The organism is Leptolyngbya sp. KIOST-1 (assembly GCF_000763385.1).
Classification (GTDB): domain Bacteria; phylum Cyanobacteriota; class Cyanobacteriia; order Phormidesmidales; family Phormidesmidaceae; genus Nodosilinea.
On sequence record NZ_JQFA01000004.1, the window covers coordinates 1,307,663 to 1,423,005 of the forward strand.

Sequence of the window (115,343 nt, forward strand, 5' to 3'; positions counted from 1 at the left end):
AGCTGCTGGAGCCCAACGAGGGCGGCGAGGTGGAGAATCGTCTCCTGCCCTGGAATGATGCCACCCGCGCCGGAGGCTACATCGATTTACCCTGCGGCGTGCGAGTGGTGGGCTCTAGCTGGTACGGTGCTACGGCTCCCCGGGCGATTGAACTGCTGGCCAACGCGATCGAAGCTCTCCCCCCTGGCCCCGATTACACCGTGCTGCTGTTTCACCACGGCCTGGAAGGACAAATTGCCCGCTATGCCGGGGCTCTGCGCTACTCAGAGCTGCTGCCGCTGCAGGCCGCAGGGGTAGACTATCTGGCTCTGGGCCACATTCACAAAAACTATACTGCCGAAGGCTGGGTGTTTAACCCCGGTTCGCTGGAGGCGAACAATGTAGAAGAAAGTCGTTTTAAGCGCGGTGCTTACCTGGTAGATCTGTCGCCCCAGGGGATTGATGCCCAGCTCAAAACCGACTATTTTCAGCGGCCCGTTGTTCGGGTAGAGCTAGTGGCCAAGGGGCAGGAGAGCCTGGACGAGCTGACCCAGCTGGCCATAGACCGAGCGATCGCCGCTGCGGCGCAGTATGAAGACGACCCAGCCCCGATTCTGGAGCTAAAAATCACCGGCCAGGTGGGCTTCGATCGCCTGGACCTGGATACGCGCCGTCTGCAGGAGTCGATTCAATCGGCCAGTCAGGCGCTGGTGGTGCTGATCAAATACGAGGTGGAGGACGTCGCCTACCAGACGCCTCTCAATGAGGGTCAAAACCGGGTTGAAATTGAACAGACCATTTTTGAGGATATGCTGGCGGCGCACCGGGACTACAAGCGCCGCGCCCCAGAACTGGCCAGAGGGCTGAGCGATCTCAAGGATCGTCAGCTAGCTGGCGTCGATGAGACCGAACTCTACAGCCTTGTTGAGACCCTGCTGGACCTGCCATCGGCGGTAACGGCTCCACCGACTCAGGCGGCTGCGGACGGGTAGGGGGCTGCTGCAATTGACCGCCAATTGACCTATGGTGGCCCCAGAACCAACCCCCCAGGGGAAAAAGAAGGCCAGGCCCCGTCGCTACATCCACCAAACCGTCAAGACATGCCGCTGTTGCCAGATCATGGTGATGCCGCTGACTGCTACAAACGCAAACACTAGCTGCCTAAACTGCTGCGCCGACATTTTCTCTAAAACCTGCTTTCCCAGCCAGTTGGCCGGGATGGCCCCGAGGCCAATCACCAGGCCATAGAGCAAATACTCCCGGCTCAGGCTGCCGAAGGTGGCGTAGGCCACCAGCTTAACCAGATGGAGAACAGCTTTGTTGAAGGCTTTGGTGGCTACCATGGCCTCTTTCTCCAGCCCGTAGCCGAGGTAGAAGGGGTTCATGGCCGGACCCGTGCTGCCAATCAGGCCAGACCCAATGGCATTGACCAGGGACAGGGGCAAAAAATGGGCGGCCTTGAGCGTCCATTGCCTTTCTCTGGTTGGCAGGCAATAGTTGACCACCATCGCCAGCAGGCCCACCCCCAACAGCAGCTGTAGCCCCTCTGCGTGCAGTTGCGTCAGGCCATAGCCGCCGATCAGGGCACCGACAACGGCCCCTGGCACATACCAGGCGGTGACCCGCCAATCGATCTGCTGCCAGAAAACCAACCCCCGCTGGGCGTTGCCAATTAACAGCCCGGTGGTAATGACCGGTGCCACGGCCTGAGTTCCCAGCAGCAGCGAAATTAGTGGAATCAGGATAAAGGGGCTGCCTCCTCCGGCTAACATGCTCAGAAACCAGGCCACAAAACTGGCGACAAACAGGCTTGCGGCAATCATAGGCAGGGGCGACAGGGTGATCTAGATTTTAGTCTAGGGGGCAGCGCTGCTTTTCGGTGAGCGTGGTTCTCCCCAAATGTTTCAGGGCCTTGACGAGCGCGAGACGGAGCAGACGGGGAATAGTTAGTTATGCTTGAACTTTTCTGATCTTGCTTGTCCAGGTTGCTGTTTAGGTTAGTAGCGGCGTATGGCCCAGCCCATAGACCCCCATTCTTTAGCCTCAGGCCCTGGCCGTGCCCCCAGGTCGTCGGTAGACGCCTTTTATCAGCAGGCGATCGCGGCCTTTAAGGCCCAGGACTATGGTCAGGCGCTGGCCCGGTTTCAACGACTGGAGCGGCTCCCACCCACCTCGCCCTACCACCTCAAGGCGCTGATTGGCCAGGTGCGCGTTCACCAGCACTTGGGCCACAGTGAACAGGTTACAGTGCTGTGTCAGCGTCTACTCGACAGTCCTTCTCCCGCAGCCCAGCAGTGGGCCAGGCAGGCGCTAGGGCAACGGACGAAACAGGAGGCCGCTCAGGCCAACCACTCCCAGCCACAGCCCCTGTCCTCCCCGCCCGCCGCCATCGGGCAGGACTTGAGTGGCTTTGTGCCGTTGCCCAGTTCTTCCCAGGGTCTGCCCTACACCCCGCCGCCAACCGTCGCGACCCCGACCCGGCCCCCCTCGGCCCCCTCGGCTCCCTCGGTCGAGCCCGCGATCGCGCCGCCCGTAGCTCCCCCTTCGCCGGATGCGGAGCCGGACGAGCGATCGCCTGAAGTGGGATCGCTATTTCATTACGAACAGCTCAACCGGCAACCGGAGTCCCACGGCGATGGGGCAGGGGATGAGGCCTCTGAAGCCCTGCGAGGGGACTCCACCCACCCAGGCTCGGCCGCAAACCCCGCCGAAAATTTCTCTGGAGCTCAGGCGACGGCAGTCCAGCCTAGGCCCCTGCCGACCAGCACCCAGCGTCAAGATCCTCTGCCGCAGCGCCCCCTGGCTCTCTGGCTGGGCCAGGGGCTGACGGCGATCGCGCTGCTGTGGGGAATCAACTGGGTCTTTCACGCCAGCTTCCGAGCCCTGGATAACCTGGTGCGCTGGGTGCGCTGGCCGGTGCAGCTAAGCTTGCCCGGAGCCTACCAGACTTATACAGGCTGGATCGTGGGGCTGCTGCTGCTGCTGGGGCTGGCGAGTCCCTGGTTGATGGACCGCGCCCTGGGGCTCTGGTATCGCCAGCGCCCCTTCTCCCTGCGGCGGCTGCAAACCCAGAGTCCCAGTTCGTTGCGGCTGCTGCGCCAGGTGTGCCGTCAGCAGGGCTGGCCCATACCCGAGCTGCGCCTGATTGCCGACCCTGCGCCGCTGTGCTTTAGCTACGGCTGGCTCCCCCGCCACACGCGAATTGTGGTTAGCCAGGGGTTGCTGGATCAGAGCTCGGATGAGGAGCTGACCGCCTTCTACGGTTACGAACTGGCCCGCATGGTCAACGGCAGCCTGCCGGTCCTGTCAGCGATTGGGCTGCTGCTGCTGCTGCTCCACACCGGCTACCGCTGGCTGGCGCAGACGGCCGATCGCCGCCAGCCCTGGCTCAGGGGCTTGTTGAGCGGTCTGGCCACGGTGCTCTATGGCTTGTTTTGGCTGCTGCGGCAGACGGTGCTGTGGCTGTCCCGGCTGTGCTGCCGCTGGGGTGATCGCCGGGCCGTGGCCCTGACCCAGCGCCCCGATCTGATGATTGACGGACTGCTCGGGGGGACCGCCGCGATCGCCGCCTATCTAAACCAGCACGACACCCTCCATCCCCTCCACACCAGCCTGGAGGTCCTGATGCCCCTCAGCAGTCGCCAGGCGATCGCACCAGGCTCTCTCCTGGGCCGTCCGGGGTGCGATCGCACCCCGGTTCTCAGGACCCTACTCACCGTAGATGGGCTCAATCCCTACCGCCAGTGGCTGCGCGTCAATGCGCCCCACACACCCCTGGGGGAGCGCTTGCTGTGGCTGCACCAGCAGGCGCTGCGCCGAGGCCAGCCAGGCCTGCCGCTCGCCCCAGGGACAGCGATGCCGGCTCCACCCGCCGCGGGTTCGGTCTCCCTCCCCCTGCTGCTCTTGCAAAAAGGACCGCTGGCGGGGCTGCTGGCGGGGGGAGGGCTCGCTATGGTCCTCTGGTTTGTCGGAGGAGTCGTCAACCGCACTGGCTTGCAGCGCCTGAACTGGCTCTATCAAGATCCCAGTATTCTGCTGGGGGGGCTGTGGCTAGGGCTGGGCCTGGGCCTGCTGCTGCGGATCAATGTCCTGTTCCCTGATACCGACCCTCGGTCCGGCAGCCAAGCCTCGGCAGCGCCGATCGCCGACCTGCTGAATCACTCCCCCCTGTTGCCGGTGCAGGGCCGTCCAGTGCGGCTCCAGGGCAAGCTGCGGGGCCTGACCGGCAGCGGCAATTTGAGCCTGCAGGAACTCTACCTGGACGACGCTTCAGGCCTGGTAAAACTGGTCAATCCCGTACCGTTGGCCAGCCTCCAGAACCTGCTTCAGCCCTCCAATCAGCCCTTTCAGTGGGTCGGGCGCAGGGTAACCGTCACCGGCTGGAGCCGCTACGGCAGCGGCATGCTCTGGATAGACCTCAACCAAATAATACTGGACCAGCGCCACAGCTTTTCAACCTATGGCCCCATCTGGGCCACCCTGGCCAGCCTGGTCAGCAGCCTGATTGGCATTGCCATTATTTTTAGCGGCGGCTAAACTTCAGTGGCGTACTGCAAGCCTAAGTAACGTTATGTTGCGGAATCGCCACTTGAATGTTACATTAATTTACAGAAACACATGCCTAGATTCCCTGGCTACTCCAATGAGTTTGCGTCAGAGGTCATCAGGTACTGGGTTCTCCTACTCTCAACACAGCAACCAACCAGCCTCAGCGGGCTGGTTTTTACTTATCGGGTGACTTTTAGCCGCGACCGAGTCACTATTCCTGCTTGATCCGGGGAACCGGCGCGACAATGCTGGTGTCAGAAGGTTTTGGGCCAGAATTGTGCGGAGGCCCTAGGCTATCCAAAGGCTTATATTTGGCATTTTGATGAGCTTTAGTTGGCAACTTTAGGTCAGAATCTGCAATCCTGGTAGTAGTTGGTTAGGTTGGCAGCATTGGATGCAGGGGGCGGTTGACCTAACGCTCAAACTTTATTTGGCAAGGTTATCGATTTCGATTCATCTGCCTTTAGTTTTAGAACACCAGAGGTATCTCAAATGTCAATTCGCCTTTACGTCGGCAATCTCTCCAAGGACTTGGAGCGGCAGGAGTTTGAAAGCGTCTTTGCTGACTTTAATGCCGATCTAGTCTCTGTAAAGCTCATTGCCGACAAAAAAACTGGGAAATGCCGTGGTTTTGGCTTTGTCACGGTCAAAACCGATGAAAAGGCGGATGAGATCGTTGAGCAACTGAACGGCCAGGTCTTGGCCGATATGCCGCTCAAGATTGAGAAAGCCCTACCCCGCACAAAACCTGAGGGTGAGTCAGAGGCGCGTTCCAGCGGCGAAGCAAACGGCAAGCGATCCAGTAAGCCTGGCGCTCGAAAGACAACCGCAGCCGCGGCTAGCGGTGGTGGCAGTGTCCAACCCGATCCCCGCTGGGCTGGAGAACTGGAAAAACTCAAGCAGATGCTGTCTGCTCAAACCACTTCTAGCTAGGCGAACTTAGCACATAACTGATTTGGGCCGCAGGGATGACTAGCTCTGCGGCTTTTTTAGTCATCGCCAGAACTGTTAGAACCCGACCCATGCCCCTGAAGCGATGGCTATACGCCATTGCGCCGCCCCAGTTTTTGCCTCTGGAAGAGGCCAATGGCCTAAGCGCAATGGCCAGCGCTACAACTTGTGTATCTCGCGAAGGTTATGGCCCAAGCCCCGTCTAGAAGGCGATCGCGCAGGAGCGCTGTTCGGTCTCCAGCATCAACCCGTACTCCAGCCCTTCGGTGACGGCCTGATAGGAGGCTTCAATGATGTTGGTCGAAACCCCCAGGGTGGTCCAGCGCTGGGTGCCGTTGCTCGACTCCACCAGCACCCGGGTTTTGGCCGCCGTGCCCGCGCCGCTGTCAATAATTCGCACCTTGTAGTCGGAGAGGTGGAAGTGGGCGATCGCCGGGTAAAACGTCAGCAGCGCCTTCCGCAGGGCCGTATCCAGCGCCGCCACCGGACCGTTGCCCTCCGCTGCCGCCAGGATCTCTTCTTCGCCCACCATGACTTTGATCGTGGCCAGCGATTGGCTGCTGTGCTCCGCGCCATTGCCCTGGTGCTGGCAGTTAATGTAGAACCCCGTGAGGTCGAAAAAGCGGGGGCGATCGCCCAGGGCCTCGCGCATCAGCAGCTCAAAGCTGGCCTCGGCGGCCTCAAACTGGTAGCCCTCGTGCTCCAGGGCTTTGAGCCGGGTGAGCAGCTGCCGCGAGGCCGGGTCGTGGCGCTCTAGCACCAGGCCAAAGCTGCGGGCCAGCGCCAGCACATTGCTCAGCCCCGCCTGGTCCGACACCACAATGCGGCGGCTGTTGCCCACGCTGGCCGGGTCGATGTGCTCGTAGGTTTTGGGTTCGCGCTCCACGGCACTGACGTGGATGCCCCCCTTGTGGGCAAAGGCCGAGCGGCCCACGTAGGGGGCGTGGTCATCGGGGGCCAGGTTCACCACCTCGCTGATAAAGCGGCTGGTTTCGGCCAGGGTTTCGAGCCGGGCAGGGGCAATGCAGGGGTAGCCCAGCTTGAGCTGGAGATTGGGAATCAGGGTGCAGAGGTTGGCGTTGCCGCAGCGCTCACCGTAGCCGTTGATGGTGCCCTGCACCATGGTGGCCCCCGCGACCACTGCCACCATAGCGTTGGCTACCGCCGTGCCGCTGTCGTTGTGGGTGTGAATGCCCAGCTGGGGCCGGGGTTCTGGAAAATCTTGAAGCCAGGCATTAACAGCGGCGACTACCTCACCCACCTGCTGGGGCAGGGTGCCGCCGTTGGTGTCGCACAGCACCAGCCACTCGGCCCCGGCCTTCACCGCCGCCCCCAGGGTTTCCAGCGCGTAGTCTGGGTTCGCCAAGTAGCCGTCAAACCAGTGCTCGGCGTCGTAGATCACCCGGCGGCCCTGGCTGCGAAAGTAGCCAGTGGTGTCGTCGATCATGGCCAGGTTTTCGGCCAGGGTGGTCTGCAGGCCGGTGGTGACGTGCAAATCCCAGGATTTGCCAAACAGCGTGATCCACTCGGTGCCTGCGGCCAGCACCGGCTGCAGCATGGGTTCGTCGGCAGCCACCTGACCAGGACGGCGGGTGGAGCAAAAGGCGGTGACGCTGGCCTGGGTGAGGGGGTTTTCTTTCAGCTGCCAGAAGAACTGCACATCCTTGGGGTTGGCCCCCGGCCAGCCGCCTTCGATGAAGGGTATCCCCAGGGCGTCAAGCCTGCGCGCAATCCGAATTTTGTCCTCAATGGAGAGGGCCAGCCCCTCCCGCTGGGCCCCATCGCGCAGGGTGGTGTCGTAGATGTGAAGGGGGGGGCGCTGCTCAGCCATAGCCGGTGACCTAAACGATTCAGTTATCTAGCGTAAGTATTTAGCGTAAGGCCTGGCCTGGGGCTGCTTGAGGGGAGGGGGGCGATCGCGTTATAAAACGTAGATATTCTTCGTCTGCCAGGAAATGCCATGCCCACCGTCACCGCCCAGGGAAAGACCATGCCGTGCGAGGTCGGGGCCAACCTGCGCCAGGTACTGCTGGCCCACGGTGTGGATCTCTACAACGGTCGGGCGAAGCTGATTAACTGCCGCAGCCTCGGCACCTGCGGCACCTGCGCCGTAGAGATTCAGGGTGAAGTTTCAGCGGTGAATTGGAAAGACAAGGGGCGGCGATCGTTACCGCCCCACGACCCCGCCCGCAACCTGCGACTCGCCTGCCAGACCCAGGTGCTGGGCGACATCACCGTCACCAAATACGACGGCTTCTGGGGCCAGGGGGAAGCGGTGGTCTGGGCCGCAGACTGATCCTAAATCCTGCTGGGTTGCCCCCAACTCAAAATTGGGATCGGTAGGGACTGCCCAATGGCCCAGGCTCTCAGGCTTTCGCTCAATCCTCACCAAAGTCGATCGCCTCCAGCAGATCGGCCTTGGTTCCCTCCAGGCTGCCCCCCTGAATACTGGCCCGGTAACAGATGGGGGACAAATAGCCCTGAATCTGTTTTGCCTGGCAGGCCAGGTGCAGCTGGCTGAGACCCACCTGAGGATCGCTATCGTAGGTTTTCAAATAGTCGTCAAAGCCCAAAAAGGCCAGTCGGTACAGCAGTTCCTGGCTAAACTTGCCTTCAAAGTAGCCGCCGTGCACGTTGCGCTTGCCCAGCGCGTAGTCGAGGATGAGCAAGCAGTAGTCCCAGGGGGTGAGTACGGCCCGGCCCAGGGCGCGGGTCAACAGACCGGTTGGCTGAGCCGAGCAGGTATTGGTGCTGGGGTCGTAGCGAAAGTCCAGGTAGTTGGTGCAGTCAAAGTAGGTGAAAAAGTCGGCTACGGTGGCGCGATTGCTGCTGCGGGCGGTCTGCACCGTAAACAGCTCGGCCAGGGTGACCACCCCCTGCCCTTTAAACCGCTGGTAGGTCAAAAACAGGTGATCCATGACGTTGCTTTTGGCCTGGGCGATCGCCTCACCGATGGGCAGGGAGGGCGAAAAGTCGTTGTCCAGCGTGCTCAGGTTGAGCAGTCCGTAGTCGTTCTCGTCCCCAAACCTGTCTTTTAGCGCCACGGTGCCAAGGCGGGCGCCCCGCGCCTGGGTGCGGCTGGGGAAGGCGATATAGTTGGCGGCGGTGGAGGCGGTGCGCAGGGCCACATCCCCCTCGTTACTAAACAGGTACGATTCCGAAAAGCGCCGGAGGGACGAGGCCAAAAAGTTGGCCCGACTCGACACAATGGTGAGCACGGGAATGTCGGGGGAGGCCAGAATCAGCCGACCCAGGCTAAACACGTCGCCAATGTAGGAATCAGGCCGCTTCTCCACCGAGGCCGTGTCAAACACGTCGGAGAGAATTCGCACCACATTGGTGACCACAAACCCGCCCATGCTGTGGCCAATAAAGCTGAGTTTGACTTTATTCTGCGATCGCCGCTGCCAGTAGCCCCTGGCCTGGGCCATGGCCTGCCGCCGCGGCATCTGCCCATCGGTGGCTGGAAACATGTCCGCCGCCGTCCGTTCCAGCATCGCCATATCAATCTGGCGCAGCAGTTCAACCAGGTCTAGCACCCCAAAGTTGTCGGCCCGGTAGCTGTCGCGGAAGTACACCACCAGCCGCAGCACCACCAGCGCCAGTATCAAGATGCCCAGCACAAACAGCAGCACCAGCCCCAGGCTGAGTAGAAAACTCCACACCGACGGGCTGAAGGTAATCAGTTCTAAGAGCAGCAGCGCCAGGGCGGCCAGACCCCCCGTGACCAGCAAATCGCGGGGCAAAGGCGGCAGGGCGCTCAGCGCTTCGCCAATTTTTTGGGGTCTGCCGAGGGCGACATTTTCCGAAGGCCAGCGGTAGCCAACGAACACCTGGTTAGCCTGGGCGGCAATGGCGGGATCGTGGCGGTTGATGTACTTAAAAATGTTTTTGTACCAGGCTTCGACCCCGTCGAGACTGGTGTTGTAGCCGTGGACCGTAATCACCAACTCGGCGGTGCTCCCGGCAGTTGCCATTCGGCGGCAGAGATGGTCGGCAATCTCTTGGATGCCCTGCTCGGCCTGCTGCTGCAGCCGTTCGCTGCCTTCCTGGGCCTCTTCGATGCTGGGCGGGGCGCTACTCATGACAAAGTAGCCCGGAATTTTGCCCTCAACGCCGCTGCCATCGTCCATGTCGACAATGCGAGCCAGGCTCTCGTCGGCAAAGACAAACTTTCGAATAATAAACGGAAGCTGTTTCATAGATGCCCTGGAATCGAACGGGGATAGATGAGCGAGACTCGCCCCGGCCAGCTCGAGCGAGTAGCCGGGCTCGCACAGTAGCCTACAGCCCAGCTCCGCCAGTTTCCAAAATTGTTTCCAAAATTGTTTACAAAATAGTGGGCAAATATTGGTTTAGGCGTTCTGGGCCAGGCTGGGTACCGCCCCCAGCAGGGTCTGGCTGTAGGGGTGCTGGGGCGACTCAAACAGGGTTTGGGTGGGGGCCAACTCCACAATTCTGCCCTGCTGCATGACGGCAATGCGATCGCACATAAACCGGGCCACCCACAGGTCGTGGGTAATGAACAAGTAGGTGAGGTCAAACTCCCGCTTGAGGGCCAGCATCAGCTCCAGCACCTGGGTTTGCACCGTGGCGTCGAGCATGCTGACGGGTTCATCGCAGATCACGAGCTTGGGTTTGGTGATCAGGGCGCGGGCGATCGCCACCCGCTGCTGCTGCCCGCCCGAGAGGTCGCCCGGAAAGCGGTGGAAGTAGTCGCTGGTGGGGTAGAGGCTGACGCGGGCCAGCATCTCGTGGGCCTGTTTTTCGGCTTCGGCCACGGTGGACAGCCCGTGGATCAGCAGCGGGTCGACAATGCTTTTGCCCACGGTCATCATCGGGTTGAGGCAGGCGTGGGGGTCCTGAAACACCATTTGCAGGTGTCGCCGCTGCTGGCGCATGGCCCGGCGCGACAGGGTGGTGAGGTCGGTGCCGCCAAACTCCACATGCCCAGAGGTGGGCTTAACCAGCTGCAAAATCGTGCGCGACAGGGTGCTCTTGCCGCAGCCCGACTCGCCTACCAGCCCCAGTGCCTCGCCGGGGTAAATGTCCAGCGAAACGCCGTCCACGGCCCTGATCACCTTCGAGGCCGGGTTGCCCAACAGGCGCGCAAAGGGGTTGGACTCCAGCGCGTAGTGCTGGGTCACATCGGTCAGGCGCAGCAGCGGCACGGCGGCGGTGGCGGTGAAGGCTATGCCCTCCGCCTGCTGCAGCTGCAGGGCCGATTCAACCAGCGATCGCGTGTAGGCATCCTGTGGGTCTTGAAACACTGTGGCGGCGGTGCCCTCCTCCACTACCCGGCCCTGGTACATGACGGCGACGCGATCGCAGTACTCCGACACCAGGGACAGGTCGTGGGAGATCAGCACCAGGGCCGTACCCAACTCATCGCACAGCCGCGTCAGCTCGTTTAGAATCTGGGCCGATACCGTCACATCCAGGCTGGTGGTGGGCTCATCGGCCACAATTAGCCTGGGCTCCAGGAGCATCGCCAGGGCGATCGCCACCCGCTGGCGCATGCCGCCGCTAAACTCGTGGGGGTACTGGCCAAACCGGCTGGCGGGAATGTTGACCTTCTCCAGCACCGCGATCGCCCGCGCCTTCGCCTCCGCCTGCGAAACCCCAGGACGATGGGCGCGCAGCGTCTCTATGCAGTGGTCACCAATGGTCATCAGCGGGTTGAGCCGCGTCATCGGATCTTGAAACACCAGGGCGATCGCCTCCCCCCGGAACCGGCGCAGCCGCTGGGGAGTAAAGTCGAGCACCGACTCGCTGTTGAACCACACCCGCCCCTGGACCTCGCTCCCGGGGGGCAACAGCCGCAGCGCCGCCCGGCCCAGGGTGCTCTTGCCACAGCCCGACTCCCCCACCAGGCCAAGCTTTTCCCCCGCCGCCAGGGTCAGCGAAACCCGATCCACCGCCCGCTCGGCCTGGCCGGGGTAGGCGACCGAAAAGTTTTCGAGGGTGAGAAGCGAGTCTGGCATAGGGGTAGGGGGTGGATGGGTAGGAGGGTGGATGGGTGGAGAGTAAATAGTGGATCAGCGAGAGAAATGCAGGCCCGTAGAGACCAGATAAGAGGTCAAAAGCTTAAGTCAATGCGAACGACCCCATCCACCCATCCACTCGCTCACCCGCCTACCCACCCACTCACTGATCGACTCGTCGCATCAAATACGCCACGCCAAAATCCCCATTCGGGTGCTGCTCCAGCAGCTCAGCCAGCTCAAAGACGCGCTGGGCAATGTCCTCCCCCAGCTTGTCGATGGTGGCCAGCCGCTCCCGTTCGCCGTGCTCTAGCTCGCGCACCTGTCCCTGCCAGTCGGCGGAAAAAATGTAGTCGAGGTGGGCCTGCAAATCGAGCTGGCCCAGCACCTCCCATTCCCCCGCATCGCACCAGATGCCGTTGCAGTTGGGGCAGCGCTCCACATAAAAAGCCCCCTGCTTGAGGGTAATGCGGCCCCGCACCAGGTAGCTGCGGCAGTCGGGGCAGAGGGCCGCCCGGTTGTCCAGGGCGGCGGGGCGAAAAGAGGTGCTCAGCGACAGGGGCAGCACCGCTACGGTGACGGGGGCATCGGGGTCGACCTGCGATCGCTGCCAGGTGATGTAGTTTTCGGGCGGAATCCACGCGCCGCCACAGCTGGGACAGGCGTGAGCCGGTAGCCCCGGTGCCAGCTGACTGTCCTGAAGGTCAATATTGCCGTCCTTAGGGCACTGATACAACGTAGCTACTCTCCACCGCGATCGTCTGAGGGTCCATGAACCCTACTATTAAACCACCTGGGCCAGGGGATTAGGGCGTGTCATCAATACTGGCTGAAGCCCCTATGGCCGGAGCTTTGCCACGCCCGACCCCCAAAAGCGTCTAGGGTGTGTCATCGATCGCCTGATCCAGCGCCTCGCAAAAGCCCAGCAGCTGCTCCAGCTTTTCAATTAGCTGCCGCTGGCGCCGCTGCGTCGTGGCAGACTGGCGGGCCGCCCCCAAAAAGGCCACATCCATCGCCAGCAGCCTAAAAGTGCGATTCATTTCGGTAATCACCGGCTGGGCGATCGCTACCTCGTTGCCCAGGGGTAAAATCTGGTGCTGGAAATGCTGCTGAGCCAGCAAAAACTGCTCCTGCAATCGGTCACCGCTGGGGTTGGCGGTGCGGGCCAGATCGGCGAGGGCTTGCAGCTGCGATCGCAGATTTGACAGGGCAATTATCATATAGATATCCCTTCAAGGCATTGGCGAATGCCTTTGATAGCGATTTACCGCTGTCAAAGACAACTTGCTGATTCCCCCCTGGGGGGACAAATGTTAAGGTTAATACATAACACTCCATCTACTCGAAACTGGCCATAAGCATTTATTGCGCCCCGGTCAGAATAAGGGTTTTCCCCAGAGTTATGGTGTAGGTTATCTCTATCTAAACGTCCTGCTCTAGGGCAGGGGTGCCGCATTCTTTGGCAGAACACCTGTACGAGTTTTGCCAGGGGTTTAAGTTTAAATCTATCCACCTAACCTCAAGAACTTTTCGGTTCAGGTGGCAAATCGCCAAATCGAACGATTTCGTTCTTCGATTCCTGCTCAACCCTGAAATACAGAGGTCAACTGTTTGCCATCCAAGTTGGCCAATTTTGAGCTTATCCCTTTCCCTGAGAGGTCACTGGCATCCTTATGACTGCAACGGTTCATCCCCCCCTACCCGACGATTGTACCCTGCCCGGTTGGCTCGAAACCTGTGTGCTAACCCACCACGACGACCGCCAGGATGACCTTGCCCAGGACCCCAAAGACAAATCCAATAGCGTGCTGGTTTGCCAGGCGTTTGAGTTTGCCTACACCCTGCACAAGGGCCAGTACCGCGCCTCGGGCGAACCCTACATCTGCCACCCCATCGCGGTGGCCGGGCTGCTGCGCGACCTGGGCGGCGACAGCGCCATGATCGCCTCCGGCTTTCTCCACGACATCGTCGAAGACACCGAGATCACCCCCGAAGAACTGGAAGCCCATTTTGGCAACGAAGTGCGCCAGCTGGTGGAAGGGGTGACCAAGCTGTCCAAGTTCAACTTCGAGAGCAAAACCGAGCGTCAGGCCGAAAACTTTCGCCGCATGTTCCTGGCTATGGCCCAGGACATTCGGGTGATTGTGGTGAAGCTGGCCGATCGCCTCCACAACATGCGTACCCTGGAGCACCTCAGCGGCGAAAAACGCCGTCGCATTGCCCGCGAGACCATGGAGATCTTTGCACCCCTGGCCAACCGTCTGGGGATTGGGCGCTTCAAGTGGGAACTGGAGGATCTCTCCTTTAAGTATTTGGAGCCCGACGCCTACCGGCAAATGCAGCGCCACATCACCGAAAAGCGGGTCGACCGCGAGGCGCGGCTGGTGCAGGTGGCCGAAACCCTGCGCCAGCGCATGCACCAGTCCGAGATCCAGGTAGTGGATGTTAGCAGCCGTCCCAAGCACCTGTACGGCATCTACCGCAAAATGGAGCGGCAGCAGAAGGACTTCAGCGAAATCTACGACATCGCCGCCATTCGCCTGATCGTGGGCACCAACGAAGAGTGCTACCGCGCCCTGGCCATCGTCCACGATGCCTTTCGCCCGGTGCCGGGTCGCTTCAAAGACTACATCGGTCTGCCCAAGCCCAACCGCTATCAGTCGCTGCATACGGTAGTGATTGGTCCCAAGGGCAAGCCCATCGAGGTGCAGATTCGCACCCTGGAAATGCACCATGTGGCCGAGTACGGTATCGCCGCCCACTGGAAGTACAAGGAAACCGGTGCCTCCACCAACACCCGCATTAACGCTGACGACGAGAAGTTCACCTGGCTCAGGCAGCTGCTGGAGTGGCAAAACGACCTCAAGGACGCTCAGGAATTCCTCGAAAACGTCAAGGGCAATCTGTTTGATGAAGATGTCTACGTGTTTACCCCCGACGGGGACGTGGTGCCGCTCAGCCGGGGGGCCACGCCGGTTGACTTTGCCTACCGTATCCACACCGAGGTGGGCAACCACTGCGCCGGGGCCAGGGTGAATGGCCGCATCGTCACCCTCGATACGCCCCTGGTCAACGGCGACATTGTCGAAATCATCACCCAGAAGAACAGCCACCCCAGCCTTGACTGGCTCAACTTTGTCGTCACCCCCAGCGCCCGCAACCGGATTCGGCAGTGGTACAAGCGATCGCACCGCGACGAAAACATTGCCCGGGGTCGTGACCTGCTGGAAAAAGAGCTGGGCCGCAGTGGCTTCGATGCCCTGCTGAAGTCAGAGCCAGCCCAGATGGCGGCCGAGCGCTGCAATTACCCCAGTGTGGACGACCTGCTGGCCGGGCTGGGCTACGGCGAGGTCACCCTCAACCTGTTCGTCAACCGCCTGCGGGAGGCGATCAAGACCAAACAGCCCCTGGAGGTGCTGTCACCGGAGGCCTCGCTACAGGACTCTGATCAGTTTCTGGCTGGGGCCGTCACCAGTCCCCACCGCCACCGCCCCACCCCCTCCAAGGACCCGATTCTCGGCATTGAGGGGCTGATGCACCACATTGCCGGCTGCTGTAACCCCCTGCCCGGAGAGCCGATCATGGGCAGTGTGTCCCTGGGCAGCCGGGGCATCGCCATTCACCGCCAGGGCTGTCCCAACCTGGCCGATATTCCGGGCGATCGCATCATCCCGGTCAGCTGGAACCCCGGCGAGCTGAACGGGTCTCGCCAGACCTACCCCGTAGAGGTGCGGATTGAGGTGATCGATCGCGTCGGCGTGCTGAAGGACATTCTGTCCCACCTGTCGGACTTGCAAATCAACGTCCACAAGGCCCAGGTCAAAACCTTCCCCGGCCAGACCGCCGAAATTGACCTGGGACTGGATGTCAAAGACCACGCCCACCTCGATCAAACCTTTGTGCAGATCCGCAAGATGACCGACGTGCTCAAAATTCGCCGCATGAGCCACAGCGGCTGAGGCAAAGGGGGATACCCTGGCTAGTCAGTTGGCATCCTAAACCAGGAGGGATGTCCCCAAAGCCGTGGAATAATGGGAGTCTGCCTCGACGACAACAGCACAGTGGCCCAGGACTATGGCGCAGAGAACGGCTCATCCCGCTAAACGAGTGGGCGTAATTGGCGGAGGTCAGCTGGCCTGGATGATGGGTCCAGCGGCGCAGAAGCTGGGTCTGGAGCTGGTGGTGCAGACCCCCAGAGATACCGATCCGGCCGTGGCGATCGCCCAGGCCACCGTTTTTGCCTCCGTCGCCGATGCCGCCGCCACGGCTACTCTGGCCGCCCAGTGCGATGTGATCACCTTTGAAAACGAGTTTATCGATCGCCAGGGGCTACAGTCTCTGGCCGACGGCGGCACGGTCTTTTGCCCCGGCCTGGATCTGCTCAGCCTGGTGCTGGACAAGCGCCACCAGCGGGAGTTCTTTGCCCAAATTGGCCTGCCCAACCCCCGCTTTGCCTGCTTAGACGCCGACGCCAGCGACGCCGACCTCCTGGCCAAGGCCGAAGCTATCGGCTTTCCGCTGGTGATGAAAACCCGACGCCTCGGCTACGACGGCCAGGGCACCACCGTTGTGCAAACCCCCTCTGACCTCAGCGCCACCTGGGCCAGGTTTAACCACGCCCCCGTGCTGCTGGAGGAGTTTGTGCCCTTCAAGCAGGAGCTGGCCATTATGGTTGCCCGATCGGCCCAGGGCAACGTCGCCGTCTACCCCACCGTCGAGACCCAGCAGGTGAACCAGATCTGCCGTCGGGTCTTTGCCCCGGCCAGGGTGAGAGCCGGGGTCAGTAGCCGCATGGAGGGCATCGCCCGCACCCTGGCCGAGGAGCTGGATCTGGTGGGCATCCTCGGCATTGAGTGTTTCTTGACCGAGAGCGATCGCATCTTGATCAACGAAATTGCCCCCCGCACCCACAACTCCGGCCACTACACCCTCGATGCCTGCGAAACCTCGCAGTTTGAGCAGCAGCTGCGGGCGGTCAGCGATCGCCCCCTCGGCCCCACCGCCCTCACCTGCCCCCAGGCGGTGATGGTCAACCTGCTGGGCCTGGAGGAAGACGAAGCCACCCACCACCAACGCCTTGAGGCTCTCAAACAGCTACCCAACGCTACCCTCTACTGGTACACCAAAGGGTTGCGTCCCGGTCGCAAGCTGGGCCACATCACCCAACGGCTTGGTCCTAGGGATGACCCCGCCGCCGCCGCCGCCGCGATCGAAACCCTCTGGTACGGGACATAACGCACCCCCTCACTCCTTCACCCCCCCACCCCTTCACCCTCTCCATGCCCTACACCCTGGACCAGCTCAACGCCATGACCGAGGCAGACTTCGTCGTCGCGCTCGGCCCCGCCTTTGAAGACACCCCAGCGATCGCCGCCCAGGTTTGGCCCCAGCGCCCCTTTTCCTCGGTGGCCGACCTGCACCAGCGCATGGTTCATATTGTGCAGGCCATGGCACCAGCAGATCAGCTGGCGCTGATCCGAGCGCACCCCGACCTCGGCACTCGGGTGGCCATGGCCGAAGCCTCCGTGGCCGAACAAACCAAAGCCGGTCTCAGCAACCTGAGCCCAGAGGAATACCACCAATTCCAAACCCTCAACCAGCAGTACAAAGGTCAGTTTGGCTTTCCCTTCATCCTGGCCGTAGCAGGGCATACTAAGACAACGGTCTTAGAAAACTTCATCAAAAGATTACGCAATTCTTCGGATGTGGAAGTAACCACTGCGCTACGTGAAATTGAGAAGATTGCCCTTTTTCGGCTTGAGGCCTGGATTCTCTCCAAGTAGCGGCTCAATTGCCCAAGCTGTCAATACAACAACTTTATAAAGCGGTTAGGCCAGAGGCTATTTATTAAAATTTTGTTTCCTACGTACGTATAGGTGTTGGTTTTTAAAGTTGGCCATGATACGTTAGGCACAAAATTAATTAATTTGAAGAAGGAGCAACTTAAGATTCACCGTTTATCCAAACCCAGGCCTGGGTTTGCGCCCATGCCTAGGGGTGGTTTGACGGCCTATTTGGCCAAACTGCCTATCGATTCTGCCAGGATCCACCAGTTTGGAAACGTTCGAGGCTTAACGACTTGAAGTTCTTTCCGGCTCATTCGATCGGTATGACGTGAAGAACGACTGTCTAGCTCATTGAATAGTATCCAAACCCAGTTTAAAAAATGGTTTTGTGAACAGCATTTAACATCCATATTGGCCATGGCTATTGAGTGCCGCTGCTGAGCCATTGTGTTTACTTTATCCACCTCATCCAGGGTAAAACCTCAAAAATTTAATCCGTGAGTTTTAAATATCACCATTTACAGGGTTGCATCATGATGCGATTGGGTGGGGGTTTAGCCAGTGCTACTACAACTACCGATTGTTGGAGTTGATATGACATTTATAACCAACCAAAGCATTTCTCCCAGTTTTCATGTTTTAACTAGCACAAAGTTTGATTTCAAGCACTTTGTTGAGCGGGCCGCACTAGGGCAGGGACCCCGTCATGTCGTTTGGCAACTCAAAGAGAGACTTAATGCTCAAATTCATCAACCCGATTTTGAGGATGATAGTTCAGTTACCATCATAGATAAATGGCTGGCTAAGATCATCGGCAGACCTCAGCAGTGGACTTTGGCAAGGCAAATTTTAGCCCAGTCTGGACCGGGTGATATTATCTACTGCTGTGGTGAGGACGCGGGACTACCACTGGTTATCCAGGCTGTGCTTAAAAGAAAACGTCCATATTTAGTTATGAATGTGATGTGTCCTGAACGCTGGCGGCCTCGGTTGCTGCTCAAGGGGTTACAACTCCATCGTCTCGTTCATACCTTTACGGTTAATACGACCCTTAAGGCTAAAACGATGGAAAGTATGCTCAAGCTGCCTGAGGATAGGGTGGTGTGCTTGGCTGAGCAAACCGATCGACAGTTCTTCTACCCTGAATCCGGCACCATTCAAAAGCGTCGCCCTCTGATCGCGAGTGCTGGTCTGGAACAGCGGGACTATGTGACGTTGGCCAATGCCTTGCAGGACTTAGATCTCGATATTAAGGTCTGCGCCGTTTCGCCCAATGCCACCTCCAAAACTCGGTGCCGAATTCCAGAGCAACTGCCTCAAAATATGGAAATGCGGTACTTCGATTGGGTCGAGTTGCGCGATCTGTATCGCAGCGCAGACATAACGGTCATTAGCTTAATCGACAACACCTATTCTGCTGGGTTGACGGTTTTGATGGAAGCTATGGCCTGCTGTAGACCGATTGTGATTACCAAAACAACAGGCTTGGCCACCGAGATGGCAGATAAAGGCCTGGTTTGGGGAGTACAGCCTGATTCTCCTGATCAGATGAGAGCAACCGTGGAATACATCCTGACTCACCCCGAGGAGGCTAGCGCCAGAGCAGAGGCCGCCTACCGATACTTCCTGGAAAACCATACCAGCGAGTACCACATTGAGCAGATCGTTCAGCTCCTACAGCGAGTAGCGAGTAGCGTGACGGCAGATGCGCCTGTGAAGGTAGGGATGAAGCCGGTTTAATCGTTGTTTAAGATTCAACGACTTATAATTCAACGACATATCGCCCCTGGAAATTGATCAGGCGGTACGGAGGGTACGCAACCGGTTGATGGCGGCGGCTAGCTCTAAGCCGCGAAAATTAACCAGGTCGCCCATAGGCCATTCGGTCAAACAGTCAAGACCATGCTGCGCAATATCAACCATAACGGCTTCGATCGCCTCGCTTAGAGGGGTCGTTGCTGTGAGGTAGTATCGCTGGGCATAGACGATCGCCGCCGCGATCGCCCGCACCTGTCCAGTTTCCACCAGTTGTTCCACCGCCGACAGATCAATGGCCTCGGTGCCAATCTGGAGTTGCTCCACGTCGCGCGCCTGCAGCTTGACGCTGTGGCGGCCCTGGCTGGGGTCAATGCTGTCGGGTTGTACGGTGCGTGGGGAAATGGCCCCAAAGGACTGACCCCCCTCGCGATCGCGCTCTGTTTTAAGTTCAGCCGCAATGGTTTTGGCCCGCTCGGTGACATCCTGGGGCACAAACTCGTCGAGGGCAATCACCGTATCGGCCACGTCAAAGTAGTCACCGCTGCCGCCCATCACCAGCACCGTGGAGATGTTGTAGTCGCTGTAGAGCTGCTGCACCTTGTCTACAAAGGGGGTGATCGGCTCGCGATCTTTGGCGATTAGCGCCTGCATGCGGCGATCGCGAATCATGAAGTTGGTCGCCGAGGTGTCCTCATCCACTAGCAGCGCTGTCGCCCCGGCCTCAATCGCCTCGATAATGTTGGCGGCCTGGGAGGTGCTGCCGCTGGCGTTCGGGGTGGAAAAGGTCTGGGTCGATTTGCCCTGGGGCAGGCTGCCAATAAAGGGCGCAATATTGACGCCGGCAATGCTGCGGCCATCCTCGGCCCGCACCTTCACCGCCGCCGGGTCCGTCACCACCTGGTGCCGTCCGTCACCGGGCACGTGGTTGTATACCCCCGCCTCGATCGCTCGCAGCAGGGTCGATTTGCCGTGGTAGCCGCCCCCCACAATCAGCGTGATCCCACAGGGCACCCCCATGCCGGTGATGGCTCCGGCGTGGGGACAGGTGAGCGTCACCCGCAGCGAGTCCGGGGACTTGAAGGGGACCGCCTGATCCGCCAGGGGGCACTCATCCACACCACTGCGCCGGGGCAAAATCGCGCCGTCGGCGACGAAGGCGACCAGGTGGTGGTGGGAGAGCTGCGATCGCAGCGCTTCGGCGTCCTCGGCGGTATTGACATGGTGCTCCAGCTGGGCGGCGTCCAGCGCCCCGTAGACCAGCGTCTGCCGCACCAGGGCCGGCACCGTACCGCACAACAGGTCCGCTGCCTGCCGTCCCGCAATCCGCCGTCCAAAGGCGGGCAGGCCCACGGTAAAGCGCAGCTCTACAGCCCCTGCCGTTACCCTGGCGGCGCTGCGGTTGAGGATCGCCTGACTGGGCCGCACAATGCCCACCAACCCGCTTTTGCCCGAGCCCGAAGTCCGCTGGCTGCCCTGGGCGGCCCGATGAAACTCGCGGGTCAGATAGTCCGACAGGGCGATCGCCCGGCAGGGCAGCTCCCAAAGCCGGTTGGGAAACCCCGCTACCGCCTGGGGCACCACCACCCGCACCCGACTGGGGGCCGCAAAGGGGTCGCCCTGCACATGGTCGATGTGCAGGGTAAAGTCCTCAAAGGTGTACTTTCCCTTCAGCGACTTGTAGGCTCCATAGCCCTGGCCATCCAGGCGGTGGAGCTGATCGTAAAGAATCTCTTGGGTGGCCATAGCGCAGCGTAATTTACCCCTCAGCTACTCTACACCCACGCAGCCTCTCACCTTCACCACCGCCACTGCCAGGTCCATCGCCGCCACCATACTGCTGGGGTCGGCAATTCCCTGTCCGGCAATGTCAAAAGCAGTGCCGTGGTCGGGTGAGGTGCGCACAAAGGGCAACCCCACAGTGGTGTTCACGGCTCGGTCAAAGGCCATCAGCTTCACCGGAATCAGGCCCTGGTCGTGGTAAAGGGCCAGGTAGGCATCGTAGGCTGTCTCGGTGGCGCGCTCCTCGGTGCCAAACCAGGCCTGCCCTGGGCGCACCCACAGGGTATCGGGGGGAATGGGGCCAGCAATTTCCACCTGGGGGTAGCGCTGGCGCTGGCGCTCCAGCCAGGGGATCAGCCAGTCTACTTCTTCGCGGCCCAGCTGGCCGCCCTCGCCGCTGTGGGGGTTGAGTCCGGCCACGGCAATGCGAGGCTGACTCAAGCCAAAGTCCTGCTTCAGGCTGTGAATCAGCAGATCGAGCTTTTGGGTGAGTAACTCTGGCGACAGGGCGGCGGGTACCTGGCGCAGGGGAATATGGGTGGTGGCCAGCAGGGCGCGCAGCCACCAGCCGGTGTGGGGCGACCGGGCCACAAAGGCCATCCCAAAGCGATCGCACCCGGCCCCCTCCGCCAGCAGCTCGGTCTGTCCAGGGTAGTGGTGCCCAGCGGCCTTCCAGGCCGACTTGGCAATTGGTCCGGTGACGATCGCATCGTACTGGCCCGCAACGGCTCCCGCGATCGCCATCTTGAGATAGGCAAAGCTGGCGGCCCCGGTGGCGGCGGCGGCCTGGCCAAAGGTCACTCGCTCCAGGGGCAGGGGCGGCGGCATGTCAACCAGGGGCAGGGCGTCCAGGTCGGGGATGGGGCCACCGTAGGTGGATTGCTGGAGGGCCTGGTGGGTCTGTTCGAGCAGCGATCGCGTGCCCAGTAGGGCAATGTCTGCGATCGCGGCCCAATCCTTTGCCCCCAGCGCCTTTAGCACCACCTCTGGCCCAATCCCCGCCGGGTCGCCCAGGGTGATTGCCAGCCGGGGGCGCAGCGGCAGCTGGTTCAACATCGAAGTCGCAGGGGTGGTCATAGGCGCAGGGGGTGGTCCCAAACTGGTCTAAAATAAGGGCGGCCAGGGGTTACGTCAACCGCTGGTGGGCCGGGCAACTGGCCCTGTTACTGCCTGATTACTATAGTGCTGTGGAAGGAGAGCGTATGGGCGGCGAAATTTTTAGTACGGCGATCACAATTTTTACCCTCACCCTGGTGGGCCTGGGCATTGGCTTTCTAATGCTGCGGGTACAGGGCGGCGAGGAGTAGATTTTGTCGCCGGGGGTGTATCCGGGGGAGCCATCTGATATTCTGAAAGGAAGTTAACTTTTGTATCATTTCCCTCATGAAAGTATTGGTCGTTGGCGCTACCGGCACCCTTGGCAGGCAAATTGCCCGCCGTGCCCTGGACGAAGGGCATGAGGTTCGTTGCCTAGTCAGAAGCGCTCAACGAGCGGCTTTTCTGCGGGAGTGGGGGGTAGAACTGGTGCGGGGTAACCTCTCCAGGCCAGAAACCCTGCCCCCCGCCCTTGAGGGCATTGAGGCCGTTATCGATGCCGCCACCGCCCGCCCGTCGGAGTCGGTGATGGATGTGGACTGGCACGGCAAAGTCAATTTAATCAAGGCCTGCCGCGACGCTGGCATTCAGCGATTCATCTTTTTCTCAATTCTTAACTCCGAAAAGTTTCCCCATGTGCCGCTGATGAACGTCAAGCGCTGCACCGAGAAATTTCTGGCCGAGTCGGGGCTCAACTACACCATTCTTCAGCCCTGTGGCTTTCTGCAGGGCCTGATTGGCCAGTACGCCATTCCCATTCTCGAAAAACAGCCGATCTGGGTGATGGGAGAAGCGGCCCCGATCGCCTACATGGATACCCAGGACATTGCCCGGTTCGCCGTCAAGGCGCTGTCTATCCCTGCGACAGAGAACCGCAGCTTTCCGCTGGCGGGCACCCGTGCCTGGGGTGCCTACGAAATCATGCGCCTGTGCGAGCGCAAGTGCGGTCAGGAGGCCAGGGTTTCGCGCATTTCCCTGGATCTGTTGCGGGCGATTCGCAAGGTGGCGCAGTTCTTTCAGTGGGGCTGGAATTTTGCCGACCGTCTCGCCTTTGTGGAGGTGGTCGCCGGCAGCCAGCCCCTCGATGCTCCCATGGACGAGGTTTACCAGGTGTTTGATATTCCCAAAGAGGAGATCACCACCCTGGAAGACTACATGCAGGAGTACTTCAGCCGGATAATGAAAAAGCTGAAGGAACTGGACTACGACAGCGACAAGGCCAACAAGAAGAAGCTGCCGTTCTAGGGGCTGTCTCATCCAGAAGATGTTGGGGGTGCACGGTGCAAGGTATACGGTGCAAGGCAGAACTGCAAACCGTATACCGTAAACCCTCTTCTTACAATTAATTGGACTCGGTTACTTAAACGCTCGCAAGCGCAAAAGTGGGCCAGAGGCTCTGCCCCTGACCCTGCCTTAGCCGGTGGCCTGGCCCAACCTAACCAGCCAGATAGGCCTTCAGGTCGTGGCGGGCGTAGCGCAGCTTTTTAATCGCGTCGCGCTCGATCTGGCGCACTCGCTCGCGGCTGACGTTGAGCTGCTGGCCCACTTTGGAGAGCGACAGCCCCTCCCCGGTGCCGAGGCCAAACCGCAGCACCAGCACCTCTCGCTGCTGCGGGGTGAGGCGATCGAGAATGCGGAAGATATCTTGTTGGAGGCTGTTTTGGGCGGCGTAGTCCTCAGGCGATCGCCCCTGGTCGTCTTCCAGCATGTCGGCCAGTTCGGTGTCGCCCTTGTCGCCTACCATGGCGTTGAGCGACATCGGCTGCTGCGACTGGGACAGAAACTGGCGCACCTGGGTAATGGGCATCTCCAGATGGTTGGCCACCTCTTCCAGGGTGGCGGTGCGGCCCAGTTCCTGGGCCAGGTGGCGCTGGGCCCGCTTGATTTTGGTCAGCTTTTCAAAAATGTGGATGGGCAGGCGAATGGCGCGGCTTTTCTCGGCGATCGCCCGGGTGACCGCCTGCCGAATCCACCAGTAGGCGTAGGTCGAAAAACGAAAACCCTTGGTGGGGTCAAACTTCTCTACGCCTCGCTGCAGCCCCAGGGTGCCTTCCTGAACCAGATCCATCAGGTCCAGGTTGCGCTTAGTGTACTTTTTCGCGATCGAAACCACCAGTCGCAGGTTGGCCTCCACCATGCGGCGGCGGGCGGCCTCACCCAGCTCCAGCTGCTCCTGCAGGTCGTTCACAGACAGGTCAGCGGCATCGGCCCAGTCTTCGGCTGAGGGGTCGTGACCGAGGGTTTTGGCGAGTTTGGCTGCGATCGCGTTGAGCTGGTTCAGCCGCTGCACCCGTTTGCCCAGCGAAATTTCTTCGTCACGGGTGAGTCGGGGAATGCGGCCAATTTCCTTCAGGTATGCCTGAACGGAGTTACTGGAGGTAGAAAGAGCTTGAGCCATGGGAACATCACTAGCGGCAGTCGACTTAGATGCCACTATGACAAGGTCCGGCCTCCCATGCCTCTACCCTGAGGGGGGGCTAAAGATTTCCTTAAGGGGTGCAGTTGGTGCCATCGTACTGGACTTGCACCGGCAGCCAGTGGGCCTGGGGGTTTGGCATTGGTCCAGTTTGGGGTGCGAAGGTGCGCTGTAGCACCAGCTCCAGGGCCTTTTCATCCAGCACGGTGTAGCCCGTACTGTCGAGCAGCACGGGGGCTTTTACCAGGGCTCCGGAGGCCGACACAATCACCCCCACCAGGCCCTCGGCGGGGGGCGGCACCAGGCAGGTATTGATCGGGTAGGGAACCTGAAGGGGAGCCAGTTTTTGACCCAGGACGGGGATGTCGCGATCGCTGAGCCCCTGGCTTTCGGTTTCTAACCACTGGGGCACAACGGCCACATGGAAATTGATGTCGTCACTGCTGAGCGATTTGGCCTGCTGGTTGAACTGGTACTGGGCCGGGTCGCGCAGGCGATCGTCGAGGGTGGCTGGCAGGGGCTCGGAGGGGACCGGCTCCAGGGCGACTGGCTCCGGGGTGGCAGGGGGCGTTGGCTGGGGCTGGGGCACGGCTGGAGCCGGCTGAACAGTGCGTGCCGCTGCCTGGGGGGAAGCGGGAGCGGGTGCCGCTGGGGCAGCTGCCGCAGAAGCAGGTGCCGCAGGAGTAGTCACCTCCTCGGCTTCAGGGGCAGACGGGGCGGGCAGCCGCACGACATCAATCACTGCCGCAGGATCGATTGCCGCCAACTCGTCCTGGGGCTCTGGCGAAGACGCAGGCATGGGCATACCCAGCAGCAGGCCGTGCATCCCAATCGAAACCAGCGCCAGCAGGCCCCCCCCGGACCACCGGAGCGCGCGCTTACCCGCCCTGAGTTTGAGAGGAAATGCCATGGTCATACCCGTTGCTCCGCAATCGTGATGTCAGCGTTCCAGTTTTTGCTGTTCCAGTTCTTGCCGTTCTAAAGGTGGCACATCTTGCAAACCGCGTTACTGATGAACAGACAGTTTTTATACTGTCGTTATTTGCCGTTACCCTAGGGGCTGTCATCAATTAGCTGCTAAGCGCTAAAAATTAAGGGTTACAGCCCCTAGCCTGGCGTTTGGGTCGGGCGTGGCAAAGTTTGATATACCGAACTTTTAGCCACAATTGATGACACGCCCTAGGGCTGTCGAGGCTTGTCACAAAAAGGCTTAAATCAATGCGGCGAGAAGACTTGACCCTATTGTCGGCAGGCCTGTTGCTGGTGCTCACTACCCTGCTCTTGATTATTTTGGAGCCCCGTCTGTCCCCCCCTGATCCCACCTCTAACCTGACTACCGTGTCCACCCAGCTCTTGACCGATCCGTTTTTGCAGTACCCCACCCCTGGCGCAGTGCGAGTGGTGTGGTTTACCGAGTTTGAAGGCCAAAACCACCAGGTCCGGTGGGGGTCGCCCGACCAATCCCCCGACGCTAACTTACCCAACCAGGCCCCGGCACTCACCACCCAGCTGACCCGCACCCGCGAGGACGCCCAGTCCCGGATCGACCATCCCAACTTTGCTGATCTCCAGCAGACGGTGCCACGGCCCATCTGGCGGCACGAAGCCACCGTGACGGGGCTGCCGCCGGGGCAACGGGTGCCCTACCGGGTCGCCAGCACCGGCCCGGACGGTACAGTGGCGGAAAGCCGGGTGTTTACGTTAGCTGGAGCCCCCATCCCTGGCCAGCCACTCCAGATCCTACTCACCTCCGACCACCAAAACATGCCCATGACCGCCGCCAATCTGCAAAAGGTGGCCGAAACCCTGGGCCGGGTAGATGCAGTGTTTTTTGCGGGCGATCTGGTCAACATTCCCGATCGCGCCTCCGAATGGTTTGACGACAGCCGGGGCTGCGGGTTTTTCCCCTGTTTGCAGGGCAATACCAGCTACGCCCTGGAGCGCAACGGTCGCACGGTGAGCTATCGGGGGGGCGAAATTATCCAGCACGCGCCGCTGTTTCCCGCCCTGGGCAACCACGAGGTGATGGGGCGCTTTGCCGCCACTGCGCCCCTGGGGGAGCAGTTCAACCAGCCCATTCCCCGGTCGGCGGCAGTCGGCCTGTACGAGGCCAATGCCGACCTGTTTAACCCCAGCGGCGACCCTGAACTGCGCCGCCAGTGGATCATCGACAATTCCTTCAACAGCGAGACCTACGAGGCCCTGTTTAGCCTGCCAAAAACCCAGGTGCCGAACCCCGATCGCCCTGAGACCACCAGCCGTTACTACGCCATTACCCTGGGCGATGTGCGACTGGTGTCGCTCTACGTCACCCAGATCTGGCGACCCTTCAATGTGAGCGCCACGGTGCGGGGGCGCTACCAGGAGCGCGAAGCCGACCTGAACACCCCGCAAAACTGGGGCTACGGTCAGCACATCTTTGAGCCCATCGAGCGGGGCAGTTTGCAGTACCAGTGGCTGGAGCGGGAACTGGCCAGCGACGCCTTTCGCCAGGCCAGATACAAAGTGGTGATGCTGCACCACCCGCCCCACACCCTGGGCGACAACATTGTGCCCCCGTTTACTACCCCGATGCCCCGCTACGATCGCGATGGGGCGGGCCGCCTTACCGCCGTACGCTACGAGTATCCCCGCGCCGACGACCACATTGCCCGCGACCTGGTGCCGCTGCTGGAGCAGGCTGGGGTAGACCTGGTTTTCTACGGCCACTCGCACCTGTGGAATCGGTTTGTGTCGCCCCAGGGCACCCACTACCTGGAAACCTCAAACGTCGGCAACTCCTACGGAGCCTTCTGGAAAGATGCGGCCCGTCCGGTACCGCCTCAGACCCTGGAGGGTTCGGCGGTGACCTACCCCCCCACCGACTACATCGCCCAGGGCGACCCCAACGGCCTGGAACCCGTGGTGCCCACCCTGGTCCCCCTGCGCGACGACAGCGGCAACCCGCAGCCCTACATCGCCAGCAATGACATCACCGTCTTTAGCGTGTTTGATACCGGGGCAGGTACCGTCAGCAGCTATTACTTCGACACGCGATCGCCCGGCTCTGCGGTGGTGAAGTTCGACGAGTTCGCCGTGGGCCGATGAGGCTCAGGACCGCTCCCGATAGGGTTCGGTGGCCAAAAAATGGCCAATCAGATACAGCGATCCGCACAGCACCCTGAGCGGGCTGGGGCTTTGGCCCAGGGCCAGCAGTCCGTCGCGGAGGGAAGGGTGGATCTGACAGTGGGCTAGTTCTGGACAGAGCGATCGCGCGATCGCCCCTAGCTCCTCAGGCGCTGCCGTTTCGTGGCCCGGCACGGGCACCAGGTGCAGGGTGTCGTCCGGGCGCAGCAGAGCGGCAAAAATATCGCCGTGGTCCTTGGTAGCCAGCATGCCCATCAGCCACGCCGTCGGCTGCGGGTTGAGCTGGCTGGCCCACCAGCTATCTACGTACTGGCGCAGCACTCCGGCGGCGGCGGGGTTGTGGGCTCCGTCGATCAGCAGTGGGTAGGCTGGCTGGCCCCACTGCACCCACTGCAGGCGGCCGGGCCAGCGGGCCTGGCCCATGCCCGTGGCGATCGCCTCGTCAGAGATATCCCAGCCCTGGTGGCGCAGGCTCTGGAGGGCCGCGATCGCCAGGGCCGAATTCACCCGCTGATGCTCCCCCAGCAGCACCAGCGGATAGGTAATCCCATCTTCAGCGGAGCCGTAGCGGACCAGGCCGGGGCCTGCGGATACCGCCGGGGCAGGCCACACCGCCGGGCAGCCCAGATCGGCCAGGCGCGCCTTCACCACCGCCTCTGCCGCCGGGGGCAGAGGGCCAATAATTGCGGGTCGGCCTGGCTTGAGCACCCCCGCCTTTTCAAAGGCGATATCGGCCAGGGTAGGGCCCAGCCGCTGCCAGTGCTCCCGACTCAGGGAGGTAATCACGCTGACCAGGGGCGCATTCACTACGTTAGTGGCATCGAGCCGTCCCCCCAGCCCTACCTCCATTACCACTACATCGACGCCAGTCTCGGCAAAGTGCAGCCAGGCGGCGGCGGTCAACACCTCAAACTGGGTTGGCGAGGGCAACGCCGGGTCGATGGCGGCCACCACCTGGTGCAGCCGCTGAATTAGCGCTTCGGAGCGAATTGGCAGGTCGTTCACCGCAATTCGCTCTCGCCAGCTCACCAGGTGGGGCGAGGTGTAGCGCCCCACCCGGTAGCCCGCCGCCTTCAGCACCGCCGACAGGTAGGCGCACACCGACCCCTTGCCGTTGGTCCCCGCCACGTGCACCAGCGGCACCTGGTCCTGGGGGTTGTCCAGGGCCGCCAGCAACCGCTGAATGCGCTCCAGGCCCAGCTCTACCCCAAAGCGTCCGAAGGGGTCGAGCAACGCCTGAATCTGCCGATCTGGCCCTGCTTCGGGGGGCTGATCCTGGGGAGGCTCATAATCTGGAGGTTGCGTCACGGCCATCGATTATCTTCCTGGGGAAAGCGTTTACCAAAAGGGGATCAGATCTGCGATCGCCTCCAGAGTTGTCTGGCAGCAGCAAACCACATCGCCGTCGCCAGAGAGGCCAGCACCTAACCCACCTCCACAAAGCATTAGCTATACCCGATACCCGACACCTAACGCCTGACATCTGACACCCTAGCCAAAGTGGTTACACCTCCGCCAACCGATACTAGCAGCAACAAAACTCCCCACAAAAAAGGCGCAGCATTCGGCTGCGCCTGAGCTTGAGTTGTCACCTATCGGTACAGCCAGGCAAGCTACACGGCCTCGGTGTTTTTCTCCCCGGTTCGGATACGCACAATCTCATCGACGGGGCTGACAAAGATTTTGCCATCGCCAATTTCACCCGTGCGGGCGGCGGAAATAATCTTGTCGACCACAATGTCCACCTGGGCCTCTTCAACCACAATCTCAATCTTGAGCTTTTGCAAAAACTCTACGGTGTACTCAGAGCCGCGGTAGCGCTCGGTTTGCCCTTTCTGGCGACCAAAGCCGCGCACCTCTGAAACGGTCATGCCGACGATACCCGCATTGACCAGGGCAATTTTGACCTCATCGAGCTTAAAGGGGCGAATGATGGCTTCTATTTTTTTCATAGATCAAACAAGGTGCTTCAGCGATTTTTGTTTAGCTTCGGTCTATGTTTATCGGGCTTGCCCCCTAGAATACTGCATCACTCGCTACAAAAGTGGAGGAGAGCAGGCGGCAGCCAGGGTGACAGCAGCCCTAGAGCGCATTTCAAGCCCTAGCGAGCGTTGTTCAGCAGCGGCTTCATGATCAAAAAGCCGGCCCCAAAGGCGCTGACCACAATGAGCAAAATGGTGGCCGCCAACCACAGTCCACTCAGATCTTTGGGGCGCTGGCTCAGCTGCCCGGGGCGGTTGGGGTCGATGCGCTCTTCGGTGTAGTAGCGCTGGGGCATCGGGGCAGGAGGGCGTTGGGGGGGCTTCTTCGCGGCTTTTTTAGCCTTGGGCTTCTTCACCATCTGGGTCAACTGGGTGGCCAGGGTGGAGACCCCCTCGCCCACCGACTCAGACAGCCGCTCGGGCAAAGACACCGACGGTTCCTCATCCATCGGCGCGGGGGCCATGGGCATGGGGTAGGTGGGGGCGATCGCCTGGGCTTCCAGGTTGACAGGCCCGCTGGCAGCCACCTCCAGGGGCTGGGGCTGGCTCACCTCGATCGCTTGCTTGAGGCGGGCCGCCGAGTCGGCAAAGCGAATCATCTCCTGGCGCAGCACCTGATTTTGCTGATTCAGCTGCTGATTTTGGTGGGTGAGCGAATCGACCATAGCCTGGGTCGCCCGCAGCTCTGTGGCCAGCTCACGGTACACCGAAATGGGCACCGAAGGAGCCTGCCGACCGCCCTGGGGGGCCTCCGGGGCAACGGTCCCTGGATACGTAGATTCGGAAGAAAAAGGTACGTTCATGATGACGGTAGAAGGGGCGTTGGAGAGTAAAAACAAGGCTGAAATTTGGTCTGCCCAAGGGTAGTTCAAATTTCAGCGCGTGCACCAGCTTTGGTCAAAAAAGTTTTGTCGCCAGGTCAGTGGGGCTGGTTACGACCGACGCAGGGCGATGGGAGGCTGACAAAACCTACCACAGACCGCACCAAGACCAAAGCTGGCCTATAGTTTACGTGTATTATCGAAGATCCGCTACTGTCTCACCCGCAGACGCTAGGTCCAGACTCGATCCAGCAACAGGTGGACGAGTACTCGGTTGAAGAGAGCGCAAATGAAGAGAGCGCAAATGAAGAGAGCGCAAATGAAGAGAGCGCAAATGAAGAGAGCGCAAATGAAGAGAGCGCAAAAGAGGTTATCTTTTTTTGAAAATCCTGGTTAGCAATCCTGGATCTGGCGTTGACCGCGGCTACCCCGTAGCCAGGGCGGCGGCGATCGCCCCACTGTCTGCCACAAACCCAAAGCACTGGTTGACGTTGTATACCGTGGCCTGGGCGCAGTAGTCGGGGGACGTGGTGGCGCTGCAGTCCCGCAGCAAAATACAGTCGTAGCCAAGGAAATTGGCGTCCTGCAGGGTGGCCATGACACACTGGTCCACATTCACCCCGGCAAACAGCAGGGTGGTTTTACCGAGATTGCGCAGAATGCTATCCAGGGGCGTGTCCCAAAAGCCGCTCATGCGGTACTTATCGACCCAAATGTCCTGGGGCTGAGCCTCTAGTTCATCCACCACCGCCGCGGCCCAACTGCCCTTAGTCAGCACCGGGGCACCGTTGGCCGGCAGGGGGTCACCCAGGCCAACCCCGGTCCCGCTGGGGTTGTAGACGTGCCGCAGCCCGGCGCTGATGTTGAGCAGATCAGGCCGATTGCCCCAGTTCACCCACACCACCGGCACCTGGGCCGATCGCAGCTGGGGCAGCAGGGTTTGCAGCGGCGGAATCGCCCGCCGAGCCGGGGCGACATCGACCCCAATGCTGGCCAGCCAGCCGTCGGGGTGGCAAAAGTCGTTCTGCATGTCAATTACCAGACAGGCGGTTTTGCTGAGGTCAAACCGGACCTGCTTGGTATCGGTGGTGAGGTTGGCCAACCGGGGCTGGAGTTCCTGGCGACTGATGTCGGCGGCTTGTTCGTTGACCCACCAGGCGTTGGGGGGAGTACCGAGGGGCCGCAGGTTGGAGCTATCCATGGCGAGATATCTAAGGCTGACCTGACTGGCTACCGCAGCTGGAGGGCAATCAGCGCCAGCCCAGTGGTCACGGCATAGGCCACCGCTACCACCTGAGTCTCTGACCAACCCGACAGCTCAAAGTGGTGGTGCAGGGGGGCCATTTTGAAGAAGCGCTTGCCCACGCCATCGGGGCCTTTGGTGGCCTTAAAGTAGGCGACCTGAATAATTACCGACAGGGTTTCGGCAAAGAACAGCAGGGTGAGCACCAGCAGGGCAAACAGATTGCCGCTGAGAATGCCGACAGCCCCGAGAGCCGCGCCGAGGGCCAGGGACCCCGTATCGCCCATAAAGACCCGGGCAGGATTGTGGTTGTGCAGCAAAAAGCCTAGACAGGCCCCGGCCATGGCGGCACAGAAGACCATCAGGTCGGGATGGGTGGGGGCCACAATGGCGGCCAGGCCCATAAATGCGATCGCGCCCGTGCCGCCCATCAGGCCGTCTAGACCGTCGGTGAGGTTGGTGGCATTGCTCTCGGCCACCAGCACAAACCCAGCCAGGGGCCAGAACAGGAAGCCCAGGGGCAGGCCCAAACCCAGCGGCAGGGCAACGGTGGTGAGCCCGACGGGCTGACTGCTGAGCACCCACAGGCAGAAGATCACCGCCAGGGCAATTTGCAGCACCAGCTTGGTGCGGGGGGAAATACCTTTATTAGAGCGACGCTGAATCACCTGCCAGTCGTCGACCCAGCCGATGGCCCCGTAGGCCAGGGTGAGCAACGAGACCGCCACCGCGTCCGGGGCAAAACCAGTTCCCAACAGGGCTACCAGCACTGCAACCGGCACAAAGAAGGCACCACCCATGGTGGGTGTACCCGCTTTCTTCAGGTGGCCCTGGGGGCCTTCCTGGCGAATAAACTGGCCGGTTTTGAGTGCCCGCAGCAGGGGCACCGCCGAAAACCCGACCAGACTGCTGATCAGGGCCGCGATTAGAAACGGCACTGCGATCGATGCCCCCAGACTCACCGGATTGCCCAAAAAGCCATCGACGGTGACGGCGGCGGCACTCAGCCCCAAACCCAGCAGCCAAAATAATGTCTGGCCGTTTAGCGACAGCCGCTTCGATGCTAAAAACTTCGCATCCACGAACGATTCCTCAATTGCGTCACGCCTCACACCACAGGAAGTCTACTGGATGATCTTCCAATTGACTACGCCCGGCGGCAGGAAATAGTCAAGAAGTCTAAATGAATGGTCTCATTTAGCGGCGAAGTTTAACAACACTTAATGGCGAAAATGGCTAAAAGTGGGGCGAACCCCCCTGATCGCTCAAGGTGGAGCGGATCAAAGACCAGCACGGAGCCCCATTTTTAGCCAGTACTCCAGGCCTACCGCTAATCACAGTTTTGTAGAACAGCGGCGCTGAACAACCGCGCACCAAGGCTTTAGCCCAAACCATGGCCATCGCTTGAACGATTAGAGCCTGGTCGATGCGCTTGAGGCGATGGCTGTACGCTACTGTGCTGCCCCAGTTTTTAACTGTCCCAGGGACCAATGCCCTCAGCGCAATGGCCATCGCTAAATTTGCGAAACGGCCCGTCAGCGGCTGTCAATCCCATCAATACGAGAACTAACCTGAGATCACTTTCACCAGAGTAAATCCCCATCAACGAGGGAATGACAAGCCGTTCGGTTATCTCAGGAAAAATGCAGGCTAAACGCCCACGGCTTAGCCACAACCTATCGAGGATCTAGTCCTCGTCATCGTCGAGGGCGAGATCGGTATCCTCGTCGTCGTCGAAGCTGTCGTCGTTGCCCATCAGGTCTGAAATTTCCTCGTTCTCGGCTTCGTCGGGAATATTCTCAACCACGTCGCGGCTGCGCAGACGACCAATGCTCTCCAGCCAGTGCAGAATAGAGGAGTCGCCGGAGGAGGGTAAAATGGGTGCCTTGGCGCTGCGGGGCACCTGGCGCAGAGACGGGTTGTAGTACTTTTCAGACATAGCGAGGCCTATAGCAAGACACAGAGATAAGACGCAGACATTCCATCGTAGCAGAGACCTAAGGCTGCGGCCCGCTGAAGTTTTGCCTTATCATGCCTCTGGGTTTGTGCCTTTGGGCCTGCCGTCGCACTGCTGTAGGAACTGGGGCTATGCTGGGCAAAACGGAGCTACTCGATGCCGTCGCTGGAGTGAATCGGGGGATTAACTGCAGCCCCAGCGATCGCGCCGCGATTCAGGCGGCCGCTGTTACCCTGGAGGGCCGTAACCCCACCCCCGACCCGCTCCAGGCCAGCGATCGCCTCAACGGTGACTGGCGCTTGCTCTACACCACCAGCCGCGAGCTGTTGAACATCGATCGTGTGCCCCTGGCCTCCCTCGGCCCGATCTACCAGTGCATTCGCCTGGCTGAAAACCGCATTTACAATATTGCCGAGGTGAACGGGCCGCCCCTGCTCTCGGGGCTAGTCGCGGTGGCGGCGTCCCTGGAGCCGGTCTCGACTAGCCGGGTGAATGTGCGCTTTGAGCGCGGCGTTGTCGGCCTCAGGCAGCCCCTGGGCTACCAATCCCCAGCCCAATTCATCCAAGCATTGCAGACGACCCCAAAGTTTTCCTGGCTCCAGGGTATCGACTTTGCCATTAACCCCGATCGCTCGTCGGGCTGGCTGGAGGTCACCTACCTGGACGATGACCTGCGCATCGGGCGCGGCAACCAGGGCAGCCTGTTTGTGCTGCAAAAAGTTTAGCCACAATTGATGACACGTCCTAAGCCGTCTCCAGGGGCGTGCGGTGCGCCTCGATCAGGGCGCAGCAGTCGGCCACCGACGCGCGATCGCCCATGGCGATCACCAGCGCGTCGTAGGCGGCGCGGTGCCTGTCCAGCAGGGTTTTGGCCTGGAGCGCAGCCCAGCGCTGCTTGAGGGGAGCTTCGGCGGGCGATCGCCCCAGGGTCTGCCAGAACAGAGTCAGGGCGGCGGTGTCGTTGCTCCCCCCCTGGGCGTCGCCGTAGATCATCTGCTCGGCGGCAATCCCCGCCATCCACACCTGGCAGTAGCGATCGATGCTCTGGGGGGTCAGCCCGGCCAGGGCCGCCAAGTCGGTGGGGCCAAACACCACGCCTCCCTGGCCGGGAATGCCCTGCTTCCAGGCCTCCCAGGTGTTGAGGGTGTAGGCCTCGATGGGAATATCCAGCAACACCGCTGCCAAAAAGTGCCCCGCCTCGTGGTGCAGCACCCGCTGGCGGTGTTCAGGGGCCGCCCAGGCCACCGCGTCCATCAAAATATCGCCAATTCGCCCCCCCAGACCCAGCTGATCGAGGCTGAACACCCCCAGCCCCACGGCGGCAAATACCGCCACCACCGCTGGCGACAGATGGACGATGGGCCCCAGCAGGCTAGCCATGGTCACCCCAAAGATGACCACGGCAATGGTGTTGAGGGTGGTGTCACGCATTTAGGTTTCTCGAAATGGACAGGGCTGACTCGCCAGGCCGCCCGGGCTGCCCCAGGCCAGCCAGCGACCCGCGTTTCTCTATGGTAGCGGGGATGGGAGGCGGGGGCCAGGGCGTCAAAAGATTCCGGCCTCCAGCCGTTTGGCGGTTTGTAGGCTGTCCTGGAGGCGATCGCGGCCCGCCTCGGAGTGCTCGATGGGCACAGTGTCCAGCAGTGCCGGAAAGACCAGGGCCGTCCAGCCTTCGGCCAGGGGGCAGCGGGTGCTGCCCCGCCGCAGCATCACCCGCTGGGTGTCGGCATCCCACACAAAGGCGGTGGCGGCTCCCAGGGCGATCGCGGCGATGTAGGGTTCGGTGGGGCAACTGGCCGGGTCGGCCCCGTTCAGCGGGGGGGTGCGAAAGCCGGGGCGAGGAGCGGGCTGAAAGGCCACCCGATGGTCGTGGGCCTGCACCCCCAGCCGGGTGGCCTCCACCTGAATTCCCTCTACCCCCACCACAAACAGCAGGTCGCGGCGAAACTCAGGGTCGGGAAACCCGACGCCCTGGAGCTCGGCAGGCAGGGCGGCACGTTCCACCCCGGCCGCCAGCAGCGCCCCGGTCAGCAAAATGCGCTGGAAGCCAACGACATCCCACTCGCCGATCAGGCCGTGGACCAGAGCCGCCTGGTACAGCCGGGCCAGGGCCCGAATCCGGGGGGCATCGGCGACATCGACGGCGATCAGCTCCTGCACGTTGAGGGTTTCCTGGGCATAGGCGCGCAGGGCCGCCTCGCTGCCGCCGTAGACCGAGATGTCGGGGGCCTCCCGCAGGTACATGGCCAGGCTGCGGCGAAAGGCGCGGTAGCGTGGGTCAGCGGGGTTGGCGGGGGCAAAAGCCTGGTCCAGCAGCCGGGCCAGGTGGGCCTGAAACCCCACCGCCTGCTTCAGGGTGGCGCTGACGCCGATGTCTTGATCGGCGGTGACCAGGGCGGCGTAGAACGCCTCGTGCAGGCTGGCCCCCTGCTGGGCCAGCTGTTCGTAGGCGCGAATATCGGCGGCGATCGCGCCCAGGCGAGCGGCTAGCAGCGGTTCTTTGTCGGCCAGGCGTTGCCAGAACTGGCGGCTAAAGGCGTGGTCTTTGAGCACGGCGTACCGAATGCGATCGCCCTCTGGCCCTGGGGGAGCGCCGTAGAGCAGCTCCAGCAGCAGCAGGCGACTGGTCTGATAGGCCACCCCCAGAGGGTAGCCCGCTTTCTCCTGCCGGGAGACCATCACCGACAGCGTGTTGCCGCCGTTGAGCTGACTCGCGCCGCCGGGAAACAGGCGCTGCCCCATACCCACGCTGGCCCAGTCGCGATCGCCGAACTGCAGCAGGGCAAAGTCCAGCCGGGAGCGCTCCTCGGCGATCAACCGCTCCAGCCTGCCCGTGACAGTCGTTCTGAGGGCGTGCTTATCCCGCTCGTTTTGCTCGATCGCGGCCGCCAGCGATCGCAGCGGGGCCGGGTAGATGCCGTCGCCCTCAAACCGCATCATGCCCAGGGCCAGGGCGATCGCCCCCTCCTCGGCCCCAAAGGTGACATTGGGAATTTTTGACATCAGCTCGGGGGTGCTCGACAGCTGCCGACTCTCCAGGGAGGTGGAGGACTCCAGCTGTCTCAGCACCGCCAAACGCGCCAGCTGCCCGGTTGGCCCCGACCGGGCCAGCAGCGGACGGGTGAGCAACTGCTGCATGGACAGCAGCTGCTCGCCCGCCCAAAACGAGCCCACGGTGCCCGCCCCAGCCGTGATGGGGCGGGCATCGGGGTGGCGCAGCAGGGGGTCGTGCAGGGTGCGCAGGGAGTGGTCAAGCATCCACAGGGCCTCGCCGGGGTCGAGCCCCGCCGCCCGGCTCGACTCGGCGTAGACCGGCACAAAATAGTTTAGAAAGAAGCGATTGGTGTCGAAGCGGCCGCCCTGACGGTAGGCCAGCAGCTTGTCCTGGGCCAGGTCGGCGGCGATCGCGGTGACGTAGGGGCTGGTCTGCAAAAACCAGAAAAACTTGCGATCGAGGGCCGGACGCAGGGCGCTGCCCAGCACCCCGCTGGCCCGCTGGTAGGCGGCCTCCGAAAGGGGGGGAACTACAGTGCCATCGCTGAGGGTAAACCAGGCCCCATCGGCCTCAAAGCGGTAGGTAGCTCCCTCAATCGGCGCGATCCAGTCGCGGGTGGGCAGCCCCTGGGCCTGCATCCCCAGGGTCACCGCCACCAGACCGGGGTCGATCGGCAACTGCCCCGGGGGCAACAGGGCTGGGTCGGGCTGAATCTCGAGGCTGGGCTCTCGCAGCGTGCCCGTCAGCCGGGCCTGCCACTGCCAGGGCTGGCCGGGGTCGACGGGCAGGCGATCGCCCAGCAGCGGCTGCAGATCGGCGGCGGCGATCGGCGGCACCTGGGCCGTCAGGTCGTAGCCGGTTTCAGGGTCTACGTGGCCTGCCGCCTGTAGGGTCAGCGGCCCGACCTGCAGCTCGGTGTCGGCCAGGGCCACCCGCTGGCCCTGAAATGCCACGGTGCTCTGGATTCGCTCCACGGGCGTGATCAGCTGCCCCAGCTGAGTCGGGCCGACCTGCAGCGTCACCTGCCCCTGGAGATCGAGGCCGGGTTCGGCAACCGTGCTGGCGAGGGGAGCCGTCAGCCGCAGGTCGCTGTCGAGGGTGCCAGCCTGGAGGGCGATCGCCGTCGGCAGCAGGGCATTGAGGCTGGTCAGGGGCAGGTTCTGGGTGTGCAGATCCGCCTGGAGCGATCGCCGGGCCAGATCGACGGTGCCGCTGGTGTGCAGGTGCCCCTGCTCAATCTGGCCGGTCAGGGCAAACGTCACCGGCGGCGGCTGGGGAACCCCAGGCTCCCCTCCCCGGCGAACGGTGGCCTGCACTGCCTGGAGGGCGATCGCCACCTCCCGAGCCGAGCCACTCCCGGCGGTCAGGGTGAACCGACCGTCTTCAATTTGAAAGGCCTCTACCGTTACCCGCCGTCGGGCTGTAGCCTCTTCCTGCGGTTCCCAGGGCCAGCTCAGCCAGCTGCCCTCCTCCGGCAGCGCGATCGCCAGGTCGGGCCGCACCAGGGTGACAGCCCCCCGCACCTCGCCCCGGTGCAGCAGGGCTGGCCAGTCCAGCGAAATGGCCATGGCCTCGATCTGCCCGGTCAGCCCCCCGGTGTCTCCCCCCGGCAGCACCGTTTTGCCCAACACCACGCCCCCCGCCGCCAACCCGGTGACGCCCCCCAGCTGAACAGGCTGCTGAAGACGGTTGGCGATCGCCGTCTCCAGCCCAGCGTGCAGGGACTTCAGGCCCAGGCCTGCCGCTACCACCAGGCCCACCAGCGTCCAGGGCATGGCTTCCTTGGCCACCCGCCTGACCCCCGCCGTTGACCTGGTCCTGTGCCTGGACAGGTACTGTGAAACTTTTTGCCGCACAAGAGCCATGGACGTAATACCAAGTCAGCGGTTGCTGGGGGCTGTCAGCAGTTAGTGGCCAGACGTAGCGGCTAAACGTTCACAAATCATGGGTTGTAGCCCCTAGCCGGTTTTTTGGGGCCGGGTGTGGTCGGCTCTGACCATCCTAGGCTGGTTCAGATCAATTGCTGTAAAAGATTTCCAAACTGGTGCGATCGCCCACAAAGCGCCAGTGCCAGGGTTCAAAGGCCACCCCCTGAAAATTGTCCGGCGGGAAGGAAATTTCGTAGCCGTAGCGCACGGCATTGGTTTCGAGCCACTGGTAGGCTCGGGTATCGACAAAGGTGGTGTCGAGGTGGGTGCCCAACTGGTTGCCATCGCCAATGTCGATGGCGTAGCCGGTGTGGTGCTCGCTGTAGCCCGGTGGGGCACTGACCTCGGCCCGGGTTTGGGCATCCTGGCCCCGCTGGGCCTTGAGGTTAAAGAAAATTTGCTCCTGCTCCGCCTGGGAGCGAAACCCCGACAGCGGCACCAGCCGTATCCCCTGGCGGGCGGCGGCCTGGGTCATGGCTTCGTACTGGGCGGCGGCGGCGGTGCGCAGGCGAATGCTGACGTTGTTCGACAGGGGCACCAGATCGTCGACCGGGGCTTCGCTAAAGGCCCGGTGGTTGAGCAGGGTGCGGCTGGAGGGGGCCAGCCGGGTAGCCACGTCGCGACTGGGGTTGAGCGGAGCTTCCCCACCGCTGGCGGCTACGCCTGGGCTCACCTCCGTTCCGGAAATCATGCCCTCAAAGGGCCGGGCAAACTCGGCGGCAGAAAACCCGCCGGTCTGATACCAGGCCACCAGCCCCCCCGCCGCCAGCGCCAGCAGCGCCAGCCCCACAAACCGACGCAGCATCCGGGTGCGTCGCAGCCAGGAGGGCTCGGCCTCAGCCGAGTAAAGGGGCACATCGCGGGCCGCCTGGGGAATATCGTCGAAGGGAGACATAGCAATTTCGCGTCCGGAAAAGCTCTACCCATTATGGCGCTTGACGCCGCGATCGCAACCTCTGGCCCCTGACTGAGGCCAACCTCCGCTCCGGCCTGCCACAATCCCAGGGCAGCGTTCCGGTAGAACCTTCCTGTACAACGTTTGTAGGTAAGGTTTTTGTGCCGTCATTGAGGTCGCTATTTTGCCACCGTTTGAGGTTTTAATGCGCCTGTATGGGCCAATTGGGGCGGGTATCTGCGCCGGGATTGGTCTGGGGGTGCTGCTCCAGCGCTTTGCTCCCGATCGAGACAATCCCCAGGGGTTGCACCAGCAGGTGCCCCTGCGGCTGGGGCGTTTTTTGTTCTGGCTGGGCATTCCCCTCAGCATCATTGGGTTTATGCGCCGGGCGGACCTGTCGGGCAACCTCTATCTGGCCCCGGTTGTGGCCTGGGCCGCGATTCTGCTGGGGCTGTTGTGCAGCCGCCTGTGGATTCGCCGCACGTCCCAGACCCAGTGGCCCCGTCCCACCCAGGGCAGCTTTTCCCTGGCGGCCATGCTGGGCAATACGGGCTACATCGGCTACCCGGTGGTGCTGCTGCTGCCCCAGCTGGGGGTGGGGGTGTTTGGCTGGGCGCTGTTCTACGATGCCCTGGGCACGCTGCTGGGCTCCTACGGGCTGGGGGCCATTTTGGCCACCGAAATGAGCGATCAAAACGGCCCCCGCAGTCGGCCCTCCTGGCGACAATGGTTAACCAGGCTACGGGCAGTGGGCCAAAATCCCATTATTCTGGCCTTTGGTCTGGGGTTAGGACTGAAGGCGATCGCGCTTCCCCCCTGGCTCGACCAGGGTCTATACCAGGTGGCTTGGGCTATTGTGATGTTGTCGCTGGTGCTGATGGGACTCAGAATTCAGCAGCTCCGGTCGTGGCATCACCTGCACCGGGCCACCGTGGCCGTGGCGATCAAAATGCTGGTCCTGCCTTTGGCGGTGGGGATTGGGTTAACTCTGCTGGGGGTTGATGGACCACCGCGGCTGGTGATGATCTTGCAGGCGGGGATGCCCTGCGCGTTTTCAAATCTGGTGCTGGCCGAGGCCTACGACCTGGACCGCGATCTCTCGGTAACCTGCGTGGGGCTGAGCTCCGCCAGTCTGCTGCTAACGTTGCCCCTCTGGCTATGGGCGTTTTCTGGGGAGTAATACCATGACCAGCCGATGGACAACGCCGATCGCTCGCTGCGCCCTCTCAGTTCTGGTGGGGCTACTCACCCTGGGCGTACCGCTGGTTGAGGCTGCCCCCGACCTGGCCCAGGAGCCCACAACCGCCGCAATCGCCCTGCTGCGGTCCGGCGATCGGGGGGATCGGGTCCACCAGCTACAGCGGAGCCTGGCCGAGCTGGGCGTTTACCTGGGAGATATCGACGGGATCTTTGGCGCCGATACGGCGGCGGCGGTGCGATCGCTACAGCAGCAGCAGGGCCTTTTAGCCGACGGCATTGTGGGGGAGCAAACCTGGCAGATCCTGGAAGATGCCCGCCGTCCAACCCCTCTGGCCCTGCCTACGCCGCTCCTCCAGGCCGAGACCATGGGTTTCACCCCCCTGCTGGTGGCGCAGCCGCCCCCCCCGCCTTCGGCCCTATGGCTGGCGCTCATGCCCCTGGTGCCGATCGCAGGCGGTGCTCTCACCTACCTCCATCGCCGGTTGCGGCATCGGCAGGTGTTTCGGCGTCGCTCCCGCCGCCTGCCGCTCAAGCCGCCCTACTCTGGCAAGGGGCCTCAGTAGAAGTCATCAACCTCCCCCCAGGGGATTCCGCGCAGAAGGCAGGGGCCGTCCGCGACTTCTGGCGGCCTGGGGATCAAATCTAAAGAAAAGGTACAGAAATAAGGGGAACTCCCCACCCCCAAGGTGACCATGAACTAGATTGAGGCAGGCTTAGCACCGTTGTCCATCTTCTGTGCATCCGCTGCCCATCCCCACCGTTTCCTGGAGAGCCCTATGCTGACTGTTGCCGATATCATGACTCCCCGCGTCACCACCATCGCCAGCGGTGCCACGGTGGCTGAGGCAATCGATCTGATGCAGCAGCGGCAAATTCGGGCCCTACTGGTGGAGCACCGCTCCCAGGACATGCCCTTTGGCATGGTGACCGAGCGCGACATTGTCTACACCGTCGTTGCCCGCGGCCACGATCCCGAGAAGGTGCTGGTGCAGGACATTATGCGGCAGCCCTGTATTTCCCTGGACCCCAACCTCACGATTCAAGAGGCGTCCCAGGTGCTGTCTGACACTGGGGTACAGCGAGCCCCCGTGGTGCAAGACGGTGAGCTGCTGGGAGTGATCTCGGTTACCGATATTTTGATGCGCGGCCTCCCGGTGCTGTCGCTGAGCCACTAGGGAGAGGGGATGGGGAAGATGAGGGAGATGAGGAGATGGGGAAGACGAGGGGATGGTGAAATAACGGGAGGAGGTTTCAAGCTCTAGCGATCTTCCTCACCGTCCTCATCTCCTCACCGCTTCACCGTCCTCATCCCTCTATTGGAATTCGATTGGACAGCTCGGTCAGCCACCGCAGGCGATCGCGGATCTCATCGGTCAGCGCGTCGGCCCGGTAGCGCCAGCCCCAGTTGCCGTCTGATTTGCCGGGGGTGTTCATGCGGCAGTCGCTGCCGTAGCCCAGCACGTCTTGCAGGGGCACGATTGCCTGGTTGCCCACCGACATCAGCGCCAGACGAATCAGGCTCCAGTGAATGCCTTCGGGGCTGACGCAGCCCAGGTACTCCACCAGCCGATGGCGCTCGTAGTCGGGCATTTTTTCAAACCAGCCGACGGTGGTGTCGTTGTCGTGGGTGCCGGTGTAGACCACGCTGTTGCGGTCATGGTTGAAGGGCAGGTAGGGGTTGTCGCTGCTGCCGCCAAAGGCAAAGTGCAGAATTTTCATGCCCGGAAACTCGAACTCGTCGCGCAGTGCCTCCACCTCGGGGGTAATCATGCCCAAGTCTTCGGCCATGATTGGCAGGGTGCCGAGCTTTTCGCGCACGGTTTTGAACAGTTCGGTGCCGGGGGCCTCAATCCACTGGCCGTTCATGGCGGTGTCTTCGCCAGCGGGCACACCCCAGTAGGCCTGCAAGCCCCGAAAGTGATCGACACGGATAATGTCAACGTAGCCCAGCAGCGCACTGATGCGCTGAATCCACCAGTTAAACTCTCGTTCTTTTAGGACGTCCCAGTTGTAGGTAGGATTGCCCCAGAGCTGGCCGGTCTCGCTGAAGTAGTCGGGGGGCACCCCAGCCATCAGCGACGGAGCCAGCGTTTCCTGGTCGAGCATAAAGTTGTCGGGATAGGCCCACACGTCGACGCTGTCGTGGGCAACGTAAATGGGAATGTCGCCAATGATCTGAATCTGGCGATCGCGGGCATACTGGCGCAGGGCCTGCCACTGGCGGTAAAACTCAAACTGCAAAAATTTCTGGCAAAAAATATCGCTGGAGAGTTTGCCGCGCCATTCGGCCATCGCGTCGGGTTCGCGCCGTGCGATAGCGCTGGGCCACTCCATCCAGCCCGCCCCACCGTGGGCATTTTTCAGCGCCATGAAGAAGGCAAACTCATCCACCCAGAAGTGGCACTCTTCGCTGAACTGGGCTAGAGCCGCCTTGTCGTCCTCGGAGGCAAGCTCGTGGAACCGACCGGCGGCTCGCTCCAGCAGCCGCATTTTGAGCGGGATCACGTCGTCAAACTGCACCCAATCGGCGGAGAGATGCTCCAGGTCGTGGAGTTCGTCGGGGTAGAGCAGGCCGCGATCGCACAGCACCTCTGGGCTGATCAACAGCGGGTTGCCCGCCATTGACGAGTAGCACAGGTAGGGCGAATTGCCGTGGCCCGTCGGCCCCAGGGGCAGCACCTGCCAGAGCTGTTGGCGAGTGTGCGCCAAAAAATCTATAAATTGGTAGGCTTCTGGGCCTAGGTCGCCAATGCCAAACCGACTGGGCAGCGACGTGGGATGCAGCAAAATACCGCTGGCACGGGGAAAGGGCATAGTTAGCTCGGTTTAATTCCAGTAGACTCTAGCACGGCCTACCGGGGGCAGTCGGCTGCCCAGAGAGTTATTTTAGGTTGAACGAAATTTCCATAAAGGATCTCCATGACCGTCTACCGCAACCCGGCCCCCACCGTCGATATTGTCATCGAGCTGCTGCACCACCCCCACCGCCCCATCGTGCTGATCGAGCGCCACCACGAGCCCCTGGGCTGGGCCCTGCCCGGCGGGTTTGTCGACTACGGCGAAAGCGTTGAAACCGCTGCACGCCGCGAAGCTGCCGAAGAAACCGGCCTCACCGTTGAGCTGGTGGAGCAGTTCGCCGTCTACTCCGACCCCGGCCGCGACCCCCGCAAGCACACCCTGAGCGTGGTGTTTCTGGCCACCGCCACCGCCGACCCCGTCGCTGGGGACGACGCCAAAACCGCCGCCGTTGTCAATCCCTGGGAAACCCCCGCCAACCTCTGCTTTGATCACGATCGCATTTTGCGCGATTATTGGCAGTACCGCTTTTACGGGCGCAGACCCCGGTTTGGCAGCGGGTGAGGGGTGGGTGAGTGGGTGAGTGAATGGGTGGATGGTTGGGTCTATGACTCAGGCAAAGTCCATTCATCCCATCACCTCGTCATCCCCCACCTTCCCTACTCCGTCACCCTGGTACCCATCCACCCTGGTACCCATCCACCCTATTACCCATCCACCCATCCACCCTCCCACCCCGTCACCCATCCACCCTCTTACCCATCCACCAAAATGCAGCGCACCATCATCAACACCCCCACCGCCCCCGCTCCCGTTGGCCCCTACAACCAGGCGGTGGCGGTCAGCGGGCAGATGCTCTTTGTCTCAGGCCAGGTGGCCCTCGACCCGGCCACGGGGGCGCTGGTGGGCGAAGGCGATGTGGTGACCCAAACCGAGCAGGTGATTGCTAACCTGAAGGCAATTCTGACCGCCGCCGGGGCCAGCTTCGACAACGTGGTCAAAACCTCGGTATTTCTCAAAGACATGAACGACTTTGCCACGGTCAACGAGGTCTATGCCAAGTACTTCGGCGGCGACAATGCCCCCGCTCGCGCCTGTGTCGAGGTATCGCGCCTGCCCAAGGATGTGGCGGTCGAAATTGAATGCATTGCGGTGCTGTAGATGGGGTGATCGGGGAGTTGGAGAGGGGCGATCGCCTCTGCTTGGGAAAACCAGGCCCGGCTTGAAGCATCGCTAAATTTCCGTCGATGTATTGCCTAGATCTACCCTGAATGGCGGAACAGACAAGCTTTTTTGGGACCTACGCTGAGGGTAGAACCAAGAGACCTTTGCCATGCCTTCCGGCCAGTCCAGATCCTTTACCTTCAGTGAGTATCTTGCTCACGGCGCTTCTGCCCAGCAGCGGCAGGAGCTGACCAGGAATGCGACGGCTGACCTGCCGTCCGAGAACAGTGACAACATCGCGCTGACCCTGGGGCTGGCGAAAAGGCTGAAGCAGGTAGTTGATGGCAGGCTCATCTGCACCCGCAGGGTTCCCCTCCAGGTGCCGGTTCTGCCTGATGTTTCCCAGACCAATCGCTGCCCAGACCTGATGGTGTTCACGCCGAAGCTGGCCGCTCAGCTGAGCGGGAAACAGGATGCGATCGCGCTTGAAATGCCAAATCCAGCCCTGGTGGTCGAAGTCGTTGACCCCTACAGCACTCCCGTTGAAGACAACTACCGCTGCGACTACATTGAAAAGCGCCAGCAGTACGAGCAGCGACGCATTCCCGAATACTGGGTGGTTGACCCCACCGCGGGCGAAGTCACAGTGCTAGCCTTGCACATGCAGGATAGCTATCAGGGACGGGCGTTTCGGGGACAGCAGCGAATTTGCTCAGCCGGGTTCCCTACCCTGAAGCTAACAGTCGCTGAACTGCTTGGGTTGAGCGATCAATAGTCGTCTTAACCCCGCTCAGTCTTAACCCGAACGTGGGATGCTAAAACTCTAGTTGGAGCAATGGGCATTCCCTGTGAAATTTCTATTTATCATCGACCCGATCCACCGCCTCGACCCCGGCCACGACACCAGCGTGGCGATTATGGAAGCGGCCCAGACCCGGGGCCATGAGGTCTGGATTGCGGCGGCCAGCGCCCTGAGCGTGGTGGATGGCAAAGCCCTGGCGCTGATGCACCCGGTCCAGCTGACCCCGGTCCAGCTGGTCGATGGCCTATGGGCCGCGGCTAATCCCTGGTTTGAACTGGGCGAGGCGGTGCAGCGCCCGCTGGAGGACATGGATGCGGTGTTTATGCGCACCGATCCGCCCGTGACGGTGCCCTACCTCTACGCCACCTACATCCTTGACTACGTAAACCCGGCCACCACCCGGGTGATCAACTCGCCCGCTGGGCTACGGGCGGCCAACGAAAAAATGTACGCCCTGCAATTCAGCGAAGCGATTCCCGAAACCATTGTGACGCAGAGCAAGGTCGTGATTCGCGAGACCGTGGAGCGCTGGGGCTTGGCGGTACTCAAGCCCCTGGGCGGCAAGGCTGGCGAGGGCATCTTGTTTTTGCAGGCGGGCGATCGCAACCTCAATTCCATGGTTGAAATCAGCACCCGCCAGGGCGTCGAGCCGGTGATGGTGCAGACCTACCTGCCCGCCGCCAAGGACGGCGACAAGCGAATCATTCTGCTCAACGGTGAGCCGATTGGCGCGGTCAACCGTATTCCCACCGGCAGCGAGTTTCGCGGCAATATGGCGGTGGGGGGCCGGGTGGCTAAGGCTGAGATCACCGATCGCGAACTGGATATCTGTCGCCAGCTCGCCCCCACCCTAATTCGCGATGGCCTCTACTTCGTCGGCATCGACATCATTGGTGGCTACCTGACCGAGGTCAATGTCACCAGCCCCACCGGCATTCGCGAAGTCGATCGCCTCAACGGGGTGCGCCTGGGTGAACAGGTGATCGCCTGGGCCGAGCAGGGCTAGGGCCGCCAACCCAGCCCCAGCTGGTGGCCCCAGCATCAACGGTCCATCGCTGCCAGTTCTCAGCATTTGGCCGCAGGGCTGGTTAGCTGCATCAGCACCTCAAACTTAAATTCTTGCGTCAGCTGGGTGAGGCTGTCGAGCAAGCTCTGATGCTCCGGGGGAATTTGATCGAGCAATTGGGCAACGGCGGTGCTGTCGCACAGCACGGAGGCTTGATGGAGGGCGCTGACCCAGTCGGGGGGCATGACCCGGAGGGCACCGGGCTCGAGGCGAGGGGGGTGGGGCGGGGCGGGCAACCCCTTGGCCCCCTGGTCGGAGTAGCAGTAGCGCAGACTCAGGTGTTCAGCCATTTTGGTCAGCAGTACCCTGAGCTGAACGGGCTTGCTGACAAAGTCGTCGCAGCCAGCCGCCAGGGCCTGGTTGTACTGATCGTAGGAGGCCTGGGCGGTCAGGGCGATGATCACGGGCTCCGGGGTTTCGCCCAGCGCCTGAAATTCGGCGCGAATACGGCGGGTGGCCTCGCAGCCGTCAATTTCGGGCATCCGCAGATCCATCCAGATCAGGTGGGGGTGCCACTGTCGCCAACGGGCGATCGCCTCGGTGCCATTGGTCGCTTCCTGCACCACCAGCCCCAGTCGGGAGAGGGCGGCCACCAGAAAATAGCGGTTTTCGGGCTGGTCATCGACCACCAACACGCGGTAAGTAGGCTGCCCTGGCGCCAGGCCAGTCACGGCGTTTAAGTGGTCAACCGTGGTTACCTCTGCCGCCTGGGCCAACCGCAGGGGCAGGGTAAATTGGAAGGTGCTGCCCTCGCCCAGGGTACTGTCGACGCTGAGCTCTCCCCCCATCAGGTGGACCAGACTGCGGCTGATAGCCAGGCCCAGCCCCGTACCCTCGAGGGAAACTTTGCCAGCCTTCGCCTGGGTAAAGGCGTCAAAGATGGCGGTGAGTTCCTCGGGCGCAATGCCGCTACCGGTGTCTTCGACCGCAAAGCTGAGGTGGGCCAGGGGTGAATTTGGGCCTGCCCCCAAGGCTGAAGCCCCCTGCCCTGGCCCGGCGTTCCCTACGCAGTCTTCCAGGTTGAGCAGGCTGACCCGCAGGGCGATCCGCCCGGCCTGGGTAAACTTGACGGCGTTGCCCAGCAGGTTGATCAGCACCTGGCGCAGTTTGTTGGGGTCAACCACGACGTACTGGGGCAGGTTGGGGGCCAGGGTCAGACTAAAGCCCAGCTCTTTGTCCTCTGCCCGCTCCTGGAACATGGCCTGGAGATCGTGGAGGAGGCTGAACAGATTGATGCTTTCGGGTTCGAGGGTGATCCGATTGGCGGCAATTTTGGACAGGTCGAGAATGTCGTTGATCAGGTGCAGCAGGTGGTCGCCGCTGCGCTGCATGATGCGAATATATTCCTGCTGCTGGGCCTGGAGGGAGGGATCACCGCTGAGGATTTGGCCAAAGCCAAGAATGACGTTGAGTGGGGTGCGCAGTTCGTGGCTCATGTTGGCCAAAAACTCGTCTTTGAGGCGGGTGGCGCGGCTGAGGTCCTGGTTGGCGATCGCCAGTTCCCGGTTGCGATCGCTGAGCTGCTGCTGGGCCCGCTGGCGCTCGCCTAGCTCCTGCTGCAGCTGCTCAAACGTCGTGACCTGCTGGAGGGCGATCGCCAGCTGGTTGGCCAGCTGATGGCCCAGTTCAATCTCCGACTGGAGCCACTGGCGTGGCCCACGGCACTGATGAATGCACAGCAGCCCCCAGAGGGTGTCGCCGCAGAGCAGGGGCAGGACCAGGCTGGCTTGCACCTGAAACTGAGCCAAAACGTCGGTATAGCCGCTGGCCATATTGGCGTTGTGGACATCGTGGATAACGACGTAGTCCCCCTGGGCACAGAGGGCGGTGTAGTGGGCCCCAAAGCCGTGGGCAAAGCGAGAGGTGCCGAGCACCGAAGGCACCCCCCCGAGGCAGGCCTCGGCAACAAACTCACCCTCGCCGGCGGCGGCGTTAGGCGAAAACTTAAAAATACCCACCCGGTCGGCGTGGAGCGTAGTCCGAATCTCCTGGCAGGCGGTGTTAAAAATGGTGGGCAGATCGAGGGACTGACGAATGCGCTGGGTAATTTCTCGCAGCAGGGTTTCCCGCGCGGCCTGCTGGCGAATGGTTTGCTCCGCCTGCTTGCGGTCAGTGATGTCCTGAAACGTGCCCACTACGCCAATGATCTGGCCTGCCCAGTCCCGCAGGGGCAGCTTGTTGGTTTCCACCCAGCGCTGCTCTCCCGACGCCGAGGTGATGGTTTCTTGAATGCCAATTTTGGGGATGCCCGATGCCATTACCTGGCGATCGTCATGGGTATAGGTTTGCACTTCAGCAGCCGTGTAGCCCAGCTCAAAGTGGCTTTTGCCAATTACGTCCGCCGGGTCTGTCAACCCGGACACTTGCACAAACTGCTGGTTGCAGCCCAAGATAATCGACTGGCGATTTTTCCAAAAAATGGCCATGGGAACTGTGTCGAGCACCGTCTGCAGGAGCTGTTGGGCGTCTTGCAGGGCCGTTTCGTAGCGCTTGCGATCGCGAATGTCGATCACCACCGCCAGGTTGCCCACCACCTGGCCCGCCTCATCCCGCAGCACCGAGATGCTAATTTTGGTCCAAATCCAGTGGCCATCCCGGTGGCGATCGCGCTTTTCGTAGTCCACGCTATCAATCTCGCCGCGTAGAATCCGATCGATCTGGACCTGGTGCCGGGCCAAGTCCTCAGGATGGATGACATCGGCATAGGTCAGCTCCAGCAGCTCCGCCCTGGAATAGCCAAGCAGCCGACAGTAGTACGGGTTGGCCTCAACAAATCGTCCCGCGGCGTCAATCTGATTGATCCCCGCCGCGACCTGATCAAAAATGGCCTGGAACCGAACCTCACTGGCCTGGAGGGCGGCGCTGGCCTGCTTGAAATCACGAATATCCAGCACAATCGCCAGGTCTGAGATTGCTCGTCCGGCGGCATCGTAAATGACCGATAGGGTTACCTCGGTCCAGATCCACTCGCCCTGTTTGTGGCGGTAGCGTTTTTCAATGGTGATGGAGGTCTGCTCCCCCGCAAAGAGGCCAGCGATCGGATCTTGATGCAGGTCCTCAGGGTGGGTAATGGTCTGGAAGGTGAGGTTTAGCAATTCATCGCGGGTGTAGCCCAGCAGATCGCAGAAATACTGATTGGCCTCAATGAACCGCCCCGAGGCATCGGCCCGGTTGATTCCCACGGCGGCCTGCTCGAATATGGCCCGAAAGCGATCTTCGCTCGCGGCCAGCGCCATTTCAGCCCGCTGGCGCTGCTCAATATCGCGACACACGCACAACCGTACCGACGCCCCATTCCACTGGACGGCGCTGACGCAAATTTCTACCGCATAGGTTGAGCCGTCTCGCCGCCGATGCCGCCGTTCGAAGCGATCCAGATACAGTGGGGTGGGCTCCAGCTTGTCCTGCATCAACGCTAAGTCAGCGTCAAAGTCAGCCACATTGAGATTCGTCAGCTCATCCAGCCCGTAGCCCAGCATGGCGGCAAAGCTGTGGTTGGCCTCCACAACCTGACCGGCGGAGTTTAACACCACAATGCCATCACCGGAGGCTTCAAAGAGGGCGCGACGGTAGCCAACTTCCTGGCTCAGGGCCGCTTCGGTCTGTTTCAGGGCTGTGATATCGATGAGTAGGCCGTCCCACACCAGCCCCGAGGCGGTCATCTGGGGGCGCGATCGCCCCTGAAACCAGCGCAGTTGCCCCGTTGATGTGATAAAACGGCTTTCCCCAGACCAGTCGGTGCCCTGTTCTACCGCAAGCGCCACCGAGGCCTGCAGCGAGGGTAGATCCTCCGGATGAATCAGGGCCCAAACCTGGTTGATGTCCTCCAGCACTTGCTCTGGTGCCAGCCCAAACAGTTCGGAGCAGCCGGGGCTGACGTAGGTAAAGACCCCGCCGTCACCGTTGGGCACGTAGCGATAGACCATGCCCGGCACGTTGGCCACCAGCGCCTGAAACCGGGTCTCGCTCTCTTGCAGCGCCAGTTCAGCCCGCTTGCGATCGTCGATATAGGTGGCAATGCCCAGGCAGGAGATGGGGGCTTCGGCTTCGGCGACAAAGGGCGACAGGTTGGCGGCGTACCAGTAGTAGTGGCCGTTCTGGTGTAAGGCTCTAAACTCTACGCTGCGGCTACTCTCGCCCCCCAGGCAGGCCTGCACCAGCTCAACACAGTAAGGCAGATCCTCGGGGTGAACAATGTCGGTAAAGGGGCGGTGCAGTAAGGCCTCCAGACCTTGGCCAGACACCGTGTCCGCCATAGGGCTAAAAAAGCTCAGGGTTAGATCCGGCGCAATCATCAAGACCAGACCATCGATGGTGTCAATCAGCCGCCGCAGCCGGTGTTCGCTGGCTTCGAGGGCCAACTGGCTGGCTTTTTGCGCGGTGATGTCGCGCACGTAGCCGTACCATCGAATGCTGCCGTCGGGGCTGCGCTGGGGGGAGGCATCCCCCTGGAGCCAGCGCTGGTGGCCCTCTGGGGAGTACATGCGATACTCGCAGTGCCAGGGGGTAAACTGTGCGGCGGAGACCTGGATAGACTGCATCACGCGAGCTAAATCCTCGGCGTGGATCATGGCAAACAGGGGGCTGGCATCGTCGCGCACCGCTGCGGGAGAAATGCCGCAGAGCTGCACCAGTCCCTCGCTGGCGTAGGGGAAGGCCATGCGACCATCGGGGTATTGCACGAACTCGTAGATTGCCCCGGGGATGTGGCGGGCAAGATGGCGCAGGCGATCGCTGTCGGCTGAGGAGGGCGATGGAAACATGTCGCTGGTGCCCTGGGGGCGAAGCTAGCCGCTTGACCCAGGGACTTTGGGAAAAGGTATAGCTGATAGCATAGCTTTTCCGCCACGGGGAATCGTAGATTGGGCTACCCGGCGTAACCTGGGCCAGCATCTGGGCCAGCATCTGGGCCAGCATCTGAGGAAGATCTCGATGCTGTTAGCGAACCTGGTCTGTTAGCGAACCTGGTACAGGTTGGCTTCGCCGTGGAAAGCGATCGCGTTGCGCTGGGCCTTGGCCCGGTACATGGCGCTGTCGGCATCGGCCAGCACCTGTACCCTGGTCTGGCGGGGGTGGCCATTGTAGATCTTGATGCCGAAGCTGCCTCCAATGGCAAGCCTCTGGTCGTCAATGGCGAAGGGCTGCAGCAGACTGTCGAGCAGTCGTCTGGTCAGGTCCAGAACGGTGCCAGCGGAGTCTACCTGCTCGATCAAAAACACAAACTCATCGCCGCCTAGGCGAAACAGGTCATCTTCGCGACGCAGCTTGAGCCGCAAGACCCGGGCCACCTGGATCAACAGCTGGTCGCCAACCTGGTGGCTGTAGGTGTCGTTGACTTGCTTAAAGCCGTCCAGGTCCAGAAAAATCAGCGCAAACCGCTGGCCTTGATAATTGGCTTTGGCGATCGCCCGTTCCAGGCGATCCATAAGGAGCCGCCGATTGGGTAACTCGGTCAGGGCATCGTGGGTGGCCATCCGCTCGCTCTGGAGCATTTTCAGGTAAGCGGTCTGGAGATGGATGAGGGTGTCCTGGAGGTAGGCCAGAGCCATTTCCAGATCGTGGGTCCGCTGAACCACCTGGCGTTCGAGGGACTGTCTGAGGCTGTGAAGCTCCAGGTGATTTTTGACCCGAGACAGCAGCTCAATTGCTTGGATGGGCTTGCTGATGTAGTCCACCGCCCCCAGGGAAAAACAGGCCGCAATACTGTCGACGTCGGGCAGGGCAGTAATAAAAATAATTGGAATTGGCAGCATCGCTGGCGTTTGCTTGATCCGACGGCAGGTCTCAAGCCCATCGAGGCCGGGCATTTTGATGTCGAGCAAGATTAGCTCGGGAAGGTAGTTTTGCAGCTGCTTGAGCGCCCGCTCCCCGCTCCTAACGGCGGCCACACGGTAGCCCGCCTTGGTCAGGATGTCGGTGAGCACCTCCAGGTTGCCAAAATTGTCGTCAATGATCAGGATCTCCGGGCTATCCGTCATAGGGCGGCGCCATCCTGTCGGGCCTGGGTCAGGGCTGCGGTCAGCTGCTGCTCGATCTCCTCGGTTCTAAACTGCTGAGTCAGCCCCAGCAGGGAATTGGCAAAGGGGGCGTAGCGGCGATCGCGCTGTTTGAGGGTCACCAGGTGTTCCCGCAGGCTTTTGACGTTGTCTTGCTGGGCCAACCGCAGTAGGGTATCCAGGGTGGTGCTGGAGGGCAGGTGTACCTCAGGCCCGGACAGGGGAGATCCATCGGCCTGCGACGCGTAGATCCAATCCAGGTTCAGGCAGTCAGACAGCGTGGCAAACAGCGCTTTTACCTCAATCGGCTTGGCCAGAAAGGCATCGCCGCCACAGTCCAGGGCCATTTGCTGATCGGAGTGGGACACTGAGGCGGAGGACACCACAATCGGGGAGTGCTTGAGCTGGCTGTCCTGGCGCACGGTGCTGATCAGCTGATAGCCGTTGAGCACCGGCATGGCCAGGTCGGTGATCACCAGGTCGGGGGCCTGAGTTCGCATCATGGCGAGTCCGATTTCCCCATTCTCCGCTTCCAACACCTGAAACCCCACCGGCTCCAGCAGACTGACCAGCACCGAGCGGTTTTGCGGATGGTCGTCGATGATCAAGATGCGCCTGGGCGGACCTGGGTAGCCGACAATGGGATCGCCCGTGGTGGCAGCCAGCTGCCGGGAGGACCACTCCACCACCAGCGGCAACTCCAGCGTGAACGCAAACTCACTGCCTTGCCCCAGCTGGCTGTTGACGTCAATACCGCTGCCCATCAGTTGGATGATCCGCTGGCTGATAGCCAACCCCAGCCCCGTGCCCTCCACCGGCTGGCGCTGGGCTTCCAGCTGTTCAAAGGCCTGAAAAATCCTTTGAAAGTCCGCTTCGGCAATCCCCACCCCGGTATCCACCACGCAAAAGCGCAGGGAAATCCGCTCGGCGGTGGTCTCCAGCACCTCTACCTGGAGGGTGACAGCCCCCGCGTCGGTAAACTTAATCGCATTTCCCACCAGGTTAATCAACAGCTGCCGCAGCTTTTTTTCATCGACCTCGACGCCAGCGGGTAACTCCTGACTGGGTCGGTAAAAGAAGCTGAGCCCCTTTTGATCCGCCTTGACCTTACAGATTTCGACCACGCTCCGCAGCAGCGAGGGCAAATGAGTAGCGGTCGGCTGCAGGGCCATTTTGCCCGCTTCTATTTTGGCCAAATCCAGAATTTCATTGATCAAAGTGAGCAGGTGGTCGCCGCACTGGTGAATGACGGTAACCCCCTGGCGGTCTTTGCTGGTCAGGGTTTGAGACTGAGCCAGGATCTGGGCATAGCCCAGAATGCCGTTGAGGGGGGTGCGCAGTTCATGGCTCATATTGGCGAGAAATTCGCTTTTGGCCTGGTTGGCTTTGTCGGCCTGTTCCTTGGCCAGGCTCAGAGCCTTCGTGCGCTGTTTCACCTTCTCTTCCAGGGTTCGATTGATATCCTGCAACGCCTGCTCGACCTGGTGTCGGGCGATCGTGCCGCCAAAGCTACCGGCGATCGCCCAGAGAGTCGTAACCTCAATTTCACTCCACTGGTGGGCCGTTTTGCACTGATCAAAGCCCACAAATCCCCAGACTCGATCCTTGATTTTGATGGGCACCACTAAAATCGACAAAATTCCCTGGGGCTTCAGCAACGCCTGCTCTGAGTCGGGGAAATCCTGAATTAGCCCCACAATTGGGCGACCCTGGTTTAGCTCAATTTCCCAGCGGGGCAGAAACTCGCTGTAGGGCAAATTCTGCAGCATGGGATTGTCAATTTCGGGGACCACCCCTGCGGTCACCCACTCCCAGCGCTGGCTAATCGCTGGCACCTGGGTGTTCTGATGGGGATGGTGCTCAAAAATGTAGACGCGGTCAACCCCGGTAGCCTCGCCTAGAATACCCAGGGCTGTGTCAATGGCGGCGTGGTGGTCCCGCTCCGTTAGCAACGCATTGGTCGCGATCGCCACCCCCCGCAGCAGGCGCTCACAGGAAGCCAGGTGTGAATCTCCCAAGGGCTGACGACAATCACCGCTGGAGGGGGGAGCCACTGGCGCGATTCTTGCTTCGGCAGCATCCATAGGATCCATCTAGATAATTAACGGTCGTTGACGGCTTTGCCAAAAAAGTGGCTCAAGGGCTGGTTACCTGGACACTTCAGCGATTGAGGACGGGAGGGGATGCCACCTTTCTAAGACCTTTCTAAGATAAGATACCACTCACCTGGGTTTTCCCAGTAGTTTATGAAACCATAGAATTTAGGTACGGACAGCCGAGTTTTAGCCTCGACTTAATCCGATCAGGCGGCTTAATAGAAGCGCCCTGTTCACGTATTCGATTTAGAACTCAAACCAGGTTCTGGACCCAGTAAAACGCTACACTATCCCGGATATCTGTATACAGAAAAAACTTTTCGGTAGTACCGTTCCATGGCAAAGAACTGTCGCCAGCAAGGAATACCTGTTCATGCCCTCAGCTCAGTTCGCAAGTTTTGATCTGATCAGGGTTTGCGACTCATTTGCTCGGTTCCAAGCCAAGCATAGAAGCCCGACGAAATGTCAACCGAAATCTTGCTGGGCCCTGGATCAGGACTGAGGGGGGAGCGCCATCGTGCTTTTGGGTAGAATGACTCTCTGGCTCAACCTGTTCTCATCTAACCCAACTTTGCTGGCAGAACCGATCACGACTCTCACTGACTATGCGATCGCCCTGGAATGCCTGCTGTTTGCGCTTGGGCTCCGGGGGCGAGGCTGGCTGGCAGGGCTGTGGGCCACCGCCTTCGGCAGCGTCGGTGGGGCCGCCTGCCTGGGCGGCACGCTGCACGGTTTCGCCCTGCACCTGCTCTGGCAGCAAAAACTCTGGCTTTGGCAGGCCACGCTGCTGGCCCTGGCGATCGCCAGCCTTTGCATTTTCCTCACGGTCGCTCTCTCGGTGCCGCCGCGCTGGCGTCAGGGGTTGGTTGTCCTGGCGATCGCGAAACTGGCCCTGATCATCCGTCTAGGCACCAGCCCCTGGGCCTTTGCGGTCAGCATTGCCGACTACCTGAGCGCCCTGGCCCTGGTACTCCTGGTGCAGCTGAGGCCGTTCCTACGGCGGGCCGGGCCAAACTGGGCCTGGATGGCGGCGGGGATAGCCACCTCTGGGCTGGCTGCCAGCACCCTCCTCATCCCCCACCACGCCCTGCCCATGAGCCCTGCGGCGGTTTATCACCTGGTGCAGATGGTGGCGCTGTTCTGTATCTATCGCAGCGTCAGGGCCGTGGGCCATGCTCCAGCCGGTCTGCCGACTGGGGCAACAAGTCCATCGATCGATTGAGGTTGGGGGTAGACCTAATCTTCTAGAGTTTTACCAGCGTTGCTGCGTGCGATCGCGGTGCCCTAGCGTTTCTCTGGCAGACGAGTAACCCATGTTTGTTCCCCCCGGCTTTGTCAGCCGCACCATCACCACTGAGTATGGCCGCATGGTCTACTACGCCTCCCAGGCAGACCCCTGGGCCACCGCCGCCCAGGCCGAGGAAAAAGAAACCCTGGTTTTTCTGCATGGTTTTGGCGGCGGTTCTTCCGCCTACGAATGGTCCAAAGTTTATCCAGCCTTTGCGGCAGACTATCGAGTTTTAGCCCCCGATTTAATTGGCTGGGGTCGCTCGGATCACCCCGCCCAAACGTATCAGGCCGAAGACTACATCGCCATCATCATCGAGTTTTTGGAGGAAACCTGTAGCGGCCCCACCACGGTCATTGCATCGGCGTTGACGGCAGCTTTTACGGTGCGGGCGGCCATTGAGCAACCAGAATTGTTCAAATCGCTCATCGTCACTACGGTTGCTGGCTTAGCCGAATTTGGGCAGGACTACCGCAGCAGCGGGTTTGCCCAGTTTGCTCAGTGGGCCAATGTTCCCGTGCTCAGCCAGCTGCTGTACAACGCTGGGGTGGCCAATAGCTTCGGCATTCGGAGCTTTTTAGAGCAGCGCCAGTTTGCTCGCCCCGATCGCATCTACCCCGAAATAGTCGACGCCTACCTGGAATCGGCCCAGCAGGAGAATGCCGAGTACGCGGCCCTGTCCTTTGTCCGAGGCGATCTGTGCTTTGATTTGTCGCAGTACATCGGCCAGCTGAGGGTGCCCACGGCCATTATTTGGGGTAGAGGCTCTGAGTTTACGGGGCCAGAGGTGGGTCGCCGGCTAAGGGAAATGAATCCCCAGGCCATTCGCATTTTTCACCAAATTGAAGATGTGGGCTTCACGCCCCAGCTCGAACTGCCTGGGGTCACCATTGGCCTGATCCGTAAGTTCCTGCCTCAGCTAAACGCCCAGGTTGTGGAACCATCGGAGATAGGCCCCTTGCCAACCTACTAATACCAAATCCTCACTGAATACCCCTGATTTGTAGGGGCGTAGCATGCTACGCCCCTACGGGATTCTTGATCATGAATCGGGGTTTCCCAACTCGGATTTCGTATAACCTGTGCTTTGCGTAGGATCCAGAACCAGGTTGGCAAACGTGGGATGTCCCCCTCTGCCCCTGCGTCCAAACTTTTTCCTGCGCCTGTTTCCCAAATTTCTGTAGCGTCCCTTCCCAGTATTAGTAGAGTTATTAAAGGCCCTGGCGTTTGGGCCTGCACGCGATCGCCCAGGTACAGCGGTAATTTATAGATGATATTGGTCTCGACCAGAACGGGGGCGATTCCCTGGTTGACCACCTCATGAATGGGCATGCCAATGGCCTCTAGCAGCTTGAGGCGGCCAATCTCCATCCAGTGAATATAGACAGAATTGTTGACGTGCCCGGCAAAGTCGATCTGGTAGGTATAAACCTCCAGATCGTAGGTCAGTTTTTGCATGGTTTACCCGCCACAGAGCATGAACCGATCAAAAGTCACCACCCAGTGACAAGGAACCGTCAACGCTAATCTGCTAGGCCAGCACTTTGGCTGGCGACAGGGTTAGCACCTCCACGCCCTCTTTGGTTACCGCCACGGTGTGCTCAAACTGGGCCGACAGCTGGCGATCGACGGTGATGGCCGTCCAGCCGTCCACCAGGACTTCCGCCTCGTAGCTGCCGATGTTGATCATCGGCTCAACGGTAAACACCATACCGGGGCGCAGCTTTTTGCCCTTGCCCTTTTCGCCGTAGTGGGGAATCTGCGGGGCGGCGTGGAAAATGCGGTGCACCCCGTGACCGACAAAGTCGCGCACCACGGAGAAGCCTTCGCCCTCAGCGTACTCCTGAATGGCGGCGCCAATATCGCCCACCCGCGCACCGGGCTTGACGGCGCGAATGCCGCGCCACATCGCTTCTTCGGTGACCTCCACCAGGCGGCGGGCCAGGGGGGAGGGCTCGCCCACCAGGAAGGTGCGGCTGGTGTCGCCGTGGTAGCCGTCCAGAATGGGGGTGACGTCGATATTGATGATGTCGCCGTCGCGCAGCACGTCTTCGGTGTTGGGAATGCCGTGACAGATAACTTCGTTAATGCTGGTGCAGATGGAGCGGGGAAAGGGCATCACCGTGCCCGCATAGCCCAGGGGCGCGCTTTTCGCACCGCGCTTCTGGGTCCAGTCCTCAGCCAGGTCGTTGAGTTCCTGGGTGCTGACGCCGGGCTTGACGTAGGGGGTGAGGTAGTCGAGCAGCTGGGAGGCAAGCTGACAGGCTTTGCGCATTTTGTCGAGTTCGCGGCTCGATAGCAGGGTAATGACGTCGGAGGGTTGCTTTTGTTCTTCCACGGTATGCCTTGGCTCGGTAAATGAAGGGGAAATGCCCTGGGCAGGTTGGGCATTTCGTCTGCTGTAAAGCCGTCACGGCCAGGAAGCCTACGGCGCTGCCAAAAATGCCTCTCAGATAGTATAACAATCGATACTCTGTTCCCCTGGGCAGAACTGAAGAATACCCGCTGGCCCGGTGAGTCTACCCACCCAAAAGCGAATGGCGGTCACGGTCAAGCCTAAACTTGTAGGTTGGGTGGCGCTCTAGCAAAACCCAACAGGGCTGACTGCCGTTGGGTTACGCTCCGCTTCACCCAACCTCCGGGAACCCTAAATTTAGCTTTGACGCTGCACTAGCCTCCAATTCTGCGCCAAAGATAATCCCCTGGCTTTTGGGTCGGGCGTAGCCAAGCTTGGCATACAGGGGTTTTGGCCACAATTGATGACACGCCCTAGTACTTGCCCAACCTGATTGTGACAGGCTCCAACCGTCTAACGGTGCAGGGTACACGGTGTACGGTTTAAAGACTGCCGTGAACCGTACACCGTGCACCGTGAGCCCCACCAGCCTGTCATCTTTGGCTTGGCAGACTACTAGAGGGCAAAGCCCGACTTGCGCTTTTTGCCCTTGGACCCCTTAGATTTTTTCTTGGCCGAGTTCTGGTTTACCTCCTGCATGGCCTCCTGGAACAGGGTCTGTAGGTGCATCGGCACGCTGGCGATCTCCGGCAGGGTCGGCGTCAATGACTTGCCAGCGTGAATCAGGATATCGTCGAGGTCGTCTGGGGTCAGGTTGGGGCGATCGAGACACCGCTCCAGGGAGGCCAGCAGCGGCGCGCCCTGCTCGTCTACCAGACAGCGCCAGATGTAGGGGTTGACCGTTTCCTCGCGGAGGTACTTTTGGGTCAGGGCGTCCAGAGACGCTGGCGACTCGCGATCGTCGGCTTGCAGCAGCTGAATGTAGCGATCGTAATCGGTCAAGAAGGTCTGGCCCCAGCGGGGATGCACAAAGACGGAGACAGCCTCAGCCCGGCGCAACTCATTGGGCAAATTGATCGGCGGCATCGCCATTTTGATCGTCTGCTTACTTTTGAGCAGGCGGTTGACCTGACGGCCATCTTCCCCCATTTCCTCAAGGGATTCGGCCATCTCTTCCTCAGAAATGCCGGCCTCATCCGCCAGTTCCTGGAACGATTTTGACGAGTCAAAGCCCACCGCTTCCAGACGGCGCTCAGTGACTAAATCCTGGTAGGCCTGCAGCTTTTTGTTGAGCTCATGTCCTGGCAGCGTGATGCGATCGCGGCCAAAGAAATCGACAAAATCGTTGTAGTAACATTCCACCGATTTCCAGGCTTCCTCCAGCAGCTCAGGGGCGTCTCCGTAGAGGTAGTTGGGAAACCATTTTTTGAAGTTGCCGATGGCGACAGCCAGCTTGGGCTTGCCCAGTTTGCCCAGCAGCATCAGCGGACCAGAGAACAGCCAAATTTCGGCTTCGGGGCTGCCGGGAGCCAGCCTGGTAATTAACATTTCCCCGGCGCTGAGGCGGGCCAGCTCTTCCTTGGCCTGAAGCTCGTTGGCCTCGACCCAGTAGGTTTTTTCGGTCAGCCAGTTCATCAGTTCGTAGCGGTTCTCGTCCGTTTGAAGAACCACAAACAATCCGTTGAACGTGCGCTTCCAGCTCTGGACCAGCGCTCGCTCGGCGGGAGACAGATCGGGATGAGCTTCGGTAAAAATATCCAGCACCGGCTGGTGATCGACTTCTCCCTCAGTCAAAAACATGTCGATCGCTAAGCCGGAGCGGTTGACTCCCTGGAGGTTGTTCTCTGACCAATGGCTGAAGCAATCAGCGCTGTACCGCTCCAGAGCGGTGGCCAGTTCGCCGTCGGCGTCTAGCACAAAGGTCTGTATAGATTGCTTTAGAAGTACGACGGATTGGGCCAGGGATTGCTGGGGTGGAGCTTGCATTAACTTAATAGTTACTGACTTCAGAACTTCGGAGTTACGTCAACGTTACCATGCTTTTGGCTGCTTGCCTCAGCCGTTTTTAGGATGGGGTTTGTATTTCCTTGACTACTACTAGTTTGTTACTACACAGCTACTACACAGCAGAAATGCAGCCATTAGAACAAAGCCAAACATCTTTCGGTTTGACCTCATTCTAATGGCTGCAAAAGTTACCCGTTATCAGCAAATGAAGGATTCAAAGGAATACCATCGTCTGTTGATAGTTTCGATTTTATCTAGGCATCAAAGGCTTAGACAGTGGTCTTACGGGTGGCTGCATAGTAGATGAACAGAGCAATGATGGCACCCAGAACGGCGAGGAATACACCACCAATGCTAAGACCTGTTGCCGTTAGGGCAAAGGTTCCTGTGGTCAACAGAGTGTATAGGCTACCACCAACAAAGGCACCAATCACACCCAAGATGAGGGTGCCCAGAATGCCGCCGCTCTGACGACCTGGGTAGATAGCTTTTGCAATAGCGCCGGCAACCAGACCCAATACGATCCAAGCTAAGATGTTCATAATTTATCTCCAGAATTCTTTAAGCAGAAGTAGCTAAGCGCTTCTTACCTACACTCATAGAATAGTCGGATCAACCCAGGGCCAGAACCACCGAGGGGCATAGTTGGGGCTCGCCTAGAGACATACAAACAGACAAACAAACGACACACGAAAGACATACCCAGGGCCTACGGCATGTCACGGTTTGCAGGCCCAAATTCTTTGCTACCAGCGCTGCCGGGGCGACTCAAACCGCTGACCAGGGGCTGAAACCGTTGATGATTGAGCACCAGAGGCGATCGATGGCATCCCTGCCGTGGGCCAGCCTCAATCGCCCCAGAGGCGGCGGCGGGCGGGGCCTTGCAGGCGGTTGTGGGTATCGCGCAGCAGGGCGGGAATGTCTAGCTGTTCGGGGCAGCGGGGCAGGCAGTCGCCACAGTCGGTGCAGCGGTTGGCTTTGCGGCCGGGAAACCAGTGGCCAGCGTTCTCAAACATGCGGTAGCGGTATTCGCCAAAGGGCTGCATGCCGTAGGCCACGGTCAGGTTTCGGAGCCGCAGCACTTCGGGAATGTGGATGGCTTCGGGACAGGGCAGGCAGGCGTAGCACTGGGCACAGCGATCGCTCCCCAGGGCCGCCGATTCCTGCGCCGAGAGACGGTCCAGGGCGGCGAGCTCTGCGGCGGTGAGGGGATCGGTGCGGTCGCCCAACTCGGCCAGGGGAGCCAGTTCTGCCGGGGTGGCGGGGCCGGTGCTGAGAGTGGTAATGCGGGGATCGGCCAGCAGCCAGCGGTAGGTGAGTTCCAGAGGGCTAAACGGAGCGCAGAGCTGCTGCAGCTGAGGCGATGGGCTGTAGAGCATGCCCCCCTTGTCGCCGGGGGAGATGATGAAGATGCCCAGATCCCGCTCGGTGGCGCGCGCCAGCACCGGGGCGTGGCGCTGAAAAAAATAATAGTAGTGCAGGTTGACAAAATCGAACTGGTCGGTGGCGATCGCCCCCTCGATCACCTCGCGGCTGCCGTGGGTCGAGAATCCCACAGAGCCCAGCTTGCCCTCGGCCTGAAACTGCCGCACCGCCGCCATACAGCCGTGGCGGTCGCTGACTTGGGCTAAATGCGCGGGGGTATTCACCCCGTGGATGGCGAGGCAGTGGATGCGATCGAGCCCCAGCCGCTCCAGGGAGTCCGTCAGGCGCTGGGCCATGGTGGCCGCATCGGGCTGGGGCGGAATTTTGGTGGTGATCACCAGGTTGGGGGGCAGTGCCGCCGTTTTCAGAAACTGCCCCAGCCAGCGTTCGCTGGTGCCGTAGCCCTGGGCGGTTTCGATGTGGTTGATGCCCAGCGCCAGCCCGGCCGTCAGGGTGTCGCGAAACACCGCCTCGGTGGCCAGGGCGCGCATGGTCCCCAGCGATAGCACCGAGAGCGAGAGATTGGTGCGACCAAACCGACGGTATTGCATGGCCTAGAACAGCGGGAACGGTGCGGGCCCCCTTGCCAGGGAGATGGTCGAGAATCCCCCCGCCCATGGCAACGGGGGCAGGTAAGGGGTTGAATCCTCTAGGGGCTGTGATCAAGTAGCCTTTGAAGGCCCTAGAGTCAACGGGTACAGCCCCTAGCCTGGTTTTTGGGTCGGGCGTGGCAAGGCTCGGAATACAAGGCTTTTGGCTAGAATTGATCACACGCCTTAAGGGGGGAGAATCAGCTTCGCCCGTCAGGAGTCTGAGCTTTCCAGCGTATCGTTGCTGGTGGAAGACTTTTTGCCCCGGTGGGTGAAGTCGGAGGGGTTGAGGTTGGCCAGAAAGGCCTGGAACGCCTGCTTTTCAGCTTCGTCGGCATCGCGATCGACCGGGATCGAGGCTTCGGCAATCACTTCCTCCATCACCCAGATGGGGGCATCGAGCCGCAGGGCGATCGCGATCGCGTCGCTGGGGCGTGAGTCTAGCTCCCGGCGAATTTCGCCCCTGGAGAGGGTGAGCAGGGCGTAGTAGGTGTTGTCTTGCAGCGAGTGAATCACCACCCGCTCCAGGGTCATGTCCCACTCGTCCAGCAGGTTGACAAACAGATCGTGGGTGAGGGGACGGGGGGCCGGCTGATTTTCGAGTACGGCGATAATCGAGCTGGCCTGTTCTTTACTGATATAGATGGGGACCTGACGGCGATCGGTGGTGTCTCGCAGCAAAATCACCGGAGTTCGCGACATCGCATCCAGGGCAATCCCGGCGACTCTCATTTCAATCATTAGCTTGGCCTCTTGGATCCGTTGACTGGCGTGCTCTGGTGTTCTCGTTAGCCTGGAAGCGGTCCTTCAACCAGTGTACCGGGTTGATTGCGGGCCGGACTATTTACTGTGGACGGCAGGCCTTGAGGACGATGTGAAGCATTTTTAAACCGGCGGGTGGGCAGGCAATGCCCGTCTAGTCTATCTAAAGCTTATCTATGGGCCGATGAAACTTGGGCTACTCTAAAGAAAAAAAGTATTGCTTTTAGTATGCCCCGATCGCGCCCTGGTCAGTTCGCCCTTTCCCTGAGAATTTTCTTAAGGTTACGGCCATGTTTACCGGATTGATTCAGGCCCAGGGCAGTCTCTTTCACCGGGGCAACACGCAGGTCTACGTGCGCTGGGACACCCTGCCCTTGCCTCCGGCCCTGGGCGATGTGGCCCTGGGCGACAGCATTGCCGTAGACGGCATTTGTCTGACGGTGGAGACCATTTTGCCCGATGGCTTCGTGGCGGCGGTTTCTCCAGAGACCCTCGATCGCACCAGTCTGGGCCGGCTGGCCGACGGCAGCCGAGTCAACCTGGAGTCGTCGCTGCGGGTGGGCAGCAAGATTGGCGGTCATTTCGTTACCGGCCACATCGACGGGCAGGGCCACCTGGAAGCGGCGATCGCCACCGAAGACGCCTGGCGGCTGAGCTTCACCGTGGGCGATCGCCGGGTGGCCCGCTACATCGTGCCCAAGGGCAGCATTGCGGTCAATGGCATCAGCCTGACGGTGGCGGAGTGCAGCCCCGGCGGGGACTGGTTCGCGGTGGCGGTGATCCCCGTCACCTATCGCGAGACCACCCTGCAGCACCTGCGCCCCGGCCAGGCGGTGAACCTGGAGGGTGATGTGCTGGGCAAGTACGTGGAAAAATTTATGGGGTCCCAGGCCGATCCCCCAGCGGGTGCACCGATGGACAGCGGACTGTCCCTGGAGTTTTTGGCGGAGCACGGGTACTGAGCGGCACCCAAACCGCTGTCTAGGTGCTAAATCCAGCCCGGCAGCAGCCAGCGCTGCTGGAGCGACTCGGGCGCGAGGGGCAGGCCCAGGTACAGCGGCAGCCAGAACCAGAAGCTGAGGGCGATCGCCCCCAGCAGCACCAGCGCCAGCGGGCGATCGCGGGGCTGCTGCCACCACTGGGCCATCAGCCAGGCCAGGCCCAGGACGCTGAAAGTCGCGATGCCCAGGGCGTGGTAAAAAAAAGTGCAGCGCCCCACCAGGGCCCAGGGCAGCCAGTTGCTCAGGTAGTTGATCAGCACAAAGGACACGGCGGCCGGGGTTTGCTCACCCGTAACCCGTCGGCTCAGCCAGCCCAGACCCAGGGCAAGCGTCGCCGCCGTTCCCAACCACCACAGCACCGGGTTGCCCAGGGCGTGGATGGTGGTCGCTGTGCCCTCGGTGCGCTCAAAGAAGTAGGCCACCGGCCGCACCAGTAGCGGCCAGCTGTACCAGGGCGAACAGTAGGCGTGGCTGGCGGTCTGGCCAATGGTCTGATGGGCCGACCAGATCTGGCGGTGCACCCCCAGCAGCGATTCTCCCGTCAGCGCCAGGTGGGGCAGCCACAGGATCAAGTAAGTGGCCAGGGGAATGCCGCCCAGGTAAGCGAGCCGCCGCCCCCAGGCCAACGGACCAGCCGGGGCAGAAGGTTGGGCTTTAGGGGTTGACGGTTGCCCTGGGGACAGCTCCCACAGCAGCAGCCCCAGCCACAGGCCGGCCCAGTTCCACTTGACATTGATAGCGGCCCCCAGGGCCATGCCCGCCAGCCAGCGCCAGCGCCAGGCCCAGGGCGATCGCCGGGCGCGAACCCAGGCCCACTGCCCCAGCAGCCCCAGCCCCAGCCCGTAGATATTGATCAGCGCCAGGCGCGATTCCACCAGGGTGAGCCCCTCCATGGCCATGAGCCCCCCGGCCAGCAGGGCGAAGCTGCGTCGTCGCTGGGGCGGGTAGCCTGGGCTGAGGTCGTAGGCCAGGGCGGCCAGCAGCAGGGGAATGGTCGCCCCCACCACCGCATTCAGCCAGCGAAAGGCCAGGGGGCTAACCCACGCTCCCGCCACCGCCACCGGGGGCCAGCCGAGCCAGGCCGTGGCCCACTGCCCCAGCCAAATACCGGCGGCAATCAGGTACTTGCCCAGGGGCGGGTGGGCGTCAAAGCCGGGTGTCCCGTTCAGATAGTCCAGGGCGAAGGGGACGTAGTAGGTTTCGTCGAACACGATCGCCTGGGGCTGGCCCAACCCCGCCAGCCGCAGGCTGAGAGCCACTGCCCCCAGCCCCAGTATCCCGGCCCGGCGAATCCCTGGCGAGGGAACCTGGCGAATCACTGGCCCTGGGCGGCCATGCGCTGCTGCATGCGATCGCGGAAGGCAGCCAGTTCGGCGGCTGTGGGCTGGGTGGCCTGCCAGGCGGGGCGCTCCATCAGGCGGCAGGTCCAGGCTTGCAGGGTGGGGTAGTTCTCCATCGCCAGGCCCAGCTGCTCAAACCAGGGGGCAAAGGTCCCGGCCACCACATCGGCCAGGGTGAGCTGGTCGCCGCAGAAGAAGGGACCATCCCCTAACTTACTGGCGTAGAACTGGAGCACCACCTCGGCCTTTTGCTTGGCCTGGGCGATCGCATCGTCGGGTTCCTGGCCAAAGCCCATCATCTTTTTGGTCAGGGGGTTGATGGCGGGCACCAGCTCATTCACCGTCACCATCTGCACCATGCGCTGGGTGGCGATGCCCTCGGGCGTAGTGGCCAGCAGCGACGGCGTGGGGTACTTAGCTTCCAAATAGTCCAAAATGGCAAAGGATTCGATCACGCTTAAGTCCCCATCCACCAGGACTGGAATGTGGTGAAAGGGGTTGAGGGCGAGAAACTCAGGCTTGAACTGGTCGCCGCTGAGGGCGATCACCTTTTCCTCAAAGGGCAGATCCTTCTCCAACAGCGCGACCCAAACCCGGCGTGAGTTGATCGACAGGGGCGTGTGGTAAAAGGTCAGCATCAAAATTTCTCCTCGGTAAGGGTCATCCCCAGCTCGTTTGCTTCGAAACAGCGGGTTTCTTTACGGCTATGGTACTGCGACGGGCGAACCGGGCTGGTGGAAAACCTAACCTGACCGGGAGAGGGCGGCAGAAGCGGCCCGTTTTCAGGACAACCAAAGCTGAGGTGATAGCGATCAAATCGGTGGGGCTGGTCAGCTGCGATCGCCTGCGCTGGGGAATACGGCTGAGCCATGCCTCGCATTGGTTATTAATAGTTAGTAATTCTTGACCTGGAAAACACATTAGTTAAATTTTAAGCGCCCTAGGCGAGGGTGGCCGGGAGTTTGCGCTTAACTGAGCGTGACAATGGAGTCATTGTCAGGCCAGGCCCGCTAGGATCTACCTGGGTTTGGAACGGGTGCGTAAGTGCTTGGGCGATCGAGTCTTGGAACTCTTGTCTTTGAACTCTTTAAAATAAACTTGCGGCTCCCATGCTTTGCCAGCGGGCAGGCTCACTCAGCATTAGAAACTGCGATGACACCACCTGACGAGTTAATCTTCCTAAAAAGTGGAGGAGAAACTGGGGCTCTGATTCGAGCCTTTAACTGGGCCGATACGCCGCTGGGGCCGATAGAGACATGGCCGTCGAGTCTAAAGATGGCCCTCCAAATTTTGCTTGCGTCCCGGTTCCCGATGCAAATTTTGTGGGGGCCTGACTACATTCAGTTCTATAACGATGCCTACATCCCGATCGCGGGCAACAAGCATCCGAAGGGCATTGGCCAGCGGGGGGCCGAGTGCTGGCCGGAGGTGTGGGACTTTTCGGGGCCGTTGCTCGATCGCGTCGTGGCGACCGGCGAAGCCACCTGGTCAGAGGACCAGCCCCTGACGCTCAACCGCAACGGTCAGCCGGAGGAGGGGTATTTCACCTTTTCCTACTCGCCAATTTGGGCCGCGGCGGGGGACGTAGGCGGGATTTTTATCGCCGTCAATGAGACGACCCAAAACGTGGTGGGGGAGCGCCGGGAACGTGCCCTGCGGGCCGAAGCTCAGGCGGCCAGTGAAAATCTGGCCAATGTCCTCACCAGCATCAGTGACGAGTTCATGATGGTTGACTCAGACGGGTGCTTTACCTACGTCAACGATCGCGCGGTGGCAGCCCTGGAAAGACCTCGGCAGGATCTGCTGGGGCGATCGCTCTGGGATGTGTTTCCGGAACCAGTGGCGCGGCGCTTGAACCAGGGGCTGCGGGAGGCGATGGAGGCACAAACCGCCGTCAGTTTTGAGCTGTTCTGCGCCGCCGAGGGACGCTGGCTCGAAAATCGAGTCTATCCGTTTGGCAGCAAAACCGGTGGTTATGGAACCGTTGGCCATGGAACCGTTAGCCATGGAGCGTCGCTGCTGCGGGTTGACATTACCGATCGCAAGCGCCTGGAGCAGGCTTTCCACAGCTCCCAGGAGCAGCTCAGCAGTCTGCTCAGCACGGCTCCCGCCTCCATTGCCCACGGCCGTTTTTTTGTCGATCGCACCTATTCCATCGACTATCGTTCCGTGGGGTGTGAAACCATCACTGGCTACCGCCTGGCCGAACTCACCCCCGATCTGTGGCTCGATCGCACCTTTGCGGAGGACTGGGCGGGGAACGCTGAGCCCATGTTTAACGCCATTTTTGAGCAGCAGCCGATCACCCTGGAGTATCGCTTTCGCCACCGGGATGGCTCGGTGCGGTGGATTGCAGACAGCCTCACCTCCCGGCGCGATGAGGCTCAGGACTGCTGGCGGGTGACGCTGGTAGGAATTGACATCACCCCCCGCAAACAGGCCGAGGAGGCCCTGCGCCGCAGCGAAACCCACCTGGCCATGGCTCAGCGGGTGGCCCAGTTTGGCAGCTGGGAGTTTTACCCCGACGATCAGCGGAGCGTGTGGTCGCGGGTTATGTTTGACCAATTTGGCTATGAGCCGAACCAAACCGAACCCAGCTACGCCGACTTGCTCCAGCGCATTCACCCGGAAGACCGGCCGATGGTGGAGCAGTTTGTCGAACGGGCGATTGCGGAACCCCAGCCCTGCGCCTTTGACTTCAGGGTCATTTTGCCTACCGGGACGCTGCGCTATCTGCACACTCGCTGCGAAGCCGTGCTCGATGGCCAGGGCCAGGTGGTGAAGCTGATCGGCACCTGCCTCAACATCACCGACCGCAAGCAGATCGAGGTGGTTTTGCGCCAGAGCCAGGAACGGCTGCAGCTGGCTTTGCAGGGGGCCAACTGCGGCACCTGGGACTACGACCTGAGCAACCAGAACCTGATCTGGTCAGATCGCTGTAAGGCAATATTTGGCCTTGATCCAGCCACGGAGATGACGTTTGAGGTGTTTGCCCAGGCCATTCATCCCGACGATCGCGATCGGGTGCAGCGGGCGGTGGACGAGGCGATCGCCCACGGCCAGGACTACGATGTGGAAATGCGGACCCTGTGGCCCGACGGCACTGTGCGGTGGGTGCGATCGATCGGTCGCGTCTACTCCGATGACCGCGAGCTACCCCACAGGATGGCCGGGGTGGTGATGGATATTTCCCGCCTGAAGCAGGCGGAAGTAAACCTGCGGGAGAGCGAGGAGCGCTACCGGGTGCTGGCTGAGGCCATGCCCCAAATGGTCTGGTTGGCCGATCGCAATGGCGTTCAGTTCTGGAATCAGCGCTGGTACGACTACACCGGCATCTCCAAAACCGCCGCCGCTGGTACCGGCGGGACTCAGCTGGTGCACCCCGACGAGCAGGCCCGCACCCTGGAGCTGTGGCAGCAGGCGATCGAACAGGGGGGCGGCTTCGACATTGAGCAGCGAATCCGTCGCCACGACGGCGTATACCGCTGGTTTCTCAACCGCGGCCTGCCGGTGCAGGACAGCAGCGGCCAGGTCACTCGCTGGGTGGGTACCATCACCGATATTGACGACCAGAAGCAGCTCGAAGCCCAGCGGGCCCGGCTGCTCGACCAGGAGCGCCTGGCCCGGGAAGCCGCCGAGAACGCCAACCGGATCAAGGATGAGTTTCTGGCGGTGCTCTCCCACGAACTTCGGTCCCCCCTCAATCCCATCCTGGGCTGGGCCAGGCTGCTGCGCACCACCCAGCTCAGCGCCGCCAAGACCGAGGCGGCCCTGGAAACCATTGAGCGCAATGCTCGCCTGCAGTCTCAGCTGATTGACGACCTGCTCGATGTCTCGCGCATTTTGCGCGGCAAGCTGATGCTCAACAGCCTGCCGACATCGCTGAGCGCCGTCATTCACGGTGCCTTGGAAACCGTGCGATCGGTGGCGGAAGCCAAAGGCGTGCAGATTCAGACCGATCTCGACGAGACTCCCTTTCAGGTGTTGGGCGACCCCAACCGACTCCAGCAGGTGGTCTGGAATTTGCTCACCAACGGGGTAAAGTTTACCCCCCAGGGTGGCCAGGTGACCGTGCGCCTGGCCTACGCGAACAACTGGGCGGCGATTCAGGTCAGCGACACTGGCAAGGGCATTGTGCCGGAATTTTTACCCCACGTGTTTGACCGCTTCCGGCAGGCCGACAGCACCACCACCCGCGATTTTGGCGGGCTGGGGCTGGGGCTGGCGATCGCCCACCAGATTGTTGACATGCACAGCGGCACTATTGCGGCCGAAAGCCTGGGGGAGGGGCAGGGGGCCAGCTTTACCGTGCGCCTGCCGGTGATGGTGGGGGAGGTGGCCCCTACTCCCCCCAGCAGTCCAGTGGTTACCTCGGTGGATCTGCACGACATTCATGTCATGGTGGTTGAAGATGATGTCGATAGCCGTCACTTAATTGCTTCGACGCTTCAGCAGTTTGGTGCCCAGGTGACGGCTCTGGCCTCGGCCGCCGACGCTATTACGGCCCTCTCCACCCTGCAGCCCGATGTTCTGGTGAGCGATATCGGTATGCCCGGCATGGATGGCTACATGCTGATGCAGCAGATCAGAGCCATGACTCAGACCAGCCAGATCCCCGCGATCGCCCTGACTGCGTACACCAGCGAAATAGACCAGAAAAAGGTATTTCTGGCCGGGTTTCAGAAGCATTTGCCCAAGCCTATGGACGTGACGCAGCTGGTGGAGACGATCGCGGCGCTGGTGCAACAACCGTCGAGTGCCCAACAATGAAACCCAAGCTCTGCAGCGGCAAACTGATCACCTGGAAAGACGACCGGGGCTTTGGCTTTGTTCAACCCGACGACGGCAGTAAAGACGTTTTTCTTCACATCTCTGAGCTCCGAGACGCCACCCGGCGGCCCCGCCAAAACGACACTATCTATTACTACAGCGCCATTCAGCCAAATGGCAAAACCCGCGCAGTCAATGCCTTCATTGCCGGAGCACGGCAGCGATCGCCCAAGGCAGGGGCGGTCTGGGGCAGCGGTCCCACCCAGTCCCTGGCCCGATTCCCCCTGGTGGAGCTACTGCTGCTGTCAATCGTTCCATTTGCGGGTGTCGCCCAGGTGGCCTGGCTGATGGGTAACCCTCTGCCGCTGCTTCTCTATCCGCTGATGAGCATCGTCACCTACGCTCTCTATGCCGACGACAAAAAGCGCGCCCGGCAAAACGCCTGGCGCACCACTGAGGGCACGCTCCATATCTGCGAGCTGCTCGGCGGCTGGCCCGGTGGCTTTGTCGCCCAGCAGGTGCTGCGCCACAAGAGCCAGAAGAAAACCTACCAGGCTGAATTTTGGGCGATCGTCGCGGCCCATCACGTCGGGTGGCTGGTGTGGCTGTCTGTGGGTAAGGCGCTGCTTGGGTAGTCCTTGACCAAAACGGCCTTGCGGAATCCGTAATCCTGTGTTGTAGTATGTATACTACAAATTTCTCGATCGCAGGACGGTTCCCGTCATGGCTTCCTTTCAACAGGTTCTTCGCTACTACAGTCGCTACCGCCGGGCGGCAGTCTGGAGCATTGCCGCCAGCAGCTTATTTCAGGTGGTGGATCTGGTGGTGCCCTACAGCATCGGCCAGATTCTCAACGTGCTCTCGCAGCAGCCCATCGACCCCCTGAGCCAGGGCCTGGTCGATCGGGTGGCGGCAGTGGTGCGGTATCCGGCGGGGCCGGGGCTGGCGATCGCTCTCTTTCTGGCAATTATCTTCTTCGCCACCGTCGTCCGTGCCCCCATCCAGCCCTGGCTGGCCGACTGGTTCCACTGGGACATTGCCCTGCGCACCCGGCGCGACCACACCCACTCGGTAATTCGCAAGCTGCTGACCCTACCCCTAGGCTTCTACGACCTGCACAACCCAGGCCGCATCTCAGGACGGGTGGCGCGGGGACTGGCCAACCACACCTGGACCTACCCCGAAATTGCCGGACAGCTGATTCCCAAGCTGGTGCGAATCACGGGCATCTTCGTTCTGATCTGGTGGATTGACTGGCGGATTGCGGTGGTGTTTCTGGTGTCGTTTATCGGCATTCTCAGCTTTAGCCTGAAGGATCTGATTCGCCTGAACAAAAAGGAGCAGGCCCTCGACACCTACATGGAGAACACCGAAAGCCGCACCTCGGAGATCATCACCAACATCAAAACGGTGAAGGCCTTTGCCGCCGAGGGGGATGAGCTGCGGCGGCAGAGCCAGCGGCTGCGGCGCGAGTTTGCCGTGGTAATTCGCGTCATTCACAAGGGCTATGTGATTCTGGGCACCTGGCAGGATTTGATCATCCAGAGCTGCGTGTTTGGCCTGCTGGTGATGACCCTGCTGGCCACCCTGCGGGGTCACATTTCGCTAGGGCACTTTATCACTACCCTGACGGTGTCGAGCATGGCCTACTCGGAGCTGGAGCCGATTAGCAACCTGGGCGAAGTCTTTGCCCGCCGCTACGCCTCGATGCTGCGCTTCCACGAGTTTATGGAAGAGCCCCTGGGCACCGACGCGGTGAACCTGGTGGACGATCCGGCCAGCCTGCCCACCTACCAGTTCACCGGCAAGGTGCACTTCGACCAGGTGAGCTTTGGCTACGACGACGAAAAGCCCGTACTGCAAAACATCGACCTGCTAATCGAGCCCTGCCAGACGGTGGCGCTGGTGGGCCGCTCCGGCTCGGGTAAGTCAACCCTGGTGAAGCTGCTGTTTCGCTATTTTGACCCCCACAGCGGTCGCATTTTGATCGATGGCGAAGACATTCGCCGCCTGGATGTGACAGGCTACCGCAAGCGGCTGGCGATCGTGCACCAGGAGGTGGACGTGTTCAACGGTACCCTGCTCGACAACCTCAAGTACGGCAACCCCACCGCCACCATGGAGCAGGTCAACGAAGCCTGCCGCATCGCTCGGGTGGACGAGTTCATTTACCGTTTGCCCAAGGGATACTACACGGTGGTGGGCGAGCGGGGGGTGCGCCTCTCGGGCGGACAGCGGCAGCGGCTGGGCATTGCCCGCGCCCTGCTGGTCAACCCCGACGTGCTGGTGTTTGACGAGGCCACCTCTAGCCTCGACTACGAGTCGGAGCGATCGATCCAGCTAGCCATGCGATCGATTCTCGGCACCCGCACCACCATCATCATCGCCCACCGCCTCAGCACAGTGCGCGAGGCCGACAAGATTGTGGTGCTGGAGGAGGGCCGCATTGCCGAGGTGGGCAACCACGAACAGCTGCTGGCCCACGGCGGCATCTACCACCGCCTGCACGTGCTGCAAGAAACCGGCGAACTGGTGAGCTAAGCTCAAGCCCCTGGGTGAATCCATCCAGGGGCTTTTCTCAGCAGAGTTGAGGTTCGGCAACGGGTTACTGGAGAAAGGTATCTGAGGAATCGAGATCAAGGTAGCGGGCCGATGCGCGACAGGAGCGATCGCCGACCGCGAACAGCGCTAACGATGGCATCGCCACCCAGACCACCGACGATCGCCGTTGCTACCGCCGATCCCAGTTTGCGTTGACTGTCGGCGGCTAACAGAATGGCGATCGCTAGCCCGACAAATACCAGGCCAAACCCAGCGGTGACCCAGCGGTAGGAGCGCGATTGCATGCCCCTAGGCAGTTCAGGCTTTTCCATAGCTCACGGGTAAACAGGATGGCTCTCCTAACATACCCTCAGGTTGCCGGGGATTGGGCTACCGGCTGCCAGCCTGGGCTAGCGCGGTCGCACCTTTTGCCTGAACCGCTCAATATCCACCACCTTAGGCGCGCTTGCAACGGGGGATAGCTCGGCAAAGCCCAGGTCTGACGCATCCAAAGGAGCCAGCACATACTGCCCCATAAAACTGCACCCGTGGCCGACCAGATGAATCACCTGGGGCGAGGCGGCATCCGATCGCACCCAGCTAACCCCCTGGTGGTTGATTACCAGGTGCTTATCGCGCAGGGTGCGGTCCAGTCCGTGGTCGTCGAAATACTGTAGAATTTTGCGAATCGTCTGAAACGAGAGATGCTGACGCAGACGGCTAATCGCTCGAATTTCGAGAATTTGCTCCCAGGAGTAAAGCACCTCTAATCGAGGCGACTGGCCCGTGCGCTGGGGTATGATAATGCCAGTTTTTTCTAAGTAGGCGAGGCGGCCTGGGCTGCTGCGGGCTAAGACAACGGCATGGCGGCGAGGGAACCAATCCATAGCGGGCGCTCCAACACAAACGCTAGATGTGGGGCCAATACAATCAACTCTACGCTATGGGTAGGGAAATGTCCGGACTGTGGAGAACCTTTTGAGGCTTTTTGCAATCCTTTAAAAACAAAAAAATTGGGGATCGCTCATCCGGTATAGGATGCGGCGACTCTAACGATTCTTGAAGTATTGTTTGCAAAACAGGAAACTTGCGCTAGGGCGCTTGTACTAGCCGCCACTCACTGGAGGAATCAGCACTACCTCGTCGCCATCGTGCAGCGGGGTGTCGTCGGCCACAAACTGGAGGTTGAGGCCCAGACGAGTGCGATCGCGCCAGGGTTCCAACTTGGGGTGCTCGGCCAGGGCGCGATCGCGCACGGCTCCAACGGTAGATGCTTCAGGAAATTGCCACTGCACCTCGGGCTTGCCGTAGGCTTCCTGGTAAATGGCAAAGAGTTTGACGTTAACGGTAATAGCGTTTGACACAGGGGGTGCGATCGCTCCTAATCCCTTAATTTTTTGGCGGCGCAGCAGGGAACTTACTGGGCAGCATCCACCCCAGCCAGTCGAGACACCACCGTCTGAATCGCTGGAGCAAACGCCTGGAGTACCGGCGACAAAATTACCACACTCCCTGCCGTAATGATGATGGTGCGCGCCGTGGTCAAATTATCCCGCTGAAACTGAAAGAAGCGCTCATCCCAACGCTCAACCTCCGACTTCAGCTCCTGTCGGCTTTGTTCTAGTTTGTCGTTCAGCTCTTGGCGGCTCTGCTCCAAGTCGCTTCTCAGCGCAACAATTTGCTCAACAACGTCAGCGAGAGAGGGTTCTCGATCGGGGGTCGTGGTCATAGGCACTCCTGACTATGGTTTAAATTTTAGGCCAATCCCCGGTATGAGGAGAACGCTACCGATTAACATTCCCACGCCGTTTCAGTATTAGTAACATCCCCCTTAGCCCTGCCAGCCTCAGGCGATAGTAAAGCATCTGAGTTTGGCTGAGGCAACCCTATGACCCGCTCTGCATTCCCCTTACTGCGTGCTAATCGTATGGCCCTGGTGACGATCACCTTAGGAGCTGCCCTGGTCGGCGGCTGTGCCGAGGTGCCCGAAATTGTTCTCCGGCAAGAGGCCCTGTCTACCGAGGCCGACATGGCGATGGGCGGAGCTGTGGCTGAAAACCAGGCGATCGCCCCCGATGCAGAATCAGCGGCTCCTGATATGGCGCGGGGTGTTGGAATTATTGAACCAGCCCCCAACGACATCGGGCAGTCAGCGCCTCAGCTCGTCAAACAGGCCAGTCTGGTACTGGTGCTGACGGATATTGACGCTGCCGTAGACCAGGTGCAAACCATTCTCCAGCAGGCCCAGGGGGATCTGCTGAGTCTGCAAGATCAGCGATCGCCTGAAGGGGCTGCCCAGCAGGTGACCCTGACCCTGCGGGTGCCTCAGGCGGAGCTAGACGATGTTGTGAAGTCCCTGCGTTCCCTGGGAACGGTGCAGCAGCAGTCGCTTACCGCCGAGGACGTGTCGAGCCAGCTGGTGGATCTCGATGCCCGACTGAAGAACCTGCGCCAGTCGGAGGCGGCGCTGCTGCAAATCATGGAGCGATCGGGGGAAATTTCCCACGTGCTGGAGGTGGCCCGCGAACTGAGCACCGTGCGCGAGAGCATTGAGCGGATCGCTGCTCAGCAGCAGAATCTCCGGCGGCAGGTGGCCTATTCCCAGATCTTTTTGACGCTGCAGAGCCCGGTGACGCCGGTTACACCGCTGCGACCCGTCGGTGAAACCCTGGCTAACACCTGGGACACCGCCACTCAGTCGGTAAAGGCCTTCACCGTCAGCGGGTTGAAATTGGGGCTGTGGCTGCTGGCCTTTAGCCCCTACTGGGCGCTGCTGGCAGCGGCGGGCTACGGCGGCTATCGTCTGTGGCACAGCCGCCCAGACCAGCCCGTCGCCGCTGAAACCGACAATGGCTAACTTTTCTGTCGCAGAAGGAGTCCGTTGGAGAATAGACACAGGGGGTAGGCATAAATGCCGAATCTGGCGGTATGCTTAACCCGTTCAGGTTCACCCTCCCGCGGGCGGTGCATTGACGATGAAACTTTCTCCTGCTGTGGCGGCGCTGCTGTTTATGCCTGCGGCGGTGGGGCTGATCTACCAGGGGGTGCAGCCCCACCCCTGGCCCCACCGACTGCTGGCGATCGCGCTGCTGCTGGCCATCTTTGAGCAGGCCCATATGGCCCGCGTCGATCTGCGCAACATTGAGACGGTGGGGCAGCGCCTGGGCGATCCGCAGCTCAAGCCTTTTGGTCGGGTGGTCCTGTGGACTGTGATAGGGCAGCTGGTAGGGTTTTATGCCGCTGCCCTGGGCTATCTCGGCTGGGGTATGGCGATCATTTTGCTGAGCGTCATTGGCTTTAACCTGGTGGCGAGCGTGCGGCTGGAGCCGACGGCGGCCCAGCCCATTCAGGCGGCAAACTGGCGATCGCGCCTCGCCGTACTGACCCTCGATGCGGTAGCCCTGGTGCTGGCCGGTCTGTGGATCGCCCAGCGCGTTCAGAACTGGGTCGCGGTGGGGATGTTTGCCATCACTGCGCTCTACGGCACCAGCAAACTGGTGAGCTATGCCAGGGCCCTGGGGCGATCGCCCTCAGCGGTCCATGTCGCCCACGCCGCTCAGGAGCATCCACAGCCCCCCCAGCAAAATTAGTAGCGCCAGCCCGCCCATCACCGCATCCAGTCCGGGGGTTGCTTCCATCAGATGTCTCCCTCTCCTTCAAACAGCGTTTCCAGGGGCAGGGCCTCCAGGCTAAACGACTCCTGCAGATAGCGCGATAGCACCTCTGACTGGCCGTGGGTGACGTACACCGTTTTTGCGCCCGTGTCCTGGACGGTTTGAACCAGCCCGGGCCAGTCAGCGTGGTCTGAGAGCACAAAGCCCCGCTCGTAGCCGCGCCGCCGCCGCGCCCCGCGCACCGCCATCCACCCTGAGGCAAAGGCGGTTTGAGGGTGCTTAAAGCGCTTCATCCAGGTGGAGCGATGGCCCGAGGGCGGCGCCAGAATTAGATCGCCTGTGTAGGTGTGGCTGCGGGGCATGTCTGAGGTGCAAAGCGTCGGCACCATCGGCACCCCCTGCTCGCGGTAGATCTCAGTTAGTACGTGGATGGCACCGTGAACGTAGACGGGGCGATCGGTGAATTTGGTCAGCTCGCTCAGCACCCGCTGGGCCTTGCCGAAGGCGTAGCAAAACAAAATTGACGGTCGCTCCGGGTCGCCCTGCCACCAGTCGTAGATGCGGCGCACCGTCTCAGCGCCGCTGTCCCAGCGGTAGATGGGCAGGCCAAAGGTGGCCTCGGTGATGAACGTGTCGCAGGGCACCACCTCAAAGGGGGTGCAGGAGGGGTCGGCGCAGCGCTTGTAGTCGCCCGACACCACCCACACCTCATCCCGATGCTCGACGCGGATCTGGGCTGAGCCCAGCACGTGCCCCGCCGGGTGAAACGACACCCAGGTATCGCCCAGCTTGACGCGATCGCCGTAGGTCATCCCCCGCAGCTGAATATCGCCCCCCAACCGCCTGCGCAAAATGCCCTCCGACTGGGCCGTGGCAAGGTACTGGGACGAACCAGCCCGGGCGTGGTCGCTGTGGGCATGGGTAATCAACGCCGTTTCCACCGATCGCCAGGGATCGATGTAAAAATCTCCTTTTTCGCAGTACAGCCCCTCGGGACGCACGGTAATCAGCGCCATAAAACTTCGCTAGTCTTTTTTCTCTAACCGAAACAGCACCACCATGAGGGCCACCACCCCCAGCTGCACCGCCAGATTGGGCAAGGCGCTGCCCATGTCGCGCCCGGCCAGCAGCTCGGTGAAAAACACAAACGCCCCGATCGCCCCCGAGGCCCCCACCGCTCCGTAGATAAACTTACGCAGACCTTTGTAGGGCGCCTGGGCTTCGGCCTTGAGACGGGCATATTTTTCGGAACTCATGCCCTCGGGGGGCGTATCTGGCAGTTCGTCCGGTCGGCTGTATTTGGGGGGCATCGGGTACTGGGCACTTGCAAGACGTATTTACTATCCTACAGGGCATCTCCCAGAGCTTCCTCCGACCCACGGCCTACCCCGGAGCCACGGGGGGGCCCACTGTAGCGGATCAACCGGGGCGGTTTGCCTGGCTGGCGAAGGCCCGCTGCAGCTTTTCCACCCGCTGGGCCGCTGTCTCTGGCGGTGGCGCAATCCACAGCGACTCGTAGAAGAAGAACGACATGCCGGCGTAGGCGCGATCGCGCACCGCCGCCATCTGATCAGCAATAAAGTCCATCCGCACCGGGGCAGCCCGCAGCCCGCTGAGAATGCCGATGCTGACCGGAATCCTGCGCCGCGCCGCCTGAATCGAGGGCTTGTTCATTTCCCACATAAAGCGGTTCTGGTCGCTGCGGTAGACCTGCACTACCAGCTCATCGACAATGCCCCGGTTGACCCAGGTGGGCCAGTCTTGCAGGTAGTTGACGTAGGCAAAGGGGTAGGGGTTGGGCGAAATCGACACCACCGCATTGGGCCGCCGCGCCTTCACTAGCTTGTAGACCTCGGCCAGAAAATCCGAGATTTTGTTGGCCCGCCAGGCCACCCACTCGGCGTCCTGCGGATTGCTGGGCGGGGCTTTGCCGCCGTGCTCAGCCCGGTAGAGATTGATGGTGTAGGGGTCGTAGCCAAAGTCCACCGGCAGGCCCAGGTGGTCGTCAAACTGGAAGCCGTCGACCTCGTAGTTGGAGACCAGGTCGTTGATCAGCTCCAGCTGAAACTTCTGCACCTGCGGGTGGAAGGGGTTCATCCAGCGGCGCGGAATTACGTTGCCCTCCATCCAGATGCCGGGGTCGGCCAGGGGCGCGTCGTCGGGCAAAAACTCGTCCACCTGTTTGCGGCGGGCCTGGTGAGTGTCAAACTGGGCCGCCTTGGCCTGTTCCAGAGCCGTCAGAGTGGAGGTCGGGCGATCGCTGCGAGCTGCGGCCTGTTTCTGGGTAAACCAGTCGGGATGGCGGCGGTACAGTTCGTAGTTGGCCGGGGCCATGAAGCCAAACTCAAACCAGGGCACCACCGCCATGCCGCGGGCGTGGCCAAACTCGATCGCCTCCTGCATCATGTCGCGATCGCTCTCGGAGGCTGGCCCAGGGGCGCGCAGGTCGCCCATCAGGTGCTGGCTCACTCCCAGTTCGCGCTTGGCGGTGGGGCTGGGGTAGAGGGTGTGGCCGTAGTTCCACACCACCGGGTAGAGGGTGTTGAAGTTGAGGTCGGCCAGGCGATTCACCGCCGTTTGCAGCGCTTCGGTGGAAAACAGCACCTGGCTGTCAATGTTGGTCAACCACACGCCTCGGGTTTCCCGCAGGGGAGAGGCCACGGCAGCGGTTTGGGCCTGGGTCACCCAGGCGGGGTCAATGGTCTGGCGCAGGGCCGGGTTGTTTGGGGCGGCGCGGCACAGCAGCGCCGCCGCCTCACCCCGCGTCAGCCGCTGGGTGGGGTTAATGCGGTTGGCCTGGGGATAGTTCACCACTACGCCCTGGGTGAGGGCGGCAGCCACCCCTTCGCGGGCGTAGGGGGGCACCTGGCGGCCATCCTCCAGGCTGGCGTTGATCAGCGTGTTGGCGGCAATTTGGTAGCTGCCGCCCAGCTTGGTGGCCAGGGCCATGATGCCCTCGGCCCGCACCAGGGGGCGATCGCGCTGAAAGTAAGCATCGGGGTAGTGGGCCGCCACCGTGGGGGCGGTAGTCACCCCCAGCGCCCGCTCCAGGGGGTTGGCCCACCCCTGGGCTGGCCCCACGGGCGAGAGCAAGTTCAGCAGGGTAATGTAGTCGCCCCAGAGAATCGGCTCATCGGGGTAAAACAGCCCCCTGGCGTCGGGGGCGAGCAGGCGCTGTTCCACTAGCTCGGTGATGCAAGCCTTCGCCCAGTGGTTTTGAATGTCTGACGGTATAACGACAGGAACAGAGGGCCGAGGAATATTGGGTCGAGGATCTACCTGATCACCTAATCCTTGCTTAGGGCCAGAGGCCAGAGCCATCTCAGCCGGAACCATTGCCGCCCCAGGCAGCAGAGGCAGAAGCCCTGAGCTACCCAAAACCAGAATCAGCGCCGCGCTAAAACTCAGCAGCGATCGCCGCCATCCCTTGACCCGTCTCTTGGCCATCCACCTCATACCCTTCAACCTCCGCTCCGTTTAGCCTGGTAGCCCTTGGCCACCAGGAGTTCGACTAGTTTTTGGGCGTGGTCGCCCTGAATTTCAATGGTGTCTTCCCTGGCGGTGCCGCCCGTGCCGCACTGGGCCTTGAGCTGCTTGGCCAGAGCCGTCAGGGTGGCCGGGCTGTGCTGAAAGCCGGTAATCACCGTCACGGTTTTGCCGCCGCGCCCCTTGCGGCTCACCTGCACCCGCACCGTCTGCTGGTTGGGAGGGCGATCGGGCACCGCCCGCGCCATCGGGTCGGCGGGGCCAAACTCACGGTAAACGTGGCGGTCCCCAGCCCCCGCACTGCCCTTAGCACTCGACTTACCCTTTGCCATAGCTGATCGATTCAGGTCACTGACGTTGCGATAACGGAATTTTTAGTATCGAATACTTTTCATTGTTATAGAGAAAGGCTCCGGAAGGATAGCTCGAATCTCTGGCTGTAGCAACCGGCAAACCTACAGCGCCGGCTCTGGCCTGCCCCTGTACTGGACTCAATCAAACACCGCTTGGCCAAAAGCTCTACATAACAAGCTATCGGCGGCTAATGGAGCATACCCCTTAGCCTCGGGAGATTAGGCGATAGGCCCGTGGCGATAGGCCCGTCCAGCGTTTAAAGGCGCGGGTAAAGTTAGCGGCATCGGTGTAGCCCAGTTCGGCGGCAATGTGGGTGAGCTTTAGCGTAGGGTCTTGCAAATACTGGACCGCCAGCTTAAACCGCACCTGCTCCACGACCGCGCCGTAGTTTAAGCCCGAGGCAGCCAGCCTTCGCTGCAAACTACGGATACTGAGCCCAGCGGCTTCAGCGGCCAGGGCAATATCTGGGTAGCCCTGGGGCAACAGCGCTGCGATAAACTGCCGCAGCGACTCGACCAGATCTGAGGCCGGGGCTGAGGTGTAGAGCTGATTGTCGTTGGGGCTGGGCAGGTTGGCAGTCTGGTGATGGAAGGCGAGGGGCACATTCAGCAGTGCTTTTGGGATTTTTATGCTGTTGTAGAGGGCGTCATATTGCACGTGGACGCCCTCAAGATCGGTGAGCATGGCTATGGCTTGGTTAGGTTTGATGGCAATCTGCACGGCAGGCGGTTTCCACTGGTGGCCGAGGGCCATCCGGATCATGCTGAGGTGGGTCATGAGGCTGAAATAGTGGGACTGGGGAGCGTCGTTCTTGGCGATCGCGTAGAGATGGCTTTGCAACCAAACCGCATCGCTTTGCCAGGTGAGTCTTACTCGCTCCCCCGAGTTCAGCAGGTTGATGGTGCGCTCCAGGGTCAGCAGCAGATCGTAGAGCGTCAGGGAGCGGCTGAGCAGCAGGCCGTAGTCCCCCAGGTTGTGGGCCTGGGTGCGCTGGCCCACAATCAGTCCCAGGGTGTCGATGCCTTCAGCTCTGGCAATCTGCTCGATCAGGGCCGAGGCCTGGACGATGGGCAGCAATCCCTCGGGATGGTTCAGCAGGGCTGGAGACAGGGGCGATCGCTCCATCCACTTCACCGTAGGCACACCCACCTGGTCTAAAAAGTTAGTGAACCTGAGCAATAACGAGGTTCTAATCAGAGGGATAGCGGCCATATAAAAATTTGTCAAAAATCTCTTGCGGAGAACTTAAAATGCCGTAACAGAGTTCTTTCTGGATGGATCTGACTAGTCCAGCAAGGCAGAAGGACAGACCCAAAGGTTTGTCTCCCTGGGCTTATGTTTCGCCTGAAAAATCCTATTTTTGTCTTGGATAAGGCCAGCCTAAATACGAAGTTTTTTATCCAGCAGGCAAGGAATATGTAGCCAGAAAAACAAACCCAGGATGCACCCTCGGGCCTATAGAAGGTCCTCGCAGTAAGACATTGAGGCAGGCCTAACCCAAAACCAGCGCTGGATAGAGCCTTACAATTGAGACCCTGTATTCATGCTTGCGATACTTCGAAAAATAACATTTATTTTGGTTTTTTGGCGCAGGATGACAAGAATCTAAAAAACTAAATCGGTACTATTAATAATGATAAGGATAGAGCCTATTCAGCGCGCCTAAAGCGGCCGGGCTGGATAAGCAGTATGGCTTTGATGTCAGCGTTTTGGGGCTTTTAGTAGTAATGGACCTGAAAGAGCTGTTGAGCAGTTTTGCCCAAATCACGGTGTTTGCCGTGATGCTATCGATGGGCATGGTACTGGGGTTTGGGGGTGTGACGCGGCTGTGGCGGCAGCCGGGGCTGCTGCTGCGGTGTGTTTTGGCGGCCTTTGCGATCGTGCCCCTGGCGGCCATGGTGGTAACCTGGGCCATCCCTCTAAGTTTTGAGGCGCGGGCGGGGATTGCGGCTATGGCGATGATTCCCGGCGCGCCGGTCACCTACCGCAAGCTGCTCAAGGGGCCTGCGGATGCGGAACTGGCGGGCAGCTTTCAGGCCACCATGGCGCTGTTGTCAGTGGTGCTGGTGCCCCTGTGGTTTGGGGTGATTTCAGCGCTGTATCCCAATGCGGCAGCGGCTCCTCTGGCTACGGTGTTTAAGCAGGTGATGCTGGTTCAGGGAGCGCCGCTGCTGGCGGGGGCGGCCCTGGCCCAGTGGCTGCCGGATCTAACCGCCGATTTTGAGGAGCCCCTCAACCGCATCAGCAGCGCGATGCTGGTGGGGGTGGTGCTGCTGGTGCTGGCCATGGGCCTGCCCCTGGTGCTGAAGGCTGGGCCGCTGACGGTGCTGGCGGTGGTGCTGATGGCGGCAGCGGCGCTAGTCAGCGGGCACTACCTGGGCGGAGGCGACCCCATTGCCCGCCTGACCCTGGCCCAGGCCAACGCCAGCCGCAATGCGGGGCTGGGCCTGGCGCTAATTACCCTCAACTTTCCCTCGGTGGCCCACGCGGTGCTGGTGACGATCGCCGCCTACGCCGTCATGTCGGCGATCGCCAGCAAAATCTACGCCCACCTCTGCCAAAAGCGGCTGAACCTGCCCACACCGCCCCAGGACACCGCTCAGGGGTTTAATGCTCCTGGCCTCTGAGGATTGGGGCGTTCTATTGTCGGTCGTTCCCAAGGGTCTTCTACAGGGTTGAACCCTGCACTTTAGGTTGTGAGAAGGAAAGGATGAGTTCTATGTCTGTTTGGCACGTTTTTTCAGGTTTGGTGGTCTCGGCAGCGACGGTTGGGGCGATCGCCCCGGCGGCTTTTTCTCAGATCACTGTGGCACCAGCACCATCGGTGCTCGCCCAGGCCAGCACCGATGGCCAGCCCACCGACACCAGCGACCTGGCCATTGACAGCCTCACCGACGACCAGGTGGCCCAGCTAGAGGCCATCTTCGATACCTATCAGCCCCAGATCGATGCCGCCACCGCCCGCTACCTGGCCAGCCTGGAGGCAATCAATGCTCTGCTGGTGCCCAGCACTGACGAGCTGGCCCTGACCAACGCCCACAATGATGTCGTGGCCGCAGACCAGGCCCTCAATGAGCTGATCTTTCAGCGCAACCTGGCCCTGCGATCGGTGCTAACGCTGGATCAGCGGCAGGTGATTAATGACTACGTGCGCGCCTACCTGGGCCGCGCCGCGCCCCCTCCGGTAGCAGTGACCTTCCCCGATACCCTGGTGGGGCTAGATGCGGATGCGGCGATCGCCAATCTCCAGGCCGACGGCTGGGGCGTGGCCTTTACCACCCCCTCCCAGGTGGGGCTCAATCGCGGCAGCGAAAAGCTGGATGTGTACATCAACCGCAGCGGCGAGATCAGCGGCGCTCAGCTGTTTTAGGGGCGCAGTTACCACCATGAACCGCACCCTCAATCTGGTGGGTCTGGGGGTGGCGGCGGCGATCGCGCTGCTGCCCGCCCAGGCCAGGGCCGACGTGCCCGATGTTGTGGACAATGAACCGGCACTGACGAGCGGGGAACCGCTGGGGGAGGGGGAGAGGGGGGCGATCGCCCCAGATTCCTCCCAAGTTCCCAACACCAGCGCTGACGACACTCCAGTCAGTGCCCAGGCCGATGCGCCCTGGTTGTCGTCCACCAGCAGCAGCGATCTGCAACCCATCGCCTCCCCCTTAGCCAGCCAGGACGTTCCCCAAGCCTCCCCAGCCCAGCCCCTCGACATGGCTCAGACCCCGGCGACACCCGCCCCGGCGGAGCGGTGGCATTTTGTATTTACGCCCTACGTCTACGTGCCCCTTTTTGTCTCAGGCTCCGCCAACTTTAAAGGCACAGAAGACTTCCGAAATAACTTTGCCAACTCCAGTGGTTCCGGCAATCTTACCGATCCGTCCCGCGATTTTGAATTCGTTCCCAGCGACATTCGGGCAATTCTGCAAAGCAGATTCAACTTTGCTTTCCTAGGAGCCCTAGAAGCCTGGACGCCCAACTACACCTTTGGAATTCTGGGCAATGTGGACTACGTTTCCCTAACTAACCGGGAAACCCTGACCCGCGATGTGCGCCGCCCTGGCCTGGCCAACTTTATCCCCAGCGAGCTAAACACCGCCCTCAATACCCAACTGTGGAATATTGATCTGGCCGCCAGCTATCGCTTTTATGACAGGGCGCGGGCTAACCCCGAAGGGCTGCACACCGAGCACGACCTGGGGCCGTTTGTGTTTGACGTGCTGGGTGGCCTGAGTATAGTCAGCCTCAACAACCAGCTGGGCCTGAGCACTAACTTGGGCGGGGAGGGCCAGTTCAGCAGCAACCGCACCCTGATCTCGCCACTGATCGGCGGTCGCTTTCGGTGGAATGCCAACCCCAAATTGGCCGTCCTCCTATCGGGCACAGTCTCCGGGTTTGGCCTCAGCGGCATCACCCAGTACGGCTTCCGAGGCGGTGTCGATTGGATGTTCTCTGGCAACACCACCCTGGGGGCGGGGTATCGCTTTGGCTTCCTCAACTACAGCTCTAGCCAGCTCGATCTGGACGTCAACCAGAACGGCCCCTACCTGAATGTTGGCCTTCGCTTTTAATCATTTCGTAAAAATGTCAGACGCTAACAGGTTTAGAGTCGATGAAATCGTCACGCCACCTCAAGACAATTGAGACGGCAATGCCTTCCGCAAATACCCCAAACCCAAAACGAGAAAGAATGCCATGGCTACCCTAGACAACCAACAAGCTACCCCCGGTTACAACCACAAAATTCCCGACAAAATCATGACGCCGGATACGGTGTCAACTCGCATCGGGGACTTAAAATTTTTCGACGGCATGCCCACGCCAGACACCGTGCAAAAGGTCTACGACAACCTCGACCTAATTCGAGGAACGGAGGCTTTTCTAAACGGCATCCCAGCCACGTCAATCGAAGGACTTCGCCTGGGCATGGCCGAATTAGGGGTTGATACCTTCAACAAGGCTATGATTCTTGACCAGTTGCTGGACTCTGCTCCTCTCTTTCTGACCGGCAACACCGACACGGTTTACTGCTCGGTTGAATGGCACTGACATAAGAGAGCAGAAAAGGCTTCAAGCGCTTGATCTGTAAAGATCGAAGCGTCGAAGCCCAAAACCATGCCTCTATGATGCCGAATCGTGCGGAAGTCCTCAAGGAGAAATACCAAAACAGTATCGGTCTACCCTTTGCCGAGGTGCTACCGGAAGCCGAGATTCAGTCTGTACTGGACGAGCAGGGAATCCGGTATCGCCAAGTGCTCTACACCCCGATGGTGGTGCTCTGGAGTTGGATCTCCCAAGTCCTCGATGTCGATAGCAGCCTTAGCCATGCGGTCAAGCGGGTAGTGAGTTGGATGAGCCTAGCGGGATTGGCGGTACCGTCAGCCGATACCGGGGGCTACAGCAAAGCGCGAAAACGGCTTCCGGAATCGATTTTCCCACCCCTACTGCGGCAAGTGGCGCAGGCGTTGCAACGGAAAGTATCCCCGGAACAACAGTGGTGTGGTCGTCCGGTCAAGGCCTTTGATGCCACGACGGTGTTGATGAGTGATACCGAGGCTAATCAAGCAGCCTATCCCCAACACAGCAATCAGAAGGTGGGTTGTGGCTTTCCGCTCTTGAAGCTTCAGGTGTGGTTTTGCGTGACCACGGGAGCCGTGCTGGAGGTAGCGATGGCCCCCTTTCGAGTCAGTGAATGGCGCTTAGCCCGCCAACTTTATCAGACGCTGTGCCCCGAGGATGTGGTGGTGGCCGATTCGGCCTAGGCACTGACATAAGAGAGCAGAAAAGGCTTCAAGCGCTTGATCTGTAAAGATCGAAGCGTCGAAGCCCAAAACCATGCCTCTATGATGCCGAATCGTGCGGAAGTCCTCAAGGAGAAATACCAAAACAGTATCGGTCTACCCTTTGCCGAGGTGCTACCGGAAGCCGAGATTCAGTCTGTACTGGACGAGCAGGGAATCCGGTATCGCCAAGTGCTCTACACCCCGATGGTGGTGCTCTGGAGTTGGATCTCCCAAGTCCTCGATGTCGATAGCAGCCTTAGCCATGCGGTCAAGCGGGTAGTGAGTTGGATGAGCCTAGCGGGATTGGCGGTACCGTCAGCCGATACCGGGGGCTACAGCAAAGCGCGAAAACGGCTTCCGGAATCGATTTTCCCACCCCTACTGCGGCAAGTGGCGCAGGCGTTGCAACGGAAAGTATCCCCGGAACAACAGTGGTGTGGTCGTCCGGTCAAGGCCTTTGATGCCACGACGGTGTTGATGAGTGATACCGAGGCTAATCAAGCAGCCTATCCCCAACACAGCAATCAGAAGGTGGGTTGTGGCTTTCCGCTCTTGAAGCTTCAGGTGTGGTTTTGCGTGACCACGGGAGCCGTGCTGGAGGTAGCGATGGCCCCCTTTCGAGTCAGTGAATGGCGCTTAGCCCGCCAACTTTATCAGACGCTGTGCCCCGAGGATGTGGTGGTGGCCGATTCGGCCTATGGCACCTATGTGGATCTAGCCTGGGTCGCCCTGACAGGAGCCGATGCCGTCTTTCGCAAGCATCATCAGCGTCGTTGTGATTTCAGGCGGGGCAAAAAATTAGGCATTGGCGACCACATCGTCCGGTGGCAGCGCCCTAAGCAATGCCCTAACGCCCTCTCGGTTGAGGAGTTTGAAGCCTTACCCGAGTCGATTGTGGTGCGCGAAGTCTTTCTCTCCATTCAGACGCCTGGATTTCGACCGACCAACATCGTGGTGGTGACCACCCTGCTGGACCCCAAGCGGTATCGCAAAGCCAAATTGGCCGAACTCTATCACCTCCGCTGGCAGGCCACCGAAGTCAATCTCAGGCATCTCAAAACCACCTTAGCCATGGAGATGATTGCCGCTAAAACGCCCGCCATGGTGACCAAAAGTGTTTGGGTTCATCTGTTGACCTACAATCTGCTGCGGACGTTGATGTGGGATGCGACAGCTGACTCCGAGGTCGATGCTTTACGAGTCTCCCTTCAGGGCACACGGCAACAATTCAATCACTTCCGACCCGAGTTCCTCCATCTCGCTCCTTCCCATCAACAGCGAGGCTACCAGACCTTGTTAAGCGCCGTGCAAGCGCTGATTGTTCCGTTTCGCCCAAACCGTTCAGAACCCCGAGTCGTCAAACGTCGTCCCAAACCGTTCCCAAGAATGCAGGAACCCCGCTCAGTTCTGAAAGCTAAGCTGGTAGCTTGATAGGGCTTACATCAGTGCCATTCAATTTCAGCCAGGTTTGCATCCTCACGATTGCTCAAAATCACAATCAAGATATGGTCGTAGGGGTAGATTTACTTTTAAGCCAGAAATGCTCGAAAAATGGTTATACAATGTTAGCTAGATCAGGTCATGTTCTCAGTGCTACGCCCCCTCTGAGGGGCTTCGCGGAAAGGCTACACAGTACGCCAGGGTTTTGGCAAAAACCGGGCAACGGCCCTCCCCCCAGGGTTTCTACCGTTTTTGAAGACGCTGCCGCTCTCGCCTCAGGGTGGCGTCATATTTTTAACCCAGCTTCTCCATGCTTTCCACGAGCAACCTCTCCGCCGCTCAAGCGGAGACCTACTACACCCACGAGGACTATTACTCGGCAGAAGAAGCGGCTCATCCGACAAAGTGGGTGGGGAAAGGGGCTGCGTCGTTGGGGTTGGCTGGGATTGTCAATCAGCAGGAATTCAGCCAGATGCTTTCTGGGCAGACCCGAGTCGTCAAACGTCGTCCCAAACCGTTCCCAAGAATGCAGGAACCCCGCTCAGTTCTGAAAGCTAAGCTGGTAGCTTGATAGGGCTTACATCAGTGCCATTCACTGCTCGGTTTTCTTTGACCTGGAAAAGAACGGCCCCACCGTGGTTGAGGTGCCTCCCAAATGCGGCCCCGGCACCGTCAACGACGCCTTCTTTCGCTTTGTCACCGATATGGGCATCCCTGGTCCCGATCGCGGACAGGGCGGCAAGTATTTGATTTTGCCCCCCCACGACATGGTTAACCTCACCCCGCCCGTAGGCGGTATGGAGGCCGAGGTGAATGGTGAGACTTATTTTGTCTCGCGCTCAACCAGCTACGTCAACTGGCTAATTTTGCGGGGCTTTTTGGTCGATGGCAAGACCGATGCAGCGGTTAATAACTTTAAGTCGGGGCTCAAAGTCTATCCGCTCTCCCAGAAAGACAATCCGCCCGCTATGGAGTTTATTAACGGTTCTAAAAAGAGCTTTAACACCATCCACGCCAATACCTATCCCTTTTACGAAGAGCTGCATACGGTGATCGAGCGGGAGCCAGTGTCAATGCTCGACCCAGAACTGCGGGGGTTGTTTGCTGCCATTGGCATTGAAAAAGGCAAGCCTTTTGCCCCTGATGAGCGGATGAAACAGATCTTGACGGAGGCAGTGGCGATCGGCAACGCGACAGCACGGGCGATTGTGTTTCGACCTCGGTTGGGAGGTTCGTTCTACTATTCCAATAGTGCCTGGGCTACGGCTTTTGTGGGTGGTAGCTATGAGTGGCTCAAGGACGAGGGTCGGGGTGGCCGCAACCTGGATGCCCGCACCCTTTTCTTCTACGGGGCAACGGTTAATACCCCAGCGATGGTGCTGAAGATGGTGGGCAAAGGGTCGCAATATGCCTACGCTGCGACCGACGCCAAGGGCGATTATCTAGATGGCAGTAAGACTTACAAACTGAACATTCCGGCTAACGTACCTGCCGCAGACTTTTGGTCAGTGGTGGCCTATGACCCCCAAACCCGCTCTGAGCTACAGACCAGTCAGCCCTTTCCCAGCAAGAACAACAAGCGTGACTCGCTGACCCAGAACCCGGATGGGTCGGTAGACCTCTACTTTGGTCCTGAAGCTCCATCTGGGCACGAGTCGAACTGGATTGAGACGATTTCAGGTAAGGGCTGGTGGGTCTTGTTGAGGCTTTACGGTCCCCTCGATCCTTGGTTCGATAAGACCTGGCGTCCTGGAGAGTTTGAGCTGCTGTAGTCAGGAGGACACCGGGTGGGCGATCGCATCCGGGATCGGCTGTCCCGGTAGTCATTAGCGTTAAACCCAATGCGCCTCTTGCCTCAACGAGAGGCCCGCTACCGCAAGTGGTGCGTTAGGCCCCAAAGGCCAGGCTGAGATGCTCTACCAAGATTGTGTAGTTTTTAGAGTTTCAAACTAATGTCTCAAAACAATCCAGTCCAGCGGCAAATTCTGCCTATCCCCGATCAAAACCATATTGGCGTCACCACCTACGATGCCAAAGACCCCGACACCAAATACCCCCCCATTCGCGACCTGCGGCCACCAGCGGATGCACCCAACGTTCTAGTTGTGCTGCTGGACGATGTGGGCTTTGGTGCTTCCAGCGCCTTCGGCGGTCCCTGCCATACGCCCACGTTCGAGAAGCTGGCTGCTGAAGGGCTGAAGTACACCCGCTTTCACACCACCGCCCTGTGTGCGCCCACCCGGCAGGCACTGTTGACGGGCCGCAACCACCACTCTGTGGGCATGGGCAACATCACCGAAACCGCTACGGCTGCCCCCGGGCAATGTTCTGTACGGCCCAATAATAAAGCCCCCCTGGCCCTGACTCTGAAGCTAAATGGCTACTCCACCGCCATGCTGGGCAAGTGTCACGAGGTGCCCGTGTGGCAAACCAGCCCGATGGGGCCATTTGATGCCTGGCCCACAGGGGGCGGCGGTTTTGAATACTTCTACGGCTTTATCGGCGGCGAGAACAACCAGTGGGACCCGGCCCTGTACGAAGGCACCATCCCCATCGAGCCGCCCGCCACGTTTGAGGAAGGTTACCACCTGACGGAAGATCTGGCGGAAAAGGCGATCGCCTGGATCAGCCAGCAAAAAGCCTTAATGCCCGATAAGCCCTTTTTTATGTACTTCGCCCCTGGGGCCACCCACGCGCCGCACCATGTACCCAAAGAATGGATTGAGAAGTACAAAGGCCAGTTTGGCCACGGCTGGGATCGCCAGAGGGAAATTACCTTTGCCCGTCAAAAAGAATTAGGGGTAATTGGTGCCGATGCGGAACTCACCCCCCGCCATGCCGAAATTCCGGCCTGGGATGATATGGACCCAGCTTACAAGCCAGTGCTGGAGCGACAGATGGAAGTCTACGCAGGCTTTCTAGAGCACACCGACTACGCCGTCGGTCAGGTGATCGCGGCACTGGAAGACCTGGAAATTCTGGATGACACCCTGATCTACGTGATCATCGGCGACAATGGCGCATCCGCTGAGGGCACTATCCACGGAGCCTTCAACGAAATGGCCAACTTCAACGGCATGGCCAGTTTGGAGACCCCCGAGTTTATGCAGTCCAAACTGGAGGAGTTTGGCGGGCCAGATTCCTACAACCACTACGCCGTGGGCTGGGCCTGGGCGATGGATACCCCCTACCAGTGGACCAAGCAGGTGGCCTCCCACTGGGGCGGCACCCGCAACGGCACCATCGTCCGCTATCCCAAGGCGATCGCAGAAAAAGGCGGTCTGCGCCACCAGTTCAGCCATGTGATCGATGTGGCTCCCACGGTGCTGGAAGTGGCTGGCATTCCAGAACCCACGATGGTCAATGGCGTGCTGCAAAGCCCCTACGAAGGCACCAGCATGGCCTACAGCTTTAACGATGCCAACGCCCCCGAACGGCACGAAATTCAGTACTTCGAGATGTTTGGCAACCGGGGCATCTACTACAAGGTCTGGAGCGCCATCACCAAGCACCGCACCCCCTGGGTGATGGTGGGGCAGAAAATGCTGCCCTTTGACGACGACGTATGGGAACTGTACGACGGCAGCAAAGACTGGACGCAGTTCCACAACCTAGCGGCGGAAATGCCGGAAAAACTTCACGAACTGCAACGCCTGTTTTTAATCGAAGCCGTGAAGTACAACGTGCTGCCCCTGGACGATCGCCAGACCGAGCGCATTGACCCTGCCACTGCCGGTCGCCCCTCCCTGGTCAAAGGCAACTCGCAGATCTTCTTTGCGGGCATGGGTCGCCTGTCAGAAAACAGCGTCATCAATATCAAGAACAAGTCCTTCTCGATTACGGCAGAAATTGAGGTTAAGGACAAACCCGCCGCCGGGGTGATCATTGCCCAGGGCGGTAAGTTTGGGGGCTGGAGCGTTTACGCCAGGGAAGGCAAGCTCAAGTTCACCTATAACGTCCTGGGTATCCATGAATACCCGGTAGAAGCAACGGAAACTATTCCCCAGGGCAAGCACCAGGTACGCATGGAGTTTGCCTACGATGGCGGCGGGTTGGCCAAGGGGGGCAATGTCACCCTGTACTATGATGGCCAATCCGTCGGCAGCGGCCGGGTCGAGGCCACCCAGCCCATGATTTTTTCGGCGGATGAAACCACCGACATTGGCTACGAGTCGGGGACGCCCGTCACCCCCGACTACACCGCCCACAGCAGTAAGTTCACCGGCAAAATTCACTGGGTGCAGCTGGATGTAGGCATAGACAACCACGACCACCTGATTTCGCCCGACGAACGGCTGCGGGTGGCGATGGCGCGGCAGTAGAGCCTTTCTTCAAGACTTCCGAGTTTTTTAAGAACTCGGAGATTTCGTAAAACCCTGCAATCTGCCCATTCTAGCCTTTGACAAAATTAGAAACTACATCCTATGCAAATCAACGATCTGACCGAAGTTCGCAACCTCGCCAAGGAAGCCTACATCTACGGCTATCCCATGGTGGATAGCTACCGCATCCAGCACGCCTACTTTGTCGATCCCCAAAGCCCCGAATACAAAGCCCCCTGGAATCAGCTGCGCAACATCGCTCGGGTGTTTACGCCCGAGGATAAAGCCGTCCAGACACCCAACTCCGACACGCCCTACTCCATGGCCGGGCTCGATTTGCGGGCAGAACCGATGGTACTCACCGTGCCGGAGATGGCGGCGGATCGCTATTTCAGCATTCAGCTGGTGGATTTGTACACCTTCAACTTTGAGTACATCGGCAGCCGCACTACGGGCAATGGCGGCGGCGTTTTTATGATCGCTGGCCCTGGGTGGCAAGGCGAAACCCCCAGCGGCGTTAGCCACGTGATTCGCTCAGAGACCAAGCTTGTGCTGGCCATCTATCGCACCCAACTGCTTAACCCTGGCGATCTCGACCGGGTGAAACAGATTCAGGCCAGCTACCAGATCCAGCCGCTGTCGGCCTTTTTAGGCCAACCGGCCCCAGCCAGCGCCCCGCCGGTCGAGTTTGTGCCGCCCCTCACGCCCGATGCCCAGAAGACCTCCCTGGAGTTTTTCGGCATCTTGAATTTTCTGCTGCAATTTTGCCCCCCGGTGCCATCGGAGGTGGATCTACGCTCCAAATTCGCTCAAATCGGAGTGGAGGCGGGACCGGGCTTTGCGACGGATAACCTTTCCCCCGAGGTCAAGGAGGCCATGACCCAGGGCATGGCTGATGCCTGGGCTGAATTTAGCGCGCTGAAAAAGCAAGTGGACGCTGGGGAAGTGACCTCCGGCGATCTGTTTGGCACCCGCGACTATTTGCAGAACAACTACCTCTACCGGATGGCGGCGGCGGTGCTGGGCATCTTTGGCAACTCCAAGCAGGAGGCCATGTACCCCTTCTACACCGTGGACGCCGAGGGCCAGCCCCTGAGCGGAGCCAACCGCTACACCCTGCACTTTGCTGCCGATCAACTGCCGCCGGTGCATGCCTTTTGGTCACTGACGATGTATGAACTGCCCGCCAGTTTGCTGGTGGCAAATCCGCTCCACCGCTACCTGCTGAACTCGCCCATGCTGCCCCAGTTCACTCGCGATGCCGACGGTGGGCTGACCTTCTACATTCAGCCTGAGTCCCCCGGTGCGGCACTAGAGGCCAACTGGCTCCCGGCTCCGGCTGGCCCTTTCTTCTGCGCCATGCGGCTGTACTGGCCCAAACCCGAAGCCCTGGAAGGCACCTGGACAGCTCCTGCTATGGAGCGAGTCTAGATCCCAGGGTTCTGCTTCCAGCCCAACAGCTTGAGGGCACACCCAGGTAGAACCCTGGGATCTTTGCTACTAAAAGGATCTTCCTCTATGGTTCAACTCCTCCCCAAGGCCACGGGCCCCCGACAGACCCTGGTAATGGCCCTCGGCACCGCTGTCAGTGTGGCGATCACCCTGGGCATTGTCACCCAGTTGCCCCTGGCCCAGGCCACCGTGGTCACCGCCCTGGGCCTCTCTAGCCTGATTGTGGCCTGTGCCTACATCTCGCGCCCGGTCTACTGGTGGATGGCCGTAGGGGCGATCGCTGGCATGATTATCGGCGTGGGGGGCATTATGACTGGGCATATGGCCGCCGAGAAAGAGACCATGAGCCCCCAGCTGCGGCTGGTGTTCGCGGCCTTTCAAGCGACGGCAGGCTTCATTGCCGGGGTGCTGGTGGGCCGCAAAACCCCCCAGGCCCACCTTCCCAGCCTCAAAGAATTTCTCTCTAGCTTGAGCGCTATCACCGTTGGTCTCTATGCCCTGGTGGTCACCGGACGGTTCCTGTGGGAGGGGTTGGATCCGGCCCGCACCCTGTCCAGCCGCCTGAGTGTATCGACCACGATTTTGATCACGGTACTGGCAATTCCAGGGGCGATCGGCTATCTGTTGAGCCAGCACTGGAAAGCCATCAATACTCGACAGTCTCGCTAGCTGAATAACCAGTCCTGCCACCTAATATCTAGAGCCTGGCACCCTCAGAAACGACATTTATACGAAATCCTGACTGGCTACAGATTGGCTGAGGGCAAACCACCGTTTGCCCCTACAGGTTGGCCTGCTGGATATCAGGGGCGTGGAATTTGGATTCGGTATTAATCACACCTCCAACAGTTGAAACGCCTGTCCTCACAATCCACTAAACCCGTCAATGCGCTAAATTTCGCTACACATCCACGCCGTCGTTCATTTAGCTAAGGCTACTAACCGCCAACCCTCGCTACACTACAGATAAACAAATCCCTCTATCCATGCAACTGCACCTCAAGGTCTGGCGACAGCCCAGCGCCGCTGCCCCAGGCCAGTTCCACCGCTACACCGTGACCGATGCCCACCCCGATATGTCGTTCCTAGAGCTGCTCGACGTACTCAACGAGCAGCTAATCCACAGTGGGGCCGACCCGGTAGAGTTTGACCACGACTGCCGTGAGGGTATCTGTGGCTCCTGCGGCGTCATGATTAACGGTAAAGCCCACGGTGGACGGCCCCAGACGGCGACGTGCCAGTTGTATCTGCGCCACTTCAACGACGGCGACGAAATCACCATCGAACCCTGGCGGGCTAAGGGCTTCCCGGTGATCAAAGACCTGGTGGTCGATCGCGCCGCGTTCGATCGCATCATCATGGCGGGCGGCTACATCTCGGTCAAAACCGGATCGGCCCCGGAAGCTAACGCCACTCCGGTGCCCAAGCTCAAGGCCGATGCCGCCTTCGACTACGCTGCCTGCATCGGCTGCGGGGCCTGTGTGGCGGCCTGCCCCAACGCCTCGGCCTCCCTGTTTACCGCCGCCAAGGTGGCCCACCTGGCCCTGCTGCCCCAGGGACACCCCGAACGGCAGCGGCGGGTGCTGGCCATGGGAGACCAGATGACGGCGGAAGGCTTTGGCGACTGCTCCAACCACGGCGAATGCCAGGCGGTGTGCCCCAAGGGGATCTCCATCGATGCGATCGCCACCCTGCGCCGCGAGTACATCCGAGCGACCCTCGGTACCTAGCATTGCCTGGGGGGTGTCAGGTGCTGGGGGTCAGGTTTCAGGCATGGTTGGCCAACCTGTGCCGCAGAACAAGTGGTCTGTGGCTTTACCTTGGAATGCTCATCGGACGATTTGCCTTCTCCCAGGATCGGCAGAACCACAAAACTACGTAAGCTGCTCTGGCTCCGCCAGGGCAGCCGTACACCCCACACCCCACACCCCACACCCCACACCCCTACTCCTCCTGCCACACCCGCACCGTACCGTCCCAGCCCGCGCTGACTAGGGTCTTTCCGTCCGGGGCAAAATCGACCCCCCACACCCAGCCCTCGTGGCCGCTGAGAATGCTCACCAGGCGGCCCTGGTCCATATTCCACAGGCGAATGGTGCTGTCGTTGCTGGCGGTGGCGAGCAGGCGGCCGCTGGGGCTGAAGGCGAGGCCGTTGACCGGGGCGGGGTGGGCTTTAAAGCAGGTGGTTTCGCGACCGCTGTTGAGCTTCCAGAAGCGGACGGTGCAGTCGGCGCTGGAGCTGGCCAGCAGCCAGTTGTTGGGGCTGGCCGCCACCGACAGCACTTCGCCGGTATGGCCCGTCAGCACATGGTTGCTGCCCTTGCCCTTGAGCCGGTAGAGGCGCAGGGTTTGGTCCTGGCTGCCGCTGATCAGGGTGGTGCCGTCGTGGCTGACGGCGATCGCGCGAATCCAGTGGGTGTGGCCATTAAACCGATGGATCAGGGCCTGATCGCTCAATCGCCAAACGCAAATTCTGTGGTCCTGGCCGCCGCTAAACAGGTACTTGCCGTTGGGGCTAAAGGCGATCGCCCGCACCCAGGCCCGGTGGCCCTCCAGCTGGCCCAGAGCGTCGCCGGTGGTAAAGTCCCACAGCTGAATGGCATTGTCGTTGCTGACGCTGGCAAAACAGGTGCGATCGGGGCTAACGGCCACCGCCCGCACCCAGGCCCGATGACTGTCGATCACCTGTATGGTGTGGCCGGTGGCCAGGTTCCATACCCGCACGGTCTTGTCGCCGCTGCCACTGATAATGAAGTTGCCGTCGGCACTCACCGCCACCGATCGCACCCAGCTGCCGTGGCCGCGCAGAACTTGGGTGCAGGCCCATCTGGGCGGGCGGGCGGGCGTCGGCGAGGGCTCCGCCGCTGGCCGATGGAGCGCGGCGGTCATATCCACCAGCTCAAAGGCCGCAGATTCGCCGTCTGAATCGCCCTCAAAGAGCGGGTCGGGAGGCTGGGGGGGCATAGCAGGGGTAGAAATCGACACAGGCCAGATCGGTCATTGGCCACGGTGAACTTAGCGTCAGACTGCATCCGTCTGCACCAGCACCGTCGCCTACACCCTGCCTGCATCCTATGCCGAAATTTTTCTGTTGGCCAGATATGGAGCCACCGCAGGGTTGATAACCCTGGACCGCTGCCCTTCAGGCAATGCTGCCGCGCTTGCGGGCCTCTTTGTAGGAGGTGCCGACATTCTGGAGGCCAGCCCGAATCATTTCCTGTTCGAGCAGGGCAAAAAAGCGGGTGCGATCGCCCCCCCGCACCACCGCCTGGTTGTGGGCTTCGGCCAGGGCCACCGGGTAGCCGTAGCCCTTTTGCACCTGGGTCAGCACCAGGCTGAGCGCCCTGCTGCACAGGCCCTCATCGGCCATCACCCACTGGGGCACCTCCACCCGTGCCACCTCCGGGCCAACGTTGAGGTAGCAGAAGTAGACCCGGTGGTCACCGTAGAGGTCCAGAATGCTGGCGGTGCTGCGCCAAAAGGGGCTGCGTTCTCCAGGATTGAGTTCTGTGGCCCAAAAGGTGGCGTCGCGCAGGGGCAAAAATCCGCCGCAGGGGGCGCGATCGCTGCGAGCTACCGCGCTTTGCTCTTCGCCGTTGGCACCGCAGTGGGTGGTACAGTCTGGGGCGGCAAAGGGACAGGCGGCAAACCGCAAAAAGTTCATCGCCTCGCCGCTGCGGCTGGCGCTGAGGTAGCCCACCAGGGGAATTTGTTGCCGCCGCAGCCGCTCCCAGGCGTCGAGAATGGGGGGCAGGATGCGATCGCGGGCCTCCCCCGGCAGCGCCTCCAAAAACCAGTAGATCAGCGATCCGTCGGTCAGTGCCAGCAGGGGAACCGGGGCTGGGGATGTCTGGCCTGTGCTCAGCGCCTCCTGCACCGCCTCCCCCAGCTCCGCCAGCACCACAGCCTCAGCCACCGTGCGGCGGTGGCCCATCCACTCCTCGGTGCTGATGCCCCAGGGGCGCGACAGGTAGAGGTCTTCGGCCCGGTATACCACCTCCGGCAGGCTGTCCAGCAGCGGGAAACGGCCCTGGCCGTAGTGCAGCACCACTCGGCCCGTGTTGATCAAATAGCAGTAGGCGATCTCGTGGTGGCTGGGGGAAATTTGCGATCCGTCGGTGGCGATGACGGTATGGGCTTCAGGGGCAGCGGCGACGGGGACTCGAACCGTCAGCGGCTCCTGGGGCTGGGCGGCGGTAAACGGGGCGCGATCGCCCCAGGTCTGGGCCTGCTCCACCAGCTCCCCCTGGCGGGTGGATGCGATCGTCAGTAGCCCTCGCGCCGCCGCCACCCGATCCTGGGCGGCAGCGGCCTCCAGACTCAGGTGCTGGCTAATGCCCTGCATCTGCCGGGCCAGCTTGATCAGATCGAGCATAGGGTCAAAACCTTGGTACGCCCATACTACCACCCCTGGCCAAAAAAATCCTCAGAAATGGCGGCCTACGGATGCCACTTTGTCCCCCATCGTTATACTGTCGGGTGGCTTATGTCTTGGTCGTGTTCTGGTTGTGCTTATGGCCTCAAGATGGCTTACCTCAGGAGTCCCAGTGGCGGGGTTAGCCGCCGTGGGTGCTCTGGTTGTCGTCGCCCCGGCAAGGGCTGCTACCCTCCAGTACTGGTGGTTCGATGCCCAAACCAATCAGCTGGTGTTCACCACCGACAGCGAGGTTCAGCCCCAGGCGCAGCTGTTGGTCAACCCCACCCGCATTGTGGTCGATCTGCCGAACACCCAACTGGGCGGCACCAGCACCAGCCAGGCCGTCGGTGGGGCCATTCGCGAGGTGCGGGCCGGCCAGTTCGATCGCCAGACCGCCCGCCTGGTGATCGAACTGGCCCCCGGCTACAGCCTCAACCCCCAGGACGTACGGGTACAGGGCATTCGCCCCAACCAGTGGGCGGTACAGCTGCCCCCCCTGAGCCAGGGTGCGGCGCTGCCTCAGGGCACCATTCCTACCCCGAGTGCTACCACCAACCAGGTCCAGGGGGCCACGGGCAGCGGCGCGGGAGCTACCCTGACGGGGGTTGTCACCACGGGGGATGGCTTTTTAATTCGGCTCAGCGGCGAATCGACCACGCCGAACGTGCAGATTAGCAACGACTCTGCCGACAATCGCTTCGCCATTATCGACCTGCCCAACACCGCCGTCGCCACCAGCCTCCGACCCCAGGATCTGCCCAACTACCGCTACAGCATTCTCACCTGGGATGTGGCCCAGCAGCCCACTAACCCACCGTCCACTCGCATTACCCTCAAGCTTGGTCCCACCAGCCCCGACTGGCGCGCCCTGCGCAACAACAGTGGGGTGGTGGTGCTGCCCCCCAGCGGGGTGCCCATCAGCAGCGTCTCTGACGAACCCCCGCCCCTGGCGACTGCCCCCAGCACCCAAGCCCCGCCAGTTCAGGCCCAGGCACCGCCGCCCCCTGCTCAAACCCCGCCCCCGCCTACCCCCACCCCACCCCCCACTCGCTCGGCTGAGTCGCCCCCTATGCCTGCGGCCCCCAGCGGCCGGGTGGTGGTGGTAATCGACCCCGGCCACGGCGGCCGCGACCCCGGCGCAGTGGGCATCGGCGGCCTGCAGGAAAAACAGGTGATCTTCCCAATTTCCATGCGGGTGGCAGAACTGCTGGAGCAGCAGGGGGTGACGGTGGTGATGACCCGCCGCACAGACGTCACGGTGAGCCTGCAGGAGCGCTCTAACATTGCCAACCGCGCCCAGGGCAATGTGTTTGTCAGTATCCATGCCAATGCCATCAGCATGAGCCGCCCGGATGTCAACGGCATTGAGACTTACTTTTCCTCCGAGAGCGGACGCCGGTTGGCGACTACCCTCCAGGCCAGTATGCTGGCGGCGACGGGAATGCGCGATCGCGGCGTCAAGCAGGCCCGCTTCCACGTGCTGCGGGCCACCAACATGCCCGCAGCCCTGGTGGAGGTGGGCTTTGTCACCGGTGCCCAGGATGCCCCCCGCCTGGCCGACCCCGCCTGGCGCGAAACCATGGCCCAGGCGATCGCCCGGGGAATTTTGCAATACCTCCAGGGGGGCTAGCCGAGCGGAGCGGGCGATAGGTTAACCATTGCAGTTCGCTGGCTAGGGGGAGCAGGGTTATGACCGCAGCGATCGCTGAAAGGTCTTAACCGCCTCGACGTGGTTGACCATATTGATGCAGCGTTGCAGCAGCGCCAGATCCAGCCCGCTGACCGCTTCGCTGGTGTCCACTTTTTCGTAGCGCAGGGCATTGTTGGGGCCTCGCAGGTGGTAAACCTCTAAGACCCCGTCTTCCCAAAACCAAACTTCTTGAATCTTTAGTCGCCGGTAGGCTTCTAGCTTGTTGATGCCGCCGGTAGAAAACACCACCTCAATCGCTAGATCGGGGCGATCGCGTCCGGGGGCCAGTTTGTAAGACTCATCGGCCTCGCGCTTGACGGCTCCGCCTTCGCTTTCGAGTGTCATGGAGCCAGTGGGGGTAAAGTCGAACCCGGCCATCAGCAGGTAAAGCTCTAGCAGGGCGGCAATGCGCTTTTTGACGGTTTCGTGGGGTTCACCCGGCCTGCGCCGAATCTCTAAAACACCATCTAAAAACGAGAGCCGGTAGCCTGGACGGGCTAACAACTGCTCAACCGCTTTGAACTCTCTCCAGGTCAGACCCTCAAACAGGAGGGGGGCTGCTGGGTCGAGGGTGGCGATCGCCGCTGGGCGCATAGGACTCTCCTACCGTTTGGCCAGAACTCTATAACTAGTACTCCCCAGGGAACCAGTACTCCCCAGGGGCAACGGTGGCGTCCCCAGGACAGTGGTTCGGTATGATAGGAGGACCGTGACACCGTTGGCCACTCCCTAGATAGTCACCTATGGCAGCTCCGAACTACACCCTGGCCAAAACCTTGCGCGAAGCCTATCGGGTCTGTGATGTGCGCCCGCTGTCTTTGGAGAACATCGATCGCTATTACATTCCCTTTGAATCTCGCCAGAATGCCATTAGCGATGTCAACGGCAGATTGGCTGTCACTGAACCGGGGGAATTTGGCACTGTCCTATTTACCGGTCATATCGGCTGCGGCAAAAGTTCAGAACTGGCGCGAATCTCCCAGCACCAGCAGGAGGACTTTTTAGTGGTGGAGGTGCAGGTGGATGAGGAAGCAGACATTCAGGACATCGAGTACACCGATCTGTATTTGATTATCATCAAGCAAGTGGAGTTTGAACTCCGTAAGCTAAATATTCAGTTCGACCAAGATTTACTCAAAGGGTTTGAGGATTGGTTTAAGGAAATCACCACGGAGACTGAAGAAAGCGTAGCGCGATCGGTGAATGTAGCTGCCGAGGCTACCCTGGGAGCCGATGCACCTTTTCTGGCCAAATTCCTGGTGAAGCTCATGGCCCAGATTCAGGGTTCAGTTACCGATAAGCGCCGTATCCGCCAGGTTTTGACGCCAGAGGTTTCTCGACTTAAGGCAGATATCAATCTGCTCCTGGCAGACGGCAGTAAAAAGCTACGGGCTAAGTTTCCTGAGAAAAAAGGCATCTTACTCATTTTGGATGGGTTAGACAAATGCCCGCCCAATGTCGCTACGCATCTATTTTTTGACTACGCCCTGCAAATGCAGGAGTTGCACTGCATGATTCTCTATACGGTGCCTATTTCTACCCTTTACAGCCAGCGAGGCATTAGTACTGCCTTTGGCAATCCCCACATTGTGCCGATGGTGAATGTGTATCAGTACGCTCGCGATCGCCTGGAGCTAGATTACAACCCAGACGGGCTAAACGCCATTGCCAGCATGATCGAAAAGCGGGTAGATGCCAGTGCTGTGTTTGAGAGCCGCGAGCTGTTGCTAGAGATGGCAAAAACCAGTGGTGGCCACGTACGCCACATGATGCAGATGATGCGAGATGCCAGCATTCACGCCCTGGGCCTGGGTCGCACGAAAATTCAGGCGGACAATGTGACCTATGCGGCTAAACAGCTTCAGTTTCGTTTTGAGCGATCGACCCCACGTACCCACTATCCCGAATTGGCCAAGATTGCTCAGAAGAAAGAAATTACCGACGACAATGTTGGGAAAGAACTACTGTTTAGCACGGCGGTTCTAGAGTATAACGGCGACAATCGTTGGATCTATCCTCATCCGGTGATACGGCACAGTGACCTCTTCAAACAAGCCCTGGCTGACATCCCAGCCTGACTCAGCCCTGCCCGAGTTTTTGGGGCTGAATCTAGAGTCTTTTCGCGGGTTGGCTACGTTTTGCGACCTGTCGGAGGGCTTTGCCATTGCCTTTGCCGAAGTCAACTTTGCTGCCGATGGGGATAGGCTGATTCAAGCCTTGCGGGAACGTCCAGAATGCCAGGCCGTGCAACTGGTGGTGCTGGATTTTTCCCAGGAGCGTCTTGCCTCGCTGCTACCCAGGCTAATGGCAGAAGTGGCCAACCTGCCAACGGCGGCCAATCTAAAGTTAGTGGTTGTTTTGCGGGGGCTCGAAACCTCGATTGGCATCGCAGAGGATGATGTGGTCTTTCTAGAAGACCTCAACTTCATCCGCGATGCCCTGGCCCGTCGCATTCCCCACCCAATCATTTTTGTTCTGCCCAAGTATGCGCTCAAACGCCTGGCCCGCACCGCCAGGGATTTTTGGGCCTGGGCCTCGGCAGTGTTTGAATTTCGCTCCGTCCGCAGTGATGTTAATACAGCCCAAACGGCTGCCCTGAACTCTGGCCGCCTCTTTACTAGCGATCTCAAGCCCGTCAAGCAAAGCCGCATTGATCAGCTTCACCGCCTGCTGGAGGAATATGCTCCCGCCGCCTGCGACAGCGCCATTGCCAATGCCGAAATTCGCCTGACAATTTTGCTAGAGCTAGCAGATGCTTATCGTAGTTTGTCTGAGATGAAGACGGCTTGTCAATTTTATCGCCAGGCCCTGTCTCTAGCCCAAGCCAGCCAGAAACAAATTCTTGAAGCTGAAGCCCTGTTGGGTTTAGGTAAAACTCTCCGTTTTATCGAAACTGATCGTCAAGCTCTGGAAACCTACGAGCAGGCGTTGACGATTTATCGCGAGGTGGGCGCTCGGCTCGGCGAAGCCAACACGCTGCAAGCGCAGGGCGACGTGCTGCAATTCCTCAAACAAAGTCGTGAGGCGCTGGAAACCTACGAGCAGGCGTTGACGATTTATCGCGAGGTGGGCGATCGGCTCGGCGAAGCCAACACGCTGCAAGCGCAGGGCGACGTGCTGCAATTCCTTGATCAACGGAGTGAGGCGCTGGGGAACTACGAGCAGGCGTTGACAATTTATCGCGAGGTGGGCGATCGGCTCGGCGAAGCCAACACGCTGAAAGCGCAGGGCGAAGTGCTGCAATTCCTCGATCAACGGAGTGAGGCGCTGGGGAACTACGAGCAGGCGTTGACGATTTATCGCGAGGTGGGCGATCGGCTCGGCGAAGCTAACACGCTGAAAGCGCAGGGCGACGTGCTGCAATTCCTCAAACAAAGTCGTGAGGCGCTGGGGAACTACGAGCAGGCGTTGACGATTTATCGCGAGGTGGGCGATCGGCTCGGCGAAGCTAACACGCTGAAAGCGCAGGGCGACGTGCTGCAATTCCTCAAACAAAGTCGTGAGGCGCTGGGGAACTACGAGCAGGCGTTGACGATTTATCGCGAGGTGGGCGCTCGGCTCGGCGAAGCCAACACGCTGCAAGCGCAGGGCGATGTGCTGCAATTCCTCGATCAACGTAGCGAGGCGCTGGCCAACTACGAGCAGGCGTTGACGATTTATCGCGAGGTGGGCGATCGGCTCGGCGAAGCCAACACGCTGCAAGCGCAGGGCGACGTGCTGCAATTCCTCAAACAAAGTCGTGAGGCGCTGGCGAACTACGAGCAGGCGTTGACGATTTATCGCGAGGTGGGCGCTCGGCTCGGCGAAGCCAACGCTGTGCTGGGCGTGGGCAGTTTACAAGATGATCCCCAGCGGGCGATGGATTATTTTTTGCAGGCCCAGGCAATTTTTGGGGCCATTGGCAGCCGATACAGCCAGGGCCGCAATCTGCTGATGTTCATTGTCCAGGCCCAGGTGCAGCTCAACGACCTGGCGGGGGCGCACCAATCCCTAGACGAGGCCACCGCCATTGGCCAGGAAATCGGCTTCGAGCCATTCTGCCAGTATGCCGACCAAGTTCGGGCTCAACTCTCTAACCCAGCGTCATGAGCAGAGAATGGTAGTAGTGGGTTGGGCGGTGATGGGGTGGCGGAGTGTTCTGGTTGGTAGTGGAGCGAGGTAAACAGCAATGAAAGCCTATGAGTTTGCGGGGGAAGTGATGGCCGATGGGCAGCTTAAACTGCCAGAGTCGGCCCTGGTGCAGTTGGCGGGGCATCGCGCCGTCAGAGTCATCGTGCTAGTGCAAGACCCATCAGAAGATGAGGAAGCAGCCGAGTGGAATACTATGGCAGCTGAGCAGTTTTTAGCGGGCTACAGCAAAGCCGATGCCATCTACGACACGTTGTAGCTATGATCCGCTACCAGCCTGGTGATGTGGTTTTGCTGGCGTTTCCCTTCACCGATGGCATTCGCCAAAAACAGCGCCCAGCCCTAGTTCTGCTAGATATAGACGACCCAGATATTGTGGTGGCCCGGATTACCAGCCAACCCTACACAACTGCTTTTGATGTTGCCCTTGCAAACCAGGCTGAAGCGGGTTTGCTGCTGCCTTCAACCGTGCGACTACACAAGCTGGCGACTCTGGAGAAAAGTATGGTTAGCCGCTGGCTGGGGCATCTTTCAGCCCCAGATTGGGCCAGAGTCGGAAATGTGATCAACCTGCTGTGGAGGCTAAGCCCATAGTCATCAGGTATCGATCAGCGTCTAACCCCATCGTTTTCCGCCACAATTTTGGCCAGCCCCTTCAATATCTGTAGCGTCTGGGCCAGCCCCCCATCCTGATCCAAAATCAGCTCCTTCGATCGCGCATACTGCCGACCCGCTAGCTTTACAAACACAAAACTACTGCCATTGGTCACCAGGCCGTACAGCGGCAGCGACGAGTCTGGCGCGGCCATCATATAGCCCAACACCTGGGGAATCCCCACCTTGAGCGAAAACTCCGCCCGCTTCGACTCAATTACCAGCACCCAGAGCTGATCCTTCAGCACCAGCACATCCAGCCGCCCCCGCAGGGTGTGCTCATCGGCGGTGGCGGTGATTTCCACCGTTTTCTCGGTGGTGACGTAGAACGGCGGCAAAAACAGCCCGGCCAGGTCCAGCAGGGGCGCGACCACCGCCAGCTTGACGGTGTTTTCCAGCAGCGATCGCCGCTCCAGGTTGGCATAGGCCGCCTCTACCCGGGCCAGTCGTTCCAGCTCTGCCGGGCTGAGCGCGGGCAAATCCCCCTGCCATTCGGAGAAAAACGCGCCATCACGAGCCTCCCGCAGCCCAAACTGCTGCTCCAGGTCGTACAGCGTCAACTTCTCAATGGGTAAAGTCTGCACCATAGCCCACCTCCTGTCGCTTTTCCTAAGGCTATTGTGGCACTTGTCATCAGCACCAGACTCTTTACCTATGCCCCACTGGTTCAACGGCACCTACTCTCCCACCGACCACCTCACCCTGGCCGTCACCGACCCCGCCCTGCTCTACGGAGCCACGACTTTCACCACCCTGCGGGTCTACGGCAACAGCCTCGACCATCCCCTCACCCACTGGGCCGCCCACCAGACACGGCTGGCCCAGGCGCTGCAAGCCTTTGGCTGGCCCAGCCCCGACTGGGCCGCCGTCCGCCAGGGGGCCGAGACGCTGCTGAAAGACTATCCCGTGCTGCGAATCACCATCTTCCCCGACGGTCGGGAAATGGTGATGGGTCGCGGCCTGCCCTCCGATCTAGAGCAGATGCAAACCCAGGGGATTGTGGCCTGGGTCGCCCGAGGTGAGCTTTACCAGCGCCCTTCGCCTACCTACAAGACCGGCAACTACATGGGGGCCTGGCTGGCCCTGCAATCCGCCCAGCGGCAGGGGGCTCGCGAAGCGATTCTGGTGGACGCCCAGGGCCAGTGGCTCGAAACCAGCACCGGAAACCTCTGGGGCTGGGCCAAGGGCCAGTGGCACACCCCCGCCGGGACGGGCCTGCTGCCTGGCATCGCTCGCCTTCACCTTCTTGATACGCTCAAGCGGCAGGGGCAGCGGGTGAGTCAAACCCCCTGGCCGTCAGGCATTATTCAGCGGTTTGAGGCCCTGGCCTACAGCAACTCAGCGGTGCAGGTGGTACCGATTCACACGGTGCTGGGACACACAGTTATGGGCGATCGCAGTAGACTGGAACTTAACCCCCAGCACCCGGCCCTGGCGGCTTTACGGGCTGCTTTTAGGGAAAATTAGTATCTAAATACCTATTCCATTGGCCCATTCCGACAGATGGCGTTAACATAAGTTAATATCCTTCTAATCATAGAGCCTGTTTAAGATTCAGCCTTAGAGAGCAGTTTCGTAGAAACAGTTCGTCCCAAGATGTTAGTGGAGGCAATAGCCCGGTGAACAAACGGTGGAGAAACGCAGGTTTATATGCCCTGCTAGTGGTAGTCGTCATTGCCCTGGCGACCGCAATTTTTGATGGTTCTGGCCCTGAAACCCAGACCTGGCGCTACAGCCAGTTTCTAGACGCGGTACAAAACAACCAGATCGAGCGCGTCAGCATCAGCGCCGATCGCACCCGCGCCCGCTTTACGGACCCCGAAGGCAATGGTCAGGTGATCGTCAACCTGCCTAATGACCAGGAGCTAATCAGCACCCTGGAAACCAACAATGTCGATATCGTCGTCATGCCCCAGAGCAACGACAGCGTCTGGGTGCGGGCCTTCAGCACCCTGCTGATCCCAATTCTGCTGCTGGGTGTCTTGTTCTTTGTGCTGCGTCGCGCCCAGAGTGGCCCCGGCAACCAGGCGATGAACTTTGGTAAATCCAAGGCCCGGGTCCAGATGGAGCCCCAGACCCAGGTCACCTTTGGCGATGTGGCCGGTATTGAGCAGGCCAAACTGGAACTCACCGAGGTGGTGGACTTCCTCAAGAATGCCGATCGCTTCACCGCCGTCGGGGCCAAAATTCCCAAGGGCGTGCTGCTGGTGGGCCCTCCCGGTACTGGTAAAACTCTGCTGGCCAAGGCCGTCGCGGGTGAGGCAGGCGTCCCCTTCTTCTCCATCTCCGGCTCTGAGTTCGTGGAAATGTTTGTCGGTGTGGGTGCCTCCCGCGTCCGCGACCTGTTCGAGCAGGCCAAGGCCAACGCCCCCTGTATCGTATTTATCGACGAGATCGACGCCGTGGGTCGCCAGCGGGGCGCTGGCCTCGGCGGCGGCAACGACGAGCGGGAGCAGACCCTCAACCAGCTGCTCACCGAAATGGATGGCTTCGAGGGCAATACCGGCATCATTATTATTGCCGCCACCAACCGCCCCGATGTGCTGGATGCGGCCCTGCTGCGCCCCGGTCGCTTTGACCGTCAGGTAGTGGTCGATCGCCCCGACTACGCCGGTCGCCTGGAAATCCTCAACGTCCATGCTCGCGGCAAGACCTTCTCCAAGGATGTCGATCTGCAAAAGATCGCCCGCCGCACCCCCGGCTTCACCGGGGCGGATCTCTCCAACCTGCTGAACGAGGCCGCCATTCTGGCCGCCCGCCGCAACCTGACCGAGATCTCTATGGATGAGGTCAACGACGCGATCGATCGCGTCCTGGCCGGTCCCGAGAAGAAAGACCGGGTGATGAGCGAAAAGCGCAAGGAGCTGGTCGCCTACCACGAAGCTGGCCACGCCCTGGTCGGAGCCCTGATGCCCGACTACGACCCCGTGCAGAAAATCAGCATCATCCCCCGCGGTCGCGCCGGGGGCCTGACCTGGTTCACCCCCAGCGAAGACCGTCTGGAGTCGGGCCTCTACTCCCGCTCCTACCTGCAAAACCAGATGGCCGTCGCCCTCGGTGGCCGCATCGCCGAAGAGATTATCTTTGGTGAAGAAGAGGTCACCACCGGCGCCTCCAACGACCTCCAGCAGGTGGCCCGGGTCGCCCGCCAGATGGTCACCCGCTTTGGCATGAGCGACAAGCTGGGCCCCGTAGCCCTGGGTCGCCAGCAGGGCAACATGTTCCTGGGCCGCGACATCGCCGCCGAGCGCGACTTCTCCGAGGAAACCGCCGCCACCATCGACGCCGAAGTGCGTGGGCTGGTGGATCAGGCCTACGCCCGCGCCAAGCAGGTGTTGACCAACAACCGCCACGTGCTGGATCAGTTGGCCAAGATGCTGGTGGATAAGGAAACAGTAGATTCGGAAGAACTACAGCACCTGCTGGCTACCAACGACGTCAGTATGGCGTCCATCGTGTAGACGAGCTTGCTGCCTGCAACCTGCGATCGCGAGTTCGCTCCGCTGCCGGTAAGCCCGTAGATAACTGAATGTTGATAGACAAAGGGGTGTCAACTAGACACCCCTTTTTTTGTGCTGCTCAGGGATTGGCAGTGGCCGGGCTGCCTCAACCCATCAGCGTCAGTGCGATCGGCCTGTCCTGAATTCACCGTAGGACGCTGGTTCTGTGGAGATCCCAGGTTTTTGAGCTGATATCGATGGCTATACGCTATTGCGCCACCCCCAGCTCTTAACCGAAGTCCAGACCGATATCCTAAGCGCAATCGCCATTGCTATGTACAGCCAGGGTAGTGATGGAGTAATCGGGAGTAGTGCCCGTGTTTCCCGCCCCCTGATCCGGGTCAGCCACCGCAAAGCAGGGAGATTCCGCCTGGGCTATAGCGCATAAGCAAAATTAATGCAATAAAGTATTGCGATATTGTTACACCGCTGTTACATTGGTTTACATAAAGAAACATTCTTCCCCAAGGAGGGGCCCTCAATGTTTACGACCACTCAACTCGACAACGGCACTCTCAACAACTATGCCGTGGAGCCTGACGTCTACCTCGCCTCCTATCCCTCCCCCGAACAGCAGCGGGGCTACGTCGTCCAGGCCGCCTTTGCATCGCTGCTGGTGGCAAGTCTGCTGCTAGTTTCTGTAGCGGTCAGCTAGGAACTGTCATCGATTAGCCCTGGAAAAACCAAGCATCAAGGGTTGCAGCCTTTGGCCTGTTATTAGGGCTGGGCGGGGTACCGCTGACAGTAGAAGGTTTTTGGCCAGAGCTGGTGAACGGCCTGGGTCTGGCGAATTGTTAAGCACGTAATCAACGTCTTTGGAGGAAGCACGATATGTTTGCACCGATAGTTCTGCTGATTCGCAATGTTTTGGGAACGCCCAAATTCAACAAGCTACGGGGACAGGCAATCGCCCTTCACTCCAAAACCATCACCAACTTCTGCAACCGCTTTGGTGTATCCAGCAAGGAGCGTCAGGCGCTAATTCGCAAGGCTAAAGCTAATGGTCAGTGGCTGGGTTTTCTGGCCTAGGGGGTGTCATCAAGCGCGGCCAAAAGCTCGGTATAACAAGCTTTCCAAGCCTGACCCAAAAGACAGACTAGGGGCTGTAGCGCTTAATTCTTCAGAATTCTCAAAATAAAGGTATGCTGGGGCTGTTTTTATGGTGGGCACAGCAATGGCGCGGCAGCGGGCGTTTTCGGGTACCCCTTGGGAAGAGAAGGTCGGCTACTGCCGGGCGCTGCGGGTGGGCCAGCAGATCTTTGTCTCCGGCACCGCCCCCAGTGATGGGGAGGGTGGGACCTTTGCCCCCGGTGACGCCTATGCTCAGACCCATCGCTGCTTTGCGATCATTCAACATGCCCTCCAGGAACTGGGAGCCGACCTCAGCGACACAGTCCGCACCCGCATCTACGTCACCGACATGGGCCGCTGGGAGGAGGTTGCCCAGGCCCATCACGAACTCTTTGCCGACTGTCCGCCCGTCAACACCACGGTCGAAATCCCCGCTCTGATGAACCCCGACATGCTGGTCGAAGTCGAGATCGAGGCCCTGTGCGACGCCCCATCACCACAAAATCCCCAGGCGACTCGGTCCCAGCACCAGCCTCGGGAACAGTTTCAGGGGCAGCCTCAGTCCCGAGCCATGATCTTGGGTCGCCCCATTCAACCGGCCACCCTGCCGCCCGTCACCGCCTCCGACCTGGACGAAGGCTGTCTAGATTAGCGGTTCTGCGGGATGTCATCAATAGCGGCTAAACGCTCAAAAAACAAGGGTTATACCGAATCCTACTCGGCTACCCCCGATTGGTAGAGGCGTAGCATGCTACGCCCCTAGGGGGTTGCTGGTTACGAATCGGGGTTCTGTAACTCGGATCTGTTATTACAGCCCCTGGCCTGGTCTTTGGGGCGGCGCAATGGCCATCGCCGTACACCGGGCTTTTGGCCGCACCGGGCTTTTGGCCGCGCTTGATGACCCGCCCTAGGGCTCCCACGCCGCCGGGATGCGTCCTTGGCGGGCTGCGGCCACCAGGGCATCGTAATCGCGCTCGGTTTGGTCGGCATAGGCCTCTGCAAAGGCTACCAGGGCATCAGCCAGGGCCTCCCCTTTGCCGATGTACCCCGTCAGCATGGCCGCATTGCCCGACTTGGCGTGGGCCAGCGCCAGGGCCCAACCGCAGAGGGCACAGTAGGCAGGCAGGTTAACTGGCTTAAACTTGCCCGGCTCGAGCTTGAAGCCTCCCTTCATATCGCGCAGTTGGCGCACGTAGTAATGCACGTCCCCCAACTTGCCCCAGCCCAAAAAAATGTCGGGAGACCCCTGAATCAGCCGCTGCCCGATCACCACCCGCCGCCCCTGGTGGCTGTCGGGCAGGCGAAAGTCGCAGGTTGCCTCAGCGTAGGGCGCCAGCACCGAGGGTTGAGCCTCTTTGATCTGCAAAAATATGGGGTCGCTGGCGTCTTTGCCCTCCAGATACGCCACCCAGCAGCGGGTGCCGACGCTGCCCACCCCCACCACCTGGCGGGCCACATCGATGAGCCGGTAGCGGGACAGCAAAAAGCGGCGATCTTCGCTCAGCGATGCCCCGTAGCTGTCCAACAACGAACGGATTGCCGCCTCCACGGCTGGGCGATCGCCCAGGGTTTCCGCCCGCACCACCAGCGGTGGCGACTCCACAATGTGGTGGCGGTCGTCCACCAGATCGGTCATGCGATCGAGGACCTGCAAGTGGTTGCGCTCTCGTGCCTTGGCAAGCATGCGCTGGGTATAGATTTCGGCGCTGTCAGGGAGCTTTTGCAGCAGTTCCTCCTCGGTGATGCTGACGTACCACAGGTCGAGGTAGCCCAGGTCGGAGTAGGTATTCAGGTAGCGGGCGTAGGCATCCACCAGGGCGCGCACGGCCTCCTGACAGAGGACGCGATTGTGCTCTGTATCGCCGCCCCCAGCGCTGCCCAGGTAGCGCCCCGCCACCACAGCGCTGGCGGCCAACCGTTTCACGTCCCACTCCCAGGGGCCGGGGTGGGTTTCGTCGAAGTCGTTAATGGCAAATACCAGGTTGCGCTCCGCCGAGGCAAACACCCCAAAGTTTGACACGTGCATATCGCCGCAGGCCTGGACGTTAAGGCCTGTAACCGGTGCCGCCGCTATATCGGCCATCATCACTGCCGCCGCCCCGCGCAGAAAGGCAAAGGGCGAGGCCAGCATGCGTTCGTAGCGCAGGGGCACCAGTTCTGGGACGCGGGTTTGGGCCTGGGCCGCAAGGATGTCAACCGGGTCAGGGCGGGGCGGGGCTGGCTCAAATACCCCCAGCTCAGAGCGTTTCAGGGTCTGACGCAGGGCTCTGCCCGCCGCCCGCTGCTCGTCTACAGTCTGCTGCACCGAGGAAGCCAAAAACGAGAACTCAGGAGATGCCATCAAAAAACGCCCACTCTACAGACTCACGGTATCCAGTCCTCTGGCCATCGGAGCCCGTCTTGCCGCTGCGGTGGATGCGGTGCTGAAGCAGGTCTAGATGGGGCAGCCATGGCATTGCGGCAGGCAGGAAAGGGCGCTAGGGACGAGCAACAGGCAGGTCAACGGCGGTCTGAAACGCATCCCAGGCGAGGATGTCGTACAGCAGCGCCTCGTAGCCCGCCACGTTGGGGTGCAGTCCATCGGCCGAGAGCAGCGGCAGCCACCAGGGTTCGCCCCGACCCAGCCACAGGTTCAGCACATCGAGGTAGGGAATATTGTGGCTGGTGCAGGCCAGGCGGGTGGCTTCGCGGTAGCGCCACTGGTCGCTGTGGGTGTAGTAGAGCACTTCTGAAAAGGGCATGGCCTGTTCGTTGACCGGCGGCATGCCCACAAACAGCACCGGGCACAGCTGCCGCGCCTGGGTCAGCAGGTCGTGGATTTGCCCCTCAAAGTTGTCAAAATCGGTGCGGTTGCGACCCAGGGTACTGCCTACACGGGCCGAATCGTTGACCCCCACCGACAGCACCAGCAAATCGGGCAGCCGGTTGCGCAGTTCACCCCGGTAGCGAAACTCGTGGTCGAGGCGCTGGCGTACCTGGCTCACCCCATCGCCCCGCACACCCAGGTTGTAAAATACCGCTCCCTCTCGCCCTGGGGCCATGGTGCGGCGGCGCAGGCGCTCAACCCAGCCCCCCCCCTCGGGATCGCCAAAGCCGTACACCAGGCTGTCGCCCATCGCCAGCACTTTTTGGGGGTGGGGCTGTTTGATAACAATCCCTTGGGTGGGGGTAGGGTAGGAAGCGAGCATAGGAGAATAGCTAAACAGGGAAGAACGCGATCGATGGAGGTGGTAGGGGCCCGGGCGGCGGGGGGCAGGCAGGAGAGAAATTGTTTAAATTGTTTACATATTACCCCCTGCGGTGTCCATCGGCGGGGTGAAACCTGCCCCTCGGCCTCAAAAAAGCGCGATCGCCTGGGCCTGAAATTCGCTACTTTGCCGTAGGCTGTAGGTGGCCGTAATTGCCCATCCACGACTCTGGCCCCTCATTTAACCGATTTATTCAGCAGATCTATGGAGTACGGTGCAGCACAAAGTCCAGAACCGAACCCCAGCAGCTGGCTGGCTCGCTGGTGGGACAGGCTCAGCCCCATCGCCCAGTCGATTCTAGTGCTGCTGGCGACTCCCCTGGTGGTGCTCAACGTGTGGGCCGTCTCCATCATTTTTGGCTACTTTCGCTCCATTCTGGTTACTGTGCTGATCGCCGGGCTGCTGGCATTTTTGCTCAGCTACCCCATGGGTCGGCTCGAAACCCTCGGGCTCAAGCGTGGCTTGGCCGCCACCCTGGTGCTGATGCTGGCTCTGGTGGGGTTTTCGGGGCTGGCCATCATTGTGCTGCCCTTTGTCATCGACCAGGGGCAACAGCTGGTGGTGCGCCTGCCCGACTGGTTTGACTCGGGCAAAACTCAGCTAATGATGCTCGACGGCAAGCTGGCCGAATGGGGCCTACCGATCAACTTTGACGGCATTATTACCCTCACCAGCGATCGCCTCAAGCGCGAAATCCAGTCCATTGCGGGGGAAGCTCTCAACCTGACTATCAACGTGGCGGTGTTTACCGCCAACAAGCTGCTCGATGTGGTGCTGACGGTAGTGCTGACCTTCTACCTGCTCCAGCACGGCGAAGAGGTGTGGGGCGGCCTGGTGGGCCTGCTGCCAAGACGGCTGCAGCAGCCCTTCTCAGAAACCCTGCGGCAGAGTTTTCGCAACTACTTTTTGGGGCAGTTCATCGTGGCCAGCTGCTTCGGCACCGCCCTCACCATCATCTTTGGGCTGCTGAACGTCCCCTTTGGATCGCTGTTTGGCCTCACCGTGGGTCTGCTGGCCCTGGTACCCTTTGGCGGCACCGTTGGAGTGATCATCGTCACCCTGCTGGTGGCCCTGCGCGACATCAAAATTGCCATTCCGATGCTGATTTCGGCGGTGATAGTGCAGCAGCTGGTGGAAAATGGCATCGCCCCCCGCGTACTGGGCAGCGTCACCGGGCTAAATCCCTTTTGGGTGTTTATTGCCATCCTGTCGGGAGCCAGAGTGGGTGGGCTGCTGGGGGTGATCGTGGCGGTTCCCGCGGCGGTCATCATCAAAGAGGCGCTGGTGGCGCTGCGTAACGTGCCCCATGCCTCTCGAGAGCTTGAGCTGGCCGAAGGCTCTCAGGCGGGATCCCCCCAGCCCAAAGCTGCCGCCCTACCCCAGTAGAGCTAGGTCCCCAGTGCCTTAATGCTCCATAGAGAGTGAAATTCTAGAGCACCCCGCGCCGCCCGTTGGGCATCACGGTGGACCAGTTGGTGCGGGCCATGGCCAGCTGCTCATCGGCGATCAGCGCTCCCGTCAGGTCCGCCCCGCAGAGGTTGGCGCCCCGCAGGTTGGCGTTAGAGAGGCAGGCCTGGGCCAGGTTGGCCCCGCGCAGGTCGGCTCCCTCCAGATTGGCGTAGTGGAAGTAAGCCTTGACCAGCTTGGCATTGCGCAGGTTAGCGCGGTTGAGGTTGGCCCGGCCAAAGTTAGCGTTGCTGAGGTCTGCGCCCTGAAAGTTGGCACCGGGCAACTTTGACTGGTTAAAGTTGATCTCCCCTAGCAGGGTGCGCTGGAGATCGAGGTCTTTGAAGGTTTGCAGTGAAAAATCCCGTCGCCCTTTGGTGTACTTCTGCTTGACGTCGTCTGAGCTCAGCAGGTTGGCGGGGGTCAGCCTGGACGGCGAGGTGGGAGAACTACTGCGGCTGGGAATCAGCGGGGCCGGGCTCTGGTTGCCGGAGTGCGATCGCTCTCGCCGGGCCCGAATTGCCGCCGCCATCCGCGACGAGGGAGAGCCACCGGAATGGCTGATGCCGGGGTGCTTGGCAGGACTACTGACTGCGCCATTGCCGTTGGTGAACCCATTGGCGACTGGCCCGGACGGGGAGGGAAAGGCCATGTTTTGGGCCAGGCTCTCCATATATGGCTCCAGATCCAGGTCGCGGTGAATCGCCTCCACACTCTGGTAGCGGTGCTTCACCGAAATCTCCAGCATCTTTTGCAGCACCCCCGCGAAATGATCGCTGATGTGCACGTGCTCCCGCCACAGCAGTTCTCCCGTATGGGGATCGTAGTTGAGGTCCTTCGGGGCTTTACCTGAGAGCAAATAGATACAGGTGACCCCAAGGGCGTAGATGTCGCTGGCGTAGACAGGGCGCATGGCCATTTGCTCGGGCGGCGCGTAGCCGGGGGTGCCAATGGCGTAGGCGGTGAGGGCCGTTTGGTCGGAGTTGGCGGCCTGCAGCGGGTTGACTTTGTCCTTGACCGCGCCAAAGTCAATCAGCACCAGTTTTTTGTCCTGGTCGCGGCGAATGATGTTGGCCGGTTTGATGTCGCGGTGGATGACGTGGTTGTCGTGGACGTACTGCACCATCGCCAGAATTTCGCTCAGGAACTGCTTTACCCCCGCTTCGGTAAAGGGGCCGCCCCGCTTGACCTCCTGCTGCAGGGTGAAGCCGTTGATATACTCCTGGACCAGAAAGAACTCCTGCCCGCTTTCAAAATAGTCAAGCAGGCGGGGCAGCTGCGGGTGGTTGCCAATCATGCCAAGAATCTTGGCTTCCCGCTTAAATAAGTCGCGGGCCATGTCCAAAATGTGGGGAGCCTCGGCCGAGGGGCGTAGCTGCTTGATGACACAGGGCGGTTTGCCTGGCAGCATTTCGTCACGGGCCAGGAACGTGGCGCCAAAGCCGCCCCGTCCCAGGGCCCGAATCATCCGGTAGCGGCCCCGCAACAGTAGCTCTGCCCCACAGTTTTGACAGTGACTGACGGTGGGGGGATTCTTGGGCTTTAAACAGTCGGGGTTGATGCAGTAGCTCATGCGGCCCAGAATGGTTGATATCTAGACGTAGTCCGAAGACGACGCCTGGGGTTAAGTTAACCAGCAGCGGGGCAGTTGAATGGGGAGCCACAATGCCGAAAATACGGGAATTGTGAGGGCCGACCCCATGCGGTAATGCCACATTACCCCAATTGTTCCCTCTTTCCGAGGGGGGTTATAGCATTCATCCACAGGGATATATACTTCGGCCCCAAATCGCGCTCAAATGTAAAAAGTCGATGAACCCTGATCCCCATCTGCAATTGTGCGGCAGGGGCAGTGCACCCGTAGGGCGTATCCTCAAATCGGGCCCAACACCTTATTACTATTAGCGCTGCCACGCTCAACCCCAAAAACAGGCCAGGGGCGACGACCGCTGATCTCAGGGGGATGAGAAGTTACTTGGTGACAGCCCCTAGAAACCCGCCTGCAGACCTTGAGATCAAGGCGGCCCTTGGGTAGATGCAAGGCCCACGGGGTAGAATGTTTGGGCAATCCACTACAGCGTGCTGGCTTTTCCAGCCGTCCCATCAGCCCCACCATGCGCATATCTCTCAACTGGCTCAACGAATACGTCGATGTTCAGCTCTCTCCCCAGGAGCTAGCCGATGCCCTGACCATGGCGGGCTTTGAGGTAGAGGACATTGAAGACAGACGCGCCTGGGCCGATGGCGTAGTGGTCGGTCGAGTGGTAGAACGCACCCCGCACCCCGATGCCGACAAACTCAGCGTTTGTGTGGTGGATATCGGCCAGGCCGATAGGTCAACTATAGTGTGTGGCGCGGCCA

At 60.6% G+C, this 115,343-nt stretch carries 98 protein-coding genes and 1 pseudogene (2 of these 99 running past the window's edge); 51 read left to right on the forward strand and 48 right to left on the reverse strand.

Annotated features, from left to right (window positions below; translation table 11 throughout):
* Positions 1–971: the 3' portion of a metallophosphoesterase family protein gene (locus tag NF78_RS22925; RefSeq protein ID WP_035991951.1), read on the forward strand. 325 nt of this gene lie to the left of the window's left edge; 971 of the gene's 1,296 nt are visible here — the last part of the coding sequence; its start codon lies off the left edge, out of view; it ends in the stop codon at positions 969–971.
* An 84-nt stretch (positions 972–1,055) separates the two neighbouring features.
* Here NF78_RS22925 and NF78_RS22930 read toward each other — a convergent pair whose 3' ends face one another.
* Positions 1,056–1,802 carry a sulfite exporter TauE/SafE family protein gene (locus NF78_RS22930; protein ID WP_156119928.1) on the reverse strand — a complete coding sequence of 249 codons (747 nt, stop codon included), beginning with the start codon at positions 1,800–1,802 and terminating at the stop codon, positions 1,056–1,058.
* 187 nt (positions 1,803–1,989) lie between these two features.
* On the opposite strand from NF78_RS22930, the gene NF78_RS22935 reads away from it, so the two are divergent.
* Both NF78_RS22935 and NF78_RS22940 read left to right on the forward strand, forming a co-directional pair.
* Positions 1,990–4,515, forward strand: a complete 2,526-nt coding sequence (locus tag NF78_RS22935; RefSeq protein WP_035991955.1) for a M48 family metalloprotease — start codon at positions 1,990–1,992, stop codon at positions 4,513–4,515.
* 504 nt (positions 4,516–5,019) lie between these two features.
* Positions 5,020–5,460: an RNA recognition motif domain-containing protein gene (locus NF78_RS22940; RefSeq protein ID WP_035991957.1), complete on the forward strand. Its 441-nt coding sequence runs from the start codon at positions 5,020–5,022 to the stop codon at positions 5,458–5,460.
* Between the two features lie 220 nt (positions 5,461–5,680).
* On the opposite strand, the gene cimA is transcribed toward NF78_RS22940, so the two are convergent.
* Positions 5,681–7,309, reverse strand: coding sequence for a citramalate synthase (cimA, locus tag NF78_RS22945; RefSeq protein WP_035991960.1), 1,629 nt, complete (start codon positions 7,307–7,309; stop codon positions 5,681–5,683).
* Between the two features lie 129 nt (positions 7,310–7,438).
* Between cimA and NF78_RS22950 the strand changes: the two genes are divergently transcribed.
* Entirely contained in the window at positions 7,439–7,774 is a 336-nt protein-coding gene (locus tag NF78_RS22950) for a 2Fe-2S iron-sulfur cluster-binding protein (protein WP_035991962.1), read from the forward strand.
* Positions 7,775–7,856: 82 nt separating this feature from the next.
* On the opposite strand, the gene NF78_RS22955 is transcribed toward NF78_RS22950, so the two are convergent.
* The 4 genes from NF78_RS22955 to patD all read right to left on the reverse strand — a co-directional run bounded on the left by NF78_RS22955 (position 7,857) and on the right by patD (position 12,682).
* Positions 7,857–9,680 (reverse strand): alpha/beta hydrolase, encoded by a 1,824-nt coding sequence (locus NF78_RS22955; RefSeq protein ID WP_035991963.1) that lies wholly within the window; start codon positions 9,678–9,680, stop codon positions 7,857–7,859.
* Positions 9,681–9,833: 153 nt separating this feature from the next.
* Positions 9,834–11,462 (reverse strand): dipeptide ABC transporter ATP-binding protein, encoded by a 1,629-nt coding sequence (locus tag NF78_RS22960; RefSeq protein ID WP_035991965.1) that lies wholly within the window; start codon positions 11,460–11,462, stop codon positions 9,834–9,836.
* 163 nt (positions 11,463–11,625) lie between these two features.
* Positions 11,626–12,198, reverse strand: a complete 573-nt coding sequence (locus tag NF78_RS22965) for a zf-TFIIB domain-containing protein (protein ID WP_035991967.1) — start codon at positions 12,196–12,198, stop codon at positions 11,626–11,628.
* Between the two features lie 142 nt (positions 12,199–12,340).
* Entirely contained in the window at positions 12,341–12,682 is a 342-nt protein-coding gene (gene patD, locus NF78_RS22970; protein WP_052050855.1) for a heterocyst frequency control protein PatD, read from the reverse strand.
* A 453-nt stretch (positions 12,683–13,135) separates the two neighbouring features.
* Here patD and NF78_RS22975 point away from each other — a divergent pair, with 453 nt between their 5' ends.
* From NF78_RS22975 to NF78_RS22990, 4 genes are all read left to right on the forward strand, one after another.
* The gene (locus tag NF78_RS22975; protein WP_035991969.1) at positions 13,136–15,421 is read left to right on the forward strand and encodes a RelA/SpoT family protein; all 2,286 of its coding nucleotides are present in this window, start codon (positions 13,136–13,138) and stop codon (positions 15,419–15,421) included.
* Positions 15,422–15,536: 115 nt separating this feature from the next.
* Positions 15,537–16,697: a 5-(carboxyamino)imidazole ribonucleotide synthase gene (locus tag NF78_RS22980; protein ID WP_035991971.1), complete on the forward strand. Its 1,161-nt coding sequence runs from the start codon at positions 15,537–15,539 to the stop codon at positions 16,695–16,697.
* Positions 16,698–16,741: 44 nt separating this feature from the next.
* Positions 16,742–17,245, forward strand: coding sequence for a 2-oxo-4-hydroxy-4-carboxy-5-ureidoimidazoline decarboxylase (uraD, locus tag NF78_RS22985; RefSeq protein WP_035991973.1), 504 nt, complete (start codon positions 16,742–16,744; stop codon positions 17,243–17,245).
* Between the two features lie 597 nt (positions 17,246–17,842).
* Positions 17,843–18,988: a glycosyltransferase gene (locus NF78_RS22990; RefSeq protein ID WP_052050856.1), complete on the forward strand. Its 1,146-nt coding sequence runs from the start codon at positions 17,843–17,845 to the stop codon at positions 18,986–18,988.
* Between the two features lie 57 nt (positions 18,989–19,045).
* On the opposite strand, the gene NF78_RS22995 is transcribed toward NF78_RS22990, so the two are convergent.
* Together NF78_RS22995 and pdxA are read right to left on the reverse strand one after the other, a co-directional pair.
* On the reverse strand, positions 19,046–20,749 hold the full coding sequence (locus NF78_RS22995) for an ABC-ATPase domain-containing protein (RefSeq protein WP_035991974.1): 1,704 nt from the start codon (positions 20,747–20,749) through the stop codon (positions 19,046–19,048).
* A 24-nt stretch (positions 20,750–20,773) separates the two neighbouring features.
* On the reverse strand, positions 20,774–21,862 hold the full coding sequence (pdxA, locus tag NF78_RS23000) for a 4-hydroxythreonine-4-phosphate dehydrogenase PdxA (RefSeq protein ID WP_225885401.1): 1,089 nt from the start codon (positions 21,860–21,862) through the stop codon (positions 20,774–20,776).
* Between the two features lie 110 nt (positions 21,863–21,972).
* Here pdxA and NF78_RS23005 point away from each other — a divergent pair, with 110 nt between their 5' ends.
* A complete protein-coding gene (locus NF78_RS23005; RefSeq protein WP_318655504.1) occupies positions 21,973–22,092 on the forward strand; it encodes a PetM family cytochrome b6-f complex subunit 7 in 120 nt (39 codons plus the stop codon).
* Between the two features lie 76 nt (positions 22,093–22,168).
* Positions 22,169–23,125, forward strand: a complete 957-nt coding sequence (locus NF78_RS23010; protein ID WP_035991980.1) for an SDR family oxidoreductase — start codon at positions 22,169–22,171, stop codon at positions 23,123–23,125.
* A gap of 190 nt (positions 23,126–23,315) precedes the next feature.
* Here NF78_RS23010 and NF78_RS23015 read toward each other — a convergent pair whose 3' ends face one another.
* Together NF78_RS23015 and NF78_RS23020 are read right to left on the reverse strand one after the other, a co-directional pair.
* Entirely contained in the window at positions 23,316–24,278 is a 963-nt protein-coding gene (locus NF78_RS23015; protein WP_035991983.1) for an RpoD/SigA family RNA polymerase sigma factor, read from the reverse strand.
* A gap of 91 nt (positions 24,279–24,369) precedes the next feature.
* Complete coding sequence (locus tag NF78_RS23020) at positions 24,370–25,206, reverse strand: hypothetical protein (RefSeq protein ID WP_156119929.1); 837 nt, start codon at positions 25,204–25,206, stop codon at positions 24,370–24,372.
* A 308-nt stretch (positions 25,207–25,514) separates the two neighbouring features.
* On the opposite strand from NF78_RS23020, the gene NF78_RS23025 reads away from it, so the two are divergent.
* Positions 25,515–27,383 carry a metallophosphoesterase family protein gene (locus NF78_RS23025; protein ID WP_035991988.1) on the forward strand — a complete coding sequence of 623 codons (1,869 nt, stop codon included), beginning with the start codon at positions 25,515–25,517 and terminating at the stop codon, positions 27,381–27,383.
* 3 nt (positions 27,384–27,386) lie between these two features.
* Here NF78_RS23025 and NF78_RS23030 read toward each other — a convergent pair whose 3' ends face one another.
* The 6 genes from NF78_RS23030 to NF78_RS23060 form a co-directional block, all read right to left on the reverse strand.
* On the reverse strand, positions 27,387–28,736 hold the full coding sequence (locus NF78_RS23030; protein ID WP_081972854.1) for a bifunctional folylpolyglutamate synthase/dihydrofolate synthase: 1,350 nt from the start codon (positions 28,734–28,736) through the stop codon (positions 27,387–27,389).
* A 299-nt stretch (positions 28,737–29,035) separates the two neighbouring features.
* Positions 29,036–29,374, reverse strand: coding sequence for a P-II family nitrogen regulator (locus tag NF78_RS23035; RefSeq protein ID WP_017297513.1), 339 nt, complete (start codon positions 29,372–29,374; stop codon positions 29,036–29,038).
* A 149-nt stretch (positions 29,375–29,523) separates the two neighbouring features.
* The gene (locus NF78_RS23040) at positions 29,524–30,207 is read right to left on the reverse strand and encodes a hypothetical protein (RefSeq protein WP_156119930.1); all 684 of its coding nucleotides are present in this window, start codon (positions 30,205–30,207) and stop codon (positions 29,524–29,526) included.
* A 442-nt stretch (positions 30,208–30,649) separates the two neighbouring features.
* Positions 30,650–31,426 carry a cysteine hydrolase family protein gene (locus NF78_RS23045; RefSeq protein ID WP_035991993.1) on the reverse strand — a complete coding sequence of 259 codons (777 nt, stop codon included), beginning with the start codon at positions 31,424–31,426 and terminating at the stop codon, positions 30,650–30,652.
* 29 nt (positions 31,427–31,455) lie between these two features.
* The gene (gene mraY / locus NF78_RS23050) at positions 31,456–32,550 is read right to left on the reverse strand and encodes a phospho-N-acetylmuramoyl-pentapeptide-transferase (RefSeq protein WP_035991994.1); all 1,095 of its coding nucleotides are present in this window, start codon (positions 32,548–32,550) and stop codon (positions 31,456–31,458) included.
* A gap of 605 nt (positions 32,551–33,155) precedes the next feature.
* The gene (locus NF78_RS23060; protein ID WP_035991997.1) at positions 33,156–33,407 is read right to left on the reverse strand and encodes a DUF3134 family protein; all 252 of its coding nucleotides are present in this window, start codon (positions 33,405–33,407) and stop codon (positions 33,156–33,158) included.
* Positions 33,408–33,556: 149 nt separating this feature from the next.
* Between NF78_RS23060 and NF78_RS23065 the strand changes: the two genes are divergently transcribed.
* Complete coding sequence (locus tag NF78_RS23065) at positions 33,557–34,150, forward strand: PAP/fibrillin family protein (protein ID WP_035991998.1); 594 nt, start codon at positions 33,557–33,559, stop codon at positions 34,148–34,150.
* Positions 34,151–34,169: 19 nt separating this feature from the next.
* Here the strand turns inward: NF78_RS23065 and NF78_RS23070 are convergent, their stop codons facing one another.
* From NF78_RS23070 to NF78_RS23080, 3 genes are all read right to left on the reverse strand, one after another.
* Complete coding sequence (locus NF78_RS23070) at positions 34,170–34,856, reverse strand: hypothetical protein (RefSeq protein WP_035992000.1); 687 nt, start codon at positions 34,854–34,856, stop codon at positions 34,170–34,172.
* A 114-nt stretch (positions 34,857–34,970) separates the two neighbouring features.
* A complete protein-coding gene (locus NF78_RS23075) occupies positions 34,971–38,210 on the reverse strand; it encodes a DUF748 domain-containing protein (RefSeq protein ID WP_035992002.1) in 3,240 nt (1,079 codons plus the stop codon).
* A 226-nt stretch (positions 38,211–38,436) separates the two neighbouring features.
* Positions 38,437–39,243, reverse strand: coding sequence for a D-alanyl-D-alanine carboxypeptidase family protein (locus NF78_RS23080; protein ID WP_052050857.1), 807 nt, complete (start codon positions 39,241–39,243; stop codon positions 38,437–38,439).
* Between the two features lie 184 nt (positions 39,244–39,427).
* Here NF78_RS23080 and NF78_RS23085 point away from each other — a divergent pair, with 184 nt between their 5' ends.
* The 3 genes from NF78_RS23085 (at position 39,428) to NF78_RS23095 (ending at position 41,618) form a co-directional block, all read left to right on the forward strand.
* Complete coding sequence (locus tag NF78_RS23085) at positions 39,428–40,423, forward strand: AEC family transporter (RefSeq protein ID WP_225885402.1); 996 nt, start codon at positions 39,428–39,430, stop codon at positions 40,421–40,423.
* 4 nt (positions 40,424–40,427) lie between these two features.
* Positions 40,428–41,006 (forward strand): peptidoglycan-binding domain-containing protein, encoded by a 579-nt coding sequence (locus tag NF78_RS28530; RefSeq protein WP_081972858.1) that lies wholly within the window; start codon positions 40,428–40,430, stop codon positions 41,004–41,006.
* Between the two features lie 213 nt (positions 41,007–41,219).
* Positions 41,220–41,618 (forward strand): CBS domain-containing protein, encoded by a 399-nt coding sequence (locus NF78_RS23095; RefSeq protein WP_052050859.1) that lies wholly within the window; start codon positions 41,220–41,222, stop codon positions 41,616–41,618.
* Between the two features lie 130 nt (positions 41,619–41,748).
* Here NF78_RS23095 and malQ read toward each other — a convergent pair whose 3' ends face one another.
* Positions 41,749–43,257: a 4-alpha-glucanotransferase gene (gene malQ, locus NF78_RS23100; protein WP_035992008.1), complete on the reverse strand. Its 1,509-nt coding sequence runs from the start codon at positions 43,255–43,257 to the stop codon at positions 41,749–41,751.
* Positions 43,258–43,362: 105 nt separating this feature from the next.
* Between malQ and NF78_RS23105 the strand changes: the two genes are divergently transcribed.
* The 4 genes from NF78_RS23105 (at position 43,363) to gshB (ending at position 46,211) form a co-directional block, all read left to right on the forward strand.
* Complete coding sequence (locus tag NF78_RS23105; RefSeq protein ID WP_035992011.1) at positions 43,363–43,803, forward strand: NUDIX domain-containing protein; 441 nt, start codon at positions 43,363–43,365, stop codon at positions 43,801–43,803.
* Positions 43,804–44,010: 207 nt separating this feature from the next.
* Positions 44,011–44,400, forward strand: a complete 390-nt coding sequence (locus NF78_RS23110; RefSeq protein ID WP_035992013.1) for a RidA family protein — start codon at positions 44,011–44,013, stop codon at positions 44,398–44,400.
* Between the two features lie 172 nt (positions 44,401–44,572).
* On the forward strand, positions 44,573–45,178 hold the full coding sequence (locus tag NF78_RS28535; protein WP_052050860.1) for a Uma2 family endonuclease: 606 nt from the start codon (positions 44,573–44,575) through the stop codon (positions 45,176–45,178).
* 73 nt (positions 45,179–45,251) lie between these two features.
* Entirely contained in the window at positions 45,252–46,211 is a 960-nt protein-coding gene (gene gshB, locus NF78_RS23120) for a glutathione synthase (RefSeq protein ID WP_035992015.1), read from the forward strand.
* A 59-nt stretch (positions 46,212–46,270) separates the two neighbouring features.
* Here gshB and NF78_RS23125 read toward each other — a convergent pair whose 3' ends face one another.
* From NF78_RS23125 to NF78_RS23135, 3 genes are all read right to left on the reverse strand, one after another.
* Positions 46,271–51,034: a PAS domain S-box protein gene (locus NF78_RS23125; protein ID WP_035992017.1), complete on the reverse strand. Its 4,764-nt coding sequence runs from the start codon at positions 51,032–51,034 to the stop codon at positions 46,271–46,273.
* 192 nt (positions 51,035–51,226) lie between these two features.
* The gene (locus tag NF78_RS23130; protein ID WP_052050861.1) at positions 51,227–52,249 is read right to left on the reverse strand and encodes a diguanylate cyclase domain-containing protein; all 1,023 of its coding nucleotides are present in this window, start codon (positions 52,247–52,249) and stop codon (positions 51,227–51,229) included.
* Positions 52,246–54,351, reverse strand: coding sequence for a response regulator (locus NF78_RS23135; protein WP_197064944.1), 2,106 nt, complete (start codon positions 54,349–54,351; stop codon positions 52,246–52,248). The genes NF78_RS23130 and NF78_RS23135 overlap by 4 nt, the downstream gene beginning before the upstream one ends.
* Before the next feature lie 583 nt (positions 54,352–54,934).
* On the opposite strand from NF78_RS23135, the gene NF78_RS23140 reads away from it, so the two are divergent.
* Entirely contained in the window at positions 54,935–55,585 is a 651-nt protein-coding gene (locus NF78_RS23140; protein WP_156119931.1) for a DUF6962 family protein, read from the forward strand.
* A 91-nt stretch (positions 55,586–55,676) separates the two neighbouring features.
* Positions 55,677–56,624 carry an alpha/beta fold hydrolase gene (locus NF78_RS23145; protein ID WP_035992021.1) on the forward strand — a complete coding sequence of 316 codons (948 nt, stop codon included), beginning with the start codon at positions 55,677–55,679 and terminating at the stop codon, positions 56,622–56,624.
* Here the strand turns inward: NF78_RS23145 and NF78_RS32605 are convergent.
* The 6 genes from NF78_RS32605 to NF78_RS23175 form a co-directional block, all read right to left on the reverse strand.
* Positions 56,621–57,109: an acyl-CoA thioesterase gene (locus tag NF78_RS32605; RefSeq protein WP_225885403.1), complete on the reverse strand. Its 489-nt coding sequence runs from the start codon at positions 57,107–57,109 to the stop codon at positions 56,621–56,623. The genes NF78_RS23145 and NF78_RS32605 overlap by 4 nt on opposite strands.
* A gap of 73 nt (positions 57,110–57,182) precedes the next feature.
* Entirely contained in the window at positions 57,183–57,989 is an 807-nt protein-coding gene (gene map / locus NF78_RS23155; protein WP_035992023.1) for a type I methionyl aminopeptidase, read from the reverse strand.
* Positions 57,990–58,562: 573 nt separating this feature from the next.
* Positions 58,563–59,933, reverse strand: a complete 1,371-nt coding sequence (locus NF78_RS23160; RefSeq protein ID WP_072016228.1) for a hypothetical protein — start codon at positions 59,931–59,933, stop codon at positions 58,563–58,565.
* Between the two features lie 290 nt (positions 59,934–60,223).
* Positions 60,224–60,496: a GlsB/YeaQ/YmgE family stress response membrane protein gene (locus NF78_RS23165; RefSeq protein WP_035992024.1), complete on the reverse strand. Its 273-nt coding sequence runs from the start codon at positions 60,494–60,496 to the stop codon at positions 60,224–60,226.
* A gap of 306 nt (positions 60,497–60,802) precedes the next feature.
* Positions 60,803–61,930, reverse strand: a complete 1,128-nt coding sequence (locus NF78_RS23170; RefSeq protein ID WP_035992026.1) for an aldo/keto reductase — start codon at positions 61,928–61,930, stop codon at positions 60,803–60,805.
* A gap of 252 nt (positions 61,931–62,182) precedes the next feature.
* Complete coding sequence (locus NF78_RS23175) at positions 62,183–62,710, reverse strand: bifunctional nuclease family protein (protein WP_035992028.1); 528 nt, start codon at positions 62,708–62,710, stop codon at positions 62,183–62,185.
* Between the two features lie 311 nt (positions 62,711–63,021).
* Between NF78_RS23175 and ribE the strand changes: the two genes are divergently transcribed.
* On the forward strand, positions 63,022–63,693 hold the full coding sequence (gene ribE, locus NF78_RS23180) for a riboflavin synthase (RefSeq protein ID WP_035992030.1): 672 nt from the start codon (positions 63,022–63,024) through the stop codon (positions 63,691–63,693).
* A gap of 26 nt (positions 63,694–63,719) precedes the next feature.
* Here the strand turns inward: ribE and NF78_RS23185 are convergent, their stop codons facing one another.
* A complete protein-coding gene (locus NF78_RS23185; RefSeq protein WP_035992032.1) occupies positions 63,720–65,051 on the reverse strand; it encodes a phospholipid carrier-dependent glycosyltransferase in 1,332 nt (443 codons plus the stop codon).
* Positions 65,048–65,710 (reverse strand): glutathione S-transferase family protein, encoded by a 663-nt coding sequence (locus NF78_RS23190; RefSeq protein WP_035992035.1) that lies wholly within the window; start codon positions 65,708–65,710, stop codon positions 65,048–65,050. The genes NF78_RS23185 and NF78_RS23190 overlap by 4 nt, the downstream gene beginning before the upstream one ends.
* A gap of 673 nt (positions 65,711–66,383) precedes the next feature.
* Here NF78_RS23190 and NF78_RS23195 point away from each other — a divergent pair.
* The 3 genes from NF78_RS23195 (at position 66,384) to NF78_RS23205 (ending at position 72,383) form a co-directional block, all read left to right on the forward strand.
* Positions 66,384–69,842, forward strand: coding sequence for a PAS domain-containing protein (locus tag NF78_RS23195; RefSeq protein ID WP_197064945.1), 3,459 nt, complete (start codon positions 66,384–66,386; stop codon positions 69,840–69,842).
* Entirely contained in the window at positions 69,839–70,477 is a 639-nt protein-coding gene (locus NF78_RS23200; RefSeq protein WP_035992038.1) for a DUF1294 domain-containing protein, read from the forward strand. The genes NF78_RS23195 and NF78_RS23200 overlap by 4 nt, the downstream gene beginning before the upstream one ends.
* 88 nt (positions 70,478–70,565) lie before the next feature.
* A complete protein-coding gene (locus NF78_RS23205; RefSeq protein WP_035992040.1) occupies positions 70,566–72,383 on the forward strand; it encodes an ABC transporter ATP-binding protein in 1,818 nt (605 codons plus the stop codon).
* A 95-nt stretch (positions 72,384–72,478) separates the two neighbouring features.
* Here NF78_RS23205 and NF78_RS23210 read toward each other — a convergent pair whose 3' ends face one another.
* From NF78_RS23210 to NF78_RS23225, 4 genes are all read right to left on the reverse strand, one after another.
* The gene (locus tag NF78_RS23210; protein ID WP_156119932.1) at positions 72,479–72,715 is read right to left on the reverse strand and encodes a hypothetical protein; all 237 of its coding nucleotides are present in this window, start codon (positions 72,713–72,715) and stop codon (positions 72,479–72,481) included.
* 78 nt (positions 72,716–72,793) lie between these two features.
* Positions 72,794–73,270 carry a hypothetical protein gene (locus NF78_RS23215; RefSeq protein WP_052050865.1) on the reverse strand — a complete coding sequence of 159 codons (477 nt, stop codon included), beginning with the start codon at positions 73,268–73,270 and terminating at the stop codon, positions 72,794–72,796.
* Between the two features lie 219 nt (positions 73,271–73,489).
* Positions 73,490–73,747 (reverse strand): MoaD/ThiS family protein, encoded by a 258-nt coding sequence (locus tag NF78_RS23220; RefSeq protein WP_035992046.1) that lies wholly within the window; start codon positions 73,745–73,747, stop codon positions 73,490–73,492.
* A gap of 53 nt (positions 73,748–73,800) precedes the next feature.
* Entirely contained in the window at positions 73,801–74,112 is a 312-nt protein-coding gene (locus tag NF78_RS23225) for a hypothetical protein (RefSeq protein ID WP_052050866.1), read from the reverse strand.
* 159 nt (positions 74,113–74,271) lie between these two features.
* Here NF78_RS23225 and NF78_RS23230 point away from each other — a divergent pair, with 159 nt between their 5' ends.
* The gene (locus NF78_RS23230) at positions 74,272–75,240 is read left to right on the forward strand and encodes a DUF4349 domain-containing protein (protein WP_035992049.1); all 969 of its coding nucleotides are present in this window, start codon (positions 74,272–74,274) and stop codon (positions 75,238–75,240) included.
* A gap of 118 nt (positions 75,241–75,358) precedes the next feature.
* The gene (locus NF78_RS23235) at positions 75,359–75,973 is read left to right on the forward strand and encodes a hypothetical protein (RefSeq protein WP_156119933.1); all 615 of its coding nucleotides are present in this window, start codon (positions 75,359–75,361) and stop codon (positions 75,971–75,973) included.
* A gap of 47 nt (positions 75,974–76,020) precedes the next feature.
* Here NF78_RS23235 and NF78_RS23240 read toward each other — a convergent pair whose 3' ends face one another.
* The 5 genes from NF78_RS23240 to NF78_RS23260 form a co-directional block, all read right to left on the reverse strand.
* Positions 76,021–77,013 (reverse strand): ligase-associated DNA damage response exonuclease, encoded by a 993-nt coding sequence (locus NF78_RS23240; RefSeq protein ID WP_035992054.1) that lies wholly within the window; start codon positions 77,011–77,013, stop codon positions 76,021–76,023.
* A 9-nt stretch (positions 77,014–77,022) separates the two neighbouring features.
* Positions 77,023–77,307 (reverse strand): DUF3493 domain-containing protein, encoded by a 285-nt coding sequence (locus tag NF78_RS23245; protein WP_035992057.1) that lies wholly within the window; start codon positions 77,305–77,307, stop codon positions 77,023–77,025.
* A 109-nt stretch (positions 77,308–77,416) separates the two neighbouring features.
* Positions 77,417–79,444 (reverse strand): glycoside hydrolase family 10 protein, encoded by a 2,028-nt coding sequence (locus tag NF78_RS23250; RefSeq protein WP_072016229.1) that lies wholly within the window; start codon positions 79,442–79,444, stop codon positions 77,417–77,419.
* A gap of 14 nt (positions 79,445–79,458) precedes the next feature.
* Positions 79,459–79,815 (reverse strand): translation initiation factor, encoded by a 357-nt coding sequence (locus NF78_RS23255; protein ID WP_035992061.1) that lies wholly within the window; start codon positions 79,813–79,815, stop codon positions 79,459–79,461.
* A gap of 226 nt (positions 79,816–80,041) precedes the next feature.
* On the reverse strand, positions 80,042–81,016 hold the full coding sequence (locus NF78_RS23260; RefSeq protein ID WP_197064946.1) for a helix-turn-helix domain-containing protein: 975 nt from the start codon (positions 81,014–81,016) through the stop codon (positions 80,042–80,044).
* Between the two features lie 548 nt (positions 81,017–81,564).
* Here NF78_RS23260 and NF78_RS23265 point away from each other — a divergent pair.
* From NF78_RS23265 to NF78_RS23320, 12 genes and pseudogenes are all read left to right on the forward strand, one after another.
* Positions 81,565–82,464: a hypothetical protein gene (locus tag NF78_RS23265; protein WP_035992066.1), complete on the forward strand. Its 900-nt coding sequence runs from the start codon at positions 81,565–81,567 to the stop codon at positions 82,462–82,464.
* Between the two features lie 92 nt (positions 82,465–82,556).
* Positions 82,557–83,207 carry a Spy/CpxP family protein refolding chaperone gene (locus NF78_RS23270; RefSeq protein WP_156119934.1) on the forward strand — a complete coding sequence of 217 codons (651 nt, stop codon included), beginning with the start codon at positions 82,557–82,559 and terminating at the stop codon, positions 83,205–83,207.
* Between the two features lie 16 nt (positions 83,208–83,223).
* Positions 83,224–84,402: a hypothetical protein gene (locus NF78_RS23275; protein ID WP_035992073.1), complete on the forward strand. Its 1,179-nt coding sequence runs from the start codon at positions 83,224–83,226 to the stop codon at positions 84,400–84,402.
* 124 nt (positions 84,403–84,526) lie between these two features.
* The gene (locus tag NF78_RS23280) at positions 84,527–84,880 is read left to right on the forward strand and encodes a hypothetical protein (RefSeq protein ID WP_035992076.1); all 354 of its coding nucleotides are present in this window, start codon (positions 84,527–84,529) and stop codon (positions 84,878–84,880) included.
* Between the two features lie 74 nt (positions 84,881–84,954).
* Complete coding sequence (locus NF78_RS30540; protein ID WP_052050870.1) at positions 84,955–85,593, forward strand: hypothetical protein; 639 nt, start codon at positions 84,955–84,957, stop codon at positions 85,591–85,593.
* Positions 85,594–85,674: 81 nt separating this feature from the next.
* The gene (locus NF78_RS23290) at positions 85,675–87,045 is read left to right on the forward strand and encodes an IS4 family transposase (RefSeq protein ID WP_081972866.1); all 1,371 of its coding nucleotides are present in this window, start codon (positions 85,675–85,677) and stop codon (positions 87,043–87,045) included.
* Between the two features lie 319 nt (positions 87,046–87,364).
* Positions 87,365–87,535: pseudogene (locus tag NF78_RS23295) on the forward strand (relaxase domain-containing protein); the annotation flags it as partial.
* A 109-nt stretch (positions 87,536–87,644) separates the two neighbouring features.
* Entirely contained in the window at positions 87,645–88,826 is a 1,182-nt protein-coding gene (locus tag NF78_RS23300; RefSeq protein ID WP_263970710.1) for a DUF1254 domain-containing protein, read from the forward strand.
* Positions 88,827–89,006: 180 nt separating this feature from the next.
* Positions 89,007–91,376 carry an arylsulfatase gene (locus NF78_RS23305; protein WP_035992081.1) on the forward strand — a complete coding sequence of 790 codons (2,370 nt, stop codon included), beginning with the start codon at positions 89,007–89,009 and terminating at the stop codon, positions 91,374–91,376.
* Positions 91,377–91,478: 102 nt separating this feature from the next.
* A complete protein-coding gene (locus NF78_RS23310; protein ID WP_052050871.1) occupies positions 91,479–92,807 on the forward strand; it encodes a DUF1254 domain-containing protein in 1,329 nt (442 codons plus the stop codon).
* Positions 92,808–92,894: 87 nt separating this feature from the next.
* Positions 92,895–93,497: a hypothetical protein gene (locus tag NF78_RS23315; RefSeq protein ID WP_052050872.1), complete on the forward strand. Its 603-nt coding sequence runs from the start codon at positions 92,895–92,897 to the stop codon at positions 93,495–93,497.
* A gap of 317 nt (positions 93,498–93,814) precedes the next feature.
* Positions 93,815–94,558, forward strand: coding sequence for a succinate dehydrogenase/fumarate reductase iron-sulfur subunit (locus tag NF78_RS23320; protein WP_035992085.1), 744 nt, complete (start codon positions 93,815–93,817; stop codon positions 94,556–94,558).
* 214 nt (positions 94,559–94,772) lie between these two features.
* Here the strand turns inward: NF78_RS23320 and NF78_RS23325 are convergent, their stop codons facing one another.
* Together NF78_RS23325 and NF78_RS23330 are read right to left on the reverse strand one after the other, a co-directional pair.
* On the reverse strand, positions 94,773–95,792 hold the full coding sequence (locus tag NF78_RS23325) for a WD40 repeat domain-containing protein (protein ID WP_052050873.1): 1,020 nt from the start codon (positions 95,790–95,792) through the stop codon (positions 94,773–94,775).
* Positions 95,793–95,970: 178 nt separating this feature from the next.
* On the reverse strand, positions 95,971–97,203 hold the full coding sequence (locus NF78_RS23330) for a DNA double-strand break repair nuclease NurA (RefSeq protein WP_035992088.1): 1,233 nt from the start codon (positions 97,201–97,203) through the stop codon (positions 95,971–95,973).
* 172 nt (positions 97,204–97,375) lie between these two features.
* Between NF78_RS23330 and NF78_RS23335 the strand changes: the two genes are divergently transcribed.
* The gene (locus NF78_RS23335; RefSeq protein ID WP_225885404.1) at positions 97,376–98,875 is read left to right on the forward strand and encodes an N-acetylmuramoyl-L-alanine amidase; all 1,500 of its coding nucleotides are present in this window, start codon (positions 97,376–97,378) and stop codon (positions 98,873–98,875) included.
* A 57-nt stretch (positions 98,876–98,932) separates the two neighbouring features.
* Here the strand turns inward: NF78_RS23335 and NF78_RS23340 are convergent, their stop codons facing one another.
* Entirely contained in the window at positions 98,933–99,529 is a 597-nt protein-coding gene (locus tag NF78_RS23340) for a Uma2 family endonuclease (RefSeq protein ID WP_035992094.1), read from the reverse strand.
* 149 nt (positions 99,530–99,678) lie between these two features.
* On the opposite strand from NF78_RS23340, the gene NF78_RS23345 reads away from it, so the two are divergent.
* From NF78_RS23345 to NF78_RS23360, 4 genes are all read left to right on the forward strand, one after another.
* Positions 99,679–101,013 carry a P-loop NTPase fold protein gene (locus NF78_RS23345; RefSeq protein WP_035992097.1) on the forward strand — a complete coding sequence of 445 codons (1,335 nt, stop codon included), beginning with the start codon at positions 99,679–99,681 and terminating at the stop codon, positions 101,011–101,013.
* Complete coding sequence (locus NF78_RS28540; RefSeq protein WP_052050874.1) at positions 100,973–103,024, forward strand: tetratricopeptide repeat protein; 2,052 nt, start codon at positions 100,973–100,975, stop codon at positions 103,022–103,024. Before NF78_RS23345 ends, NF78_RS28540 begins: the two co-directional genes overlap by 41 nt.
* Positions 103,025–103,103: 79 nt before the next feature.
* Positions 103,104–103,322, forward strand: coding sequence for a hypothetical protein (locus tag NF78_RS23355; RefSeq protein ID WP_035992099.1), 219 nt, complete (start codon positions 103,104–103,106; stop codon positions 103,320–103,322).
* Between the two features lie 2 nt (positions 103,323–103,324).
* Complete coding sequence (locus NF78_RS23360) at positions 103,325–103,657, forward strand: type II toxin-antitoxin system PemK/MazF family toxin (protein ID WP_035992102.1); 333 nt, start codon at positions 103,325–103,327, stop codon at positions 103,655–103,657.
* 14 nt (positions 103,658–103,671) lie between these two features.
* Here NF78_RS23360 and NF78_RS23365 read toward each other — a convergent pair whose 3' ends face one another.
* On the reverse strand, positions 103,672–104,304 hold the full coding sequence (locus NF78_RS23365) for a restriction endonuclease subunit R (RefSeq protein WP_035992106.1): 633 nt from the start codon (positions 104,302–104,304) through the stop codon (positions 103,672–103,674).
* A gap of 67 nt (positions 104,305–104,371) precedes the next feature.
* Here NF78_RS23365 and NF78_RS23370 point away from each other — a divergent pair, with 67 nt between their 5' ends.
* The 5 genes from NF78_RS23370 to NF78_RS23390 all read left to right on the forward strand — a co-directional run bounded on the left by NF78_RS23370 (position 104,372) and on the right by NF78_RS23390 (position 108,940).
* Positions 104,372–105,184, forward strand: coding sequence for an aminotransferase class IV (locus NF78_RS23370; RefSeq protein WP_035992109.1), 813 nt, complete (start codon positions 104,372–104,374; stop codon positions 105,182–105,184).
* 152 nt (positions 105,185–105,336) lie between these two features.
* Positions 105,337–107,178, forward strand: coding sequence for an ATP-dependent zinc metalloprotease FtsH3 (gene ftsH3, locus NF78_RS23375; protein ID WP_035992112.1), 1,842 nt, complete (start codon positions 105,337–105,339; stop codon positions 107,176–107,178).
* Between the two features lie 520 nt (positions 107,179–107,698).
* On the forward strand, positions 107,699–107,872 hold the full coding sequence (gene psb34, locus NF78_RS31490) for a photosystem II assembly protein Psb34 (RefSeq protein WP_035992116.1): 174 nt from the start codon (positions 107,699–107,701) through the stop codon (positions 107,870–107,872).
* Between the two features lie 176 nt (positions 107,873–108,048).
* Entirely contained in the window at positions 108,049–108,246 is a 198-nt protein-coding gene (locus NF78_RS23385; protein WP_035992119.1) for a hypothetical protein, read from the forward strand.
* A 130-nt stretch (positions 108,247–108,376) separates the two neighbouring features.
* Complete coding sequence (locus NF78_RS23390; protein ID WP_263970685.1) at positions 108,377–108,940, forward strand: RidA family protein; 564 nt, start codon at positions 108,377–108,379, stop codon at positions 108,938–108,940.
* Positions 108,941–109,195: 255 nt separating this feature from the next.
* Here NF78_RS23390 and NF78_RS23395 read toward each other — a convergent pair whose 3' ends face one another.
* The 3 genes from NF78_RS23395 to NF78_RS23400 are packed head-to-tail and all read right to left on the reverse strand — an operon-like array spanning position 109,196 to position 111,476.
* Positions 109,196–110,629, reverse strand: a complete 1,434-nt coding sequence (locus tag NF78_RS23395) for a DUF2252 domain-containing protein (RefSeq protein WP_052050875.1) — start codon at positions 110,627–110,629, stop codon at positions 109,196–109,198.
* Positions 110,616–110,744: a hypothetical protein gene (locus NF78_RS33100; RefSeq protein ID WP_263970686.1), complete on the reverse strand. Its 129-nt coding sequence runs from the start codon at positions 110,742–110,744 to the stop codon at positions 110,616–110,618. Before NF78_RS33100 ends, NF78_RS23395 begins: the two co-directional genes overlap by 14 nt.
* 21 nt (positions 110,745–110,765) lie before the next feature.
* Positions 110,766–111,476 (reverse strand): GDSL-type esterase/lipase family protein, encoded by a 711-nt coding sequence (locus NF78_RS23400; RefSeq protein ID WP_035992121.1) that lies wholly within the window; start codon positions 111,474–111,476, stop codon positions 110,766–110,768.
* Between the two features lie 264 nt (positions 111,477–111,740).
* Between NF78_RS23400 and NF78_RS23405 the strand changes: the two genes are divergently transcribed.
* Positions 111,741–112,922: an AI-2E family transporter gene (locus NF78_RS23405; RefSeq protein WP_035992125.1), complete on the forward strand. Its 1,182-nt coding sequence runs from the start codon at positions 111,741–111,743 to the stop codon at positions 112,920–112,922.
* Positions 112,923–112,965: 43 nt separating this feature from the next.
* Here NF78_RS23405 and NF78_RS23410 read toward each other — a convergent pair whose 3' ends face one another.
* Positions 112,966–114,555, reverse strand: coding sequence for a serine/threonine-protein kinase (locus NF78_RS23410; RefSeq protein WP_035992128.1), 1,590 nt, complete (start codon positions 114,553–114,555; stop codon positions 112,966–112,968).
* Positions 114,556–115,096: 541 nt separating this feature from the next.
* Between NF78_RS23410 and pheT the strand changes: the two genes are divergently transcribed.
* Positions 115,097–115,343 carry the 5' portion of a phenylalanine--tRNA ligase subunit beta gene (gene pheT / locus NF78_RS23415; RefSeq protein ID WP_035992132.1) on the forward strand. It continues 2,192 nt past the right edge of the window, so only the first 247 of its 2,439 coding nucleotides appear in the window; its start codon is at positions 115,097–115,099; the stop codon falls past the right edge of the window.

Excerpts from the sequence above, each read along its gene's own strand:
- NF78_RS22930 (WP_156119928.1), bottom strand. The coding sequence starts at position 1,802 with ATGATTGCCGCAAGCCTGTTTGTCGCCAGTTTTGTGGCCTGGTTTCTG.
- NF78_RS22935 (WP_035991955.1), top strand. The coding sequence starts at position 1,990 with ATGGCCCAGCCCATAGACCCCCATTCTTTAGCCTCAGGCCCTGGCCGT.
- NF78_RS22940 (WP_035991957.1), top strand. The coding sequence starts at position 5,020 with ATGTCAATTCGCCTTTACGTCGGCAATCTCTCCAAGGACTTGGAGCGG.
- cimA (WP_035991960.1), bottom strand. The coding sequence starts at position 7,309 with ATGGCTGAGCAGCGCCCCCCCCTTCACATCTACGACACCACCCTGCGC.
- NF78_RS22950 (WP_035991962.1), top strand. The coding sequence starts at position 7,439 with ATGCCCACCGTCACCGCCCAGGGAAAGACCATGCCGTGCGAGGTCGGG.
- NF78_RS22955 (WP_035991963.1), bottom strand. The coding sequence starts at position 9,680 with ATGAAACAGCTTCCGTTTATTATTCGAAAGTTTGTCTTTGCCGACGAG.
- NF78_RS22960 (WP_035991965.1), bottom strand. The coding sequence starts at position 11,462 with ATGCCAGACTCGCTTCTCACCCTCGAAAACTTTTCGGTCGCCTACCCC.
- patD (WP_052050855.1), bottom strand. The coding sequence starts at position 12,682 with ATGATAATTGCCCTGTCAAATCTGCGATCGCAGCTGCAAGCCCTCGCC.
- NF78_RS22975 (WP_035991969.1), top strand. The coding sequence starts at position 13,136 with ATGACTGCAACGGTTCATCCCCCCCTACCCGACGATTGTACCCTGCCC.
- NF78_RS22980 (WP_035991971.1), top strand. The coding sequence starts at position 15,537 with ATGGCGCAGAGAACGGCTCATCCCGCTAAACGAGTGGGCGTAATTGGC.
- uraD (WP_035991973.1), top strand. The coding sequence starts at position 16,742 with ATGCCCTACACCCTGGACCAGCTCAACGCCATGACCGAGGCAGACTTC.
- NF78_RS22990 (WP_052050856.1), top strand. The coding sequence starts at position 17,843 with ATGACATTTATAACCAACCAAAGCATTTCTCCCAGTTTTCATGTTTTA.
- NF78_RS22995 (WP_035991974.1), bottom strand. The coding sequence starts at position 20,749 with ATGGCCACCCAAGAGATTCTTTACGATCAGCTCCACCGCCTGGATGGC.
- pdxA (WP_225885401.1), bottom strand. The coding sequence starts at position 21,862 with ATGACCACCCCTGCGACTTCGATGTTGAACCAGCTGCCGCTGCGCCCC.
- NF78_RS23010 (WP_035991980.1), top strand. The coding sequence starts at position 22,169 with ATGAAAGTATTGGTCGTTGGCGCTACCGGCACCCTTGGCAGGCAAATT.
- NF78_RS23015 (WP_035991983.1), bottom strand. The coding sequence starts at position 24,278 with ATGGCTCAAGCTCTTTCTACCTCCAGTAACTCCGTTCAGGCATACCTG.
- NF78_RS23020 (WP_156119929.1), bottom strand. The coding sequence starts at position 25,206 with ATGGCATTTCCTCTCAAACTCAGGGCGGGTAAGCGCGCGCTCCGGTGG.
- NF78_RS23025 (WP_035991988.1), top strand. The coding sequence starts at position 25,515 with ATGCGGCGAGAAGACTTGACCCTATTGTCGGCAGGCCTGTTGCTGGTG.
- NF78_RS23030 (WP_081972854.1), bottom strand. The coding sequence starts at position 28,736 with ATGGCCGTGACGCAACCTCCAGATTATGAGCCTCCCCAGGATCAGCCC.
- NF78_RS23035 (WP_017297513.1), bottom strand. The coding sequence starts at position 29,374 with ATGAAAAAAATAGAAGCCATCATTCGCCCCTTTAAGCTCGATGAGGTC.
- NF78_RS23040 (WP_156119930.1), bottom strand. The coding sequence starts at position 30,207 with ATGAACGTACCTTTTTCTTCCGAATCTACGTATCCAGGGACCGTTGCC.
- NF78_RS23045 (WP_035991993.1), bottom strand. The coding sequence starts at position 31,426 with ATGGATAGCTCCAACCTGCGGCCCCTCGGTACTCCCCCCAACGCCTGG.
- NF78_RS23060 (WP_035991997.1), bottom strand. The coding sequence starts at position 33,407 with ATGTCTGAAAAGTACTACAACCCGTCTCTGCGCCAGGTGCCCCGCAGC.
- NF78_RS23065 (WP_035991998.1), top strand. The coding sequence starts at position 33,557 with ATGCTGGGCAAAACGGAGCTACTCGATGCCGTCGCTGGAGTGAATCGG.
- NF78_RS23070 (WP_035992000.1), bottom strand. The coding sequence starts at position 34,856 with ATGCGTGACACCACCCTCAACACCATTGCCGTGGTCATCTTTGGGGTG.
- NF78_RS23080 (WP_052050857.1), bottom strand. The coding sequence starts at position 39,243 with ATGTCTCCCTTCGACGATATTCCCCAGGCGGCCCGCGATGTGCCCCTT.
- NF78_RS28530 (WP_081972858.1), top strand. The coding sequence starts at position 40,428 with ATGACCAGCCGATGGACAACGCCGATCGCTCGCTGCGCCCTCTCAGTT.
- NF78_RS23095 (WP_052050859.1), top strand. The coding sequence starts at position 41,220 with ATGCTGACTGTTGCCGATATCATGACTCCCCGCGTCACCACCATCGCC.
- malQ (WP_035992008.1), bottom strand. The coding sequence starts at position 43,257 with ATGCCCTTTCCCCGTGCCAGCGGTATTTTGCTGCATCCCACGTCGCTG.
- NF78_RS23105 (WP_035992011.1), top strand. The coding sequence starts at position 43,363 with ATGACCGTCTACCGCAACCCGGCCCCCACCGTCGATATTGTCATCGAG.
- NF78_RS23110 (WP_035992013.1), top strand. The coding sequence starts at position 44,011 with ATGCAGCGCACCATCATCAACACCCCCACCGCCCCCGCTCCCGTTGGC.
- NF78_RS28535 (WP_052050860.1), top strand. The coding sequence starts at position 44,573 with ATGCCTTCCGGCCAGTCCAGATCCTTTACCTTCAGTGAGTATCTTGCT.
- NF78_RS23125 (WP_035992017.1), bottom strand. The coding sequence starts at position 51,034 with ATGTTTCCATCGCCCTCCTCAGCCGACAGCGATCGCCTGCGCCATCTT.
- NF78_RS23130 (WP_052050861.1), bottom strand. The coding sequence starts at position 52,249 with ATGACGGATAGCCCGGAGATCCTGATCATTGACGACAATTTTGGCAAC.
- NF78_RS23135 (WP_197064944.1), bottom strand. The coding sequence starts at position 54,351 with ATGGATGCTGCCGAAGCAAGAATCGCGCCAGTGGCTCCCCCCTCCAGC.
- NF78_RS23145 (WP_035992021.1), top strand. The coding sequence starts at position 55,677 with ATGTTTGTTCCCCCCGGCTTTGTCAGCCGCACCATCACCACTGAGTAT.
- NF78_RS32605 (WP_225885403.1), bottom strand. The coding sequence starts at position 57,109 with ATGCAAAAACTGACCTACGATCTGGAGGTTTATACCTACCAGATCGAC.
- NF78_RS23160 (WP_072016228.1), bottom strand. The coding sequence starts at position 59,933 with ATGCAAGCTCCACCCCAGCAATCCCTGGCCCAATCCGTCGTACTTCTA.
- NF78_RS23165 (WP_035992024.1), bottom strand. The coding sequence starts at position 60,496 with ATGAACATCTTAGCTTGGATCGTATTGGGTCTGGTTGCCGGCGCTATT.
- NF78_RS23170 (WP_035992026.1), bottom strand. The coding sequence starts at position 61,930 with ATGCAATACCGTCGGTTTGGTCGCACCAATCTCTCGCTCTCGGTGCTA.
- NF78_RS23175 (WP_035992028.1), bottom strand. The coding sequence starts at position 62,710 with ATGATTGAAATGAGAGTCGCCGGGATTGCCCTGGATGCGATGTCGCGA.
- ribE (WP_035992030.1), top strand. The coding sequence starts at position 63,022 with ATGTTTACCGGATTGATTCAGGCCCAGGGCAGTCTCTTTCACCGGGGC.
- NF78_RS23190 (WP_035992035.1), bottom strand. The coding sequence starts at position 65,710 with ATGCTGACCTTTTACCACACGCCCCTGTCGATCAACTCACGCCGGGTT.
- NF78_RS23195 (WP_197064945.1), top strand. The coding sequence starts at position 66,384 with ATGCAAATTTTGTGGGGGCCTGACTACATTCAGTTCTATAACGATGCC.
- NF78_RS23200 (WP_035992038.1), top strand. The coding sequence starts at position 69,839 with ATGAAACCCAAGCTCTGCAGCGGCAAACTGATCACCTGGAAAGACGAC.
- NF78_RS23205 (WP_035992040.1), top strand. The coding sequence starts at position 70,566 with ATGGCTTCCTTTCAACAGGTTCTTCGCTACTACAGTCGCTACCGCCGG.
- NF78_RS23210 (WP_156119932.1), bottom strand. The coding sequence starts at position 72,715 with ATGGAAAAGCCTGAACTGCCTAGGGGCATGCAATCGCGCTCCTACCGC.
- NF78_RS23215 (WP_052050865.1), bottom strand. The coding sequence starts at position 73,270 with ATGGATTGGTTCCCTCGCCGCCATGCCGTTGTCTTAGCCCGCAGCAGC.
- NF78_RS23225 (WP_052050866.1), bottom strand. The coding sequence starts at position 74,112 with ATGACCACGACCCCCGATCGAGAACCCTCTCTCGCTGACGTTGTTGAG.
- NF78_RS23230 (WP_035992049.1), top strand. The coding sequence starts at position 74,272 with ATGACCCGCTCTGCATTCCCCTTACTGCGTGCTAATCGTATGGCCCTG.
- NF78_RS23235 (WP_156119933.1), top strand. The coding sequence starts at position 75,359 with ATGAAACTTTCTCCTGCTGTGGCGGCGCTGCTGTTTATGCCTGCGGCG.
- NF78_RS23240 (WP_035992054.1), bottom strand. The coding sequence starts at position 77,013 with ATGGCGCTGATTACCGTGCGTCCCGAGGGGCTGTACTGCGAAAAAGGA.
- NF78_RS23245 (WP_035992057.1), bottom strand. The coding sequence starts at position 77,307 with ATGCCCCCCAAATACAGCCGACCGGACGAACTGCCAGATACGCCCCCC.
- NF78_RS23250 (WP_072016229.1), bottom strand. The coding sequence starts at position 79,444 with ATGGCCAAGAGACGGGTCAAGGGATGGCGGCGATCGCTGCTGAGTTTT.
- NF78_RS23255 (WP_035992061.1), bottom strand. The coding sequence starts at position 79,815 with ATGGCAAAGGGTAAGTCGAGTGCTAAGGGCAGTGCGGGGGCTGGGGAC.
- NF78_RS23265 (WP_035992066.1), top strand. The coding sequence starts at position 81,565 with ATGGACCTGAAAGAGCTGTTGAGCAGTTTTGCCCAAATCACGGTGTTT.
- NF78_RS23270 (WP_156119934.1), top strand. The coding sequence starts at position 82,557 with ATGTCTGTTTGGCACGTTTTTTCAGGTTTGGTGGTCTCGGCAGCGACG.
- NF78_RS23275 (WP_035992073.1), top strand. The coding sequence starts at position 83,224 with ATGAACCGCACCCTCAATCTGGTGGGTCTGGGGGTGGCGGCGGCGATC.
- NF78_RS23280 (WP_035992076.1), top strand. The coding sequence starts at position 84,527 with ATGGCTACCCTAGACAACCAACAAGCTACCCCCGGTTACAACCACAAA.
- NF78_RS30540 (WP_052050870.1), top strand. The coding sequence starts at position 84,955 with ATGATGCCGAATCGTGCGGAAGTCCTCAAGGAGAAATACCAAAACAGT.
- NF78_RS23290 (WP_081972866.1), top strand. The coding sequence starts at position 85,675 with ATGATGCCGAATCGTGCGGAAGTCCTCAAGGAGAAATACCAAAACAGT.
- NF78_RS23305 (WP_035992081.1), top strand. The coding sequence starts at position 89,007 with ATGTCTCAAAACAATCCAGTCCAGCGGCAAATTCTGCCTATCCCCGAT.
- NF78_RS23310 (WP_052050871.1), top strand. The coding sequence starts at position 91,479 with ATGCAAATCAACGATCTGACCGAAGTTCGCAACCTCGCCAAGGAAGCC.
- NF78_RS23315 (WP_052050872.1), top strand. The coding sequence starts at position 92,895 with ATGGTTCAACTCCTCCCCAAGGCCACGGGCCCCCGACAGACCCTGGTA.
- NF78_RS23320 (WP_035992085.1), top strand. The coding sequence starts at position 93,815 with ATGCAACTGCACCTCAAGGTCTGGCGACAGCCCAGCGCCGCTGCCCCA.
- NF78_RS23325 (WP_052050873.1), bottom strand. The coding sequence starts at position 95,792 with ATGCCCCCCCAGCCTCCCGACCCGCTCTTTGAGGGCGATTCAGACGGC.
- NF78_RS23330 (WP_035992088.1), bottom strand. The coding sequence starts at position 97,203 with ATGCTCGATCTGATCAAGCTGGCCCGGCAGATGCAGGGCATTAGCCAG.
- NF78_RS23340 (WP_035992094.1), bottom strand. The coding sequence starts at position 99,529 with ATGCGCCCAGCGGCGATCGCCACCCTCGACCCAGCAGCCCCCCTCCTG.
- NF78_RS23345 (WP_035992097.1), top strand. The coding sequence starts at position 99,679 with ATGGCAGCTCCGAACTACACCCTGGCCAAAACCTTGCGCGAAGCCTAT.
- NF78_RS23355 (WP_035992099.1), top strand. The coding sequence starts at position 103,104 with ATGAAAGCCTATGAGTTTGCGGGGGAAGTGATGGCCGATGGGCAGCTT.
- NF78_RS23360 (WP_035992102.1), top strand. The coding sequence starts at position 103,325 with ATGATCCGCTACCAGCCTGGTGATGTGGTTTTGCTGGCGTTTCCCTTC.
- NF78_RS23365 (WP_035992106.1), bottom strand. The coding sequence starts at position 104,304 with ATGGTGCAGACTTTACCCATTGAGAAGTTGACGCTGTACGACCTGGAG.
- NF78_RS23370 (WP_035992109.1), top strand. The coding sequence starts at position 104,372 with ATGCCCCACTGGTTCAACGGCACCTACTCTCCCACCGACCACCTCACC.
- psb34 (WP_035992116.1), top strand. The coding sequence starts at position 107,699 with ATGTTTACGACCACTCAACTCGACAACGGCACTCTCAACAACTATGCC.
- NF78_RS23385 (WP_035992119.1), top strand. The coding sequence starts at position 108,049 with ATGTTTGCACCGATAGTTCTGCTGATTCGCAATGTTTTGGGAACGCCC.
- NF78_RS23390 (WP_263970685.1), top strand. The coding sequence starts at position 108,377 with ATGGTGGGCACAGCAATGGCGCGGCAGCGGGCGTTTTCGGGTACCCCT.
- NF78_RS23395 (WP_052050875.1), bottom strand. The coding sequence starts at position 110,629 with ATGGCATCTCCTGAGTTCTCGTTTTTGGCTTCCTCGGTGCAGCAGACT.
- NF78_RS33100 (WP_263970686.1), bottom strand. The coding sequence starts at position 110,744 with ATGCCATGGCTGCCCCATCTAGACCTGCTTCAGCACCGCATCCACCGC.
- NF78_RS23400 (WP_035992121.1), bottom strand. The coding sequence starts at position 111,476 with ATGCTCGCTTCCTACCCTACCCCCACCCAAGGGATTGTTATCAAACAG.
- NF78_RS23405 (WP_035992125.1), top strand. The coding sequence starts at position 111,741 with ATGGAGTACGGTGCAGCACAAAGTCCAGAACCGAACCCCAGCAGCTGG.
- NF78_RS23410 (WP_035992128.1), bottom strand. The coding sequence starts at position 114,555 with ATGAGCTACTGCATCAACCCCGACTGTTTAAAGCCCAAGAATCCCCCC.